Origin of the sequence: Rhodococcus sp. UNC23MFCrub1.1, assembly GCF_000686025.1 — a bacterium.
In the GTDB taxonomy this organism is placed as follows: Bacteria; Actinomycetota; Actinomycetes; order Mycobacteriales; family Mycobacteriaceae; genus Rhodococcoides.
In genome coordinates, this window is record NZ_JMLQ01000001.1 from 854,574 (window position 1) to 966,494 (window position 111,921).

Sequence of the window (111,921 nt, forward strand, 5' to 3'; positions counted from 1 at the left end):
AGGGCGGCGGCGGTGTCGTCGACGCGCCGATCATGGTCGAGGTACGCCGCGACGGTGTCCAGGATCTCGCGACCCGCCTCGCCGCGTTCGGCCACCGTGGTCAGATGCGCGGACGCGAGTCGATCCGCGGCCTCCTCCCCCAGCGCGAGGAGAGGAAGCGGTCCGAGTGCGGCCAGGTCGACCACCCCAGTCCTCGCGAAGCGGGTGGCGAGGTCGAGTGCGTGCCGCGCCTGCCCGTACGACGCGCGCGCGTCCGTGGCCGGTCGAGCATCGCCCAGACCGACCGCCACCGAGGCCGCGAGGCGGTCCGGAACCACGGGCAGAAGGGCGACGAGACAGCCGTCGATGACAGCGTCCACCACGCCGAGATCGTCGGTGCCGCAACGTAGTCGCAGCATCGACCGGATGTCCGACACGATCGACGAGTCGTTCCAGGTCACACAGGCGACGCTGTAGTGGTGATCGAGCGCGATACCGTGCTCACGGGCGTCCCGCTCGACGGACGCGGGCACGTACGACCCGTCGACGAGCTGCCGGATGAGATCCGCACGCCGGGTGGCACCCGTGACCGCTCGTTCCTGCATCACCGTGTTCACGGCGGCCGAGTACGACGTGGCCCACTCCCACATCATGTCCTGCATGTCGTCGATGACATCGGTCGCCAACTGCTGCTCGACGGCGTTGCGCCGGATCATCTTGAACAGCTCGCGGGCACCGAGCTGGATGCTGTGTGCGACGAGTTCGAGGGGGATCCGCTGATCGGCCCACCGCCGGACCAGATCGGCGACGTCCCGCTCGTTCACGGCAGGCGCATCGCTGCGCACTCGCCACAGCACGATGTCCAGGACGGCGCGCGTGTTGCGCTGCACCTCCTCGTGCGCCACCGAGTCGTACACCGGAATGCTTCTGCGGTACAACGACGTCAGGTCCGACGCGACGGCATCGAGTTCCTGCTCGGCGTCGGTGACGAGGGAGGCGATGCGCGCGGCGATCTCCCGCTCCCGCGGAGTACCCGTCCGGTCGCTCATCGCGCCTCCTCTTCCACCACCCTGCCTGTCCGGTTCACGAGCGTCGCACATCCCGAGCAGCGAGCGCACGAACCCGCGGGGCTGCTGCTCGACTCCGCGCAGTGAACGGTGCCGTCGGGAGCGCGGCACGGAGGACGAGGAGGACGCGGCCGGCTCTCGGGTACACCATGCGCGACGACCGCCGCTCCAGCGCGCGGACGATGTGCGGAACGATGTCGTCGACGGGGCTGACCGCACCGAACGGGCCGGGAAGGGCGGCGAGCAGGGCCGCGAACGCGGGCTGCGCCATCTTTCCCGTGACCATCGACGTGTCGATCCATCCCGGGTGCAGGGATCCGACGCGCACCCCGGTGCCGCTGAGTTCCAGTCGCAGGGCGTTCGCGAACGCTTCCAGCCCGGCCTTCGCCGCGGCGTAGCCCGAGTGGCCGGGCTGATGAGCGAAGGACGCCCAGGAACACGTGAAGGCGATGTGGCCGCGCGAGACCAGGACAGCCGGGAGCGCGGCCCGCACGATGTTGTGGGCACCGATCAGGTTGATGTCGATCATGCGCTTCCACGCTCCGTCGGGCAGAAGGTCGAGCGGACCGTACTCCGACACACCGGCATTGGCCCACACGATGTCGACCCGCCCCCGCTCGGCGACGACGGTGTCGATCACTCGGCGGCAGGCATCGGCGTCCCGGACGTCGAGCACGTGGGTGTCGCACGGGCCCGTCAGCGACCGCGCGGTGCGGGTCAGACCGCCCTCGTCCACGTCGAGCAGGACGACGATCGCACCGAGGTCCGAGCACCGCCGCGCCGTCGCGGAACCGATGCCTCCGGCCGCGCCCGTGACGACGAGGACCTGGCCGTCGAGGCGGCTCACCATTCGACTCTCCCCTGTGACGTGGGCGGGAGGTCGACGACCGCCAGCGCGGATTCGGTGATGCTTCCGAGAATCAGCTGCGTGCCGCGTCGGACCACGCTGGTCACCATCGAGTACTCGGGAGATGCCGACTGCAGGTCGTGCACGACCGTGCCGCCGGAGTCGAGAGCGATCACCCACGTCGTGGACTCGCCCTGTCGCACACTCTCGGGGAGGCGGTACGCGAACCTCCGGACGATGCCGGGGAGCTGCGCGACCCGATCGTGCAGTGTGCTGCGCGGCGTCGCCAGGGCCACCCACAGAAGGTCACCGTCGACCGAGACGTTGTCGGGGAAGGCAGGCAGATTGTCGACGACGACATGCGGCGGTCCGGCGTGACCGTCGACGAGGGGGTACCGCAGTACGGCGAAGTCGCCTGTCGAGATCACGGTGACGGAATCCTCGTCGTCCGAGACCGCCAGCCCGTTGGCGAACTGGACACCGTCGACGAGCGTGCGCGCGGCGCCGTCGGGCGACACCACCGCCAGCCGGCCCGTGCCGGAGTGCTCGAGGAGATCGGCGAGGAAGTCGTGGAACCCGAACCGCCGGGTGGACACCGTGAAGTAGATGTTGCCCGACCGCCCCTGGACGATGTTCGACGCGAAGGTGATCGGTTCGCCGTCGAGTCGGTCGAGAAGGACGTCGACCACCCCGGTGCCGAGATCCACGCGGAGAACACCTCGTTCGGCATCGCACACCAGCAACGTGGCGTCGTCGACGACGGTGATGCCGAGCGGTCGACCTCCCGTGTGCGCGAGAGTCTCGACGCCGTGACCGGTGTCGTCGATGGTGACCCGGACGATGCGCCCGTCCTCCAGGCCGGTGAGTACTCGCCCCCGCGAGTCCAGCCTGACGTCCTCCGGCCCGCGGCCCGGTAGTTCGAGACGCCGAATCGACGCCACCGGCTCCCTGCTCGTCACCTGCCGTGCTCGGGCCGGCGCGCTCGGTGGAGTCCACCGGACCGGGCGTAGTCGCGGAGCCACCGTGGAAGTGGGTCGAACGGCCTCGCTCGGGTGCGCGTCGCCGGCGATCACGGCGGCCACGGCACCGGCCGAACTCCACGGGGCACCGTGCCCCTCGCGCCGCAGCGGATACGCGGTGGTGCGCGGGCCGCCTGCACTGTCGGCCATCGCGGCCGGATCCACACGTCGGTCGTTCAGGCCGTACACCAGTGAGACCGGGACGGACAGTCTCGACAGTCGTTCTCTCAGCGGCGCTTCGGTCACGTAGTGGTCGATCGCCGTCGAGGACGCGCGGAACCGACGCAGTCCCGTCGCGACGAGGTCCCGCACCGCGAACTCCGGAACCGGACCACCGGGAGCGAACGCCGACGCGAGACCGGACCGGAGCCTGCGCTCGGGCAGCATCGTCCACACCGCGGCGCCGAGGACCGGCACACCGAGAACCATCTCGGAGACACCTCTGGCCGTCAGCCGACTCGCCGTGGTCGGCGGAGTCGCGACCAGCACCAGACGGGTCACGAGGCCCGGGAACTGCTCCGCCAGGGACGTGGCGACGAGTCCGCCACGCGAGTGCCCCACCACGACAGCGGGATCGCTGCCGGCGGCCCGGACCGCCCGGGCGATGTCGAGGGCGTCCTGCTCGATCGACGCGGTACCCGCGATCTCGGGCGCGAGCACCGTACCGGTGAGCAGCAGTCGAACGCGATCCCAGATCGCAGGCGACCCGCCGAGTCCGTGCAGGAGGACGACGGGCTCGCTCATCGCGGCACCGCGTCCGCGTGGACCGCGTGGTGCTTCTCGTCGAATCGCGTGGCACGGCGTCGATACCCGAGGATGCTGCCCGGCCAGAGATTGCTGTTGCGGCCGGCGGGGTCGAGGTACCAACTCGAGCACCCACCGCTCGTCCACACCGTCCCGTCGGTGAGGTCGTCGATGTCGGTCGAGTACTCGGCCTGCGCCCGGGCGGTCGGCTCGATGGAACCGCGTGCGGTCATCGCACGACGCATCGCCTTCTCGATGTATGCGATCTGAGACTCGAACATCAGGATCACCGACGTGTGGCCGAGTGCGATGTTCGGTCCGTGCATCAGATAGAGATTCGGGAATCCCGCGACGGTCGTTCCCAGGTAGGCCCGCGGACTGTCGCCCCACGTGTCCGCCATCGATCGACCCGACCCGTCGAAGACACTGTCCGTCAGCGGAAGTCGACTGGTGTCGAACCCGGTGCCGAAGATGACGGCGTCCACCTCGTGCGCGGTGCCGTTCGTGTCGATCACTCCGGTCGGAGTCACGGTCGCCACGCCCGCCGTCTCGACGGACACGTTGGGTTGCGCCAGGGCCGGGTAGTACTCGTCGGACAGCAGGATCCGCTTGCAGCCCATCCGATAGTCCGGTGTGAGTTTCTGCCGCAGAACAGGATCGCTCACGGCATGCGCGAGGTGCGCACGACCCTCGCGCTCCCCGATCGCCATCAATGCAGGATGGCGGAAGGCCAGGAGCTTCACCTCTCGCTCGAGGTAGATGGCCGCGCGCGCAGCACGCTGGTATCCGGGAACCGACTTCAGAAGGGTCCGCGTGCGTGCGGAGATGGGCTTGTCGTCGCGCGGCATCACCCACGGTGCCGTGCGCTGGAACAGGGTCAGGGACTCCACCAGCGGTTGGATTCTCGGGACGAACTGGATGGCCGAGGCACCGGTACCGACGACGGCGACGCGCATACCCGTCAGATCCGTGTCGTGGTCCCACTGCGACGAGTGGAACATCGGACCCGCGAAGGACTCGATGCCGTCGACGGCGGGGAGAGAGGGGTCGGCGAGGGATCCCGTGGCGAGAACGACGTGATCCGCGGTCGACGTCCCGCGCGGCGTCTCGAGAGTCCATCGCGCCGCTGCCGCGTCCCAGGTGAGGGACGTGACCGGGCACTGCGTCCGGAGTCGCGGGAGCAACCCGTGGTCCCGCGCCACCCGGTCGAGGTACTCGCGGATCTCGGGCTGCCGTGCGTAGGTGTGACGCCACCGGTGGCTGGGAGCGAACGAGAACGAATAGAGGAGGCTCTGGACGTCGCACGCAGCACCCGGATAGTCGTTGTCGCGCCACACCCCGCCGAGCGTCGCCGCGCGCTCGAAGATGACGACGCTCCCCTGGTGCAACGGTGCCAGCCCGATCGCTGCTCCGACTCCCGCGAAACCCGAGCCGATGACCGCCAGCGTGTGGTGGTCGGAACTCGTGGTGGTCCCGGACGATGTCATCACTGACCCTCTTTCCCTGCGTGGTGCTGACGGGCGAACTCCGACCATTCCGCGACTGCTGTCGGGATGCGGTCGGGCAGCACGAACGTGCCGTCGAGAGCGAGGATCCGCGCCGGCGGCACCGACCCGCCGCCCCGATCGGTCAGTCGGACGGACACCACCGCGGTGGCATGGTCGACGTCGCGAATGTGGAAGACCTGCTCGAAGTACAGGTTCTTGGCATCGGTACCGATCAGACGGGTCCGCACGCGATACGCACGCGGGAAGGTCAGCGAGCGCCGGTAGGTGATGCTCTGCGCCGTGACGACGGGACTCCACCCCCGCACGCGGAATTGGTGCCACAGACCGGTTCTCGCGTAGTACGCGATGCGGGCCGCGTCCAGAACGGACAGGTACCGGCCGTTGGTCATGTGCATCAGGATGTCGAGATCCGCCGGGAGTACGCGGAACCGTGTCTCGAGAGGATCACCCACTCGCGCCGTCCGTCCGAACGAGTGCATGCGGAGGACCCAGCGCAGCATCATGATCACGGGCCACTCCTCGCCGGACGACGGTATCGATCACTCGAGTGTGGCCTTCGGGAGCGTCGCGCACGATGGCTGTCGCGACACGGCGCCGCACGATGCGTTGTGCACGTGCCCACCGCCACGAGGGATGCGCGGCGTCAGTGCCCGGTGACCACGCCGAAGGCTCTCACCACGAGGTCCACGACGTCGTCGAGCGACAGGTCGTCGCGCTCGACGTACTCGTCGGCCGCCCGGTCGAGGAATCCCGTCCAGGCGACGACCGCCGTCTGCATCACCGGAGTCAGGGGCTGCCCCAGTCCGACGATGTCCGCCACCTGACGCGCGCCTGCCGCACGTGCCTCGCGGAGCGCCCGTTCGACGGCCGGATCGCCCAGCACGCCCTCGACGACGACGCGGACGTACAGCGTCCGATGGTTCTCCAGGAACTCGATGTGCCGTCGGACGAAACCGTCGAGGCGTTGCTCCGGAGTCTGCTCGTCCACCCTCGGGCTCTGGTGATGCACCAAGCGCGACAACACGTCTGCGAGCGCCGCGGCCACCAGGCCCTGCTTGTCGGTGAAGTAGTAGAACAGCAACCCGTGGGCCACATCGGCCCGCCGGGAGATGGCGGCCGCGCTGATGTCCGCGTCGCCGCCCTCGCTCATGAGGGCGATGGCCGCATCGATGAGTGCCTGTCGACGATCCCGTCGCGGACGACGCGCGCCGTCGGGGGGGTTCGCGGACATGGCACCGAGGGTAGTGCACCCCGCCCCGCACCTCGAGCACGAGTCAATTTCTTGACTGACAGTCAAAGTGCTCGTAGCGTCGCGGTCACTTCCCCACGACGAGAGGCGACGATGAACGCGACGGGTGACCACACCGGCTCGGCCGGTCTCGGCAGGCACGGACCGGATCGCATCGCCCACTGGGTGGTGAAATCGACTCGCACCGACGAGATGGTGCGGTGGTACGGCACCGTCTTCGGGGCGCAGGTCGCGTATCAGGACGACGAGATCACGTTCCTGACCTGGGACGACGAGTCGCACCGCCTGGCGATCATCGCCGTGCCCCCGGTTCTGCGGCTTCTCTTCCCGCTCGCGAGGCTCAAGCGCAAGGTCTACGGCATCGACCACATCGCGCTGACCTTCACGTCCCTCGAACGGCTGCTCGAGAACTACGTGCGGTTGAAGCGCCAGGGCATCCGCCCGGTCTGGTCCATCAACCACGGCCCGACCATCTCCCTCTACTACGAGGATCCCGACGGCATCCGACTCGAGTTCCAGGTGGAGAACTTCGACCCGGATCACACCGCGGCGTTCTTCTACAGCGACGAGTTCGCCCGCAATCCGATCGGCGTGAACGTCGATCCCGACTACCTGCTGAGCCGACTGCGCAACGGCGAGTCGCCGAAGGAGCTGCGGCGGCGGGAGGCCGGGACCAGGCCGGGCCGGCCGGTCGTGGCGAACAAGAAGACCATCTCGTTCCGTACCTTGTGATCCCTTCTCGAGAAAGCGAATCACCATGCCCGTGAACGTTGTTCGCACTGCCGAGGGATGGTGGCGCCTGCACGGTGAGACCGCGGCCCGCATCGACACCACGGCCGACACCACCGGTGATCTGCTCGCCGATCGTGCGGCCGTCGAGAGCGCACACGGCGAGGACGCCGTCGCGGCGGATCTCGACGTCCTCTCGCCGATCACCGCACCGTGCCGCGTCGTGGCTCAGTTGCTCAACTACCGGTCGCACGCGCTGGACATCGGAGCCGACCCGGCAACGCTGTACCCCACGTTCTTCCGGAAATCGTCGGCCTCCATCAGCGGCCCCAACGATCCGATCCGCCAACCCGCCGACGTCGCCCTGCTGGATCACGAGATCGAGCTGGGCATCGTCATCGGGGCGGACGTCCCTGTCGGGACCACGGTCACGCAGGACACCCTGCCGCACTACGCCGCGGGGGTGGTCGTGGCCGACGACGTGTCGGCGCGCGAGATCCAGCTGACCCGCGTCCAGGTCTACGAGAGCAAGTCCTATCCCACCTTCACGCCACTCGGCCCGCGACTCGTCCTGTTCGACGCAGCGGACTGGGCGCGGCTTCCCGAGTTGCACATGACCCTGTCCGTCAACGGCGACGTCCGTCAGGATCAGACCATCGGCGATGACCTGATCACGCCACCCGCCGAGGCACTCACCCGCCTGTCTCGTTTCCAGTACCTCTCCGCAGGAGACGTTCTCCTGACGGGCACGCCCGTCGGAACCGCCATCTCCGCCCCACCGAAGATCGTGCAGAAGATCGGCGAACTCCTTCCGCCGGCGGTCAAGTGGAAGATCTTCTTCGCTCGACAGGCGCGCAATCCCCACTATCTCTCCGTCGACGACGTCGTGACCGCCACCATCCGCACGGCCGACGGCACCATCGACCTCGGCACTCAGCGGACCGTCGTCCGATGACGACTCCGGTGGTGATCGTCGGCGCGGGTCCGGCAGGCGCCACAGCCGCACTGCTGTTGGCTCGCAGGGGTATCCGCACCACTGTCCTGGAGCGTCGAGCCACGCCGCTCTTCCATCCGGCCGCACACGTGATCAATGCCCGCACGCTCGAGATCTGGCACGAGTACAGCCCCGATCTCGCGTCGGCCATCGCGTCGATGTCGCCTCCGCACGACGAGGTGAACCTCATCAGTTGGTTCGGCGGCATCGGCGACGGCCCCATCGGGTCCATCGACCTGCTGTCCGATCCCGATCGGAAAGCAGTCGTCGAGAGCCAGAGCCCGTACATGGTCTCGCACATCGGACAGCACCTGCTCATGCCCGTGCTGTGGAACGCGCTGGACGAGGACCCGCTCATCGACTTCCGCCGCGGCGTCACGGTTCTGGATGTCGAGTCCACACCCGAGGTCGCCCGAGTGCGAACGCGCAGTGGAGATGACGACGGAGAGCTGACCGCTCGATACGTGTTGGGGTGCGACGGGGCCAACAGCCCTGTTCGCGACGCCACTGGAATCGACCTCGTTGGGCCGGTCCTGGCGAACATGGGCAGCGCGTTCTTCACCTCGCACACGCTGTTCCCGGACGACGCTCGTCCACTTCTGAGCTGGATCTATACGCCGGATCTGTGCGGCGTCCTGATCTCCCACGCCGATCACCGGTACATCCTCATGACGGCCTACCTGCACCCGGCCCAGGAGATCGCCGCGAACAGCCGCCAGTTCTGGGCCGACATGTTGCCGAAGGTGCTCGGTGACAAAGACTTCGAGCTGGAGTCGACCGGCACCTGGGTGATGACGTCGCAGACCGCGGACTCGTTCCGCCGCGGGCGGCTCCTGCTCCTCGGTGACGCTGCGCATCGGTTCCCGCACACCGGCGGCTTCGGCCTGAACTCCGGGGTGCAGGACGCGCACAATCTCGCGTGGAAGCTCGACGCGGTGCTGTCCGGCACTGCCTCTCCCACTCTGCTCGACACCTACGAGACGGAACGCCGACCGGTGGTGGAGAAGTTCGCGGAGCAGAGTGTGGCCAACCATTTCCGGCTCGACGACATCGGTGGACGCATCGGCATCACCAACAGGATGCTGGCGGTCGCGACCCGGGTCGCGGCGCGTGCACCGCTCGCGTCGCTCCCCGACCGGCTCGTCGCGCCGATGGCCACGGCGATGATGCGTCGGCAGATGCGTCGAGCGCGGCGACTGCATCCTCGGGCTCCGGGTTCGACGGCACTGCGCGGGCAGATCGCGGAGGCGTTGCCCGGTCAGATCGAACACTTCGTCTCCACCGGTCTGCAGTTCGGCTATCTGCACACGAGCGACCTCGTCGCCGACGACGACTCTGCAGTGCGGCCGCCCGAGGACGTGGTCGACTATCTCCCCACCACCTACCCCGGCGCCCGGCTTCCCCACGCGATGATCTCGACGCGCGGGCTCACCACGGGCATCCACGACGTACTCCACCGGACCTCGTTGACGCTCCTCGCGCTCGACGACGACGGGTGGGAGAACGAGCTCGGCACTCACCGCATCGCGGGCCCGGGCGTCGTGGTGGTCCCCGTCGACGCACCGGACCCCGCAGACCGGCGTCGACTGATCGACCTGCTGGAGGTCGGTGAGAAGGGAGCCGTGCTCGTCCGCCCGGACGGGCACGTGGCCTGGCGTACGACCTCGCCGGCGTCGTCGGGTGTGGCCGAGTTGACGAGATTCCTCGAACGCTGGCGCCAGCACTATCCGATGCGGTGACAGCGGCATGTCGAGGGTTCCGCGCTCCGATTCCTTCGGCAGCACCGGAACCGACGGGGTTGACTGTGCCCATGACTGACACGAGGGTCGCCATCGTGACCGGCGGTGGACGCGGGATCGGACGGGCCATCAGCCTGGCCCTGGCCCGCGCCGGGTGGGACGTGGTGATCGGCTACCACTCCGACGCGGACTCGGCCGACGCCGTCGCAGCTGACGTCACAGCCCTCGGTCGCCGCGCGTTGTGCTGCGCGGTCGACATCGTCGACGAGGATTCCGTCGCCGCGTTCTTCGCGGCAGCGGAGACGTTCGGGCCGGTGACCGGGGTGGTGAACAACGCCGGCGCGGCCACCGCAGTGGGGCGGCTCGAGGACAACGACCTCGCGGCGATCCACCGGGACCTCGACGTCGACCTCTTCGGAGTGATCGTCTGCTGCAAGTTCGCGCAGGCAGCACTCATGAGACAGGGCGGTGGATCGATCGTCTCGATCTCGTCCGCGGCCGCGACGCTCGGAAGTCCGTCGAGGTACGTCCACTACGCGGCAGCGAAAGCCGGAGTCGACGCACTGACACTCGGACTGTCGAAAGAACTTGCCCCCGCGATTCGCGTGAACGCCGTGTCGCCCGGCACGATCTGGACCGACTTCCACCAGGAGCCGGACCGGCCCGCGCAGGTCGCCCCGACGGTGCCGCTCGGTCGAGCGGGCACCGTCGACGACATCGCGGGAGCCGTCGTCTGGCTCATGTCCGAGGACGCGAGTTACGTGACGGGTGCGGTGCTCCGGGTGGCCGGTGGACTGTGAACTACCTGCGGTGCGGACCCACCTTGTTCTCCGAGTTCTCGTAGTCCCCCCGGTAGAGGCGATTGCTGAACGGCTTCTCGTTCACGGGGATCTCGATGAGCCAGTCGTGCTCACGGATGTCACGCGGCCGATACGACCCCTTGAACGTCACGGTCACCGCGCCACCGCGTTCCGCAGCGGCCTCCTCGGTGGCCTCGCGACCGGTGTTGAACGTCTCGGCGAGGTCGCGGCCGTCGTTGCCGACGATGATGGTCCCGTCGTGCACGAACTGGACGAAGGTGCCGTTCGTGGCCGCTGCGGTTCCGGCGACGGCCGACCCCAACTCCGGGTTCAGTTCGGCGACGAAGTCGGGGGTGCCCGGCGCGGCCTCGCGGTCGTCCGCTCGTACGTCCGCGTGGCGGGCCGGTGCGGGCGCGAGGGTGACGTACTGGCCGAGGGCACTGTGGCGTCCGCGGTCGACGATGTCCCAGACGTGCGAACTCGAGGTGACCTTCACCCTCCCGTCGTGGAAGACGGTGACGCGGTCGGCGCCGTTGCTCAGAATCGTGCGCTTCGCGTTGGGGGGCATCCGGTAAGTATGCGCCCCGGGACCGTCCGCACTCACGCTCGGCTCCGAAGACGTGGGCCGTGGTGAGGCCAGGCGCGATCAGTCGGCCGACGTGATGGTCACCGTCACCGTGCCACCGAGCGCACCGACCACGCCGACTCCCGACGGGTCCATGGTCCCGAGTACGACGATGCCGGGGAAGTAGCTCTGATCGCCGTAGTACAGAACGACGTCGTTCGACGGCGCGTAGTACCCGATGTCGCCGGGATCGGGATCCGCCCCTGAGGGAGACCCGTCCGTGCTCAGCACCGCCGGCAGCGGACCCGTCTTCTCCACGCCGCCGTGATCCGACATCTCCACCGTCACGGGCAGAAGTGCCGCGAGATCGCGGGCCGCCACACTGTCGTTCAGCGTTCCGATCACCGTGGTGCCCTCGACGTCGATCGCGATGCGCATCGTCTCTCCGTTCGGTTCTGCGGCGGTCGGCTGCGTGGTCGCCGGTGACGACGCCGACGAACCGACGGTGTCGCTCTCAGCCGAGCAGCCGGCGAGCAGAGAGACTGCGGACGCGAGGGCAATCGCTCCGCGGCGCGTCATCCACGCTCGTAGGTGGCCCGAAAGCCGTCGGCAGGATCGCTCGGTGTCGGAACGAGAGTGTCACCGTCCACCTCGTGAGCACGATGAAGGGTCTGCCCGATGAGATCGCGCGCCGGAGCCGACTCCACCGAGATCGTGAAGGTCCCCGAGGTTCCGTCGGACTCGGTCACGAGATCACCGTGGAACGACTCGTACCCCTGCAGGATCGAACGCCGAGCCCGGTCATGCGCCACTCCCCCACCAGCGGGCTCGCCTCCTCCGACGCCGTCCACGCCGCGCCCAGTGCGGGCACAGCGACCGCCGGCGCGGCAGTCACGAACGGTCTCTTCACGGTTGGTACCTCGTCACGTCGGAGGGTTGGTCTGGCCCCACCAACGCTAGAGACGTGATCGCACGCGAGGGAGTCCCTACGAGGGCACCCTTTGCGGTCTCCCGACGACACTCAGAAGTCGAGGCTGTCCACTCCGTCGGAGCCACCACGTACTCGCCGAATGTGCACCCGTCGAACGAGGCGGATGACAGGCCGGACGAGCAACTCGACGCTCCCGACAAGGAAGAAGACTGTTCCGAGCTCGGTGGTCGACTCACTGAAGAACAGCACACTGCCCGCGATGAACCACACCGCGATCGCGATGTCGTTGACGATGCTGACCACTTCCCACCGCTGACGGACGATCAACTCGTCGTGTCCGATGGTGAGTGTCAGCGTCTTCCCGCTGGTGTCGATACCCACGGTCGCCGATCAGGAGTCGGTGTTCGCATCCCCGGGGTGCGGCACGTTCTCCTCGTCGACGTACGCGGTGTGCTCGGTGTCCTGCTCGTGCTCGCGCGGTCCGTCGTTGCTTCCGGCGGCGGGCACGGCGTCCGCAGCATCACTGGGCATCGTCATCGCGGGGTCCTGCTCTCTGATCGGTGGTCGGGTCACGCCCTGAATGCCCCGCGCCCCGATTCCGCAACCCTCAGGCGGGTGTGCCGTCGCCGACCAGATCACCCATGTCGAGCACGAACCGGTAGCGCACGTCTCCGGCCTCGAGGCGATCGAGAGCGGTGCCGACGACGGCCGACGGCAGCACCTCCACCTGCGCGGTGATGCCGTGGTCGCCGCAGAAGTCGAGCATCTCCTGCGTGTGCCGGCGACCACCGCTGCCGGACGAGCTCACCGATCTGCGACCGACCAGGAGATCCACCGTCTCGATCGAGACCGAGCCGAGGTGGCCCACCAGACAGAGGGTTCCGTCGAGCGCCAGGCTCGCGAGGTACGGCTGCGGATCGTGAGCGACCGGGATGCAGTCGACGACGAGATCCAGTCCGCCCTGCACCGCCGCCATCGCGGCGTCGTCAGTCGACAGTACGGTGTGGTGAGCACCCAGTTCCCGCGCCTCCTCCGCCTTGGCCGACGAGGTGGTGAACACGGTGACCTCGGCGCCCAGCGCCGCCGCGAATCGCACGGCGAGATGACCGAGGCCACCGATTCCGGCAACACCGACACGAGAGCCGGGACCGATGTTCCAGCGGCGCAACGGCTCCCACACCGTGATGCCCGCGCACATCAGGGGAGCGACCGCGGCCGCATCGAGGCCTTTCGGCCGGTGGTAGACGAAGCGATCCCGCACGACGTACTCCGCCGAGAAGGCTCCTGCCGTCGTCGATCCGTCGACGCGGTCCCGCCCGCCGTAGGTGAGGGTGGGGAACTCACGGCAGTAGTTCTCCTGCCCCGCAGCGCACATGTCGCAGCCATCAACAAGTCGCAGATCTATGCGTACTTCGGCAGCAAGCAGGCACTGTTCGACGCGGTCTTCGACAACCGGGTGGACGTCGACATGGCGGACGTCCCGCTCGACGCGGACGACCTGCCCGGATACGTCGCGGCCCTCTACGACATGTACCTCGGCGATCCCGAGCTGGTGCGCCTGGTGACCTGGGCGCGGTTGGAGCGGACTCCGATCGGCCCCCTCTTCGCGCACCGCGAGGATGCCGGTCGCGCCGAGTTGGACGCCATCCGCGACGCACAGAAGCGGGGCACTCTCGTCGACGACGTCGCGGCGGAGGATCTCTGGTCGATGCTGGTGTCGCTCGCCGCCACGTGGGCGCAGTCCGCGATCGTCCACACCGCGCACGCGGGTGAGAGCGCGTCCGACCACGATCGCCGACGAGCGGCACTGGCAGCGACAGCGCGGAGGGCGTTCCACGCGATCTGAGCCGACGAGGCACCTGTCAGCCGAAGACCGTCTGCCGTTCGGTGTGGGTGAAGGTGAAGATCGTGGCACCGAAGCTGAACAGCGCGGCGAGCAGGAGCACCTGGGGACCGGTGATGACGACGCCGATGAAAGCGCCGATCGCACCGCCGAGCGAGAACGACCCCAGCAGCATGAGGTAGCAGAGCCAGTCGTAGCGGGTTCCGCCACCGCAGAGGTGGCGTTCGATTCCCTGCCCCAGCTTGACCAGCGTTCCGGTGACATAACTCAGCGGAATGTAGGTCTCCTCCTTCTTGGTGAAGGCGGTGTTCAACGCGCCGAGCGCGAAAGCGATGAGAAGGATCGGATAGAAGTTCACGTCGGCGGACGACCACCCGGACAGTGCGATGTCGGTCGACCCCGCCACCGCGAGCGCGATCGTCGTCACCACGGTGGCACCGTGCGGATGGTTCGACCAGTACTTCCGTCGGCAGATCGACGCGATGACCACGCCGAGCAGGAACGATCCCATCAGTGCCAGTGCGGCCCAGGGAGATGCGCCCGGAGCCACCTCCTTGCCGGCGGGCTCACCGAAATGTCCCACGACCGCGCGTTCGGTATTTCCCGTCATGAAGGTGACGAAGTATCCGGCGGAATGCAGAAATGCGACGGCGCCGACCATCCCGGCGAGGCCCGACAGAATCCAGGACAACCGGGCTTCCGGGCCGACTGCTGTGTCACGGCTGATCGCCACAGATGAGGTCATACCTGTCATTCTCCGGACGGAATGTGCTCGGACGGCTCCGTGAGGCGTGTATCACAGAACAATAAAGATGGTTAACACCGGTGAAATGTGGTGGGTCACAACAGCGTTCTCCGAAAGCTGGAACAACACCGAAGGATTGAGGGTGGTCAGACTCGGGGCACCCGTGCTGCGTGGGCGGCAGTTCCGCCCCACGCCTGAGGAGGCCCCATGTATCTGCACGTACAGAAGCTGATCCACGACATCGTTCCCGACGAGCCCGATCCCGCCGCAGCGAACGCGCTGCAGGAGGGCCTCGGTGGCCAGTTCGGCGAGATGCGCACGATGATGCAGTACCTGTTCCAGTCGATGAACTTCCGCGGCGCCGCGGCCAAGCCCTACCGGGACCTGATCCAGGGCATCGGTACCGAGGAGATCAGTCACGTCGAACTCATCGGCACCACCATCTCTCGCCTGCTCGACGGGTCGCCGCGATACCAGGGCAAGCAGAACGATCCGCTCGACACACCGGGCGCGGGCGGCGCCGTGCCGCTGAACATCGCCCTGTCCGAGGGCAACATCCACCACTACCTCGTCGGTGCTCAGGGCGCGATGCCCGTCGACTCGGTGGGCAACCCGTGGAGCGGCAGTTACGTCTACAACTCGGGCAACCTCGTGCTCGATCTGCTGTACAACCTGATGCTCGAATCGACGGGCCGCCTGCAGAAGTGCCGCATGTACGAGATGACCGACAACAAGACCGCCCGGTCCACCATCTCCTACCTCATCGTTCGGGACCAGGCGCACGAGAACGGCTACGCGAAGGCACTCGAGACACTGGGTGTCGACTGGAAGAAGACGCTGCCCATTCCGAAGACGAACGCCGAGCAGTTCCCCGAGGTGAAGAAGCTCGTGGAGATGGGCCTGCAGAGCAAGCAGTACACCTTCGACCTCACCGGCGCGTCCGAGGCGGGCCGTATCTACCAGGGCATGTCGCCGTCGAAGGACGGAACGGATCTCGACGCGAGCGAACAGGCGCCGGCGGGTGCACCCCTCGACATCGCGCCCGAGCGACCGGAGGAGTTCGCACCCGGGCTCGATCCGGAGCTCATGGAGCTGATCCAGCAGACCGCAGAGATGGAGATGGCCGACATAGACGCCACGTTCGGCGAACTCGGGAAGTGATCTGACAGTTCACCGATGCGGCACTGCGCGACTCTCGTTCGCGCAGTGCCGCATCGGTGATCACGACACCATGCGTCGCAACAACCCGACAGCCTTCTTCATCCCGTAAGCCACGACGGTCCTGCGACCGTCGTCGTGCGTCCACTCGAGGAGAGCCGAACCGTCCTCCATCGATCCCTCCAACACGGTGGGTGCACCGACGAGAGGCAGCGGACCGACGACCTTGATGGACAATCCCAGTACCTCGGTCCAGAAGTAGTCGTCCGTCGGTGCGCACCGGGCCGGCACATCCAACACCGATGCCGCGGCGACCCTGCCCTGCGCGATCGCAGTGGACCAGAACGGGGTACGGCGAACCCGGCCGTTCTCGTCCGAGCCACGAGTGACGTCTCCCGCAGCGAACACTCCCGGCACCGCGGTCGCACAGCGGTCGTCGATGTCCACGCCGCCGCCGTCACCGATCCCGCTGCCGTCGAGCCAGTGCGTGCCGGGGACCTCACCGACACAGCTGACCACGAGATCGGCCGTCGACTCGATGCCGTCGATCCGGACCCCACCCACCGGATCGCCGATCAACTCGACAGGCCGGTCCACCCGGCGGACGTCGACCGAGCGTTCAGCCGCCCGTGCGGTGATCGCCTCGGACAGGAACGGGCCGAGTATCCGCTGCAACGGCGGATCCACGTCGATGACCGTGACCGGAACATCGCGTGCCGCACAGGCACTCACCACTTCCATCCCCAGGAACCCTGCGCCGACGACGATCGCGGACGTCGCACTCTCCAGCCGCTCCCGCAGCAGACGAGCATCGGCAAGGCTGCGCACCACCAGCTCACCGCTCTGGTCGGGTGCAGCCAGTCTGCGAGCGTCCGCCCCCGTCGCCACGATGAGAGCGTCGTACGGAACGTCGTCACCCTCCGCGAGAGTGATCACTCGTCGCCCGACATCGACTCCGGTCGCCAGCGCGGTGACGGCGGTCAGGTCGAGATCGGACAGGTCCCAGACATCGGACGCACCGATGCCCTCCGCGAGAACGCGTTTGGACAGCGGCGGCCGGGCATAGCAGCCGTCGGGATCGCATCCGATCATGGTGATCGGACCGTCGTGACCCAGCGCTCGGAGTTCACGTGCGGCGGTACATCCGGCGATGGAATCACCGACGATCACCACCCGGCGTGCGGCACCGCTCACGCGCGCTCACGCAGCGCCGCGACCGGACAGACACTCACGGCGGATCGAGCACCGGGCACCAACTCGTCCGGGACGTCCGCGCCGTCGTAGGCATGGTGCAGCTCGCCCTCGTCGTCGAGGCTGAACACCTCCGGCGCCTGCTCTGCGCAGATGCCGTGTCCCTCGCATCGATCCCAGTCGACATCGACGATCATGACGATCTCCTCTCTGCTGCGACCAACCTCAGTGGGAGGCGGTCGAATCGGTGGATGACGTTGTTCACCGCACGCGACGGTGTGCCCGTGAGTTCGATGCGCTCGACGCGCTCGGCCAGCACTCGCAGCATCGTGGACGCCTCGAGACGAGCGAGCCCTTGACCCGCGCATCCGTGCACGCCCGATCCGAAGCCGAGTTGACGGGACGCATCGCGGGTGATGTCGAAGGAGTCCGGGTCGTGCCACTCGCGGGGGTCACGGTTCGCCGACGCGTAGAGCACCAGCACTCGCGCGCCCCGAGGAATGATCGCGTCGCCGATGGTCTCCTGGCGCACCGCCCTGCGGGAGAACGCACGGATCGGCGACTCGTATCGCACGACCTCGTTGACCGCGTTGGGAATCAGGGACGGATCCGCGCGGACCGCCTGCCACTGGTCCGGATGGGTCGCGAACAGGTGCAGTGCACCGGAGATGGCGCCGATGGTCGTGTCCAGCGACGGTCCGAGGTAGTCGATCATCAACGCCGGGCACTGCGATCTCTCGATGCGCCCCTCGTCGGCCGCGGCGAGAACGTCCGCACCCATGCTGCCCGGCAGCACCGAGCGTTCACGGACCACCCGGCGGGAGTAGGCCATCATCTCCGACGCTGCTCGGGTCGCCGTCACCGCGTGCCGGTTCAGGGGACCGAGCGCATCGAATGTCGCTCCGGCCCAGCGCAGCAGGTCGTCACGGCCGTCCTCCGGCCACCCGACGAGATCGGGAACGATCGACGTCGGGAGCGCGGTGGCCAGGTCGTCGACTCCGTCGATGCACTGCTGCGTCAGCGCCGCGTCGACGATCTGCTCGGCCTTGTCCTGCACCGCCGACGCCATCTTCCGGACGGCCTTCGGAGTGAGACGATGTGCGAGCACGGATCGCTTCAACGCGTGCTCGTCGCCGTCACTGTTGAGCGTCGTTCCACGACCGAGTCTGTTGGCGACGGGATTCAGCGCGACACCGTCGCCGGAGACGAACGTGCCGTCGTCGAGCAGCGTCGACTTGCATTCCGCGTAGCGCGTGATCGCGTGAACCTTCTGGCGAGTCAGCCACACCACCGGACCCAGAGCCCGCATCTCCGCATAGTGCGGGTACGGATCGAGAATGGCCGCGGTGGAGTAGATGTCCTCGGTGTAGCGAGGAAGTGCCGTGTCAGCTCTCATCGGCGCGTCCGATCGTGTTCGGGGGCAACGGGCTCGGCGACGGCGGTACAAGGGTGTGGAGGGCGGACAGTGACCGCGCGGTCGCCATCACCGTCCGGTCGGGGCGGACCAGAGCGGCGGACACCCGTCCGCGGCGTAACCATCTGCCGTGGTCGGAGCCGGGGCTGACCAGAAGGACCTCCGCGCCGCGGCGGGCGATCTCCTGACGTTGCGCAGGTTCGGGTTTCACGGTGGTGACCACTGTGAACCGGTATGGTGCCACGGCATCGAAGCGAACACCGCGCTCGGTCGGCGCGTTGGGGCACAGCGTTCCCTCGAGCCTGCGCGGCGACATCGATCCACGTCGCACGAACATCGACGGGTGCAGACGCGGAGTCGCGCTGTCCGTGACGACGGAACTCAGTCCGGGAACACGTGTCACCACCGGGAACACCCGGCGACGCAGACCCGCGACCCTCTCACCGCCGCCGTTCATGGCCCATCCGACGGCAACTGCCTGGCGGATCATGGCGCGCGCGTGCGGTACTCGTTCCTGCTCGTAGCTGTCGAGAGCCGCCTCGGGCAGAGATCCGCCCAATACCCCGGCCACCTTCCAGGTCAGGTTGTAGGCGTCACGCAGACCGGCGCCCATCCCCTGGCCGATGAACGGCGGTGTCAGATGCGCCGCGTCGCCCAGCAGGAACACCCGTCGATCACGCCACCGGTCTGCGAGCTGGGCCCGGAACGTGTACTCGGTGACCCGGACGAGCTCGAGATCGGTGCGCGGTGCTCGGCGCAGCCACGGGTCGAGCAGCGATGCGAGTGCATCCAGATCCGGGAAGTCGTCGACGGTCTCGTGTTCGAGAAGTTCGAATTCCCACCGATAGCGAGTCTGGCCGATGCGCATGAACGTGCCCGCGCGGTGCGGATCGCACAGCTGATGCACCCCGTCCCACAGGCCGGGGTCGACGGGACTCGACGCGTCGACCACCAGCCACCGCTGTTCGGGCGCGAGAGTCCGCATCGTCGTTCCGAGCGCGGCCCGCACTGCGCTGTTCGCACCGTCGCACCCGAGCACCACGTCCGCCGTGACGGCGCTGCGTTCGCCCGTGGCGACCTCCCGGACGATCACCTGCACGTGGTCCCTCATCGTGGCCACGTCGGTGATCTCCACGCCGCCGCGAAACTGCACGTGAGGATTCCGCGTCATCGCCGATCGCAGGATGCGCTCGAGCTCCGGCTGGTCGAACATGTTGGCCGGAGGGAAGCCGTGGGGACGGGAATCGGGATCACGCTCGAACTCGGCGATGGTGTCCATGGCGGGGTCCACCAGGCGCAGGCCGCGTCCGGGGCGGGAGATCTCGGTGAACGCCTCCGCGACGCCGAGGTCACCGAGGATGCGGTGGACCTCGTCGTCGAGGTGGACGGCACGCGGCTGCGGGAAGATGTCCTCCCACCGGTCGAGTACGAGGCACTCGATGCCGTGCCGTCCGAGCAGTGAGGCTGCCACCATTCCGGTGGGTCCCGCGCCGACGACGACGGCCGGGTGGTGCGTCACGCGTACCGCACCGTCGTGCGCTGCATCCCCAGGTCGAGCATCGCGTCGTCGGTGGCGATGGTCACCTCCACGACGTCACCGTCCTGCAGGTAGGCCGGGTTGCTCGCCTGACGCTTGAAGAAGGTCTTCCACTTCACGGCCGGCGGCAGCAGAGCGCCGATGATCTCGATGGGCTTCGGTGGCGCCTTCAGGGCCGTGCCTCCCGGAGTGCCGGTCAGGATCAGGTCGCCCGGGTCGACGCGCTGGAACCCCGTCAGGGTCCGCAGCGCTTCCGTGGGTCGGTAGATCATGTCTCGCACCGTACTGTTCTGCCGGATCTCCCCGTTGACGCGCAGCATCAACCGCAGTTGCTCGAAACGATCGAGGTCGCCGTCTTCGAGAACAAGGAGGACGGGGCCGACGGGGGTGAAGGTCGGGTACGACTTCGCCTCGTAGAACTGGGTCTTGGGCAGCTGGACGTCGCGGGCCGACACGTCGTTGGTGATCACCAGTGCCGCGATGTGGCGGGCGACCGTCGTGTCGTCGATCGTCGATCCGACGGGAAGGGTCGTCCCCACCACGAGCCCGATCTCCACCTCGTAGTCGAGCAGGGTGACATGGGCCGGCCGGACGATGTCGGCGGTCGGTCCGCTGATCGACCCCGACGACTTCCGGAAGAAAGTCAGTGGCACCGTCTCCGGATTCATACCGGAATCCTTCACGTGCGACACGTAATTGGTCATCTGTGCCACCACTCGACACGGCGCGGTGACGGGCGAGACGAGCTCCAGCGATGCCACGGGGACGGTCTCGCCACCGGCCGCGGCAGCATCGACGGCCGACCGGTCTGCGAGCAGGTCCGCGGTGGTGGTCGCTGTGGTGTCCACCCGAACGGCACCCTCGCGGGTCTGCACCCACCATCCGTCGGCGGTGCGGAGAACGGCGATGCTCATGTCGAGGCTACTTTCATCAGGCCGAGAAGGCGTTCGGAGTCGAATTCGTTGTCGCTGCGCAGTCCGGTGAGGATGGATCGCAGTTCCGACAGGGACCGCTTGTTCGGTGCGATCCCCAGGAAGTCCTTGCTCGCGGGTGGTCCCCACTGCGCGAGACCGGACGCCGTCATCGGCGCCCAGCCCGGTTCGAGCGTGGCGTCGAAGCGGTCACCGTCGCTGAAGTGCTCGACGAGGAAGCCGTCCGGGTCGCGCCAGTAGTCGAAGATCTGACTGCCCTGGATGTGCCGACCGATCCCCCACGAGTGCCGGTAGCCGCGCTCGGTGAGATAGCGGCTCCCCGCACCGATGGCGTCGATATCGCACACCTGGTATGCCGAGTGGACGTAGCGGTCCGACGGCCCCAGCGTCATCGCGAGCGTGTGGTGGTCGGTCGGTTCGGACCCCCGGTCGCAGCGGATGAAACTCATGACCGGTCCGCGGTGACGCTGCCCGTCGTAGTAGAGGAAATCGCTGACGATCAGGCCCAGGTGTTCGAGGTACCAGGTCAGATTCTCGAGATAACGCGTGCGCTGCAGCACCACGTGACCGAGCCGCTCCACGAGGGCGGGCTCGTGCGGTGGCCGCTGCGTGGCATTGGTGCGCGTGATCCCCGCGTCGTCGAGCGCCCCGAAGTTGTAGTCGTGGGTGCGCTGACCCGGCAGTGGGCGACCGTCGTCGAGATCGGCGACCACCCGCACCGGCTGGCCGCTCGGATCCGTCACGGTCACCCCGATCCCCCCGATCGAGTCGGGCAGCCGCTCGACGCGATGACCCGTCGCGCGGGCGAGGCGCAGCACGTCGGCGGACTCGGCGGCACGGAAGGCGGCACCGACGTAGGACGTCCGGCGCCCCTTGCGGATGATGACGCACGGCGCTCCGTCAGCCAGCCCGCGCAGATACAACTCGTCATCGGTCCGCACGGTGACTCCGAAGCCGAATGCTTCCGCGAACGTCTGCGCGCGGTCCAGGTCGGGCTTGCGGAACTCGAGCCAGGCGATGTCCTGGACCTTGATCACCGGGTTCATCGCACGACCGGGATGCTCACCCGGCAACGCACCCTGATCGACGTGCATCCCCTGATGCCCGTCGACGTCGCGAGTTCGGTGCGCGTGATCGATAGTCATGGCCGCTCCTGAAGTAGATGATCACATCGTCACTCATGATCGGATCGCCCGTCAAGACTTTCTGATGAAATCATCACAAGGTGGTGTTCGAGTGGGAAGCACGGTGCTCGAGCGCTGACTCGTGTGCAGTGATCCGCGGTATCCGCGGATCACTGCACACAGGTGACTCGGGAGCGAGAGGTTCCCTGTCAGGGTCTCGTTGCGCCGCGAGGACGTCGATAGCGTCGACGACCGTGCCTTCCACCACCGAACGTCGACCGCTGCCCTTCCTCGTCTCCGTCCTGGCGATGGGCACGTTCCTCATGGGCACGTCCGAGTTCGTCGTGGCCGGGTTGCTGCCCGACATCGCCGGCGACCTGGCCATCGGGATCTCCGAGGCGGGTCTCCTGGTCACGGCATTCGCGATCGGCATGATCGCCACGCCGGCGGTGGCGGTGGCGGTGCTGCGAGTTCCCGAGCGCACGACGCTGCTGCTCTCGCTCGCCGTGTTCGCCGCCGGACATGTCGTCGTGGCACTCACCGACGAGCTCTCCGTCGTCCTCGTCGCCCGCTTCGTGACCGCGCTGGTCACGGGGGCGTTCTGGTCGATCGCAGCGTCCGTCGGTGCTCGAGTGTCCGGCCCGGACGACGCCGCGCGTGCCATCGGCATGGTCCTCAGCGGCGGCATCCTGGCGACCGTCATCGGCGTGCCCCTCGGGTCCGTCGCCGGTCAGCTCGTCGGGTGGCGTGGCCCGTTCTGGATCCTCGCCGGGCTGGCGCTGCTCGCGACCGTTCCCGTCGCTCGCATCGTTCCCGGCGGTCGCTCCGCCTCGACCACCGTCCCGCTGCGAGAGCAGACGGCGGCACTGATGTCGCGGCGCCTGTGGGTGGTCATGGCTGCCTGCGTCCTCGTCACCTCGGCCGTGATGTCCACCTACTCGTTCATCGCCCCGCTGCTGACGGAGCGCGCGGGCCTGTCCGCCGAACTCCTCCCGGTGGGTCTCGCGATCTTCGGCGTCGGGGCCGTCACCGGCACACTCGGCAGTGGCCGGCTCGCGGGCCGCGCGCCGTACGGGACTGCTCTGAGCGGGGGCATCGCCGTCGTGGCAGCACTCGCCCTGCTCGGCGCGGTGTCGGACCACGCCGCACCGGCGATCGCACTTCTCGCGATCGCCGGTCTCGCCGGTCTCGGCATGAACCCGGTCCTCATGTCGATGGCCGTCAGGTTCGCCGAGGGCGCACCCACCCTGGCCACGTCGCTGTGCACGTCCATGTTCAACCTCGGCACCGCGATGGGGAGTGCGGTCACCGCGCGGGCCATCGGCGTCTTCGGCCCGGCCTCGATCCCGGTCGTCGGCGCAGCGTTCGCCGCCGCGCTGCTCGTTCCGCTGGCTACCCTCGTGATCATGGCCAGGCCCGGACACGGCCACCGCGCCGGCACCACCCCGCAGCACGACGCACTGGTGTCCTGACTTCCACTCGATCAGAGGAGCAACGACCATGACCACGATCGCCATCATCGGTGCGGGTGAGGGACTCGGAGCCGCCGTCGCTCGCCGCTTCGGCCGCGAGGGGTTCTCGGTCGCCCTGATCTCACGAGAGCAGGGCAATGTCGACCGCATCGCCGACTCGCTGGGCGATGCCGGGATCACCGCCGCGGGCTTCGCGGCCGACGTCCGGAACCCCGAGTCCCTGACCACCGCGCTGGACTCGGCGGCCGAGCGACTCGGACCGATCGAGGTGCTGCAGTACAGCCCTGTCCCGGCAAGGGAATTCATGAAGCCGGTCCTCGAGACACGCGTGGCCGATCTCGTCGGTCCGGTCGAGTTCTCCATCTACGGACCCGTCACCGCGGTGAACTGGGCACTGCCGGGAATGCGGTCGCTGGGACGCGGCACCGTGCTGTTCGTGAACGGAGGCAGTGCAGTTCGTCCCGGCGCGACCGTCGCCGGGACCTCGGTCGCCTTCGCCGGCGAGAGTGCCTACGCCCAACTGCTGCACGACGCACTCGCACCGGAGGGGCTGCACGTCGGCCAGCTGATCATTCCGCGGGGCATCGGCGCGGGTGAGCCGTCGCACGAACCGGACGCGCTCGCGGAACTATTGTGGACCATGCACACCGAGCGCGGCGAATTCCGCACGTTCGCAGCACCTCTGGACTGACCGTCCCGACGAGAGGTGCCCTGCGTGTACACCCTTCGTCAGGGACTCCCTCGACCGCCGATGCGGGTGTCGACTGGAGACATGACCACTCCCGTGAAGGCGTACGCCGCCACCGCAGCAGACGAGCCACTGTCTCCCTACACCATCGACCGCCGCGATGTCGGACCTCACGACGTCCGGATCGACATCGCGTTCGCCGGAATCTGCCACTCCGACATCCACACCGCCCGCGGCGAATGGGGCCCGGTTCCGTACCCCCTCGTCGTCGGCCACGAGATCGCGGGAATCGTGGCCGAGATCGGCTCCGAGGTCACGAAGCACGCGGTCGGCGACCGCGTCGGCGTCGGCTGCATGGTCGGCTCGTGCGGCGAGTGCGCCCAGTGCGTCAAGGGATTGGAACAGTACTGCCTCGTCGGCAACATTCAGACCTACGGCAGCACCGACCGCGACGGCACGGTCACTCAGGGTGGCTACTCGCAGCAGGTCGTCGTCACCGAGCACTTCGTCGTCACGATCCCCGAGGGCATCGAGCTCGACGCTGCGGCGCCGCTGCTGTGCGCCGGCATCACCACGTACTCACCGCTCCGCCACTGGGGCGCAGGACCCGGCAAGAAGGTCGCCGTCGTGGGGATGGGTGGACTCGGGCACATGGCCGTGAAGCTCGCGCACGCCATGGGAGCCGAGGTCACCGTCCTGTCGCAGTCGCTGGCGAAGCAGGAGGACGGACTACGTCTCGGCGCGGACCACTACTTCGCCACCGGCGATCCGGACACGTTCACGGATCTCGCCTCCACGTTCGACCTGATCATCAACACCGTCAGCGCGTCGATCGATCTGAACGCACATCTGTCGCTGTTGGCCGTCGACGGTGCCATGGTCAACGTCGGCGCGCCGGCGGAACCACTCCCCCTGCAGGTCTTCTCGCTCATCCCGCACCGCCGTACCTTCGCAGGATCCGCCATCGGCTCGATCGCGGAGACTCAGGAGATGCTCGACTTCTGCGCCGAGCATCGTCTCGGAGCCGAGATCGAGGTCATCTCCGCAGACAAGATCGACGACGCGTGGGAACGCGTGCTCGCCTCCGATGTCCGCTACCGGTTCGTCATCGACACGGCGACGCTGGCCTGACCGCGCGAGGGGTGTCATGACAGGGCCTCCCCCATCGCCTCCGGTCGTCCTACGCTGAATTCATGGACACCAAGGCCGAGGTTCGCGAGTTCCTCATGACCCGCCGCGCGAGGTTGACACCGGAGGCAGCGGGCATCACGACCAGTGGTACCCGTCGGGTGGCCGGCCTGCGTCGCAGCGAAGTGGCGTCGTTGGCCGGCCTGTCGGTCGAGTACTACGCCCGCATCGAGCGGGGCGCCATCGGCGGCGCATCGTCGTCGGTGCTCGACGCGCTCTCGCGCGCCCTGCAGCTCACCGACACCGAACATGCGCATCTGCTCGATCTGGCTCGCGCGGCCGACGGTGTCCCCACGTCGGGACGCCCCCGTCGCAGGGCGGAGCGCATCACCCCACCGCGCATCAGCCTGCAGTGGGCACTCGACTCCATCACCGACGGCGTCGCCTTCGTACGCAATCGACGGCAGGATCTGCTGGCCACCAACGAACTGGGAAAAGCGTTCTACGCACCCGTCATCGGTGACGGCGGCCGGGTGCCCAACCTGGCTCGGTTCCAGTTCCTCGATCCGCTGTCGCGGGAGTTCTATCCCGACTGGGACCTGTTCGCGCAGATGTGCGTCTCCATCATGCGTGCGGAGGCCGGCCGGGACCCACACGACAAGGGCCTGCAGGACCTCGTCGGCGAACTGTCCACACGCGACGAGACCTTTCGCAGGCTGTGGGGAGCGCACGACGTTCGCACTCACGGCGCCGGGACCAAACGCTTCCACCATCCCCTCGTCGGCGAGGTCCACCTCGCCTACGAGGAACTGGTGATCACCGCGGACCCCGGTTCCGTCCTCATGGTCTACACAGCGGAGCCCGGATCCCCGAGCGCGGATCGACTGCGACTGCTGGGGTCCTGGTCGACTGAAGCAGCCCGCTGATCGTGGAATCGAGACCCCGGAATCCGGGGTCTCGTTTCCACTGTCGTCATCGCGTCGTTCAGGACGACGCCCACACACCCAGCACGGTGCCGCTCGGATCGGTGAAGTGGAAGCGTCGTCCACCCGGGAAGTCGTAGGGGCCGGACACCACCGATCCGCCCGCGGCCTCGACCGCCTCGGCCGATGCGTCCAGGTCGTCGGAGTAGAGCAGCACGAGTGGTCCTCCCGCCGGCGCGGGGGTCTCGACCACGGCCAGCCCACCGACCTCGGCGCCGTCGGCTCCCACGATGCCGGCGTACGTCGGGCCGTAGTCGACGAAGGTCCATCCGAAGGCCCCCGCGTAGAAGGCCCGAGCGACCGTCAGGTCGGTGACCGACAGCTCGATGTAGTCGATGCGGTGGTGCCTGGTCGTCGCCATTGCCCGATCATGCCGGTCGAGCACGCCCGGCGCGTGGCCTTCCGCGGGACCTCTGTCGCCGAGTGGCAACCCGCCGACCGCACGAGTAGTGTCCTCCCACGGTGTGCCGGGAAGTCTGGTCGGCGGTCGCTTCCGCGACCCCGAACGACGTCCAGCAGGAAGAGGCACCTCGACATGATGCTCGCCGTCGACACGGGCACGTACCGGACCACAGCAGGCCGAGACGCCGTGCAGGAATGGTGCCGACGCAGACTCGCCGACTGGTCCACGCCGCACACCGTTCGCCGGATCGACACCTCGCTCGGCTCGACCGTCGTCACGACCGTCGTTCGACCCGACGCGCAGCGCTCCGTCGTGGTGGTGCCCGGCGAACTGTCCTGCGCGGCACTTCTGACGCCGCTGATCGATGCGATGCCCGACGCCACGGTGCACGTCGCCGACATGCCCGGCCAGCCCGGGCTCAGTTCGGGGGTGCGCCCGCGCCGGGGCCGGGCCTCGGCCGACTACGGTCGCTGGCTGGAGGACACCCTGACGCAGATCGGCGCCTCGCGGCCGGTTCTGCTGGGCATCGGGAGCGGCGCCGCGGCGGCCCTCTCCGCCACCTGCCGATCGTCGGTCGGCGCGATGGTGCTGGTCCGTCCCGAAGGCATCGTCCCGGTCTCTCGCCCCGATGGGCGGTTCCTGCGACGCCGCACGTCAGCGCACAGCACCTCCAGGGCGGTGGCCGCACTCTGCGGACAACATTTCCGTCCGGACGACGACCTGGTGGAATGGCGACTTCTGGTGTCGACGCATTGCGCCGGAACGCGCGCGGATCGCCACATCTCGGAGCGGCGGCTCGCGGAGTGGAGCCGCGCGGTGCCGCTCGAAGTGGTGGCGGGATCGTGTGATCCGGTGCTCGACCACCGTCGACTGGACGACCAGGTGTGGGAGATCACCGGTCGGGACACGACGGTGCTCGACGACTGCGGCCACCTCCCGGAACACGAATGCCCGCGGGCGCTCACCGCCGCGATCGAGCGGGTCGACCGACTGGTCCGGACGTAGCGGATTCGCGTCCACCCCGGCCTCACCGCCATGATCGACTGACCGATCGTCTATTTCTCAGGATGTGAACAAGTGAATTCAGTACGATCCGCCTGGCGCGGAATACGCAAACCGGTATTCATTCCCGCGTCCGCGATCATCGTCGCCATGATCGTTTTTTCCGTCATTTTCGCGGGTACCGCGGCCGACGCATTCGAGGCCCTCAACGGGGCCATCACCGACGGTGTCGGATGGTGGTACATCCTGACGGCGACGGGATTCGTCGTCTTCGCTCTGTACTGCGGCGCCAGTCGTATCGGCAACATTCGCCTCGGCCGCGACGACGAGAGCCCCGAATTCGGCGTCCTCTCCTGGTTCGCGATGCTCTTCAGCGCCGGCATGGGCATCGGACTGGTGTTCTACGGCGTCGCAGAACCGTTGTCGCACTACATCACTCCCCCGGTTGCCGGGGGTGTCGACGGATCGACCGACGCGGCCGCCAACCAGGCCATGGAGCTCACCCTGTACCACTGGGGTCTGCACGCATGGGCGATCTACGTCGTCGTCGGTCTCGGACTCGCGTACATGACCTACCGCAAAGGCCGCCCCCTGTCGGTTCGCTGGCTCCTCGAGCCACTGCTCGGACGGCAACGGATCGAGGGCGGTATCGGTCACGCCATCGACGCGATCGCCATCATCGGAACGCTGTTCGGCGTCGCGACCTCACTCGGTTTCGGTGTTCAGCAGATTTCCGCCGGTCTGTCCTACCTCGGCTGGGTGGAGACGAACAATTGGCTGACCATCGCCCTCATTGCCTTCGTCACGTTGCTCGCCACGTATTCCGTCGTCTCGGGTGTGTCGAAGGGCCTGAAATGGCTCTCCAACATCAACATGGCACTCGCCGCCGGCTTGGCTGTGTTCGTCCTGATCGCCGGACCGACGCTGTTCCTCATGCAGTCGTGGGTGCAGAACCTCGGTGGGTACGTCCAGGCGCTGCCGGAATTGATGCTCCGTACATCGCCTTTCGCCGAGGACGGGTGGGCCGGCGCCTGGACCATCTTCTACTGGGGATGGTGGATGAGCTGGGCACCGTTCGTCGGCATGTTCATCGCACGGATCTCGCGCGGCCGCACGATCCGCGAATTCGTCTTCGGCGTGCTGCTCGCACCGACTCTCGTCGGCTCGCTGTGGTTCACCATCTTCGGTGACTCCGGAATCCTCCGTCAGCGCAACGAGGGCACCATGCTCGCCGACGACGGAACGGTCGGCACGGACACGAGCCTGTTCCAGCTTCTCGACGGTCTTCCGCTCGCGACCGTCACGAGCGTTCTCGCCATCGCGGTGATCGTGTTCTTCTTCGTCACCTCCTCGGACTCCGGCTCGCTGGTCATCGACATCCTCTCCACCGGTGGTGATCTCGACACACCCAAGATCACCCGCGTCTACTGGACCGTGCTCGAGGGCGTCGCTGCCGCTGTTCTGCTGCTGATCGGTGGATCCGGATCACTCACGGCCTTGCAGACGGCGTCGATCGCGACCGCGGTGCCGTTCTCGATCATCATGGTGCTGGCGTGCGTGTCACTCCTGAAGGCCTTCCGCTACGAGGTGGCCACCACGCCGTCCTACGTCCGGATCACCCCTGCCGGAGATGCACCGCCCGTGGACCGCGCGACACCGGCGCGACGGCCGGAGCGCGGCGGTATCTCCACCACGTTCGCCGGTCTGTCACCGTCTAAGGACGGCCTGTCCACTCCGTCGGGGCTGCTCGCGGTCCAGTCGGTACCGCAGAGCCGACTTCAGATCGACCCGGACACCGGCGCCGTTCAGTACTCGGAGCACGACGAGCCGGTCGATCCGCTCGGCGGCGAGGTCTTCGACACCCCCGAGTTCGCGGACTCCGCCGAAGGCGAAGCCCACCAACGCCGTACCGACGACACCGCGTACGACAACTCCTGATCGTCAGAGCACCGAAGGGCACCCCATGACGTCATCCTCGCCACCTCCCACGCGTCGCAGTCTGCTCTCGCGGGGGTCGTGGTCCGAAGCCTCGCGCATCACCGACGTGCTGCGCAAGGAGACCGTCGGGGGTGCCCTGTTGCTGGTCGCCACGGTGATCGCTCTCGTCTGGGCCAACTCCCCGTGGTCGGCCGCCTACGACACGCTCATGGCGACACGAGTGGGCCCGTCCGCGCTCCACCTCGATCTCACTCTCTCCACGTGGGCCGCGGACGGCCTGCTCGCGATCTTCTTCTTCGTCGTGGGCCTCGAACTCAAGCGCGAGTTCGTCGCCGGCGACCTCCGCGACCCGGCGCGTGCGGCCCTGCCCATCGCGGCCGCGATCGGCGGCATGGCCGTGCCCGCACTGATCTTCGTCGTCGTCAATCTGCGCACCGGTGACGGCGCACTGCTGGGGTGGGCCATTCCCACCGCGACCGACATCGCCTTCGCGGTCGCCGTTCTCGCCGTCGTCAGCACGCACCTACCGCTCGCATTGCGCACCTTTCTGCTCACGCTGGCCGTCGTCGACGATCTCCTCGCGGTGACGGTGATCGCGATCTTCTACACCGCCGACCTGAACTTCGTGGCGCTCGGCGCCGCGATGATCCCGCTCGCCCTCTTCGCCGTCGCCGTGCAGCGACGGATCCGGTCGTGGTGGATTCTCATTCCCCTCGCGGTCGTCACCTGGGTTCTCATGCACGAGTCCGGCGTTCACGCCACGGTCGCCGGCGTGCTGCTCGGATTCGCGGTGCCGGTGATCCGCAGCCGCGCCGCCGGCGGTCCGGAGGCCGGTCCCGGTATGGCCGAACACTTCGAACATCGCATCCGACCTCTCTCTGCCGGTGTCGCAGTGCCGCTCTTCGCATTCTGCGCAGCCGGCGTGACCGTCGGCGGCGTGTCGGGCTTCTTCGAGGCGCTCGGCGACCCGATCGCCATCGGCATCGTCGCGGGACTGGTGGTCGGCAAGACCATCGGCGTGCTGGGCACCACGTATCTCGTGTCCCGCTTCACCCGTGCCACTCTCGATGCCGGACTCGCGTGGCGTGACGTGTTCGGCGTCGCCGTTCTCGCCGGCATCGGTTTCACCGTCTCGCTGTTGATCGGCGACCTCGCCTTCGGTGAGAGCACCGAGCGAGACGATCACGTCAAGGTCGGAGTGCTGACCGGATCGGTGATCTCGGCGTGCATCGCCGCCGCGATTCTGCGCAGCCGCAACCGCGCGTACAAGCTGATCCACGAGGAGGAGACTCGCGACGACGATCACGACGGCATCCCCGACGTGTATCAGCGCCGCGAGGAGAGCTGACTCAGAGTTCGGTGACCGGCGTGCGGGCCGCGAGCAGAGCTGCGAACTCCTCGCCGTAGGCAAGATGGCGTCGCAACGTCTCGCACCGATCCAGCGCCTTGTCGTGGCACTGGTCGACGAACTGTGTTGCGGCAGCGCGGTCCTCGTCGTCAGCATCGCCGTTCCCGAGGACGTCGAGAGCTGCGAGCAGCTCGCCCATCTCGGCCAGCGTGAACTCCAGCGGCTTCATCCGCCGGATCACCAACAACCGCTCGACGTCGGCCTCGGTGTAGAGCCGGAATCCGCCGGCCGATCGCGCCGACGGGACGACGAGACCCACCGAGTCGTAGTGGCGCAGTGTGCGAATGGACAGTGCCGTGCGCTCGGCGACCTCACCGATCTGCATGCTCTCGCCCACTGTCCCGCTCCTTCGTCGTACGTCGAGTGTGCGTCGACTCTAGTTCCGACCCGGAGACCGGGCCCGATCAGTGTCCTGCGCCGAGGTGTCCGCTGAGCCGGTCCCGTCGTTCCACGGACGACGCGTTCAGACCCACGATCTCGACCTTCTTGCCCCTCGCCGCGTACTTCGTGGTGACGGCATCGAGCGTCGCGACCGTGGAGGCGTCCCAGATGTGGGACTCCGACATGTCGATGACGATGTTCTCGGGGTCACCGACGTAGTCGAACTGGTGGATCAGATCGTTGCTGGAGGCGAAGAACAGCTCTCCCAGCACCTTGTAGACGCGCGTGTTCTCGTCCGGGTGCGCCACGTCGACCACCTCGGTGAGGTGCGCGACCCGCCGCGCGAAGAGCACCATCGCGGTGACGACACCGACGACGACGCCGTAGGCCAGGTTGTGGGTCGCGACGGTCACGGCCACCGTGGCGATCATGACCAGCGTCTCGCTCTTGGGCATGCGCCGCAGGGTCGACGGACGGATGCTGTGCCAGTCGAACGTGCCCACCGAGACCATGATCATGACCGCGACCAACGCGGCCATCGGGATGAGTGCCACGATGTCGCCCAGTCCCACCACGAGGATCAGCAGGAACGTCCCGGCGAGGAAGGTCGAGATCCGGGTACGAGCGCCGGAGACCTTCACGTTGATCATGGTCTGGCCGATCATCGCGCAGCCGCCCATGCCGCCGGTGAAGCCCGTGACGAGGTTGGCGACACCCTGGCCCCAACCCTCGCGGGTCTTGTTCGAGCGCGAATCGGTGATGTCGTCCACCAGCTTCGCGGTCATGAGTGATTCGAGCAGACCCACCAGGGCGATGGCGAGCGAGAACGGCGCGATGATCGACAGGGTGTCGAGGGTGAACGGCACGTTCGGGAGCAGCAGCGTCGGAAGCGAGGACGGCAGCTCACCCTCGTCGCCGACATCGGGAACCTGCAGCGCGAACACGAGGGTGGCGGCGGTGAGCATCACGATGGCGATCAACGGTGCGGGCACGACGGTCGTCAGCTTGGGAAGGAACACCATGACCACGAGACCCACTGCCACGAGGGGATACACCAGGGCGGGCACGCCGATGAGGTAGGGCAACTGCGACGTGAAGATGAGGATGGCGAGCGCGTTGACGAACCCGACCATCACGCTGCGCGGAATGAAGCGCATCAGCTTCGCCACTCCGACGACGCTGAGCACGATCTGCAGGACGCCACCGAGGATCACGGCGGCGATGAGGTAGTCGAGGCCGTACTCGCGTGACAGTGGCGCGACGACGAGGGCGATCGCTCCGGTGGCGGCGGAGATCATGGCCGGACGACCGCCGACGATCGAGATGGTGACCGCCATCGTGAAGGACGCGAACAGTCCGACGCGGGGATCGACACCGGCGATGATGGAGAACGAGATCGCCTCCGGGATCAGCGCCAGCGCGACGACCAGGCCCGCCAGCACCTCGGTCTTCAGTCGACGAGGTGAGCGCAGCGCGGCCAGCACCGAGGTGTCCTCGGGTGGGGCGACGGTCGAGCCGGCGTGGGACATGACGAGCCTCTTTCACGGTGCGGGACTGCCGGAGGCCGAGCACGGCCCTCCGCTGGGGCGGAACTCTACTCTCACCGGAGAGTAGAGTGCGAATTGACCGAGACCATCGACAACCGTCAATATAGAAGAATGTCGAATCAGTCAGAGCCCGACACGGGCGTCCGATGCTCGCCCCTGGTTCGTGAACCTCTGACCGAGCAGCAGTCGCACATCCTCGCGTCGATGTTCAAGGCGCTGGGCGACCCGGTCCGGTTGCGCCTGCTCAGTCTCATCGCGAGTCACGACGGTGGTGAGGCGTGCGTGTGCGACATCTCCGGATCCTTCGACCTGTCGCAGCCGACCATCTCCCACCACCTCAAGGTGCTTCGCCAGGCCGGCCTGCTCGGCTCCGATCGGCGCGGAACCTGGGTCTACTACCGCGTGGTTCCCGATGCGCTGCAGCAGTTGTCGGCCGTCATGGCCATCATCGACCCGACGGTGGTGACCGCATGAGCACCGCGGCGAACACCAGCGACCACCCCGCCGTCGTCGGCAAGCTCTCCACCCTCGACCGCTTCCTCCCGGTGTGGATCGGCGTCGCGATGGTCGTCGGGCTGCTGCTCGGTCGCGTGATCCCCGGGATGAACGACGCCTTGTCGTCGATCTCCGTCGACGGTGTGTCCCTGCCGATCGCGATCGGCCTGCTGATCATGATGTACCCGGTGTTGGCCAAGGTCCGCTACGACCGGCTCGACACCGTCACCGGCGACAAGAAGCTCCTCCTCGGTTCTCTCGCTCTGAACTGGATTCTCGGCCCCGCCTTGATGTTCGCGCTGGCCTGGCTGTTCCTCCCCGACCTGCCCGAGTACCGCACCGGACTGATCATCGTCGGACTCGCCCGCTGCATCGCGATGGTCATCATCTGGAACGACCTCGCCTGCGGCGACCGCGAAGCCGCCGCCGTACTCGTGGCCATCAACTCGGTGTTCCAGGTGATCATGTTCGCCGTCCTCGGCTGGTTCTACCTGTCCGTGCTCCCCGGCTGGCTCGGCCTCGACCAGACCACCATCGAGGCATCACCGTGGCAGATCGCGAAGTCCGTCCTGATCTTCCTGGGCATCCCGTTGATCGCCGGATTCGCCTCCCGGTACTTCGGCGAACGCGCCAAGGGCCGCGACTGGTACGAGACCTCGTTCATCCCCAAGATCGGGCCGTGGGCGCTCTACGGACTGCTGTTCACCATCGTCGTCCTCTTCGCCCTACAGGGCGACCGCATCACCTCCCAACCCCTGGACGTCGTCCGCATCGCGCTCCCGCTGCTGGCGTACTTCGCCGTGATGTGGGGCGGCGGATACGCCCTCGGCGCCGCCATGGGCCTGGGCTACGAACGCACGACGACCCTGGCGTTCACCGCGGCGGGCAACAACTTCGAACTCGCCATCGCCGTCGCGATCGCCACCTACGGAGCCACCTCCGGCCAAGCCCTCGCCGGCGTCGTCGGACCCCTCATCGAAGTCCCCGTCCTCGTGGGACTCGTCTACGTCTCGCTGGCACTGCGCAGACGATTTTCACCCGCCCGACAGACGAAGGAATCCTGATGTACCGCAAGCCGAGTGTGTTGTTCGTCTGCGTGAAGAACGGCGGCAAGTCGCAGATGGCCGCAGGGCTGATGCGCACGGTCGCCGGTGACGATGTCGAGGTGCATTCCGCCGGGACTGCCCCCGGCAGTGCAGTCAATGCTCTGTCGGCCGAGTCGCTGCGTGAGGTCGGAGTCGATCTCACCGGTGAGCACCCCAAGCCGATCGATCCGGATCTGATGTCCCGGATGGACTTCGTCGTCACCCTCGGCACCGAGGCGACCGTCGACCCGGTCGAGGGACCGACCTACCTGAACTGGGACACCGACGAGCCGTCGACGCGAGGTATCGAGGGCATCGAGCGGATGCGCCTGGTGCGCGACGACATCGCCACGCGCGTCGACGAACTCGCGGCGCGACTGCGGATCTGACACGGGCCGCACCCGACGGCCGGCACTCCCGGTCGGAGTGGCGGCCGTCGGCCGGAGGTCAACCGAGAAGTTGTTCCATCCTGGCGATCTCGGCGTTCTGCGTGTCGACGATCGTGCGAGCCATCGCGACCGCGTCGTCGTTCGAGCCCTCCTCGATCTCCGTCTCCGCCATGGCGACCGCACCTCGATGATGGTCGATCATCATCGTCAGCCACCGCTGGTCGAACTCGTCGCCGGACAAGGCCGTCAGGGAGGCCATGTCCTGCGAACTCATCATTCCGCTCCCCGACCCGTGATCCATGCCCTGCATGTCGTCGGGCGTTGCCGACGGAGACGGCTGACCCCACTCCGCCAGCCATGAGGCCAACTGGTCCATCTCGGGTCCCTGCGCGTCCGCGATCTCGTCGGCGAGCGTGACCACGTCCGGGTTCGTGGACCGCCCGTCGACCATGGAGGCCATCTCGACAGCCTGAGCATGGTGCGGGTACATCATCGATGCGAACGCGACGTCGGCGTCGGCGAAGTCCGCAGCGGGATCCTGAGACGGCGCGGACTCCATGGACGAGGAACCCATCGAGTGGCCCTCCATCGACGCGGACGACCCGTCGTCGCCACAACCGGCGACGAGGGCGACTCCGATCGCGGCAGCGGCGAGTGTGGTGACTGTCGTGTTCTTGACATGCATGGGCGTACTCCTGAGGTGTGTCGAACGGAAAAGGGGTCTGAATCGACGTGCGATCCGCCGGGGCATCACTGCCCCGGGCTCCCCGTCACACCCGCAGAAGTACCGAGTCGTCCAGCGAGGACAGCGCCCATGGTGGAGCTCGACCTGCGCGGGCGACGATCATGACGACACGGTCGGATGCGTCATCGAGCGCCGGCAGGCACTCGACGGCCCCGATCGGGACCGACATCGGCGGGAACGAGGTGACCGTCCCGATGCACGGATGCATCATGTCGTGACCGCCGGGGCACGGCAGTCGCTCCGCCGCCGGACCGGGCTCCGCGGTGTGCGTGGCGGCGCCAGCGTGGACCTCCGCGTCCATCGACGCGTGGTGGTTCGGCATCGCTTCATGGGCCGCGGCGGTCTGGACGGGCACCACCATGTGCATCAGCACCACGCCCAGTGCGATCGAGACGGCCCACCAGGCCATCTGCACAGCGAGGGTCAGCGAACGTCGCTGCCGAAGACTGTGCAACACGGGCCCCAGTGTACCGACGAGTACCCCCTGGGGGTACGTCGGCGGTCGTCGCACCGACACCCGGCAACCTCGATCAGATACCCCAGGGGGTACTTGCATACCCCCCCTCGTATGTGACACGGTGTGCGCAGTCCAGCGGATCGAACGCGGAAGGAGTGTCCAGTGGGCCCCCCTGCCGAATGCTCACAGTTCCACCGCTGAGCACACCCTCACACCACTTCTCGACGATGGCCGATCCAGGCCCTTCACATACCCCCAGCCGTATAGGAGTCCACCGTGTCCCAGTCCGACACTGTCGCCGAACCCCGGCCCGGCGACCACCACGACAGCGCCCCCGGCCGCCTCGGCCGGTGGGGCGCAGCCATGGTCACCCGCCGCCGCTGGGTCTTCGGCACCTGGCTGGTTCTGCTGATCGCCCTCGGCTCCGCTGCATCGTCGGTGTTCTCGTCCCTCGCCGGCGCCGGGTGGCAGGCGAACGGATCAGAATCGGTCCAGGTCCGCGAGCTCGCCGAGGAACACTTCGGCGGCAACTCCTCCGCCGCGGTGCAGGTCGTCGTCCACAGCGACTCCGGTGCGCTGAGCGACCCGGCAGCGACCGCCGCGCTCGCCGAGGCCACCGCCATCCTGAACGCGGACCCGCGTTTCGGTGAGATCGTGCCCCCGCAGCCGGGGATGACGATCAGCCCCGACGGGCGCACCGGCATCCTCATCGCCGGAGCCGACGGCACCACCGACGAGATGGTCACCGCCGTCGACGACGTCAAGGACCAGCTCACCGCACTCTCCGGCGACGGCATCGAGGTCTACCCCACCGGCGCATCGGCGCTGTGGTCGGACTTCAACAAGGCCAACCACGACGCGATGATTCAGGCCGAACTCATCTCCTGGCCCGTCACCCTCGCCATCATGGTCCTCGCGTTCGGCTCGCTCGTCGCCGCCGGACTCCCGCTGCTCTTGACCATCGCCGGTCTCGTCGCCTCCGCCGGCGGGCTGGTCCTGCTCAACGAGATCACCCCGATCTCGGTGTGGGCGATGAACTTCGCCATGATGTTCGCCCTCGCACTCGGTATCGACTACGCGCTGTTCCTCGTTGCCCGCTTCCGCGACGCCCTGCGCTCCCGCGATCCCCGCGCGGCCGTCGCCGAGACCATGGACACCGCCGGCAAAGCCGTGGTCCTGTCCGGACTCACCGTCCTCGTCAGCTTGTCCGCCGTGCTGATCGTCCCCGCCCCCGCGGTGCGGACCATGGCCGTCGGGATCATGCTCGCCGTCACCTTCGTCCTGCTCGCCACCCTCACCCTGCTCCCCGCCGCCCTCGGCGCGCTCGGACCGAAGGTCGACGCTGCGTCCCTCCCCTACGCCAAGCGTCAGCAGCACCGCTCACCCATGTTCGCCGCGTGGGGCGCACTCCTGCACAAGCACCCGTGGCCGTTCGCGCTCGCCTCGATCGGCGTCCTCGTCGCACTGGCGCTGCCTGTTCTCGGCCTGAAGGTCGCGATGCCGTCGATCTCCGTCGTCCCCGAGGACGCGCCCGTGCGGCAGGGCTACGCGCTCGTCCAGCAGCAGTTCGGTGACGGCGCCCCCGGCGCACTGCAGATCGTCATCTCTGACACCGACTCCGCAGACACGGCCGCCGCCGCGGCGCAGGTGTCCGGCATCGCCATGGTCACCCCACCGCAACCCGCCGCCGACGGCTCCGGCTACGCACTCCTGCAAGCGATTCCGGCGGTCGACCCCTCCGACGAGTCGATGGGCACCATCCTCGCCGACCTGCGCGGCGAGCTCCCGGAGTCGGCGCTGGTCGGCGGCGCCCCCGCGGAGAACCTCGACCTGCAGCAGGCCCTGAACGACTACCTGCCGCTCGTCGTCACGATCATCCTGATCCTCGGATTCGTGCTGCTCCTCGTCGCACTGCAGGCACCCTTGATCGCGTTCCTGGGCACCGCGGTCAGCCTGCTCTCCACCGCCGTCGCGTTCGGCGTCGCGAAACTGATCTTCCAGGACGGGCACGGCGCCTCGCTGCTCGGCTTCACTCCACAGGGCTTCCTGAACGGCTGGGGACCGGTGTTCTTCTTCGCGATGATCTTCGCCATCGCCATGGACTACACCGTGTTTCTCCTTGCCACCGCCAAGGAACACGTCGAGCGCACCGGCGACGCGACGACGGCGATGATCGACGGTCTCGCCCACTCCGGGCGGGTCATCTTCGCCGCGGCCGCGGTGATGGTGGCGGTGTTCTTCACCTTCGCCCTCGCCGACCCGCTCCCGCCGAAGGAGATGGGCATCATCCTCGGCGTCGCCGTGCTTCTCGACGCCATCCTGATTCGGTTGATCCTGCTGCCCGTCCTGCTCCGACTGACCGGCTCCGCCGCCTGGTGGTCACCGGCCTGGCTCCGCAAGGCCCTCCCGTCCATCAGCTTCTCCCACTGACACCCCCGACCGAAGGACGACACTCGTGACCATCGCTCTGACCACCACCCTGACCGACACCGACTTCGACACCGCCGTCCAGCGCACGCGAGACGCCCTGGCAGAGCAGGGTTTCGGCGTGCTCACCGAGATCGACATGCAGGCCACCCTGAAAGCCAAGCTCGGTGAGGACATGGAGCGCTACCTGATTCTCGGCGCGTGCAACCCGCCCCTGGCCCACCGCGCCGTCGGCGTCATGCGACAGATCGGCCTGCTGCTCCCCTGCAACGTCGTCGTCCGCGAGGACCCGGACAACGCCGACGTGATCATCGTCGACGCCATGAACCCCGACATCATGGTCCAGTCGACGGGAGTGCCGGCGCTCGGCGACGTCGCCCACGACGCAGCGACCAAGCTCCGCGCTGCCATCGCCACGCTCGCCGACGAACCGGCACCCGGACACTGAGACCCTGATGCCCCCGGGGGTACCATCGACAGCTCACGGCAGTTCTGACAGGAGTTCATCATGGTCGGCGACGACGACAGCATCGCACTGGTACTCAACCGACTCCGGCGCGCCAACGGCCAACTCACCGGGGTCATCTCGATGATCGAGAACGGCCGCGACTGCAAGGAGGTCGTCACCCAGCTCGCCGCCGTCTCGCGCGCGCTCGACAGGGCAGGGTTCAAGATCGTCGCCACCGGCCTGCGCGAATGTATGACCGGTGCCACCGCCGACAACAAGGAACCCATGACCGAGGCGGAACTCGAGAAGCTGTTCCTCGCACTCGCGTGACGAGACGAGCACTCCTGCACACGGCGGCTCGACCGCGCGTCGCGCTCGCTGTTGTCGCCCTGGCCCTCACCGCGTGCGCTCCGTCGGGCGGTGTGCCCGTCTCGCCGGCTCCCACGTCGAGTCGAGCAGAGCGCGACGACGTCTCGACCGGACTGCAGGCTGTCGAGGAGCGCTACGACGTGACGGTGGGTGTCAGCCTCCTGAACACCGGGACCGGCGAGACGATCAGCTATCGCGGAGCCGAACGTTTCGGTTTCGCTTCGACAGTGAAGGTGTTCCTGGCAGCCGAGTTCCTGCGACGAACCCCTGAGGACGCTCGGGACGACCTCGTGAGGTGGACCGCGGCCGACATCGAGCGCGCGGGATATTCACCGGTGACCACGGCACGTCTGGACACCGGGCTCACGGCGGCCGAGTTGGCGGAAGCGGCCGTGCGGGAGAGCGACAACACGGCGACCAACCTCGTGTTCGACCGGATCGGCGGTCCCGCAGAACTCGATGCGGCTCTGTCCCGACTCGGTGACGACGTCACGGACATCGCCGACGTGGAGCCGGGCCTCAACACGGTCGGACCCGACAGCACCGGAAACACCACCACCGCCGACGCGTTCACGACGAGTCTGGCCGCACTGCGGGGTGCCGGCTCGTCGACCGATGCCGACGCAGCGACCCTGGCCGAGTGGATGAGCGGGAACGCCACGGGCGACGCACTCGTCCGCGCGGGGGCGCCGAGCGGATGGACGGTGGCCGACAAGTCGGGTGGCGCCGGGGCCGTGCGGAACGACATCGCCGTCGTCACACCACCCGGCTGTCCCCCGCTGGTACTGACGGTGCTGACACGGAAGAACGACGCCTCGGCACCGTACGAGGACGCCGCGGTGAGCGAGAGCGCCGCGGTCGTCCTGAACACCGTTCGGTAGCCCCTGAACACCGTTAGGTAGTCTCGAAAAGTATGATCACTGCACCACTCAACGACGACATCGTCCTCGGTGCAGCCGAGCTCGAACGCGTGGATCGGGGCGTGCGCCCACACCGGCTCCCCCGTGCCGTCCGGCAACGCGATGCGGACCCGCAGCTCGCGATGATGGAGGCGCAACCGTCCGGAGTACGTATCGCCGCACGCACGACCGCCGTCCAGATGGTCCTTGAGGTCCACACCACGCGCATGACCTACCGGGGTGTGATGCGCGACCGGGGCGCCGTCGACGTGGTGGTGAACGACTCGATTCTTCAGTCCCACGTGCTCTCGGGCGGTGACACCGTCGAGATCGATCCGACCACCGGGACGAGCACGGTCCACCCGGGAACGACGGAACGCATCACCCTCACCGATCTGCCGGCCGGGGAGAAGACGGTCGAGATCTGGCTCCCCCACAACGAACAGGTGGATCTGGTCTCGCTGTCCGCTGATGCCGTTCTGCACCCGGCGCCGACGAGCGGACCGAGGTGGCTGCACCACGGCAGCTCGATCAGCCAGGGATCCAACGCCGCGAGCCCCACGCGCATCTGGCCTGTCGTCGCGGCCCGTCGTGCCGGCGTTCGGCTGCGCAACCTGGGTTTCGGGGGCAGCGCCTTCGTCGATCCGTTCATGGCTCGCGTCGTGCGGGACTCCCCCGCGGACGTCATCAGCGTCAAGCTGGGCATCAACGTCGTCAACCTCGATGCAATGCGCCTTCGTTCGTTCGTTCCCGCAGTTCACGGGTTCCTCGACACCGTCCGCGACGGGCACCCGACCACACCGCTGCTGCTGATCTCGCCGATCCACTGCGCGATCCACGAGAACACTCCGGGACCCGGGGCGATCGATCCCGACTCGTTCGCCGCCGGCTCCGCGAGATTTCGCGCGACGGGCACGGAGGGCGACATCGCGCTCGGACGCCTGACACTTCGCGTGATCCGTGACGCGCTCGCTCAGATCGTCGACAGTCGATCGGACGACCCGAACCTCCACCACCTCGACGGACTGCTGCTCTTCGGCGAGGACGACGAACGGCGCCACCCACTTCCGGACAACCTGCATCCCGACACCGACGCCCACGCCGTCATGGGACAGCGTTTCGCGGACATCGCCTTCGGCCCGTCAGGGCCGTTCGCGCCGGGGTGATCACGGGGCGTGGGCCCGACCGGGGAACGTGAGTGTGACCAGTCGGTGCATTCTCACGGAATGCGCGTGGGGTGGCGAAAATGGGGGTAGTCCCGAGTGAAGCGCGGCACCCGCGCACCGAGAGAGGACGACCCTCGATGGTGAGCGCGGGGAACCACGACGGCGGGCTTCGCACGTCGATCATCACCGACATCGTGGATGTCTGTGTCGATCTGACGGGCGCCGACGGCGCCGCCCTGGTTCTGGTCCCGCCCGGCGACTGGTCGGTGCAGAATGTCGCGCACGTGACAGACACGACGGCGGCCCGCGTCGCACGGGAACTCCAGGCAATCGGGCTCGGTCCGGTCGTCGACGCTCTCGCCGACGGTGCGGTCCACGATGCCGCGGTGGAGGATTCACTCGATCGCCTGCGGTGGCCGCAGGTGACCGGCGCCCTGAGCGTCCTGGGCGTCGGGTGGCTACGGGTGTTCCCTGTGGGCCCCCGCGCCCGACCGTCGGGAACCTTGCAACTTCACCGACGCACCTGGAGAGGTCGAGGGTGGTCGACGGAGCTCGACGGCCCTCTCGGCCGACTGGCGCACTCTCTCGGCACTCTGTGCGCCACCGACTTCGCCGCCGAGAACGGTGCACAGCCCGGCCCCGACACCGACGTGGTGCACACGGCGATCGGAATGATGGCCGCCAGGCACGAGCTTTCCGTATCCGCCGCATCCGCACTTCTGCGCGCGGTCGCTGATTCTCACGGGCGCTCGTCGGTGGCGCAGGCACGGGTCATCGTCGATTCAGTCGGGCGACGGGGAACCGGCACCTGACCTCGTTGATTGCGTCATAAGGGCAGCCTACCCTTAGCATCAAGGCATGATGCGTATTCCCGGCAGCGTTCCCCGATGGACGAGACGCTCGATCACAGTTCTCATCGCCGCCGTGGCGGTGACCGCGCACCTCGTCGGCTGCAGCTCGTCGGACCCCGCTGACCCCGGTTCGGCGACGACCGCCGATGCATCGTTCCCGAAGACGTTGCGGCACATGTACGGCGAGACCGTCCTCGACTCGACACCCGCCCGCGTGGCCACCTGGGGTGCCGGCGCCACGGATGCCGTGCTGGCTCTCGGGGTGATGCCGGTGGCCATGCCGTCGACCACGTACGGCGGCGGTGACGACCTGACGTACCCGTGGGTCGCCGAGTCGATCGCCCGGAACGGCGGTGAGGCACCGGCTCTCCTGGACGACGTCCTGGGTCCCCTGTCGGTCGAGAAGCTCGTCGCAGCCGACCCCGACGTTCTGCTGGCACCACATTCCGGCCTCACGCAGAGCGAGTACGACGCGGTCACTTCGGCCGGCATTCCCGTGGTCGCACCGCCGTCCGAGCTCTGGTCGACTCCGTGGCGAGACACGATCGGTGTCACCGGTGAGGTTCTCGGAAAGAGCGTCGAGGCAACGGAACTCGTGTCAGAACTGGACCAGCAGGTCGTCGATGCCGGCGCACGACACCCCGAGTTCCGAGACCGAACCATCGCCTACGTGTCCGAGGCGCAGGACGTCTACTACCTCCTGCTTCCCTCGGACCCGCGCGTCGAGCTGCTCGAGAACCTGGGATTCACGTCCGATCCGTCCGTCACCGAACTGGCGACCGGTGATTCCACGTTCTCGACCGCGGTGTCGTCCGAGGAGATCTCCCGAATCGATGCCTCTGTCGTCTTTACACAGGTGGACACGGACGCGGCACTCCGGGAGTTCCTGTCATCCGACGTGTCGCGGCAGATCCCCGCTGTGGCGGCAGGTGCCGTCGCCGGATTCGTCGGCCAGGAAGCAGGGGCCGCCATCGGCCCGACGGCACTGACGATTCCCTACTTCCTCCCGACTCTCGTCGACGGCTTGGCGACGGCGGTCGACGCAACGGAGCAGTGACGAACCACGGGACTCACCGGAGCGAATCGACGTCGCGCACCGCACCCTTGTCTGCGGACAGTGCGAGCGCGGCGTACGCACGGAGCGCGACGCTCACCTCGCGCTGCCTGTGGCGGGGCCGGAAGCCGTCGAGGGCAGAACGCCGTTGCGCGAGCACGCTGTCGGCGACGTCCAGTGTGATCGAGCGGTGCGGGATGTCGATGGTGATGCTGTCCCCGTCCTCGACCAGAGCGATCACGCCACCCGCGGCCGCCTCCGGAGACACGTGCCCGATCGACAGACCCGATGTCCCGCCGGAGAAGCGGCCGTCGGTGATCAGCGCACACGAAGCCCCGAGGCCGCGACCCTTGAGAAATGCTGTCGGATAGAGCATCTCCTGCATTCCGGGCCCACCGCGCGGACCCTCGTACCGCACGACCAGCACGTCACCGGCCACGATCCGTCCGGACAGGATGGCGTCACATGCGTCCTCCTGCGACTCCACGACCACGGCCGGGCCGGTGAAGGTGAGGATGGAGTCGTCGACGCCCGCCGTCTTCACCACACACCCGTCGGCGGACAGGTTGCCGCGCAGAACCGCCAGGCCGCCGTCGGCCGAGTACGCGTGCTCCACATCGCGGATGCATCCGCCGGCGGAGTCGAGATCCAACGTCTCCCAACGCTCGGACTGCGAGAACGCAGTGGCGGAACGCACGCATCCCGGTGCGGCGTGGAACAACTCGATCGCGGCCTCGTCGGCACACCCGGACCGGACGTCCCACCGGTCGAGCCAGTCGGCGAGAGACTCCGAATGCACCGTGTGCACGTGATCGTGCAGATGCCCGCCCCTGCGGAGCTCACCGAGAATGGCGGGCACTCCACCGGCGCGGTGCACGTCCTCGACGAGGTAGTGCCCGTTGGGTGCCACCTTGCACAGACATGGGACCATCCGCGAACGCTTCTCGATGTCGTCGAGGCTGTAGTCGAGTTCAGCCTCGCGTGCCGCGGCCAGGAGATGCAGGATCGTGTTCGTCGATCCACCCATCGCGATGTCGAGGGCCATGGCGTTGTCGAACGCAGCGCGTGAGGCGATCTGCCGAGGAAGGACCGACTCGTCGTCGTGGTCGTACCACCGACGGCACAGATCGACCACGGTGCGCCCGGCATTCTCGTAGAGGTCCCGACGCGCCGTGTGCGTGGCGAGCGTGGTTCCGTTGCCCGGCAGAGCGAGCCCCAGCGCTTCGGTCAGGCAGTTCATCGAGTTTGCCGTGAACATGCCCGAGCAGCTCCCGCACGTGGGGCACGCTGACTCCTCCACGCGTGCCAGGTCCTCGTCCGAGATGTCACCGGCGGCGGCATCGGACATGGCGGACACCAGGGTGAGTCGGGTTCGCACGGTGCCGTCGACGAGCACTGCGGTGCCACCCTCCATCGGACCGCCCGAGACGAACACGACCGGGATGTTCAGTCGCAGTGCGGCCATGAGCATCCCGGGGGTGATCTTGTCACAGTTCGAGATGCACACGAGAGCGTCCGCGCAGTGTGCGTTCACCATGTACTCGACGGAGTCGGCGATGAGATCGCGGGAGGGCAGCGAGTAGAGCATCCCGCCGTGTCCCATCGCGATGCCGTCGTCGACCGCGATCGTGTTGAACTCGCGCGGAATGCCGCCGGCTGCGGTGATCGCGTCCGAGACGATGCGGCCGACCGGCTGGAGATGGGTGTGGCCGGGAACGAACTCGGTGAAGCTGTTCGCGACGGCGATGATCGGCTTACCGAAATCGTCGCCGTTCACCCCCGCGGCGCGTAGTAGCGCGCGGGCCCCCGCCATGTTGCGTCCGTGCGTGACGGTTCTCGATCGAAGTGCAGGCATGGGGACGACGATGCCGGTCGAGTGCCGCCGCAGGAAGACAGCTCCGGTACTGGTATCACCACCACCACCTTCACGCGTGGACGATCGTAGAGTTGCCGTGTGACCACCGACCGGGACTTCGCCGCGCGCCGTGAGCTGGGAGCTTTCCTGCGCGCCCGCCGCTCGGCACTGCCACGGTCGCGGCTCGGGTTGCCGCCCGTTCCGCGGGGCCGGTCGACAGGCTTACGTAGAGAGGACGTCTCGTCGCTGTCCCATGTCAGCGTCACCTGGTACACCTGGCTCGAACAAGGGCGGGACATCCACCCGTCACGCCAAGTCCTCGATGCCGTCGCCGCGACGCTCCACCTCACGCCTGCCGAGCACGATTACGTTCTCGACCTCGCGGGACACCCGCCGACGCCGACCCCGTCGAGCGCGGAGACGACGCCTCCGGCCGTGCAACGTCTGCTCGATGCCCTCACCGATTTCCCCGCGTTCGCTCTCCGTCCGGAGTGGACGATCGCCGGATGGAATCGTGCGTACCGTGCGTTGTTCCCCCGCATCGAGACCGTGGAGGCGGCGGACCGAAACCTTCTGTGGCTGGTCTTCACCGACCCGTACGTGCGCGAGTTGCTCCCGCACTGGGAGTCCGACAGCAGACGCTTCCTCGCAGAGTTCCGGGCGGACGGAGGCGCCGCCCTCGGCACTCCCTCCTTCACGGACCTGGTCGATCGGCTCCGCTCGACGAGTGACACGTTCGCCGACGGGTGGGACAACCGCGACATCGAGGGATTCGCCTCGCGTGAGCGCGTCTTCCGGCACCCTGTCGTCGGAGAGTTGCGCTTCGAGCACCACCAGTTGGCGCCGACCGATCACAAGGACGTGAACATCGTCGTCTACCTTCCTGTCGCGGGCACCGACACTCGCGAGAAGGTGCAGCGCCTGATCGGCGAGTGACGCCGATCCGGATCGGCACGGACATGAAAGAGGGACAGATGGCTACCGTCCTCATCACCACCGACTACCTCCACCCCGGCGACGACGTCGACACCCTGCTCCGTGCGCACGGTCACGAGACCGTCCACTCCCCCGCCGTCGGGCCCCGCCCCGACGGTGAGATGGCCGCGCTCCTCGCCGCGAGTGACGCTGCCATCATCGCCAGCGAACCCGTCACCGCCGCCATGCTGCGCGCGGCCCCGTCCCTCAGCGTGATCGCGCGCAGCGGAGTCGGATACGACTCGGTCGACATCGAGGCCGCCACCGCTCACGGCGTCCTCGTCTGCAACACCCCCGGAGCCAACCGCCATGCGGTGGCCGAGATGACCCTCGCTCTGCTCCTGATGTGCGCGAGGCGGATCGGCGAGACCACCGACGGCGTGCGGCACGGAGAGTGGCCACGCCACGACACTCGACAGCTACGGGGCGCGACTCTCGGCATCATCGGCCTCGGGCCGAGCGGACGGGCCGTCGTGGACCTCGCTCACGCGTTCGGCATGACCGTCCTGATCTCCACCGGCCATCCCGACCCCGCACTCGAGGTCACCTACGTCGACAGAACCACTCTGCTCCGCGAGTCCGATTTCGTCAGCCTCCACGCCCGTGCCGGCGGCGCACCCGTCATCGACGCCGCGGCACTGGCCCAGATGAAACCCTCTGCCTACCTGGTCAACACGGCCCGCGGATCGATGGTCGACGAGGATGCCCTCGTCGACGCGCTCCGCGACCACACCATCGCGGGAGCGGCGCTCGACGTCTTCGCCACCGAACCACCGAACCCGGACAACCCGCTCCTGGCCATGCCCACGGTCGTGGCCACCTCACACCTGGCCGGTCAGACCCGCGAGGCGCGCACCGATGCGGGTACCGCGGCCGCCGAGTCCGTCGTCGCAGCACTGGCCGGTCGGCCGGCCGCGGGTGCGATCAACGAGTCGGCGGTGGCGACGAGACGACCCTGAGCCGCCGCCGGACGGGGCCCCTGGACCATACAGGAGTACCCCCCGGTCGGCGTCAGGTCGACGAGCTCGTGCGGTCGACGGCGTCCGCAAGGCGGTCGAGCCAGTCCGCGTACTCGGTATAGGTGGTGGGACGCTTGTCGTCCCAGTCCAGAACATGGCCCGAGGTGACCGCAGGAATGGAACCGTAGACGGGTGAGGCGTCCAGCATCTCGCGGCTCGCGGGGTACTCGAGAACGATGTCGGCAGGGTACTGAGCCACGTTCTCCCAGCTCACCGTCGCCCACGGTCCGTCGAATCCCGGACCCGCGAGACCCACGCCGAGGTCCGAGAGCAGTCCCAGCACCGACAACTGTTCCGTTCCGATGTACACGGCGTCGGCGGCCGCGTTGACGGGCAGCACCGTCACGCCGGGACTCGCGGCGACAGCATCGCGCACCCGCTGTTTCGCCGCGTCGTAGTCCGCACGGTCGGATGCGATCTCCGGGGAGTCCACGTCGGCGCCCAGTGATGCTGCGAGCGAACGGTATTGATCCAGCGTTCCGTCGAGCGACGAGGACGGGTCGATGCCAAGGAAGGGAGCGACGACGTTGATCTGCTCGGCCTGCGCTGCCTCCCACCAGATCCAGGACGTGGGATCGGTCTCGGCGGAATAGCCGACGACGAGGTCGGCGCCCATAGTCGCCGCCACCTCCGTCTCGAACACCGCATCCGTACCCACGACGGTCATGGAATCGAGGTCCGCGTCACCGAGACCCAGCCCGTTGGTGATGCCGTAGCCGTAGACCCCGGCAGGGCGAACACCGTAGTCCCACAGTGCGGCAGCCGAGTACGCGTCGACAACCACCGTGTCCGGCGGTGCGTCCAGCGACACGGTGTTGCCGAAGGCAGTGGTGTGAGACCACCCTTCCCCACCGGAACTGCTCCCGGACTCGGTGGAACACCCGGCGACAGCCAGCGCGAGGGCAGCGAGGAGAGCGCCGGCGCGCCCGGCGGAGATGGTCGACATGTCCGAATGTTAGCGCAGGCTTACCTCACTTCAGTGAGTCACCGTCTGCGTGAACGGCGGGCGCCTCCGAGATTGACGACCAGCGCAACGAGCGCCAGCACTACCGCCACGACCCACCCATCCGGGTCCACCGCGTGGACGAGGATAACGGCACCGAGAACGACGAGCGCAGCAAGCGCGACCACCCCGAGCCCGGGGCCGCCGAGCGCTGTGCGGGTGCGACGGTCCAGAGCGCCGAGTCGTGTCCTCACACGTCGACCCTACGACGTCGAGTCCACCGCTCCGGATCGCGTCGATCCCGTTCGCGGAGGTTCCAGAGTGCGGATCTCAGGCCAGCGCGAACCGGGTGCGCAAATTCTGCGTCTGCCGGTGCAGCTCTCGCAGAGTCCGCTTGTGTGTCGCGGCCTGCTGCTCGTGCCACGTACCGGTGGGCGCGTTCCCCCTGGCCCGAGCTTCTGCGGCGAGCCGACGCGCGTCCTCGAGTTGAACCGATACGGTCGCGATCTCGTCGTCCAGCGCCGCGAGAAACACCCGCGCCTGCGCCACGTCCGAATCGTCCGCCACCCCGGTTCGCCTCCATCGTCATCGACCGTGCCGGTCCAGTCATTCACGATAGCGAGCCGACCCTGCTGCCACACCCCTCACAACTCCCGTGTGGCGGACGATCCGGTGCAGTGAACCGTGTACAGCACGGTCAGCTGCACCGGATCACGCACAGCGGGCGCGTGGTCGATGAGTTCCCGACCTCGCGCCGGTCCACATCAGTGACATCCGACGAGAGGACGAGCCCATGATCGACCACGTACTGACCGTCGTACCCGTGCGCGACATCGATGTCGCACGCGAGTGGTACACGCGCCTGCTGGGACGCGAACCCGACAACAACCCCATGCCGGGTCTGATCGAGTGGCAGATCGTGCCGGGGGCGTGGATGCAGGTGTTCCTCGATGCCGACCGGGCCGGCGGGACGCGGTCGAACCTCGCCGTCGACGACCTCGACGCTCACACCACCGAGCTCGCGGGCCGCGGACTCGCCGTCGGCGACACCACGGACGCCACCCACGGAGTTCGGCTCGCGCCGATCACCGATCCCGACGGCAACGTCATCACCCTGATAGGCGGTTTCCGAACGGTGTACTGACCGACCCGACGATCGCGACGAACGTGTGCAGCCGAGTCACACGATGCGATCGAGAGTCAGAGTCATCCACGGTGCCCCACGCCCCGTCGTCCACACGTTCCCACTCGGCACGCATTCGTTCGGTACCGGCGCGGGGGTCCAGCCGGGTCCGCACGTTGTCGCCCTCGAGCAGAAGTGTGGTGTCGTCCTGCAAGGTCAACCGCATGAGCGTCGGTTGCGCGGCGCTGTCGAACGCGTACATGGCCCACCCACCCGAAGAGTGCTCTCCACCGATCAGCTCGTGTGCGACGACGTGGTCGGTGCCCATGACGACGTCGACGTCGTGGGCGATCCAGGATTCGCCAGGCAGTCTTCGATAGGTGCCGGTGCCGACGACGGTGACACCGTCTCCGACAACTTGCCCGGTCGTGTTCCAGGTCGCCAGAATGGGGAGCAACGGTCCGAGTGCATTCACGATCGATCCTCTCGTTCCGACGAGCTGTTCTCACGTACGTACTGCCCCGGCGTCACCCCGGCAACGCCGCGAAAGTCCCGGATGAGGTGCGCCTGGTCTGCGTAGCCGAGGCATACCGCGATGTCGGAGACATCGACACCAGGAATGGACAGTTGTCGCACGACCTCCTGCAGCCGGATACGGCGAGCCACCGCTTTCGGTCCCATACCCAGCGTGGACTGCAGGGCCCGTTGCACGGCTCTCTCACTCGCACCCACTTCGGCTGCCAGCCGCGAGCCGGTTCGGGAACGCACCGTCCGCGACAGCGTGTCCACCACAGCGTTGGCCAGAAGATGCTCGTGCGAGGGCGGTGTGGCGGCCCGGGCCTCCGCGATCACCTCATCGGCGCGCGCCGCGGGATCCTCAGCTTGTGCGATCTCGGTCATCATGTCGAAGAGAGTCGCGTCCATACCGCGCTCGAGTGGCGTCTGTGCAGACAAGTTCGACGGCGTGAGGCTCGATATCGCGGCCAGACCCGCGGGCCGCAAACGAATCGCGAACACCGTTCCGGCGCCTCGGATCGCGCGCACCCACGCGGATCGCTGCACGCCGGTGACCATGAACGGAGCCGGGACATCACCCGACTCGATGCTCACCGTGATGGCCGGGAATTCCAGTATCCGTTGCGTGACTTGCTCGTTCGAAGCCATGTTCCACTCGACAGCCCAGTATGTGTCCACCACGTCCGCGATCGACCCGGCCGGTGGCGACCACCGTGCTGCGAACCGTTCGAGATTCGACGGCACCAGAACGCCCGACCTTTCCGTCACGTCGATCGGCCGTTCGCCCATGTCGTAATTGTGCAATACGACCGCCTCGAACGACGGACATCATGTACTCATGACCACCAACTACCGCAACGTCTTCATCGGAGTGGCGCCCGACTGCCCTGCCACCTCGGGCGAGAAACCACCGACGAAGAACGACAAGCCGACCATTGCCGAACTGCAGTACAGAATGATCGCCGACGCCCCCTACACACTCACATCGGACGACGTGTTGTACGCCGTACACGTGGAGCGGTCCGGGCTCGAACAGACCCGCCCCACCACTGATCGTGTGAGCTTCTTCGCCGCCGATCGGGCATGCCTGCGCGCGTCTCCGTTGGGGAAACGGTACGGCTGGGGCATTCACCACGACGAGAACGAACGTGTCGCCCTCCTCGCCGTCGGCACCGCGGAATACGACGCGCTCAGCTCGGACCCCCACATCACGCAGAAGAGCGCGATGCGGTCTCGGCGGTGACGCGATGAGTTCCGGCCACACCCCGGGTCGATACGACTGACAGCCCACCTATTCGAGGATTGGCAGCGATGGCGACGATCACCGCGTTTCAGAGCATCAGCACCGATGGAGTCATGCAGGGCCTCGGACGGCCCGACGAGGACGACCGAGGAGGGTTCGTCCACGGCGGTTGGGGCCAGGGATACCAGGACGAGATCTCCATGTCGTTCGCGGCGGATGGCATGAGCGACGAGGGTGCGCTTCTGTTCGGCCGGAGGACGTACGAGGATCTACTCGGCTTCTGGACAACGACGTCCGAGCCGAATCCCTTCACCGATGTGCTGGTCCGAACGACGAAATACGTCGTGTCGAGGTCCACCGACACCACTCTCGAGTTTCCCGACTCCCACCTCGTCGCCGGTGACGCGGTGGACGAGGTACGCAGACTCAAAGAACGCACTGACGTGCCGCTGACCATCATGGGAAGCGGCGAGCTGGTGCGTAGCCTGCACGCGGCGAACCTGATCGACGAGTACGTGCTGCAGATTCATCCGATCGTGTTGGGATCGGGCACGCGACTGTTCGGGACGGCCGACCGGGTCGATCTCGAGCTGGTCAGGTCCGTTCCCACGACCACGGGTGTGATCATCGCTCACTACGTGGCCCGTCGATGACGCGGCAGGGAGCGTGGGTCTGATGCCGCATGTCCGTTCCGCCGACGGCACACCGATCTCCTGTGACCGCCTGAGCACTCACGGGCCGGCGGTGGTGCTCGTCGGGGGCGGTCTCGACGACGGCGCCGAGAATCACCCGCTGGGCGCGCACCTGGCTGATCACTTCGCGGTGGTGAACTACCAGCGCCGCGGCAGAGGTGACAGCGGTGACGCTCCGTCGTATTCCGTGGGGCGGGAGGTCGAGGATCTCGCGGCCGTGATCGACACTGCCGGAGGGCACGCGCATCTGTTCGGTGCGTCGTCCGGAGGTGCGTTGGCGCTGGAAGCCGCCGCAGCAGGGCTTCCCGTCGACCGCGTCGCCGTTCACGAGGTGCCGTACCAGGTGGAGGCCCCGATGATCTCCGCCTGGCATACGTACAGGCGTGAGCTCGAGTCAGCACTCGACGCCGACGACCGCGACCTCGTACTGCGCCTGTTCATGCGACTCGCCGGATCCTCGGAGGACGACATCGCGGGCGCCGAGGCCTCCCCTGTGTGGTCTGCATTGCGTGAGCTCGCGCCGACACTGCGATACGACGCGGAATGCCTCGGCGACGGACCTCCGCCAGTCCACCGTCTCGGCCTCGTTCGGCAACCGGTACTGCTGACGACGACTGTCGGCATCGACCCACAGATGGCCGGACTGCCCGTCGACTTCTTCGGAGGGGCGGCCGACGCCGCAGCCGACGCTCTGCCCGATGCCCGACGGGTCACCCTCGAGGTCGGTGGACATGTGGCAGATGCCGAAGCGCTTGCCCGAGTCCTCCGTCGGTTCTTCACGGAGTGAACCAACTCGCCACGCGGGCGAGACGTTCGGATCAGCTCGAGCACAACGGGTGACCGCGGGACAGCTCGTACGCCAGTATCGGAGTACATGACTGTCCTCACCGACTCGGCCTCGTACGAACCCGATGCCGACCGGCGCAAGCGCCTTCGCACGGTCGTGGCGTCGAGTCTGCTCGGCACCACCGTCGAGTGGTACGACTTCTTCCTCTACGCCACGGCAGCGAGTGTGGTCTTCAATCGCCTGTTCTTCCCCGATCAGTCGTCCTTCGTCGGCACCATGCTGTCGTTCGCCACCTTCGCTGTCGGATTCGTGGTGCGCCCCATCGGTGGAGTCGTCTTCGGATACTTCGGAGACCGTATCGGCCGCAAGAAGACACTGGCGTTGTCGATGCTGATCATGGGTGTGGCGACCACCCTGATGGGCGTCCTGCCGACGACCGAGGACGTCGGTCTGCTGGCTCCGATTCTGTTGTTGCTGTTGCGCATCGCACAGGGTTTCGCTCTCGGCGGCGAGTGGGCCGGTGCCGTGCTTCTGGCCGTCGAGCACAGCCCGGCGCGTCGGCGTGGATTGTTCGGAAGCATCCCGCAGGTGGGTCTCGCGCTCGGCCTCGCGTTGGGCACCGGAATGTTCGCCCTGCTGCAGGTGATCTTCGACGAAGAGCAATTCCTCTCCTACGGCTGGCGCATCGCGTTCCTCGTCAGTCTCGTTCTGGTGATCGTCGGTCTGGTCGTGCGCCTGAAGGTGGAGGAGACGCCGGCGTTCCGCGAGGTGTCGGAACTCCAGCAGCGATCGAGCGCACCGATCAAGGAGGTGTTCGCACGGCGCCATGCGCGAAGCACCGTCCTCGGACTGCTGTCGCGATGGGGCGAGGGTGCCGCCTTCAACACGTGGGGTGTCTTCGCCATCACCTACGCGACGACACAACTGAAGTTCGACAAGGTCTCGGTCCTGCTCGTGGTCACCGTGGCGGCAGTGGTGATGGCGGTGCTCATCCCGGTGTCCGGGGTGCTCGTGGACAGGGTGGGCGCCAAGCGTGTGTACATCACCGGCATCGCGGCCTACGGGCTGGCCGTGTTTCCCGTGTTCGCCCTCTTCGACACGGGCAGCCTGTGGCTCTTCGGACTCGGACTGGTCCTGGTGTTCGGCATCGTCCACGCCACCTTCTACGGAGCACAGGGCACGCTGTACGCGAGCCTGTATCCGACCGAGATCCGCTACACCGGCCTGTCCGTGGTCTACCAGTTCTCCGGGATCTACGCCTCGGGCGTGACGCCTCTCGTTCTCACCGCACTGATCGCCGCGGCGAGCGGGTCACCCTGGCTCGCGTGCGGCTTCCTCGTCGGCACGTCGGTGATCAGCGTCATCGCCACGGCGCTCGTTCGCGAGGACGATCTGCATCTGTCGCGCCCTCGGTCCGACGCGGAGACAGAGCACGACTGAGGTGAACGGTTCACACCTCGTGAACCGTCTCCGCCCGTGGCGCACGGAGCTCCAGCACGGCGGTGGTGCGCTCGGCGTCGACGGGTCTGCCGAGCAGGAACCCCTGCGCCAGATCGCATCCCGTCTCGGCGAGTGCATCGAGTTGCACGCGGGTCTCGACGCCTTCCCCCACGACGGTCATCTCGTACGCCTTGGCCAACGCGACGATGGCGGTGACGACCGCACGGCCCCGCCGGGTGTCGAGTGCGTCGATGTATCCCTTGTCGATCTTGAAGCACTCGAACACCGGAAACCGTTCGAGGTAGGCCAGGCTGCTGTGACCGGCGCCGACGTCGTCGAGGAGCAGCGCGACGCCCATCTCGGTCACCGCGCTGAGGTTCCGGGCGACGCGTCCGGTGTCGGCGAGCCACACCGTCTCGGTCACCTCGAGCCCCAGTGCCTGTGGCGGTAGGCCGGTCTCCCGGAGCACCGACGCGACCTGGCCGGGGAACGCGGGATCTCGCAACTGAAGCGCGCTGACGTTCACCCGCACGGTGATCGAGAAGTCCCTGCGCCATCTCGCCGCCTGGCGGCACGCAGTGCGTAGCGCCCAATCCCCCAGTACCGCAGCCAGACCGGTGCGCTCGGCCACCGCTACGAACTCGGACGGCTCGATCTGCCCGAGCGTCGGGTGATTCCAGCGTGCGAGTGCTTCGACGGACACCACCTCCCCTGTCGCGATGTGCACCAAGGGTTGGTACGCGAGGGTCAACTCATCCTCGGCCAGGGCAGCCCGCAGGTCGACCGACAGGGAGCGGACGCGGTCGGCGTCGTAGTGATCGTCCTCGGCGTCGAAGACGGCATGCGCTCCGCCGCCGCCGTCCTTGGCGCGGTGCAGCGCCAGATCGACGCGCCGCAGCAACTCCCGCACCGTGACGCCGGGCTCGGACACCGCGATACCTATCGAGGCACTCATCGGAATGGGGGCATCGGCCGCGGACGGCGGCGCGGCCAGCGCAGCGGTGACACGGAACGCGAGATCCTCGGCGTTCCGGGCGTCCTCGAAGCCCCCGCAGACGACGAGAAACTCGTCACCTCCGAAGCGATACACCGCGTCCCGCGTTCGGACCGCAGCGACGAGACGCTCGGCGAACCGGACCAACGCGCGGTCCCCGGTGTCGTGTCCGAGGCTGTCGTTGATGATCGCGAAATCGTCGACGTCGAGGAGGAGCAACGCCACCTCGTCGCCCTGCGCACGCGCACGAGTCAACGCATCGCCCACCGCCGAGTAGGCCCGCGTGCGGTCCGGAAGTCCCGTGAGTGGATCGTGATCGGTCTGTTCCCGGAGAAGCCGCGAGAGGTCGACGCGTTCGAGCGCTGCGGAGAACACTCCGGCCACCGCCGACAGGAACGCGATGTCCGTGTCGTCGAACAGATTCGGTTCCGCCCCGAACACGATCAGCGCGCCCCACACCCCGGCGCTCGTCGTGATCGGCACAGCGGCGCCGCTGCGAAAGCCGACCGACGACATGGTGGACGTGTCGAACCGTGTCTCTGTCTCGCCGTCCGAGCAGACGGTCAATCGACCGTGCGCCAGAGCGAATCCGGCCAGGGAGCCGGCGCCGGACCGCACCTCGACATCGGTGCGCAGCACATGGGTGACCGCGTCGATGCGCAGAAACGGATCCTCCGGACTCTCGTGCCGAGCGAGCGCCGCGGACGCCACCCCCACCAGGGTCGCCGCGGTGGAAGTCGCTGCGGCGGACACCTCGTCCAGGTCGGCGGAGACGGCGAGCCCACTGAGCCTGGCGAGCGCGGTCTGCGCCAGCGCGAAGCGTCGGGATGCACGAACGTCCGCGAGGACACGGGCGGGGATCGTCACCATCACTCCGTTCGGCGTCTGTGAGTCGATGGTCGGTTCGACCACGGGCACACGTCACGAGCGACAAACCCCGACATTCACGGCTTATGACCCGTCCAGCATCGCACGTCGATCGTTCCGTGGCCGTGCGAACGCCGACGGAGCCGAATGCACTCGTGTCAGGGGGCGGTCGGATAGTGACCGTCGGGTGCGTTGCTGACCACCAGGCTGCGACCCCGAAGGTCGTCGGGGAGCATGTCACGCCATCGCAGCGCCTCGTCGAGGTCGGTACTGGTCCACAGAGCCGACACCAGTTCGTCACGTCCCGTCGCGCGCGGCGATCGCAGTTCCACCGTGTACACGTACGGCAACGGATGGGGGCCGGTCATCGATGGTTCCCAGTCCGCGCGGTCGACTATCCGGCCGTCCGGACCCTCGATGTACTGCACCCGTGCTCCCCAGGCCGCGCAGTACGCGCGAGCCGTCCGCACCGCCGACGACACGTCGGCCGCTGCCCGCACCACCACGGTGTCGCGGTCGTCGATCAACCACACCAGGAACCGACTCGAGGGTTCGATGTCGGACGTGCCCATCACCTCGAGGAAGTCACACGAGCGCGGCGTCGGTTGAGTGCGATGAACCATGAAACACATTCGCACACGATCGCCGATCGGGATGCGTGCTCTTCCTCACCACGCGTGGTGAGGGTCCGGCGCCCGGTAGTCAGTCCGGGAACCCGACTCCGGCGAGCTCGGTCGACAGTTCCCAGACCCGTCGCGCCTCCGCACGATCGCGCAGCCGCGAGTACAGCTTCTGCGGTCCGGGACGCCCACCGAGGTGCCCGAGTCCCGCCGGCCCGTGGAAACTTCCGGACGTCACGTCGACGGCGGTCGCCGCGTACAGAGCCGGCAGCGCAGCGGTCTCGGTGGTGCCGACCAGTAATCCGCGACGGGACAGGGCCTCGATCACGCGACGGCTCGTCGTCTGCGAGGTCCGGTCGAGCTCGGGTCGCGCGGCGAGCAGACCTGTCGGCGCGATTCCGGGGTGCGACAGATGACTCGAGATACCCCAGCCACGCTGCGCGCTGAGCCGTCCCAGTTCGAGGCCGAACAGTCCGAAGGCGATCTTCGACTGGCTGTAGGCGCGCATTCCGTCGTACGACCGTTCCCAGTTCAGGTCGTCCCAGTTGATCGATCCGCTGTTCGCGGCAATGCTGATCTGTGAGACGACGCGGGCGCGCCCTGCTCGCAGCAGGGGAAGCAGACGGCTCACGAGCGCGACGTGGCCGAGGTGGTTCGTACCGAACTGCAGCTCGAATCCGTCCGACGTCGTCCGTCGCGACGGTGGAGTCATCACGCCGGCATTGTTCACGAGGATGCCGATCGGTCTGCCCTCCGACGACAGCGTGTCCGCGAGTGCGGACACGGAGTCGAGCGACGAGAGATCGAGGCGCCGGAGTGAGACGTCGGCGCTGGGATGAGCCTGCCTGATCGCGTCGATCGCCGCCTTCCCCTTGCTCTGCGAGCGAACGGGCAGGACCACCTCCGCCCCTGCTGCCGCGAGGCGACGGGAGAGGACGTGGCCGATGCCGTCACTGCCGCCGGTGACGACAGCTCGGATACCGGAGAGATCGGGGACGGAGATGTCGATGGTGTGTCTCATGGGTCGCTCCTGATGGGTGTGAGGTGCCGTGTCGACGACGTGTGACCTCACCGTGCCGGGGTCCTCCCCCGACAACCAGGACTCGTCGATCCCCCGATGGCGGGTCACCCCTTGCGCGTGAGAGGGGGATCGACAGACCCTGGTCGGCGCACGCGCCACGCGATAGGAAGAAGCAATGGAGATCGACAGAGCAGGGCTGGCCCAGTTTCTCCGGGGTCGCCGCAGCGCACTGCAACCCGAGGACGTGGGTCTTCCACGAGGGCTGCGACGTCGGACCGACGGGTTGAGGCGCGAAGAGGTCGCGGCACTGAGCCACATGTCGACCGACTACTACGCCCGTATCGAGCGGGAGCGAGGACCCCAACCGTCCGAACAGATGGTCGCCTCGATCGCACAGGGACTGCATCTCTCGCTACCCGAACGCGACCACTTGTTCCGGCTCGCCGGCCACACCCCACCGACACGCGGGGCCGTCGGCGATCACATCGGTCCGGGCCTGCTGCGCATATTCGACCGACTGCACGACACTCCCGCCGAGATCGTCACAGAGTTGGGAGAGACGCTGCGGCAGACGGCACTCGGTGTCGCGCTCACCGGTGATCAGTCCGGCCGCACCGGGCCCTCACGCAGCATCGGGTATCGGTGGTTCGCCGACCCGGCGAGCAGGAACCTGTACGCCCCCGAGGATCACGCGCACCTCACCCGAACATGGGTGTCCGGCCTACGCGAGGTCGCCACTCTTCGCGGACCCGACTCGCGCGCTGCGCGTCTCGCGGCGACGCTGCTTCAGGAGAGCGACGAGTTCCGCACCGTCTGGGAGCGGCACGAAGTGGGAGTGCGGCCGGCCGAGACGAAGCGATTCGTCCACCCGGATCTCGGCCGCCTCGAACTGTCCTGCCAGACGCTCGTCGATCCGCTGCAGTCCCATTTCCTTCTGGTCTACACCGCAGTTCCCGGCAGCCCGAGTCACGAGAAGCTTCAGCTGCTCCCCGCACTGGGAACACGAACGTCCACGACACCGGGCCCGTGACGAACACACAGTCACGTCGAGGAATCGATGCCATCAGCCGAACGACCGCCTGCTCACAACTCGATCCGCCCGGTGCGGTCGTGGAACTCCCCCGTGGGTCCGTCTGTGCCGAGCAGGGCCAGGCGAACGGTGGCGTCGGTTCCCTCCGCGACGGTCTGATGCCCGGTGTTCCCGTTGAGGTCGGTGGCCGTGTAGCCGGGGTCGGAGGCGTTGATTCGCATCTCGGGGAGGTTCTTGGCGTACTGCACGGTGAGAGTGATGACGGCCGCCTTCGAGGCGGCGTACGGGATGGCGGCGACGGGGAACTCGTCCCGACCGGGATCCTGGAGGAAGCGGCCCATTCCCACACCCGAGGCCACGTTGACGATCACCGGGTTCGACGACTGCCGCAGCAGCGGCAGCGCTGCTTGCGTCACCCGGACGATGCCGACGACGTTGGTGTCGAGGGTGTCCGCCATGGAGTCGGCGTCCAGGTCGTCGACACCGCCGCCGTGTCCGATGACGCCGGCGTTGTTGATCAGGACGTCCAGTCGGGAAAGTGACGACACCGCCGCGGTGACCGAGTCGGTGTCCGTCACGTCCAGCCGTACCACGTGTGCGCCGAGTGCGCGGACGTCGTCTGCCCTGTCGGGGTCGCGGACGCCGGCGTACACGTCGACACCGGAGTCGACGAGTCGTCGCGCCGTCTCGAGTCCGAGGCCCTTGTTCGCTCCCGTGATGAGTGCTGTTGTCATGTCTCGATCCTGTGGCCCGGTGACGTGCAGGTCTAGGTACTGCCGGTACCACCCGCGCTCCGGCGACGCGGTGCACGATGGTGTGCATGAGTGAACTGTCGACGGTGCTCCGGGCTTGGCGGGACCGGACTCGACCGGAGGAGGTCGGCCTGTCCGCCGTCCCCGGCCGACGAGCACCCGGACTGCGTCGTGAGGAACTCGCCACGTTGGCGTCCATCAGCGTCGACTACATCGTCCGCCTCGAGCAGGGGCGGGCGCGGCACCCGTCGGCGCAGACCGTCGCCGCCTTGGCGCGAGCGCTGCGACTGAACGACGAGGAAGTGGATCACCTGTATCGGGTGGCCGGACTGGCATCACCGAACGGGCGCCTCGTACCGCACCACATCGGGCCCGGAGTGCGGCGCATGGTCGACCGCCTGGACGACGTGCCACTGGCGGTCTTCACGGCCGCGTGGGACATCGTCCATCACAACGGCCTCTGGGCAGCCATCAGCGGGGACCCCGCACTGCGACACGGTGTCGACCGCAATGTGGTGTGGCGCCATTTCACCGACGACTTCACCGGCGTCGGCTACGACGACCGGCATCACGAGGAATTCGGCGAGGACCTCGTCGCCGATCTCCGAGCGGCACACGCCCGCTATCCCGACGACCCGTATCTGACCACCCTCGTCACCCGACTCCGGGCGAGGAGTGCGGACTTCGACGCTCGCTGGGGTCGCGCCACCATGTCGGTGCACAAGGCAAGCCGCAAGGTGATGACGACGCCGGTGGGACCGATCGCCGTCGACTGCGATGTGCTCACGGCACCGGGCAGCGATCTGCGCATCGTGGTCTACACCACCGTTCCCGGCTCCGAGGACGAGCAACGTCTGGAGTTGCTGCGCGTCGTCGGCACGCAGACTCTGGTGTGAGCCGGACGCGCGGAGCGGGTCAGGAGCGGCGAGTACCGATGCCCCGCGACACGAGATCGGCCACGAACCTCTGTGTCAGCGCGTCCGATTCCGCCCCGACCATCACGACGACCGACCTCGTCAGCGGAGGTGTCATCGACTTGACGATCCCGGCGAAGCGAGCGGGAAGGGCGGTGGCCGGCACGAGCGCGACCCCCAACCCTGCGTGAGCGAGTTGTGCTGCCGTCGTGGCATGTCGAGTGTGCGTGACAGCGTCGAGCTGGACTCCGTGCGTCGCAGCCACGGTGTCGAACCATCCACGAAGGCCGTTCGACGGGTGATAGTGCACGATCGGCCTGCCGGCGAGGTTCGGCCAGGAGACGGCGTCCTCGTCGGCGAGATCGAGACCTTCCGGAATCACGACCAGGATCTCCTCGGTCCCGATCTCGGTCATCGCTGCGGACCCGCGCGACGGCGCCGGCCCCACTGCGATGTCGAGGTCGCCGTCCGTGATCGCCGTCGCCATCGCGTCGGCGCTGGTGTACTCGGTCAGATCCAGACCGATGTCCGGATGCTTCCGGGTCCAGGTGCGCAACGTCGGCGCCAGGATCGGGACGGTCATGCTCTCCGCGCACCCCAGGCGTAGCCGGCCCGCATCACCCTGTGCCGCAGCGTGTCCGGTTCGCAGAACTCGCTCGGCCGCTGCCAACGCGATCCGCGCATCGACGAGAACGGCACGGCCGATGGGCGTGGGACGCACGCCTCGCGGAAGCCGCTCCAGCAGAGGACTCCCGATCTCCGACTCCAACGACGCGAGGTGATGGGAGAGCGCGGGTTGCGACAGATGCAGCTGGGCTGCTCCCGCGGTGACAGAGCCGGCGTCGACGACGGCCACGAAGCATTCCAGGGCTCGCAGAGTCGGCACCGATGGAGCGTATGTCAGCGGCGCACGCTCACGTCGGGGCGATCGTGCGACTCGTCGTCGTCGGTATGCGACGGGAGGGGATGCGAGGGGAGAAAGACCAGCGTCAGCACACCCGCCACGGCGGTGACCATCCCGGCGACGAGACTGCCGGTGGTGAAGCCGTCGACGAAGCGTTCGCGTGCGAGATCGGACAGTTGCGACCCGAGCAGTGCCCCGGTGGCACCCAGCGAGTCCGCCGCCTGGCGTGCGGCTTCGAGCGCGGCGCCCACCGACTCCTGCGCGGGGTCCATCAGGACGGTCGGCAACTGCGTCGTGTTCAGACCGTCCCGGTACACCGACAGTGCGACCGACCCGATCACGGCGACACCGAGTGTTCCGCCGAGTTCGCGGGTGGCATCGTTGACCGCTGATCCCATCCCGGCCTTGTCGGTCGGAACGACTCCCATGATCGCCTCCGTCGCAGGGGCACTCGTCAGACCCAGGCCTGCGCCCAGCAGCACCATCTGACCCGCGATCTGCAGGTAGGACGTGCCCGTGTCGATCTGCGAGATCCACAGGAACGCAGCCGTCAACGATGCCAGGCCGGCGGCCACCACGATCTTGGAACCGACCAGTACTGGCAGGCGGGGACCCACCAGCGAGAACACTGCCAGCGATCCCGCGACGGGCAGCATGCGCACGCCGGTATCGAGGGCACCGAAGCCGCGCACGGACTGGAAGTACTGGGTGACGAGGAAGATGAACCCGAACAGCGCGAAGAACGCACTGGTGACCGCCCCACTGGCAGCCGTGAAGCGCATGTTCGTGAACAGCCGCACGTCCAGCATCGGGTGGCGAGCGCGCGACTCCCGGAGAACGAAGGTGACCAGCACTGCGGCGGCCACACCGAATCCGAGCGCCGTCGACGCCGAGGACCACCCGCGGTCCGGGCCTTCGATGATGGCGTGCACCAGTGACCCCAGTGCCAGCACGGACAGAAGCAAACCCGACTTGTCCAGCGGCGGCGTCGACGGATCACGGGAGTTCGGCACGAAACGCGCTGCGAGAGCGATGGTTGCGACAGCAGCGAGGCCGTTGAAGACGAAGATCGATCCCCACCAGAAGTGTTCGATCAACGCCCCACCCACCACGGGTCCGACCGCGACCGAGACGCCGGTCGCCGCGCCCCACAGTCCGATGGCCATGACGCGTTCGGACCGCTCCTGGAACACGTTGGTCAGAATCGACAGCGTCACCGGGTACACCACGGCAGCCGCGACACGACCCGGAACAGATCGCCGCCCAGTTGTGGAGCCTGGTACACGGGTTCGTCTCGCTCGAAGCGGCCGGCCACTTCGCCGATCACAGCGACCCAGTCGCGAGCGTCCTCGCGCCCATGGCTGTCGCCCAGCTCGTCGGTATCGGCGACGACCGCGCTCGGGCCACCCGCGGAGCGCTCGACGCCTACGCGACCTGGACCGCGACGGCAGTCGAGTAAGAGAACGCCCTGCCCGCTCGAGAGCTCGCCGATCGCGACTGCGACAACCTCGCAACCCGGATCGCGGCGCGCGGAGATGGGCGCGGGCCCGGCGACCCCGTCGTGCCCGTCGTCGCACTGCCCTCACCTGCGTGATTGACATCACAAGGACGTCATACTACTTTCAAACTGACATCAGTTCAGGAAGTCCACTCGCACCGACAGCCGAGCGGCCCTGTGAGTCCGAGAGAGGTCTGACCATGCGGAGGATTCCCCGAGCCATCGCCACCGTTGCCATGGCAGCGTCGGCGTTCGCGCTCACAGCGTGCGGCGGCAGCACCACCCCGTCCGGGCCCGTCGAGGGCAGTTGGGACGACGTCGTCGCCGCGGCGAAGACGGAGGGCAGCGTGATGCTCTACTCCAGCCAGAAGCCTGCGAACCTCGACGCGCTGAAGGCCGCGTTCACGCAGAAGTACCCGGAGATCTCCATGGACTTCGTGCGCGGAACAGATTCCGAGATCAATCCCCGTGTCGAGACCGAGAACCGCACGGGTACAGGCATTGCCGACGTCCACATGGTGACCGACGCGTCGTGGATCGCCAGCGCGTCCGAGTCCGGCACCTTCTCCACCGAGATCGTGGGTCCGGACTTCGACGCACCCGACTACGACCGCGCGGCCAGCGTGAAGAACGACCGCTTCTTCCTCTCGTCCGCCGCTGTCTTCGGCCTCGGGTGGAACACCGCCGCGGTGCCCGACGGTCTCGAGACCCCGCAGGACATTCTCGACCCGGCCTACCGCGGCCGCATCGGCATCGTCAATCCGACGGGCATCGCGTCGTACGTCGACCTGTATCGGCACTACGCCGAGAACTACGGCGAGGACTACTGGAACAAGCTGGCCGAACTGCAGCCGCGTGTCTACCCGAGCGCACTGGCGGTCGCGCAGGCCCTGACGTCGGGTGAAGTGGTGGTCTCGCCCAGCGTCCAGCCGCTCGTCACCGAGGTCGACGCGGGCGCTCCCGTCGACTGGGTGCTGCCGGAGAACCCCTGGGGCACACCGTGGTACACCGAGGTTCTGAGTGCGGCGCCGCATCCGAACGCGGCTCAGGTCCTGGCGGACTTCATGGTGACCGCCGAGGGACAGGCCGCGCTGAACGGTGGCTACGCCGCCGCGCTGCCGGATGTTCCGGGCGCCGTCGAGCGGGCACAGAACATCGCCTCACCCGATCCCGCCGATCTGACCCCCGAGAACGTCGACCGGTACTCGCAGGAATGGTCGCAGCTCTTCCAGTGACGGGGACGCGACCGCTCTCGACCATCCGAACTCGTCATCCAGGGAGGTGATCATGGACGCTCGGACAGCGCCTTCACACGGCTCCCGTGTGCTCGTCACCGGCGCCGCGCGCGGCATCGGTGCGGCATGTGCCGCGCGCTTCGCCTCTCTCGGAGCGACCGTGTACGTCACGGACGTGGACGACGAGGGTGGTCGCGCGGTCGCCGACACCCTCGGACCGTCGGTTCGCTACCTGCATCTGGACGTGGCGTCGGAAGCCGAGTGGGACGCGTGCGTGCAGAGAATCGAAGCGGACGGTGGAGGCCTCGACGTGCTGGTGGCCAACGCCGGGGCGGCGCACCGCGGCGACATCGCCGACACCTCACTGGCCGACTTCCGCCGCATGCTCGACATCAACCTGGTCGGCACCTTCCTCGCCCTCAGGACGGCGAGCACCGCCGTCAAGTCCGGCGGTTCCGTGATCACGGTGTCGTCCCTGCGCGGAATCCTCGCGACAGCGAAGCTCGGCGCCTACGGCGCCTCGAAGTTCGGGGTGCGGGCCCTCACCCGAGTGGCTGCGCTCGAGCTCGCCGAGCGGGGGATCCGAGTCAACTCGGTGTGCCCCGGAAGCATCGACACCGACATCACCGGTAGCGAGGACTTCGCCGACCACGATGTCGCCGGCTATGTGCGCACCATTCCGATGCAGCGGCGGGGCACCACCGGCGACGTCGCAGACGCCGTCGTGTTCCTCGCCGGATCCGAGAGCAGCTACATCACAGGAACCGACCTCGTCGTCGACGGTGGTCTGGCGGCCGGCGCGCGAACACCCACACACACCTCTGGACAGAAGGCATGAGATGACCGATCGCTTCACCATTTCCGGACTGACCAAGACGTACGGCAGCACGAAGGTCGTGGACGGTCTCGACATCGATATCGAGCAGGGCGAGTTCCTTGTTCTTCTGGGCCCGAGTGGTTGCGGGAAGACCACCACGCTGCGGTGCCTCGCCGGGCTCGAGACACCCCAGGGCGGGCGTATCTCGTTCAAGGACAGGACGGTCTTCGACGCGGACCAGCGAGTCGACGTCCCCGCGCACAAACGCAACATCGGCATGGTCTTCCAGTCCTACGCCCTGTGGCCGCACATGACGGTGCGCCGCAACATCAAGTACCCCCTCGACGTCCGCGGACTCACCAAGTCATTCGGGCCGGGAGCCGTGGAGGCAGCGGCCGACATGGTGGACTGCGGCGCGCTGCTCGACCGGTATCCGTCTCAACTCAGTGGTGGCCAACAGCAGCGCGTGGCGGTCGCTCGCGGGCTGGTCGCGCGTCCGGACCTCATCCTCTTCGACGAGCCGCTCAGCAACCTCGATGCCCGGCTGCGCGATCAGGTCCGTTCTCAGATCCACCGTCTGCACCGCGAACTCGGGTTCACCGCCGTGTTCGTGACCCACGACCAGTCCGAGGCTTTCGCACTCGGAGACCGCCTCGCGATCATGAAGTCCGGCCGCATCGAGCAGCTCGACACGCCGTCGAGCGTGTTCGAGAACCCCGGCTCGGACTACGTCGCGGCATTCATCGGCATGGCCAACAAGCTCGAACTGCGCAGGGCGCACGACGGCTGGCAGACCTCCGCGGGTGACGCGATCGATCTCCGCGACTCGGTGGTCCGCGATCGTGCCGACGAGGGCGATTCCGCGGTCGCACGGCTGCGTCCGGACGACCTGCTCCTGCACCGCAGCATGGCCGAGGTTCCGCCCGGCCACGTCGGACTGCACGCCGCCCTCGTCGATCACGAGTACGGAGGTCGGCACTTCGATGTGACCGTGCGGTCCGGCGCCGAGACACTCGCCCTGCGTGCGTCGGCCGCCGAGCACGGCCTCGCGCTGCGTTCGGCCGAGCCGGGTGACGCCGTGGTCGTCTCCTTCTCCCCCGCAGCGCTGCGGGTGTTCCCCTCGGCGCCCTCCACCGCGACAGCCGCGGACACCGCACCCGTCGCCGCAGCAGTGGGGAGCGCATCGTGACCGCCACCCTCACACCCCCCGACACCGACACGACGCCGCCGCCGGCGGGACGACGGTCACGGCTGACCGGCCCCTGGCGTGCCCGGCTCGGTTACGGCATTCTTCTCGCCGTTCTCGCCTATCTGGTCGTCCTCCCCATGGTGCGTCTGCAGATGCTCGCGTTCGAGGACGGAGCGCGGGGCTACCGCAGCCAGTACGGACGGTTCGACATCGCCCAGACACTGTGGACGACAGTGATTCTGGCGCTGGGATCGCTCGTCATCGCGCTCGTTCTCGGCACCCTGCTCGCCTACGCCGCGAGCCGCCTTCCGGCGCGACTCGGGTTCCTCAAGATGATTCCCATCCTGCCCATCGTGCTTCCCGCGGTCGCCAACATCGTCGGCTGGGCCTTCCTGCTGTCACCGGGACCCGGCTACCTCAATGTCGTACTGCGCGCGCTGCCCTGGTGGAGCGATCTCGAGAGCGGCCCCGTGGACGTCTACACGGTGCCGTGGATCGTCATCCTGACCGGATTCGGTCTGACGTCGTTCGTCTATCTCTTCGTGTCCTCGGGGATGGACAACATCAGTTCGGAGCACCTCGAGGCCGCTCGGATCAGCGGATCGTCCTCGATGGGTGTGTTCTTCCGTATCGTTCTCCCCCTGCTCCGTCCGTCGCTCATCTACGGCGGTGGTATCGCGTTCCTCCTCGGGCTCGGCCAGTTCACCGGACCACTCCTGTTGGGTCAGAACAGCGGAGTGAAGGTCCTCACCACCGAGATGTACCGGCGGGTGTCGGAATCACCGTCCGACTTCGCGGCCGCCGCAGCTGCCGGTTCACCCCTCGTCCTGTTCGGACTGGCGCTGGTTCTGGTGCAGAAGATGTTGCTGGGCAATCAGAGCCGGTTCGTCACTCACGGCGGCAAGGCGTTCTCCGCACCCTCTGGCCGCGGAACGTGGGCGGCCGTCACCATCAGTGTGTACGCCCTGTTCGCGCTGCTGATCCCCATCGTCGGACTCGTCATCGTGTCGCTGACCCCGTACTGGTCGGACACCCTGACCCTGGATCTGTTGACGCTGGACAACTTCCGGGCCCTCATCTCCGACGACGCGATCGTCTCGTCCGTACTCACCAGCATCCTCACGTCCCTCGCCGCGGTAGCCGTGTGCATCCCCATCGGGTACGTCATGGCCAACCTGTTGGTCCGCGGTCGTCGCTTCCGCGTCCTGGGCATGATCGGCGACTTCATCACCGCCCTGCCACTGGGTATCCCCGCGGTCATCTTCGGTGTGGGGTTCCTGCTCACGTACACCGAACCTCCGTTGATCCTCTACGGCACTCGCACGGTGATCGTGCTCGTCTACATCGTGCTGATGTTGCCGTTCTCGGTCCGACTGCAGATGACGGCGATGCTCGCGCTGGGCAACACCTACACCGAGGCCTCGGCCACCAGCGGCGCCTCGCCCGTGGTGACCAATCTTCGAATTCTGTTGCCACTCATGCGAGGAGCCATCTTCGGCGCCGTCGCCCTGATGTTCATCCTTCTGACTCACGAGTTCGCCGCCTCGCTGCTCGTCCGCGCCTCGACGACCCAGGTCATGGGCACCCTGCTCTACGACATGTGGCAGAACGGCTCGTACCCGCTCGTCGCGGCGATGGCGCTGCTCATGACCGCGGTGACCACCACGGGAGTCGCGATCGCCATGCTCGTCGGCGGTCGCAACGTCCTCAGCAAGCTCTGAAAGGCACACCATGCCCGAAGGCAGTACCCGTCTGACCGACAAGGTGATCCTCGTGACCGGCGCGACCGGCGGGATCGGTGTCGACATCGTGACGAGGCTGGCGTCCGAGGGAGCCAGCGTGATCGTCACCGATGTCGACCAGAGCGCCTGCGAAGCAGCGGTGCACGCGCTGGAACGCCCCGACTCGCATCTGGCGTGCGCGCTGGACATCACCGACGAGGAGCAGTGGGCGGCGACCCTCGCCCTCGTGGAGGACCGTCACGGCACGCTCGACGCCGTCGTCAACAACGGTGCGATCGGATCGCTCGCCACCGTCGTCGACGAGACGGTGGAGCAGTATCGCCGCGTCGTCGAGGTGAGTCAGACCGGTACGTGGCTGGGGATGAAGCACGCCGGCGCCCTGATCGAGCGGACCGGCGGCGGATCGGTGGTCAACATCTGCTCCATCCTCGGCAGCGTCGGCGGACTGGGCAACAGCATCGCCTACGCCGCGGCGAAGGGTGCCGTGCGGACCATGACGAAGAACGCGGCGCTGCACTGGGCCCGCCTCGGGGTGCGGGTCAACTCGATCCACCCCGGTTTCATCGCGACCCCGCCACTGCTCGCGCGCTACGAGGGCACACCGCGCCACGAGGCCATGCTGGCCGGCACGCCGATGGGACGACTGGGTTCCGGCGCGGAAGTCGCTGCCGCGGTGGCGTTCCTGGCCGGTGACGATGCACGCTTCGTGACCGGTACCGAGCTGTACGTCGACGGCGGGTGGACCGCCGCCTGAGTCTCAGGCGACGCTGAACACGTCGACGCCGTCCTGGTTCTCCACACGCAGCACGCCCCGGTGGACGTCCAGATCGAGGTGGGCCAGGGTCTCGCAGACCGCGACCATGCGATCGAACGTTCCGAGCTCCGCGAACGGGCGATCACGACGGGTCCACGGAAGGCGTTCGGCGACATCGAGGCCGGTCGCCCGGGTCAGGTCGGCGACGACCGCCCGGGTCGCCGCCAAGCGGCGGGCGTGGTGATCGAGGAGTTCGCGCACGCGCGCGTGCAGACCGACACCGGTGTCCCCGTGGGCGGGCAGCACGGTGCGATCCCGATCGTCGAGCATCGTCTCCAACGACTGCAGGTAGTGCCCCAGGGGCAGGTCCCACTCACCGAGTTCGAATCCGATCGACGGGGTGATGGTCGGCAGAACGTGGTCGCCCGTGTAGCTGATGTCGCGGTCGAGATCGTGGAACACCATGTGGCCCTTGGTGTGGCCGGGCGTGTGCACCGCGGTCAACCGGTGTCCGGGGATGTCGAGGGCGCCCTCGGTGAGCCACGCGTCCGGCGGCTCCCAGTCGTCCGAGTCGAAGTCCCCGTCGCTGGTGTCCAGGCGAACCGCTCGCGCGATGTCGTCGGCGCCGGCCCGTTCCAGCTCACGCAGTGACGATGTCGGCATGTTGGAGGCAAGCTCCCCGATGGCGACGATCCCCGGCGCCTCGGCCGACCCGAGGTGGATGCGGCAGCCGTGTCGACGGCGGAGGTCGACGGCGAAGGTGTAGTGGTCACGGTGGACGTGAGTGACGAACACGTCGTGTACGTCGTCCGGTCGGCAACCGAATTCGGCCAGCGCGGTGGAGAACTCGTCGTACGTACCCGGCCGTCGCCATCCGCCGTCGATCAGCGCCAGGCCCCTGTCGGTCTCCAGGGCATAGACGTTGATGGCACGGAGTCCGTCGGACGGCATCTGCAGTGGCACCCGGTGGATGCCGTCCGCGATCCGAACGGATCCCGGATCGGACCACCGGGCGGTCACGAGGTGGTCGACGTGTCGGCGACCATGGTCCGCTCGTCGCCGTACCAGATCATCCGTCGCCCACGCATGGTTCCGACGTGCTCGACGGCGACCTTCCACTCCGGACTGGCGAGCGCGGTCTCGAGATCGTCGCGCGAGGCGAAGCTCAGAATGGACAGTCCGTCCCACCCGGCGCTGCGCTCGTCTATCGAGTGGACGATGTCGATGTGCTGCCACCGCAGCAGGCCCGGGAGCGGGTAGGTCACCTCAGCGTGCTCACCGCGCCACCACGTCATGAACTGCTCGTGCGTCCAGTCGTTCGGACGGGCGGCGAGAACCATCAGATCGAACATGATCTCCTCCAGGGTGTGGTCAACATGAATTCGGTTCGGTATGGGTGGACGTGATCGACACGAATGGCCGAGCCGGGCTCAGCGCCCAGCGGTCAGGGGCGCACCATCTTGAGCACCGCGGTGGTGACGGTCTCGGCGATCTCGTCGAGGGTGGCGGGGCCGTTCGGCCGGTACCACCGCCACACGCTGATGACGAGGGCGAGGACCAGGCGTCCCACCGTCTTCGGATCTCCCTCGGCGAAGACCCCGTCGTCCATGCCACTGGCGATCAATCTCGTCCACCGACGCTCGATCTCCTGGACCAGCTCTCGGGACTGGAGACGCTCGGCCTCCTCCTTCCCCGACTGCCGCTCCGTCGCCAGAAGGTCCATGTGGTTCTGCAGGATCCGGCGCTGCAGAGCGTCCAGCGGCGAGGCCTGGAGAGCTCCCGCGACGGCGGCTCGCAGTGCCGCCTCCGGGTCGCTCCGGTCGGCCGTGGCCGCGTCGAAGCGCTCGACGGAATCCGCCAGTTCCAGACGCATGATGGTGAGCAGACAGTGCGCTTTGGATTCGAAGTAGTGGTAGAGCGCGGTCTGGCCTATTCCGACCTCGTCCGCCACCGACGCCCACTTGGTGTGGTCGTAGCCCACCCTGCCGAACTGCTCGATGGCGACGGTGAGAATACGAGACCGCTTGGAGCGCGGGCTCTCGCGGCGTGCCGTCGTTCCGACGCTCATCGCGGCACCCTCGAAGACTGGCCCGGCCGGCCTCCGGCCTCCCCGCAACGTGTCAGCATCGTGCTCATGTTACTCGTCCCGAGGTGAATTCGGATCGGGAACACCGGCGAGACGCGCTGCCATCCGCACGGCATCGGGTCGGGAGAGCTTCCCGACACGGTTCTGCGGCAGATCGTCCACAGCGAAGACGTACTCCGGCCAGTTGTGTCGTGGCACGCCGCGACGGGACAATCCGTCCGTCACCTCGGCCAGACCGAGAGCGCGTCCGTCGGTCACCACGAGGGCTCCGGCGCGCTCGGACAGCAGCTCGTCCGGGATCGGCACCACGCAGACCTGCACGATGCCGGGGACGCCGGCCACCGCCGCCTCGACCTCGTTGATGTCGATGTTGCGACCACCACGGATGATGATCTGCTTCTGCCTGCCCATCACGGTGATGGTGCCGTCGGTCGCCACCTCGACGAGGTCACCGGTCGGCAGGTATCCGTCGTCGGTCAGTGTCGGTGCCGCGACCTGTCCTCCCCGTGCGTACCCGACGAACATCGAGGGTCCGCGGACCTGCGCGTCACCGATCTCCCCGGTGCCCACGTCCTCCCCCGCACCGTTCACGGCCCGCACGATCGTGCCGGGGAACGGCCGTCCGTCCGTACCGAGGCGAAGTCGAGGATCGTCGTCCGGGGTCGCGGTCGTGTGACCGAGGCACTCCGACATGCCGAACACCCGGAGGAACGTCGTTCCCAGGAACTGCTCGGCCCGTTCGAGAGCCGACGCGTTCATGGGCCCGCCGCCGACCGTCATCGCCCGCATCCCCGCGAGTCGACCGGCCCCGTTCTCGACGAGGGACAGCTGCAGCGCCATCGTCGGCACCAGCATCGTCCAGCGGACGTCGTGGGCGGCCATCGCGTCGAGTGCGGCCGCCGGTGACCACTTGCCGATCGACACCATCGGTCCGCCCACGAACAGCGGCAGATACATCCCGAAACATGCTGCGGCGACGGAGGACAGGGGGACGAAGGCGCCCACCGCGTCGCCCGGCCGCAGACCCACGGCGTCCCTCGTGCACGAACAGGCATAGCGCAGTGCGTCCTCGGACTGGACGACGCACTTCGGGCGACCGGTGGATCCGGAGGTCATCGCGATGACACTGCCTCCGTTCCAGCGCGACACACCTCGCGGATCACCACGGCGAGCACGCAGATGACGGTCACCGACCGCCGCGTCGCCCGACGGGAAGTCCTGGTCGGACACCCCCCACTGTTCGAGTGTGCGAAGGTCGGCCACCACCATGTCGGGGTCGACGTCCTCGACGGCGAGCACGAACTCCGATGCTGTGGCATGCGGGCTGAGCACGGCGACCACGCCTCCGCGCAGACCGACCGACAGTGCGGTGGCCACCGTCTGCCAGGTGTTGTCCGCCTGGATCAGCACCGTGGGAGGTGTGGGGTCGTGCTGTGCCATGTGCTCGGCTCCGCGTTCGGCGGCAGCCATCACGTCGGCCAGTCGATGGGTGCCGTGCAGGTCGATCACGGCGATCGCGTCGGGGTGTTCCCGGACGCGGTCTCGCAGTTCGAGCGCGAGAGTCTTCACTGACGGTGGTCCTTTCCGGCATCACGTTCTGGGGTGGGCTCGTCGGACGTGGTGGGCAGGAGCACGGTTCGGCCGGCGTCCTCCCCGGCACGCAGACGCGCATAGGCGTCGATCGCCTCGTCGAGAGGTCGCGTGGTCACCTCGGGCAGCAGCGCCCCGGACTCCGCGAGCGCCACCACCTCCACCAGATCCGCCCGACTGCCCCAGAAGGGGGCCGAGACCTGCCACCCGGCGGCGATCCCCCGGTTCTTGGCCACCGACACGGACCCTCCGGCGCCCCCCACCACGACGAGGCGTCCTCCGGGTACGAGCGTGGCCAGCCCCTCGGCCATCGTGTCGTCGCTGCCGACGAAGTCGAACACCACGTCGACGCCCCCGAGATCTCTCGTGGCAGAGGCCGCGTCGGCCAGTGACGAGTACACCGCGGTGGCGCCCATGGTCGTCGCGGATCTCCGAGCCGCGTCGCGCGGATCGACGGCCACCACGTGGCCGGCTCCCAGCAGCGACGCCATTCGGACCGCGAGGTGACCGAGACCGCCGACACCGACGATCACGACCACGGCGTTCGAGTCGAGGAGGTCGGCCTGACCGCTGACGGCGTGATGCACGGTGGCGCCCGCATCGGCGAGGGGCGCTGCGAGTTCCGGTGCCAGGGAACCGGTGTCGACCAGCACCCCGCCGTGCGGAACCACCATGTACTCGGCCAGTCCGCCCGGCGCGCCGAGGCCGTTGCCGATCACGGCGAGCCTGCCGTCGACCAGCCGCAGTGCCAGACAGTAGTTCTCCCGACCCCGGCGGCAGTTACGGCAGGTCCTGCAGGACCACACGCCGTGGACGACCACGGACGATCCCACCGTGCTCCCGTCGGCATCGGGGCCGGCACCGACGACGCGTCCGGCCACCTCGTGTCCCAGCGTGAGCGGCAACGGGTAGTCGAACCGTCCGGCCGGCGCATCGCAGACGGACAGATCGCTACGACACAGACCTGCCGCCGTGACTTCGAGCAGCAACTGCTCGCCCGTCGGTTCGGGAACGGGAATGTCCCGCAGCTCGGGAGCGGAGCCCCACTCGAGCAGTTGCACGGCCAGCATCAGCGCGCCGTCCAGCCGCCGTCGACCACCAGGGTGTGCCCGGTGACGTACGACGAGGCATCGGAGGCGAGGAACAGCACCGCGCCGTCCACCTCGCCCGCAGTACCCCCGCGACCGAGCATCGTGTTGCGCCGCACCCACCCGGCCGACTTCTCGTTCTCGAAGAGCCCGTCGGTCATCTCGGTGTCGAACCACCCTGGGACCACCGCGTTCACGCGGATCCGTCGTCGTCCCCACTGCCCGGCGAGTTCACGGGTCAGGCCGAGCACACCGGCCTTGGACGCCGCGTAACTCGCACCGCCGATGGGGGCGGTCGAGACGAGACCGACGACCGACGAGATGTTGACGATCGACACCGGGGCGGAGTCCGGCGTCGTCGAGGCGACGTGCACCGCCAGGTGGAAGCCTGCGAGGAGGTTCACCTCGAGGATCGCGGAGAAACCCTCCGCGGTCTCCTGCTCCGCGTCCGGTGGGCCGGGCATCCCGGCGTTGTTGATCAGGATGTCCAGGCGCCCGGTCTCCGCACGGCACCGATCCACCAGCGCTCGACGGTCCTCGTCCGAGGTCACATCGCATCGCACGGGAACGAGGCCCGGGACGGTCTCCGCCACCGCGGCCAGACGATCCGCGCGACGTGCCGCCGCGTACACCGTGGCTCCGGCGGCGGCGAGCGTCCGGGCGAACCCGAGACCGAGACCGGACGACGCTCCGGTCACCACCGCTGTTCGGCCGGTCAGATCGAACAAGGCGGCAGGGCTCGGGGTGTCGTTCACTTCTGTCACGTCCACGCCCTCCTCAGTAGACCGCGGTGCGGCCGCCGTCGACGGGAATGATGGCACCCGTCGTGTACGACGAGGCGTCACTCGCGAGATGTACGACGAGACCGGCAATCTCCTCGGGGCGACCCAGACGTCCCGACGGCAGCCGGTCGACGATCTTGCCGACGAACTCGTCGTCCCAGTGCTCGGCCATGTCCGTTGCAAATCCCCCGGGCATCACGCAGTTCACTCGCACGTGCGGCGCGTACTCCTGCGCGAACGCCATGGTCAGCGCATTGAGTCCGTTCTTGGCCGCGGCGTACATGGCTTCGGGCGGGCTCGGTCGAACAGCTCCGATGCTCGAGATGTTGACGATCGACCCGCGCCCGGCGGCCGCCATCCGCGCTCCGGCCACCGCCATCAGCCTGAACGGACCCTTGAGATTGACCTCGATGGTCTTGTCCCACAGCCCTTCCGTCACTCCGACGAGGTTCTCGGACAGCGGCGCGATGCCGGCGTTGTTGACCACGATGTCGAGTGAGCCGAACTCGTCGACGATGGCGTCGACCGCGGGCTCGATCTCGTCCCAGCGACCGACGTGCAGAGCGCGGGCGTGAGCGCTGCCCACCGTCGACGGTCCAAGTGAGGCGACTGCCTCCTCGCACGCCTCGAGTTTGCGGCTGGACACCACGACGGTGGCGCCCGCGTCGCGCAGTCCACGAGCGATGGCAAGGCCGAGTCCGCGGCTCGCGCCGGTCACGAGCGCCACTCTGCCGGTGAGGGAATGTATGTCGGTCATCGGTACTTCTTCGTCTCGAGGCGGGCGATGGTGCGGAGATGGACCTCGCTCGGTCCGTCTGCGATCTGGAGGGCGCGGGTGATGGCGTGCAGGCGGGCCAGGACGAAATCGTCGCTGACACCGGCCGCTCCGAACGTCTGAACAGCACGGTCGACCACCTTGTGCGCCACCTCCATCGCCGCGACCTTGATCGCGGCGACCTCGGAGCGCGCCGAGGCGTTACCGCGGGTGTCCATCATCCAGGACGACTTCAGGACCAACAGTCGGATCTGGTCGATCTCGATACGACTGCGTGCGATCCACTCACGCACGACACCGCGATCGGCGAGCGGGGCACCGAAGGCCACTCGGTCGAGCGAACGGCGGCACATCATCTCCAGAGCGCGCTCGGCCATGCCGACGGCGCGCATGGCGTAGTGCATCCGGCCGGGGCCGAGACGACCCTGCGCGATGGCGAAACCGTCGCCCTCGGCTCCCAGCATGTTCGAGGCCGGCACCCGGACATCGGTGAACTGGACGTCGCCGTGCCCGAGACGGTCGTGGAAACCGAACATCGGGAGATCGCGCAGGACCTCGATGCCGGGACTGTCGGCGGGAACCAGGATCATGCTCTGCTGACGGTAGGTCGGACCGTCCGGATCCGACTTGCCCATGAAGATGATGAGCTTGCAGTCCGGGTCGAGAACACCCGAGGTGTACCACTTTCGGCCGTTGAGCACGTACTCGTCACCGTCGCGCCGGATCGTCGAGGTGATGTTGGTGGCGTCGGAGCTGGCCACGGCCGGTTCGGTCATGGCGAACGCGGACCGGATACGACATTCGAGCAGGGGCTCGAGCCAGTCCTTCTTCTGCTCCTCGGTACCGAACATGGCGAGGATCTCCATGTTGCCGGTGTCCGGGGCGGAGCAGTTGATGGCCTCGTTGCCGATGATCGAGCGCCCGACCACCTCGGCGAGAGGGGCGTACTCGAGGTTGGTGAGTCCGGCCCCGAGCCCGTCGTGCGTCATGAAAAGGTTCCAAAGTCCCTGCGAGCGCGCGGTCTCCTGCAGTTCGCGCATCACCGCCGGCTGCTCGTGCTTGTTCGTGTTCGCCGCGATCTGCGCGTCGTACACCTTCTCGGCGGGCAGAACATGATCGGTCATGAATGTCTCGAGGGTCTCGAGCAGCGCGTCGGTACGAGCACTGTAGGAGAAGTCCACGGTTGGCCTCCTGGAGGGCGGATCGAGCGGGTGAATACGAGGACGAGGGAGCTCAGGCGAGCAGGGCGGTTCCGGTGTCGATCAGCCGAGAGATGGTGGCGGGCAGCTTCTCCTGGTCCGGATCGTGATGACGGCCCTCCCGGTGACGACGCAGGTTGTGCCCCATGATGGCGGCCATCTTGAGTCGTCCCAGGGCGTCGAACCACGGCAGATCGGGCAGGTCGCGTCCCGCACCGGCGTAGATCTCCACCAACTCGTCGGCGCTCGGCAGACCGGGGACGGACCGCCCGACACCGGGGAAGTTGTCGCCATCGGCGAAGACGAGGAACCACCCCAGCTCGACACGGGGGTCGCCCACACTCCAGATCTCCCAGTCGATGAGCGCGACCGGCTCGGTACCGTCCGCGATCAGATTGCCCAGGCGATAGTCACCGTGCACCAGCGTCGACGAGACCGCATCCGGGACGCGGGCACCGAGAAGGCTCAGCAGTCTGTCTCCGCCCTCCACCAGTTCCGGTGGAACGGCGCCGAGCGTGCGAGCCCACCGGGCGAGTTCGTCACCCGGTGAGAGCGTGGGACCGGCGTCGGGCACAGCTCGGTGATCGACCGCGTGCAGCTCGGGCAGGACCGCCGCCGCACGCCGCATGCGCGCGGCCGCCAGCTCCGGGTCGACGGCCGGATCGTCCAGAACAGGCTCGAGCGACTCACCGCGGACGAATGTCATGGCGTACCAGGAGGGCTCGGTGTCGTCGACCATCACGATCGTGGGCACCGGCACCGACGTACCCGCGAGTTCCCGCATGATGGTCGCCTGCCGCAGCATGTCGTGGCGCCCGACGGGGCGCTGCCCTGCGGGCACGGCCTTGACCACCAACTCGGCGTCGTCGGTCCGCACGCGGTAGGTCAGACCGGAGTGCCCGCCGAGGAGTGGATCGAAGCTGCGCAGCGATCCGAGGCCGCCGGCCTCCAGCTTCTCGGCGACGCGCTGCTGCAGTGCGGAGTGTGTCGTGTCGTCGGTGGTCACGGCCTCGGCTCTCGGGGAAGGCCGAGAACGCGCTCGGCGATGATGTTGTGTTGGATCTCGTCGGTGCCGCCGGCGATGCGGTATCCGGGCGCGCCCAGGACGTGTTCCGTCCAGGCGAACGTGCCCCATTCACCGGTGTCGGACACCAGATCGGAGCCCAGCATCCGGCGGACCGCCGCTGATGTTCGGGACATCGTGGTGGTCGCCAGCAGTTTGCCGACGGACGCCTCGGGGCCGGGATCGCGTCCGGAGACCACGACGCCGGCGACGCGCATGGCGGTGACGCGCTGAACATGGCTGTGCACAACGAGATCAGCAACCTGATCCAGCTCGATCTCGGTGAGGGGCCGACCCAGATTGCGCGCCAGTTCCACGGCCCGGTCGGCGTTCGCCAATCCGAGGTTGCCGCCATCGAGCCGTTCGGCCGCCAGCACGGTGAGAGCCACCTGCCATCCCTGTCCCTCCGGCCCGAGACGGTGCGCATCGGTCAGCCGCACGTTCTCGAGGTACACCTCGTTGAACGAGCTGCCGCCCGTCATCTGCCGAATGGGGCGGATGGTGACGCCCTCCGCGTCCATCGGGACCAGGAAGACGGTGAGACCTTTGTGCTTCGGGACCGAGGAATCGGTGCGGCACACCGCCACTCCGATGTCCGAGACGGTGGCTCCCGACGTCCAGACCTTGTGGCCGTTCAGCACCCACCCGTCGTCGTCACGGACTGCGCGCGTACGGACCGCAGCGAGGTCGGAACCGGCCTCGGTCTCCGAGAAGAGTTGGCAGGCCATGAGGTCGGTGCGCAGCATCGCGCGCACGTACGTTGCGCGCTGATCCGGCGTGCCCCATTTCTCGATCGTGGGTGCCACCAGTTGCTGTGTCACGGAGAACATCTCGGTGCGGCGCGGGACATCGAACCGGTCCTCCGCGCGGCGGAAGGCGAGTACGTGGGACAGCGGGAGATCTCGTCCACCGTATTCCGCGGGCCAGTCGAGCGGACCCCAGCCGGCGTCGAACTTCCGTCGTTCGTAGTCGCGGATGACGTCCGTGTGCCGGCGTTCCTCCTCGGGCGTCCAGTTCTCGAAGACGGCCACCGAGTCGGAGCCCTCGCCCCACGTCGTGCTGGTCCGCGGTGCGGCCACGCTGCTGAGCCACGCCGTCGCCTCGGCGGTGAATGCTCGGACGTCGGACGACACGGTGCTGGTACTCATGGACTGACCTCGCTGGTCGGATCGGACTGGTTCAGACGGACAGAACGGTGCAGGCGCTGATGCCCGGTGCCCCGTAGACATGGGTGAAGCCGATGGACGGCCCGCCCGGCACCTGACGATCGCCGGCCTCGCCGCGCAACTGGGTGACCACCTCGTGCACCTGGCGCAGACCGGAGGCGCCGATCGGTTCTCCGTTCGCGATGCACCCACCGTCGGTGTTGACGGGTAGACGCCCGCCGATCTCGGTGGCTCCCTCGGCGATCCACTGCTCCTGCTCGCCGTGCTCGCAGAAGCCGCACTCGGCCATGTGCATGAGTTCGGCGCCACTCTCGGTGTCCTGCAGTTGGGCCACGTCGACATCCGACGGGGAGATCCCGGCCTGCTCGAACGCGGCTGCCGCGGCATCCGCGCTGACGCTGGTCGGCTCGCCGACGCCCTGGACGGACGGACTGAAGACCTCGAACGAGCCGAATCGCCGCGTCCGATGGGTGATGGCGCGCAACCGGATCGGCCGGCCCGTCAGCCGCTCGGCCACCTCGGGTGAGGCCACGATCACGGCCGCACCGCCTTCGCCGGGAGAACAGAACATGTACCGCGTGAGGGGATCGTTCACCATGTCGGCGGAGGCGATCGCCTCGGCCGACATGGGTTCGCGGCGCCACGCATTGGGATTGAGCGCGCCGTTGCGGTAGGACTTCTCGGCGACGCGCGCGAGCGTGTCCGGGGTGATGCCGTGCTGCCGCATGTAGCGGGAGATCTTCGCGCCGAAGAACTGCGTGGTCACCATCAGACCCGCCTCGCCGTACCCCTCGGACAGACCCCACTCCGCCGGCGTGGGGTCGAACGCACCGCGCGGGTGCTTGTCGAAGCCCACTGCGAGACCGATCGACGCCGATCCCGCCCGTACGGCGTTGACCGCCGAGAACAGGGCGCTGCCGCCCGTGGCGCAGCCGTTCCGCACGTTGGTGAACGGCAGTCCGGTGAAACCGAGTTCACTGACGAGCGTGTCGGCGAGGCCCGCGGAGTCGCTGCCCCCGAACGCCACATCGACGTCCGGCCAGGCGATGCCCGCGTCGGCGAGCGCGGCGGTAATGGCCGAGACGGCCATCGCTCGGCCGCTGACACCGGGCTGGCGACCGAACTTCGACAATCCCACTCCGACGATGACCACGGACTCGCTCATACGGTGTCTCCCAGTGTGCTCGGTGCGGACGACGGGCCGGCCGCGACGACCTCGAACCGGGGAACCGGCACGACGGCCGTGAGGTGGACGAGCGCTCCGTGCAGATCGTCGACGTTCTCGGTGTCGAGAATCGCCTCGATGCGGATGCCCTCGCTCAACTCGACCCAGCCGACCGCGAACGGGGTGAACCCGCCCGCGGGTGGCACGTACGGCGGCGACTTGGGCGGGAAGCGCTGCACCGTGTGGGCCCACACGGTGCCCGACGTACTCAGGTCGACGGGTTCTGCCGTGGGCGTGACGCACCGGGAGCAGAGACTCGACGCCGGGTACGCGACCGTGCCGCACACAGTGCATCTACTGCCCTGCAACACCACCCGCTGTGTCCCGAGACCATTCGTCATCGTGATCCTCCCGCTCCCCGCCGACCGTCGTTCCTCGTTCGTGTCTCGCTGAGGATCAGCGACCGACCCACTTCGGCTCACGCTTCTCGAGGAACGCGGTGACGCCTTCTCGCCCGTCCTCGGACTGCAGGGCGTTGCCCACGGCGAGATGCTCCATGACCATGAGGGACTGGATGTCCGCGTCGAGGCCGCGATCGATCGTCATCTTGGTCAGCTTCATCATGAACGGGCTCTTGTCGGTGAGCTGCGCGATGAACTCCTCGACGGTCTTGTCCAGCTCGGCGGCCGGCGCGGACGCGTTGATGAGATCGAAGTCCGCAGCCTCGACACCGGAGAGCAGCTTGCCGGTCAGCATCAGTTCCTTGGTCTTGCGGATGCCGATCATGCGCGGGAGGCGATAGATGGGGCCGGCGCCGCCGAACAGTGCACGGCGGATGTGGAAGTCGCCGATCTTGGCGTCGTCGTCGGCGATGGCGAAATCACAGGAGATCATGAGCTCGAACCCACCGGCGGTGACGTAGCCCTCGAGGACCGCGACGGACGGCGTGTTCATGGAGTACAGGCGATCGCAGACCTTGGCCGAGAGCACGGCCACGTCCATGGCGTTGGTACTGCCGACGTAGTCGGACAGCAGGATGTCGAGGTCGAACCCCGAGCAGAAGGTGTTGTTCACACCGCGCAGGACCAGGACCTTGAGGTTCGGGTCGGCGTCGACCTCGGCGATGATCTCGTCGAGTCGGTACAGCAGCTCCGGAGTCACCGCGTTCTTCTTGTGCGGGCGGTTGAGCCAGACGCGAGCGACGTCGCCGTCCTTCTCGAGCAGGATGTGGTCGGTGTCGATCATGGGATCTCCTTGGGCTGCGTCACGATTTGAACTGGATTCACTTCAGTTTTACGGCATGGGGTCGAGCGCGTCAACCCTCGAATCGAACCGGGTTCAGTCCGATGAGGTCGGCGATGCGGCGGCGGTGGTACACCGCATCGCCGAGCAGCGCCTCGTCACCGGTAGCTCGGCGAAAGTATCTGTGCGCCTGGTGCTCCCACGTGAAGCCGACGCCACCGTGCAGCTGCACCGCCTCGGCGACCGACTCGGACGCGACCTCCGTGCACACGGCGCCGGCGATCGCGACCGCGAGCGCGGCACGGTCCGGGGAGCTGTCGTGGAGCGCAGCAGCGAAGCGGGATGCCGATCGCGCTCGTTCGAGAGAGAGGAGCAGGTCGGCGAGTCGGTGCTTCACGGCCTGGAAGGAGCCGACGGGCCGACCGAACTGCTGCCTGGTGGTGACGTACTCGACGGTCATCTCCAGCATGCGATCGGCGATTCCCGTGTGCTCGCTCGCCAGCCCGATCGTCGCTCGCGCTGTCAGGTCGTCGAGAGCGGAGGCCGTGTCCGCCACCTCGGTGAGCACGGACGCCGCTGCCGAGTCGAGGTGCACGTCGGCGCGCGGCCGCGTCGGGTCGATGACCGTCCGCGGGACGGCGCGCACCGCGTCGGAGAGGGGTACGGCGAACACTCGGGCGCCGTCCGCCGTGTGCGCCCCGACCACGACGACATCGGCCGACGCACCGTGAACGATGTCGGTCGCGACACCGCTCAGACGCCATCCGTCTGCCGCGTGGTCGGCCGTGATCACCTGCGTGACCGCTCGTCGCGTATGCGACACGGGCAGGTGCACCGCGACGCGGAGTTCACCGGCGAGGGCACCGGACAGCAACTCGTCCACAGTTCCGGCCGGAGCTCGGAGCAGCGCGTGCACGCCGACACCGGCCGCGAACAGCACCGGTTCCGACACGAGCGCTCGGCCGCACTCCTCCAGGACCACGGCCATGTCCGTCATCCCGTACCCGAGGCCGCCACGATCCTCGGGAACGGACAGCATGGTCACGGCCATGTCGTCCACGAGTGTCCGCCACAGTGCCGTCGGGTCCCCCTCGTCTCGCCCACGGTGCCGCGCCAGTACTGCGCGCATCGCGGACCGGAGATCGGTCTGCTCCGGCCCGGGAATCAGGCCCGCGGGCTCCGCCTCCGGCCAGGGTGAGTAGGTGACGTCGTCGATCGCTGCAGACATAACACTCCTGAGTCGAGTTCAGTTCTGTTTCGAGAGTATCGGCGAAATGGAAGACATGCGGACTTTTCTTGAACTAAGTTCGGTTCATGCTTCGAATCGAGTCCTACTACGCCACCCTCGACAGCGGTGAGCTCGAGCAGGCGACCGACATGCTGGCGGAGAGCGTCTCCTTCGTGATGATCGTCCCGACGGGAGCCCGAGCCGGCACCGGTCGCGCCGCGATGCTCGACTACCTCACCGGACGTCCCCCTGTCGGCCGGCAGCATCGACTGCTGCGACGCGCACAGGACGGCGACGTCCAGTTCGCCCAGGGAGCCGTCACCGAGCACGGCGATGTCGTGACGGGATATTTCGTCGCGGCGATGCACCTCGACGAGAACGGGCTGATCGACCGCTACCAGGTGTCGTTCGATCCCGACCACGCACTGGTGCCGTGGGCCGGTTCCGACGCGCCCTCGACCGACCCGACAGGAGCACGACGATGACGACCGACGCGACAGCAGTCCTGCGAACATGGTTCTCGTACATGGACTCCGAAGATCCCGACCGGGTGCTGACCATGATCACGGACGACTTCCGGATGTCCGTGCAGTTCTCCCGTGGCGAGGGAGCATCCGCCGAATTCGTCGGCGACAGAGAGGGACTCGTCCTCTACCTCGCCCAGCGTGAGAAGAGCACCCTCGTCCATCACATCGACGTCGGATCCCGGGTGGGCGACGTGGAACTCGTACTGGGGCGGACCACGCGAGACGGCGACTTCGAGGCGTCCTTCAACGCGACCGCGTCGGTCGACGCGGCCGGCTCGATACGCCGGTTGCTCATCTGCCGGACACCGGAACTCGCGTTCGACTGACGCCGTCGACCACAACTGACAGGAGACCCTCATGACCACGTGGTGTCGTACGCTCGCGGCGCTGACATCGGCAGCCGCAGTCGGGTTGTCGGCGGCCTGCAGCGGTGGGGCGACAGCGTCCGGACCGGTGTCGGGCACGTGGGACGACGTGGTCGCCGCGGCGAAGGACGAGGGATCCGTCTACCTGTACTCGTCGCAGCACCCCGAGAACCTCGCCTCGGTGAAAGCCGGATTCGAAGCGACGTATCCGGGCATCACGGTGGAGTTCACGCGAGGTTCCGACGTCGAGCTGAACCCCCGCGTGGACGCGGAGCACAAGTCCGGGCGCGGGATCGGCGACGTCCACATGACCACCGACCCCGCGTGGATCCGCGCGGCCGCCGACTCGGGCGAGTACTCGGTGAACGTCGTCGGCCCCTCGTTCGACAATCCCGACTACGGTCGAGACACCAGCGTGGTGAACGACAAGCTCTTCCTCACCAGCGCGGCCGTTCTGGGGCTCGGCTGGAACACCACGGCACTGCCGGACGGTCTCGACAGTCCGGAGGATCTCCTGGCTCCCGAACTGCGGGGACGTGTCGGCGTCGTCAATCCTGCGGGCTTCGCCGCCGTGACCGATCAGTTCCGGTTCTTCGACCGCAACTGGTCACCCGACTACACCGACGAACTCGCGCAGAACGAGCCACGTGTCTATCCCGGTGTTCTGGCCGTCGCACAGGGCCTCGGGTCCGGAGAGATCATCGCCACGCCGATGGTCCAACCCCTCGTGCGCGAGCAGGAGGCAGGCGCACCCGTCGGGTGGTTCAGGCCGGACCCGGCGTGGGGCGCCCCCTACTACTCCCATGTTCTCGCATCCGCACCGCACCCGAATGCAGCGCAACTTCTCGCCGACTTCCTCGTCTCCCCCGAGGGCCAGCAGGCGTTGTCGAAGGGGTACGCGAGTGTGCTGCCGAACATCCCGGAGTCGGTCGGACGCGCACAGGACATCGCACTGACCGACCCCGCGGACCTCGACCCCGCAGCGGTCACCGAGTACCAGGCGGAGTGGGAACAGCGTTTCATCCGGTGACGTCGGGCTTCATCCGGTGATGCCGGCGGGCGGCGAAGGGGCACAGGCCATGACACGACCACCGACCGTCACACTCCTGACGCCGTTGCGTGTGCGCCGATTACGCATGATGTTGGGTTTCGAACTCGGCGCCGCCATCGGCATCTGGATCCTCGTTCTGGCGGTCCAGTGGACCCTGACCCGAGCAGGAGAATCCGCGTTCGCAGTGTCGGGCGTCCAGTTCGCCGCCAGCCTGCCCTTCTTTCTGCTCTCCCTCCCCCTCGGCGCGATAGCGGAGCACGCCGGCCATCGAACTCTGCTGACCGGCACGGCGATCGGTCTGTTGATCACGTCGGCAGTGCTCACGGTGCTCCAGGCCCTCGACCTCGCGACGACGCCGGTTCTGATGGCGGCCGTGTTCCTGTCGGGGTGCGGTCTGGCGTCGGTGGCGATCGTCTGGCAATCGCTGCTGCCGACGCTGGCAACCCGCGAGATGATGACCGTCGTGCCCGCGATCGACGGTGCCATCTTCAACGGTGCGCGCGCCATCGGTCCAGTACTCGGCGGAGCGCTCCTGGCCGCATGGGGCGCTACCTCGACCTTCGGCCTCGTCACGGTCGTGTTCGCGATCTGCGTTGTCCTGGCCGCCAGTCAGATCCCGCCCCGGTCCGGGCGAGTCCCCAGGACCGAGTCGGTTCTCGAATCGGTGGCGACGAGTCTGCGGTTCATCCGTCACTCGCGTTGGACGCGGAGGTTGTTGTTCCGTGTCGTAATGTTCGGCCTGCCGGCGAGTTGCCTGTGGGCTCTGCTGCCGGTCGTGGCGTACGAGATGCTTCACGTGACGACGTTCGAGTTCGGAGTGTTGTCCGGAGCGATCGGTGTCGGCGCGGTGGCGGGCACCATCGCCTCGATGCCTCTGCGAAGCCGCCTGAGCTGGAACGTGTTCGCGGCCCTGGGCTCTGCCGCGTACGCACTGGTTCTGCTGGGTATCGCCGTCGTGGCGTGGATGCCCGCCGTGGTCGCTCTGTTGGTGATCGTCGGCGCGGCCTGGGTGGGCGTGCAGAGTACGTGGATGATCGCGACGCACGCGGTCATGCCACCCTGGATCAAAGCCCGAGTGATCGCCGTCGTGATGCTGACGTTCCAGGGCAGCCAAGCAGTCGGTGCCCTTCTGTGGGGATTCCTCGCCGACACGATGGGGCTCGTCTCCGCGGTCGTAGTCTCCGCCGTCGCGATGTCGGTGTCGTCTATCGGACTGCTGCGCCGAGGCATTCTGCCCAGCGACTCCATCGCGCCCGATCCGTCCGGTGCCGCCGGCCCTCCCGAACTCGAACCGCATCATCGTGGAGCGACGATCGTCGTCGAGACGACGTACGCGGTCCGTCCGCAGCGGGCGGACCACTTCGTCCACGCCATGACTCGTCTGAGGTCGTCGCGCCTGCGCCTCGGCGCATCGCGGTGGGCGCTGACCAGGGTGAGCGACTCCGCCTCCACGTACGTCGAATTCTGCACCTTTCGGAACTGGGCCGAGTATTCCGCCCAGGAGACCGTCCGTCTCACCGTGCCGGAACGGCTCGTCCGAACGGACCTCGCGCTCGACCTGGCGGAGGAACCGCGTGTTCGAGTTCTCGTCCGCCCCAGAACACCCGCCGACAGAACACCCGCCGACAGAACCGAGTCCACATGAACGATCACTTCCCCCACCTGTTCTCACCGATCCGGATCGGCGGACTCACGCTGAAGAACAGGCTGGTCGCACTCCCGGCGGGCACGTCGATGGCGGTCGACGGTGTGCCCACCCACGGGGACACCGAGCACGTCGAGCGTCTGGCCGCGGGTGGAGTGGGCTTGATCATCGGGGGTGCCACGGTCGTGCACCCGACGACGACGCTGCTATCGCGCAAGCTGATCGAGGCCTACCGGGTCGAGGTCATTCCGAGCACAGCGGCCAAAGTGTCTGCGGCGCATCGCCACGACGCACGATTCATCGGCCAACTCTGCCATCTCGGACGTGAGTTCATCGGCGGCGAATCGGATGCGCCGCCCTCCGCGCCCTCGGCGATCAAGACCGCGCGCGACGCCTACCCACCCCACGAACTGTCGGTCACGGAGATCGAGGACATCGTCGAGGGTTGGCGCACGTCGACGCGAAACCTGGTGCGAGCAGGTGTCGACGGGGTGGAGCTCCATGCTGCGCACGGGTACCTCCCCGCTCAGTTCATGTCCCCGCTCACGAACCGACGAACGGACGATTTCGGCGGCTCGTTCGACGGCCGAATGCGCTTCACCCGGATGGTGATCGAGGCGATGCGGTCGGAGATGCCCGCGGGGCTCGCACTCGGAGTGAGGTTGAGCGGGGAGGAGGAGATCCCCGGCGGAATGTCGATCGACGACTGCGTTCGCATCGCCGAGAACGTGGCCGCGGTCGGCGTCGACTACTTCAGTATCACCCACGGCACCCGCGGGAAGTACGTCAAGGATTCCACCGGCGCGGACGCGGTCGCGATCCCGTCGGCCGCGAGGGTCCGAGCGGCGACCGGGACGCCGACCCTCGTCGGACAGCGAATACGCGATGCGGGCGTTGCGGACCACGCCATCAAGACCGGACAGGTGGACATGGTCGGCATGGCACGGGCGCTGATAGCGGACCCCGAACTGCCGAACAAGTCCCGAACCGGTCGCCTCGACGAGATACGCGGCTGCCTCGGCGTCAACCAGGACTGCAGGGCCTTCGACCCGCATCTGCACTGCGCGGTCAATGCCGAGATCGGGCGTGGTCGCCACGTCGACGTCGGTCGACGAGCCCACGCGACGAAGGACGTCGTCGTGATCGGCGGCGGCCCCGCCGGCCTGGAAGCCGCTCGCGTGGCCGCAGGGAGGGGCCACCGCGTCACCGTGTTCGAGAAGAGCAGTGCCCTCGGAGGATCCGTACGAGTCGCTGCCTCGGCGCCCCATCGCGCGACGCTCATCGACATCGTCGACTATCTGGAACGTGAGATGCGTCGGCTGAAGGTCGAGGTTCACCTGTCGGCCGGAATCGGCGAGGACGACCTGGACGAGATTCGCTCCGCGTCGGACCACATCGTGGTGGCGACAGGATCGCGTCCTGCGGACGTGACCCCGTCCCTCCGGACGCGGACCGCCTACAGCGTCGACGACGTTCTGCTCGGCCGCGTATCGAGCGATGCGGGCAGGGTGGTGGTGTTCGACGACGGTGACGGCTTCTGGCCGGCGTACAGCGCAGCCGAAGCACTCGTGCAGCGGGGCTGGGAGGTCACCGTGGCCACGACGCTCACGGCTCTCGCGTCCCGAATCCCCACCGAGAGTGCAGGACCGCTGCTCGATCGACTGGGTGACGCAGGGGTCGACGTCAAGATCGCGCACGCCCTTCACGTCCCCGACGACCCGGCACATCCGGTGACCCTGCGCCCGGTCTTCGGGACGGGCGACCTGCCCTACGAGGACGCCGCCATCGTGTGGCACCAGCCGCGAGTGGCACTGTCGTCGTTCGGACTCGACTCGAGCTCCACCGTCAGCGTCATCGGAGACTGCGTCACACCACGGCGCATCGGTCACGCGATCGCAGAGGGATATCGAACAGGCGCAGAACTCTAGAACTCCGATGCCGCTGAACCACACCAGCGGCACATCACGAAAGAATGGGAGACACATCATGTCGTTCGTACTCGTGCACGGTGCCGGAATGGGCGCGTCGTGTTGGGACCGCCTCGTACCGCGGTTGACCGATCGCGTCGTCGCGGTCGACCTTCCCGGCCGCGGCGAACGCGCAGACGTCGACCTGCGCACCGTCACCCTGGAGGACTGCGCCGACGCGATCGTCGCGGACGTGGAGCGTGAGGATGTCACCGACATCGTGCTGGTGGCCCACTCGTTCGCCGGAGTGTCGGTCCCGCGCGTTCTCGACAGGCTGCAGGACCGTGTCCGGCACGTGGTCTTCCTGGCCGCGGTAGTCCCGCCGGACGGAACGGCGGTGATCGACGGGATCGATCCTGCGGTTCGCGACATCGTGAAGGCGTCCATCGTGGACGGCAGATACGTCCAGGGCCCCGAGGGGGCACAGGCCATGTTGTGCAACGACATGGACGACGAGCAGACCGCGTGGACTCTCGAGCAGCTCGTCGACGACTCCGGCGCGCTGCTCACCGAGGCCGTCGATCTCTCCGGCCTCCGGGTCGACGTCCCCCGCACCTTCATCCGTACGGCGAGGGACGTGTGCTATCCACCAGCACTGCAGGAAGCCTCGTCCGCACTGGTGCGCGCCGGAGCCGAGTCGGGACACGTCATGGACATCGACTCCGGACACATGCCGATGATCAGCGCCCCCGACCACCTCGCATCGCTGCTCGACTCCCTCTCCGCCGACTGAGTTCCGACGGGGATGCCCGCGAGGTCATCCCAGTCGGACGAGCGTCTTACCGATGTTCTCCCCTGCCAGCATCGAGACCAGTGCGGCCGGGGCCGAATCGAGCCCGTCGAACACCCATTCGTCGTACCCGAGACGACCCGCGTCGATGAGGGAGGTGATCTCCGCGCGCATGTCGGCTTCGAGATGCAGGAACGATCCGGCCCGGTACCCCCGCATCGACAGATTCTTCGACACGAACTGGAACAGGTTGCCGGGAAGACTCGGCGCGTCGGCCGCGTCGTACTGGGACATCTGGCCGCACATCGCGATACGTCCGTTCGGTCGGAGTGCGTCGATCGCTGCAGTCAGGTGATCACCGCCGACACAGTCGAAGTACGCGTCGATGCCGTCGGGAGCCGCGGCGGCCAACGCCGCGGGCAGAGATTCGTGATGATCGAAGGCGTCCGCCAGGCCGGACGCTCGCAGATGGGCCACCTTGGCCGCTGACCCTGCCGAGCCGATGACGGTGGCCCCTCGTGCCACCGCGAGTCCCGCCGCGAGCCCACCGACCGCACCGGCAGCGGACGACACCCACACCGTGTCCGCGGGCCCCACGTCGAGGATGCCGATCATCCCCGCGTACGCGGTGAGACCGGAACTGCCCAGGGGCCCGAGGAACCACTGTTCGGGCAGACCGCCCGGACGGACGACGGTGGGCGACCCGTAGCCACCGATCGTCGCGGTGTTGGCCGAGATGAGGGCGTGCTCACGGAAACCCAGTGTGTGAGTGACGATGTCACCGACAGCGAAAGCGGAGCTCTCCGACTGTTCGACGACGCCGAGAGCGAGACCTCCCAGTGCCTGCCCCGGCGCGAAGGGCGGGAGATAGCCTCCCGGCGTCTGCCTCGACAGCCGGATGCGGATCGACGGATCGATCGAGAGCCACGTGTTGCGGACGAGCACGTCGCCGGAACGGAGCTCGGGCACCGGCGCATCCACCACCTCGAGGTCACCACTCGTCAGTGCGCCGTTCGGCCACGAGCGCAACACGACATGACGGGTCGAGATCACCCCGGTCATGCCGCACCTACCGCGCTCGGCGTCATCCCGGTCCACCGGCGGAAGGCGCGCCGGAACGCCCGTGGTTCCGAGTAGCCCAATCGGGCCGACACGATGTCCAGGGCCTCGCCGCGCCGAAGCGCCTCCACCGCGCGGGCGGCGTCGTGTCGAGCACGCAGAGCACCCAGAGTGGTCGACTCACCGGCGAGCAGGCGCCGTAGGTGCGGCTCGCTGATGTGGAGAGCGCGGGCCACCGCGGTGGTACTCGGCAGGGGTCCGCGCGCACAGGATGCGAACTCGCACAACACCCGTCGAGATACCGGTCCGAGTTCGATCCCTCCGGATCGCGTGTCGGTCATCGGTCCCCCACGGTCCGAGACGACCTGGCGGGCGTCCGCCGCACGACTGGCGGGCTCCACGCCCGGTCCGAGGGTCCGTACAGCCGCAGCAGCAACCGGAAGTCTCCGGACGGAGTCGGGAGCCAGTTGCTCGTCCCTTCCGCGGGCGGGGTCGACGCGAGTCGAACGGTCAGGGATCCGTCGTGCGCCACCGTCACGCCGGGCGTCCGGTCGGTGATTGCATATCGGCCGATCGAGTTCTCGCACAGCAGTCCTCGCTTGTGGTAGACGGTGAGGGACCAGAAGAAGCGCACCGGCGGCGCCTCGCCGGCAGCGAAAGTGATGTCGTAGGAATGCGCACCCGACAAGGGGCGCCCACCGTCGTCCACCTCACACACCGGGTACAGCGCCTCGTCCGCCGGGTTGACGTAGATCTGAGACAACGCGACGGCCGCGCGCAGAAGATGGTCGTCGCCGAAATCCGTGCCGAGTTCGTTGACCGACCAGCCGTTCGTCGTCCGGCCCAGCGACCTCACCCGGTCGGCGATCGCGTCCAGGCCGTCGGACAACCCTGCTGCGAACTGCGAACGTGCTCGCGTGAACTGTTCCCCTGCGTGCAGCGCTCTACGCAGTCGCGCCATGCTCTCGCGGACCGCGGGTGGCACGTCCGCCGCCGCGACACCGGCGACGGCGTGGTCCAGCGAGTCGAGAAAGGCTTCCGGATCGCGTAGTTCGTCATCGCGTTCACGGAGGACGAGCGTGCGGGTGGCAGCGTCGCACGCAGCTCCGGGCGCACGCGGCCCATCCAGCACGATGGCGTCCTGCACGGCGATCACTCGCCGGAGATCCTCGGCATCGTCCGGTCGCACCAGGATGCGCACTGCAACCATGACATGACGTGTTCGGCAGGCCACCAGTAGTTCGTCGTCCGCCGTGACCACCTCGCTGCCCGAGCGGACGATATGCAGTGTCGGCAAACGGCTCCCGTGTGTCCGCTGACCCTGTACCGCGATGGTCGTCGAGTCGGCCTCACCTATCTGAATGCAGTAGTAGCGGTCCCCGAGATCGGGCATTCGAAGCGTGAACGACCCGACATCGAGGTCGACGAAGGCCAGTGAGTAGAGCGTGTCCACGTTGGGAGCCACTCCTGCGGTGAGGGTGGGATCGGACAACCTGCGCTGATGGCCCATCGTGTTCAGCGCTGCACCCGCCGATGTGAGCGGCCGGTCCACGTCAGGCTCCAGCGGGGATGTGAACCGGAGACGCAGTCGCTGAGCGAAGACGAGCGGAAATCCCCAGATCTGCAGCGCGCGCGCGTCGCGGAACAGCTCGTCGCCACCATCCGAGCAGTCGGGTGCAGTCACACCACGACCATAACTGAAATGAGTTCGATTAGGCTAGGGACTCTCAGTGACATTGCGAGCCCTCGACCGTCAGGAGAAGTCATGTCCCAGGAGGAGGCGCACGATCGTCGGCGCCCGCGCCGGGTCTACGCCGTCGGTGCCGAACCGGACGCACGGTTCAGCCTGGCGAACGAGCGGACGTACCTCGCGTGGATTCGAACATCGTTGGCGTTCATGGCAGCCGGAGTCGCGCTCGACGTGTTCGAGGTCGGAGGGGACACGACGCCCGCACGGATCGCATCGGTGCTGCTGATCGGATGCTCCGTCGTTCTGCCGCTGCACGCGTGGTGGGCCTGGGGCGCAGTCGAATCGAGCCTGCGCCGTAATCGGCCGCTTCCGTCCCCTCGTGTCGGAGCACCCCTGGCCGCCCTGCTGGCGGTGGCCGCAGCGCTGGTCGTCTGGTCGGTCTTCTCGTGACGGGACCACCCGAGGACAGGCCAGCGGGCGCACTCGGGGACGGTGGTCTCCAGGTCGAACGGACGGCGCTCGCCTGGCGGCGCACCGAGTGCTCGGTGGCGGTGTGCGCCCTGGTGGGTCTGCGCCTGGCCACCCACCAGGGTGACGTACCGACGGCTGTAGCCGCCGGCGTCGTACTGACCGGCGCCGTCGCTGCGCTCGTCGTCGACATCGTTCGGCGACGGAAGCGCAGGCGCGCGGACGCCGGCCCGGACGCGCCGCGAGGAATCCCGGCGCGCGCTCACGTACTGGCAGTCCTCACTGCGAGTCTCGGCGTCCTGGCACTGATCGTGGCCCGCACCGTGACGTTCGGCCCCGAGCACTGAGCCCGGGGCCGTTCCGTGGCTCGGTCAGCCCTGGAACTTCTGCTCCCACTCACGGGATTCCCGCTCGATGAACTCGGGAGTGAGTTGTGTCGGATCGGGCCCGGCGATGTCATGGGCGTCGGCGGTCGCGCCGTCGATACCGGGCAGCGCAGTCGCGACCCCGATCGCCTGCGCCCGTTGACCTTCGGGGCTGACCAGGAAGTCGGCCAGAACCTGCGCAGCGTTGGGATGGGGCGCGACCGACGTGACGTGACCGTAGAACGGTGTTCCCCACGACGGCGTCGGGAGCACCCAGTTCACCGGAGCGCCGGACGCGACCTCCTGCACGAGAGGCTGGACCATGGGGGAGACGACGACCTCACCGGAGGTGAGTGCCTGCGCGACCCCCAGCGCGCTCGGGTAGATGCGAGGCTGCTGCTCGGCGAGCTGGTCCACGAAATCGTCGCCGAAGTTCTCGCGGTAGAAGCGGTAGAGATCCACGTAGGACGCGATGCCGACGGGGTTGACCACGCCCACCTTGCCTCGGTACTCGGGGCGCAACACATCGCGCGGATCGGTGAGTCCGGCCGGCACGGTTCCCGTGTTCCACCCCATGCCGAAGGTGGCGGCGACGTCGAGGAAGAACCTGTCGTTCTTGACGCTGCGGTCCCGTCCGTAGTCCGGATCGTCGAACGCGTCGCCCTTCAGAGACTGGGAGTACGCGCCGGACTCCGCCGCCGACGCGATCCATGCCGTGTCCGTGACCACGTGTACGTCCGCCGTGCCCTTACCGGTCTTGTTCTCGGTCTCGACACGAGGATTCAGATCCGCGTCCGTTCCGCGAACGAAATCGAGAGTGATCTCGGGGTACGTCTGACTCCAGGCCTTCTTCACGCTGTCGAGGATCGTGGTGTTCTGGCTCGAGTACAACATCACCGACCCCTCGGACTTCGCCGCGGCGACGACGTCGTCCCAGCTCCCCTCCACCGGAGAGGTACCCCCTCCACCGCTGCTGCCGCACGCCGTCATCGTCAGCGCCACCACCCCGACCACAGCGATCGTGGTCGTCCGGATCGATCTACCGAGAGCACTCATGTCCATCTCCTTTGTTGAACTGACCTCAGTTCACCAAGTAGGGTGGGCAGAGTCAAGAGCGATGGCGGGTGCGCGTACAGGTCGGTGCGCCGGGTGAAGGAGTGTCGGATGACTCGAGGACGAGAAGCGGCCACCGTGAGTGGCCCGACGCCGTACGACCCTGCTCGAACCGACCAGTACCAGGAATCGACGTCCGACGACGTCCGACCCGTGGCCGCCGACGAGGCGCTCACATTCGCGTCCGTGCTCGCGCAGCAGGCAGTGCTGTACGGCGTGCCCGCCGTCTACCAGTACGCGAGCATGTGTGCACAGTGCGCTCCGGATGCCGACGGTGCACCGTGGTCCGTCAACACCTTGGTCCACGAGAGAAGCACGGCCGGTTCGGATTTCCGCCAGTTCCGGGTTCCGAACGTCGACACGGTCTACTCCAATGCCTGGCTGGATCTGACCGACGGACCGGTGACCATCGAGCTACCCGACTTCGGTGGCAGGTACTACACCCTCGAATTCCTGGACGCCCACAGCAACGTGAGCAACGTCAGCGCGCGGACGCATCCGGACGGTCCACGCAGGATCGTGGTGATCGCGCCGGGCCAGGACGACCCCGACACCGCGCGGTCGTCCGACGTCGTGTCCTTCCCCGTGTCCACCCCGCTGATGTGGCTGCTCATGCGCATCCAGGTTCACGGCGCTCCCGACGACATCGACACGGTCAGGACACTGCAGGACTCGGTCGCCCTCACCGGTCCACCTCCCCGCTCCCGTTCGTGGCCCGTGCTGCTCCGGGAGGAGGTGGAGTCGTCCGCCGCCGCGTTCCTGACGGCCCTCGATGCCGTGGTGGCCGTCAACGGTGTTCCGGTGCAGGATGTGTCGCACGTTCACCAGTTCCGTCAGCTGAACGTCGGTCCCGGTACGCCGGAGGTCGGCGATCTCGACGAGGTGGTGTCACGAGGCGCCGACCTCGGCTTCACACGCGCCATGTCCCTGCTCGACACGTCCCGATCCCGCCTCGGGCGGCGCACGGCGTCCGGGTGGACGCGGGTACTCGACAAGGGCGCACACGGACACAACTTCGTGGCACGCGCCGTCATGAACTTCGTGGGGCTCGGAGCCAACGTCGTCGAGGAGAACTGCTCGTACAACACGTACGTCGACTCCGACGGGAACGCACTGACGGGCCTCGAAGGCTGCACCTACGAGATCTCTTTCTCCGAACCCCCACCCGCAGAGGCGTTCTGGAGCGTCACCCTGTACGAGGCCGATACCGGCTGGCTGTACGACGCACCCGGCGACGTGTTCTCCGTCGGATCGACCACCTCGTCGGACGGTGTGGTGTCCACTCCCTCTCGCATCGTGGTCGGGTACGCGAGACCCGATGACCTCGATAGTCGGGAATCCTGGCTTCCCGCCCCACCACGTCCGTTCTTCCTGGTACTACGCATGTATCGACCTCACGAAGACGCGGTGACCGAACATTGGTCACCGCCGCCTGTCGATCCGTCGAGGGTTCCGTCACCTACGTGCCCGTGAGCCTCGAACCACGTCTCAGCACGACCCCACCGAGCGAACGCTCCTGGACCATGTGAAAGGGAACCACCATGGCGATCGATCTGACCTACGACCCCGTCGTCCGCGAGTGGATCGAGCGCACCCGCACGTTCACCCGCGAGCACGTCCTGCCCATCGAGGACAAGTTCCTCGGTGACGTGACCGCCGCGGGCGGCGACGACCTACGCCGGGAACTGCAGGCCGCGGCGAAGGACGCAGCAGTCTTCGCTCCCCACGCGCCCCGCGAGTACGGCGGCGGCGGACTGTCCATGAGCGACCGCGCCCCCGTGTTCGAGGAAGCCGGCTACTCCCTCTTCGGACCGATCGCGACGAACATCGGCGCACCCGACGAAGGCAACGTCCACCTGCTCGCCCACGTCGCCTCCCCCGCCCAGAAGGAACAGTTCCTCGCCCCCCTCGCCCGCGGCGACGTGCGGTCCGCGTTCGCGATGACCGAACCCGCACCCGGCGCCGGCTCGGACCCCTCCGCCCTCACCACCACCGCCACCCGCACCGACGGCGGCTGGCGCATCGACGGCCACAAATGGTTCATCACCGGCGCCGACGGCGCCGGATTCTTCATCGTCATGGCCCGCACCTCCGGCACCCCCGGCGACCGCGGCGGCGCCACGATGTTCCTCGTCCCCGCCGACACCGCCGGCATCACCGTCGGCCGCCACATCAGCACCCTCGACCGCGCCATGATCGGCGGGCACTGCGACGTCACCTTCGACCGCGTCGTCGTGCCCGAGGACAACGTCCTCGGCGCCGTCGACGAAGGATTCACCTACGCCCAGGTCCGCCTCGGACCCGCCCGCATGACCCACGTCATGCGCTGGCTCGGCGCCGCCCGACGCGGACACGACGTCGCCGTCGCCCACGTCGCCCACCGCGAAGGGTTCGGCAGCCGCCTCGGCGACCTCGGCATGGTGCAGAAGATGATCGCCGACAACGAGATCGACATCGCCGCCACCCGAGCCCTGCTCGTCACCGCCTGCCACGCACTCGATCGCGGCGACCCCGCGAGCAACGAGACCTCCATCGCCAAGACCTTCGCCGCCGAAGCCATCTTCCGCATCGTCGACCGCGGCGTGCAGATGTGCGGCGGACTCGGCGTCTCCGACGACCTGCCCCTCGCCCGACTCTCCCGCGAGGTCCGCCCCTTCCGCGTCTACGACGGCCCCTCCGAAGTGCACCGGTGGGCCATCGCCAAACGCGCCGTCGGCGCCGCCCGCCGCGCCGCGAAGGAACAGCTGTGACCACCACCCTCCCCGGCATGAACATCGCCGCACTCGAGACGTTCCTACGCGACAACGGCATCGACATCACCGGGCACCTGCGCGTCGACCGCATCGCCGGAGGACGGTCCAACCTCACCTACCGCGCCCACGACGACACCACCTCGTGGATCGTGCGGCGCCCCCCGGTCAGCGGACTGACCCCCTCCGCCCACGACATGGCCCGCGAGTGGACCGTCACCCGCGCCCTCGCCGGCACCGACGTCCCCGTCGCCACCGCCGTCGCCTTCGACGCCGACGGCGCCACCCTCGGAGCTCCGATGACCGTCGTCGAGTTCGTCCACGGACAGGTCGTGCGCACCCGCACCGACCTCGACGCCCTCACCGACGACGACATCGCCGCCAACACCAGCGAACTCGTCCGTGTCCTCGCCGCGCTGCACGCCGTCGACCACCACGAGGTCGGACTCGCCGACTTCGGCAGACCCGACGGATTCACCGCCCGACAGGTCGCCACCTGGGGACGGCAATGGCACCGCGTCAAGACCCGCGACCTGAACGACATCGACCGACTCCACCGGGCCCTCACCGACGCCGTCCCCACCCACTGCGCCGCCGCCATCGTGCACGGCGACTACCGCGTCGACAACACCATCCTCACCCACGGCGAACCCGGAACCGTTGCCGCACTCGTCGACTGGGAGATGTCCACCCTCGGCGACCCCCTCACCGACATCGCCCTCATGTGCGCCTACCGGCAACCCATGTTCGACACCGTCCTCGGCGTCGACGCCGCCTGGACCTCCCCCCGCTACCCCGACGCCGACGACCTCGCCCAGCACTACGCCGCCGTATCCGGACGCGACCTCGCCCACTGGAACTTCTACCGCGCCCTCGCCGACTTCAAGATCGCCGTCATCGCCGAAGGCATCGCACACCGCGCCCTCACCTCCGACGATGCAGACGTCACCGCCGCGGCAGCCGCCCACGCCACAGCCGAATTCGCCGCAGCAGGCCTGCGCGCGTTCTCACGGTGACCCGCAGACACCACTTCTGATCGAGAGGCCGACAGCAATGAACGACATCGAGTGCGACGTACTGGTGATCGGCGGAGGGATGGCCGGTCTGACCGCCGGGGCCCGCGCCGCGTCCGCAGGCAGATCCGTCGTCGTGGTGGAGATCGGTGCAGATGTCGGCGGATCCGCGCGCTATGCCGGATACGTCTGGACGGCACCGGATCACACCGTCATGGATGCACAGAACCCGCACGGTGACCCCGCCCTGAGACGACTACTGGTGGACCGGTTCCAGGACGGCGTGCAGTGGATACGTGACACCGGTGTGGAGGTGGGTGACGCTCAGCGAATCCTGTCCTTCGGGCGCGGACACAAGTTCGACACCAACCAGTACGTCGATCTGTGTCGGCGCATCGTCCTCGAGTCCGGCGGATCGGTCCTGCTGAATACGAGCACCGAGAACCTCGAATTCGAGAACGGCGTGGTCACCGGTGCGGTGATCCGAACCGGCACAGCGGAACCACAAGTGGTGCGGGCGGCGCACACCGTACTCGCCACGGGAGGGTTCCAAGGGTCCGCAGCGCTGCTGGCGAAGCACGTTCATCCGAACGCAGGGCGCATGCAGCTGCGGTCGAACCCCCACAGCGCGGGCGTCGGGCTGACACTCGCCGACGGTGTGGGCGCCGCCGCCGGTACGACGAACGCCGGCTTCTACGGGCACCTGATTCCCGGCGGGGTGACCCTGACGGACCCGTCCGATTTCGTCGACATGTCGCTGTACTACAGCGAACACGCGCTCCTGTTCGATCTCGACGGGACGCGCTTCGTCGACGAGACACTCGGTGACCACCTGACGACGATGGCCCTCCTCGACAGACCCGAGGCCCGCGGCCTCCTCGTGGCGGACGCTCGCGTCCACCGGGACTGGGTTCTGGCGTCGTACGTCGAGGGCGCGGTGGCCGTCGACAAGTTCGCACTGGCGGGCAAGCGCGGCGGTCGGGTCGGACGAGCGGACACGCTCAAGGAGCTCGAATACCTACCGGAGGACTGGGGATACGACGGAGCCGCCATCGCGGCCGCGATCGCCGAGTTCAACGAGTCCACCACGTCGGCGGAGGGCCCGACACCGGGACGAGCGCTGGATGCGAGCCCACTGAGCGAACCCCCGTACTACGTCATCGAGGCCGTCCCGGCCGTCACCTTCCCGTTTCACGGCATCAGCGTCGACGCCGGCGCCCGCGTTCTGACACCCGACGGCGAGCCGATTCCCGGCCTGCTGGCAGTCGGTTCCGACACCGGTGGCCTGTGGAACCGCGCGTATGCAGGCGGTCTGGCGGCCGCCCTGGTACTCGGACTCGTCGCAGCGGAGACCGCCGGGTGACCTCTCGGACACGATGACGCCGCGGGCACGCCGCGCGTGTCACGGCTCCCCGCGGCCGTGGAGGGTGGCGATGATGCGCCGCGCCTCCTCCACCGACGAATGCGCCCGAGCAACCGCTCCGGCCCGCAACATCGCCGACGCGACATCGACCGCCACGGCATGCCGCGCGACCAGGATGCCGATGGCCACGCTCGTGAGATCGGTTGCCTCGTCCCCGTCCACGATCGCCAGCGCGGCGTCGCCTGCGACCACGGGCCCGATGACTCGTGCCAGGTGCCCCATCAACACGTCCGTTCCTGCCGGCATCGACGGTTCCCTCACAGAGCGGCGATGGAGTTGAACACTCCCGAGAGGAGCGTCCACGGCGCCGAGCGGCAGCACGCGCACCCACCCCACGTCCAGTGCCACCAGGTCGTCGATCAGCAGCGGCCACCGCGCCCCGTCGTGGCGGTCGTCCACGATGATCGTCCGGCCCACCGCACGGTCACTCGACACGAGATCGACATCCGCGCCGTGCAGGTACAGCAGGTCGGCGATCCTCTCCGCCGACGAGTCGGTGGTGTGCAGCACGCGTCGCGTATCGGGGTGACGCGGGGACGACACGACCACTGCGCCACCGTCCGCGCCGGCGACCCCGACACACACGTCGACGAAATCCGACAACCGCTCCCCCGGGCCGAGTCGAGGCCCGTCGGACGCGGTCGCGTCACCGGGGTCGTTCATGGTCCATCCCTCCACCAGGCGTTCGCAGATCGACTCGCGTACGCCTCGTTCAGCTTTCCCGTCCGCGACGACGGGGGCAGGTCGCATCCTCACGAGACGGCGGACGTGCTCGCGTCCGATACGCCGCCACGACAGAATCGGCGATGCGCCCGCGGTCGGCGATGGCGAAACCATGTCCACGCGCCCACGTGCGGATCGCCGCGGTCTCCGCGCGGTCCGCTGCCGTCCGACGCCGCACCGTCGAGATGTCCTCCGACCGACGTCCTCGGGTGCTCCACTCCGTGAGCAGGCCGTGGATCTGCGCTGCGTTCTCGGACGACAGGTCGATCTCGAACCATGTTCCCCGGTAACCGAACACGACGGTGTCGTCCGCGGACATCCCGTCCAGGTCGTCGATCAGCGTCACGTCAACCTTGCGAACCACGCGGAGCTCCTCGGACACACGTACGAACGACCACGCAGGGTGACCCCGCACGGGCCGATCTGCCGTTGTATCGGTAGGTAGTAGGAAGCCGCCACACTCTGGACGCCGCTGTCTGTGCGTGTCCATACCCTGTCCGGTGCCACTCAACCTTCCGTGAGGGGAAATTTTCTCTCTCGACTCCATCTGATCTTCGAGCGGTGTTTCAGGGTGGTCCCCCACTGGGCACCTTTCTCCGCAGGTGCCCCGCTGCACCCGGAGTTCGGTGCTCGACTGTCGAAACCGACGGCGGTCGGCACCGACTTCCCGAGTTCGCGAGGCCCGTCACCGGTCGGCGCGACCTGAGACAGTGATGGAAAGAGCGCCGTGACCACGTCGGACCCCACACCGCCCGAGCTGCGGCTCGCTCTGGCCGTCCGGGCGGTTGCCGCACTCGCCGACGACGACCACGTCGCCGAGCTGCTCGATCGACTGACCGACGTCGCCTGCACCCTCGTCGATGCCGCCGACCACTGCGGCATCACGCTGTCGATCGGCGATGTCACCTTCACCGCCGCAGCCTCGAGCACGGAGATCGCGCCGATCAACGACCAGCAGTACTCCGCCGACGACGGTCCCTGTCTGCACGCGGCTCGCACGGCCGCCACCATCGTCGTCGATTGCACGGTCGACGACGATCGATGGCCGCATCTCGGACCTGCTGCTCGCCGCGTCGGCATCAACACCATGCTGTGTGCGCCGATCGTCTGCGACGATCGGCCGGTCGGATCGCTGACCCTGTTCGCCCGTGCACCACAGGGTTTCGACGATCTCGATCACCGCCTCGTCGAGCTGCTCACGGGAGTGACAGCGGATGCTCTCGAGAGGGCTCGACGTCGCCGCGAACTACACGGAACCATCGCCGGACTACGGGACGCGCTGGTGCACAGGGCTCCCATCGAACAGGCCAAGGGCATTCTGATGGCACTGCGTGGCATCGACGAGGATGCGGCCTTCACTGTGCTGTCGACCCGCTCCCAACATCTCAATCGCAAGGTGCGCGACATCGCCACCGAGTTCGTCGAGTCCGTCAGCGCCGCCGCGCCGACCGGCGATCTCTGACCATCAGCGACGCACCCGCTCCCCTGTCAGTGGAGCCCACCGTCCACCGGAGCAACGAGGTCCCCCACGTCTCGCGGCTACCCGCGTCGAGCAGGCCGGGTGCGTTTGGCGCTGTACAGGGCCGTGTCGGCGAGGGCGAGGAGGTCGGCGAGCCGGACGGTTCCGGAGTTGTACGCGATCCCGATGGTGACGGACACCTCGACATCGCTCTCGTCGAGCGCGATGGGTTCGCGAACCCTGTCACCTAGTCGGGCGGCCAGCCGGTCCGCACCCTGCTCGCCGCCGGCGCCCGTCGGGGCGAACGACGCAATGATGAACTCGTCGCCACCGATTCTGCCGATCACATCCTCCGAACCGCACTCGGACCGCAGACGCTGAGCGAGCGTACGCAGGACGAGATCACCCGCCGCGTGTCCGTGAGTGTCGTTGATCTCCTTGAAGTAATCGACGTCCACGAACAGCAGCGCCGTCGGAGCAGCGAGGTCGCAGTCCGGGCGGGTGAGCCTCTCCAGCAGTGCCGACCGATTCAGGACACCGGTCAGGTCGTCGTGACGAGACCGGTCCAGAATCGACTGGTAGGCATCGACCAGGCGAGCGGTCCTTTCGACGGTCTCGGTGACGTCGCGGAAATTGATCGCCACGTGCCCGTCCACGAAGCTGCCCGTCAGTTCGATGGTGCGACCGGGCACGTACAGGGATGCCGTCTGCAGCGTCACCTCACCACGCGTGGCGAGGACCTCGCGGTGGAAGTCACCGAAGAACGAGTCCCGCGTCCGCGGCAGTGCGTCGTGAATGTGTCGGCCCAGGATCTCGGCGCGAGGCACCCCGAGATGCCGTTCGCTCTCCGTGTTGATGTAGCGGACCACCATGTCTTCGCCCAACACCATGAAGCCGAGCGAAACCCGATCCAGCACCCGCGTGAGTACGGCGTCTGCGCCGAGTTCGGGGTCCACGGCGAGCACGATGCCGGTGAGAACTCCGGCGCCGGACTCGTTCGTCTTCTCGATGGTCATACTCCGGGTCAGGACGTACCGCAGGGACCGGTCCGGAAGCACGATCCGGTAGAGGCACTCGGCCCCGAGCGAGGTGTGGGCATCCTCGAACATCCGCTGCACGACACTCTCGTCGTCGGGATGCACTCGTTCGTGCCACACCTGCATCGCGGGACGGTCCGCGGGCGCCGCGAAGATCTCCCTCGCGCGGTCGTCGAGATTCAGGCGCCGGGCAGCGATGTCGTAGCGGATCACACCGATGGTGGCCGCTCGCGCCTCGACGTCGGACACCGACGGCTGCCCCGGCGACCACTGCAGACGATGTACCGACACCCTGACACCCACTCGTTCGTGCTCACGGTCGGGGACATCCTTCGCCACCCGCCCCGGATATCGTTCTACACCGGCGCACCCGGCGATCTGACCGTTTCGCCCCATCGCCGGGCGGCACTGGTCGCCGAATAGCCCTGACGGTTCCCCGATGACCGGGGAACCGGAAGCGAGCCGACAGTATGGACACTGCTGTCCGAGTTCGAGAAGAACCAGGGTCGTCGCGCGGAATTGGCCGAGGCTGTCGGTTCAGTGCAGGCGGCGTTGCGCGACACTATTTCACTCGGCTCGAGAGACGGCCCCGAGATCGTGGACGGTCTCGAGATGCACCGGCCCGTCGAGCACCCGCTCCACCCTGACGAGCGGCGTCACACACGTGTCACGCTCACCCCGGCGGGAAGGCCGTCGTCGCCACCAGCGAGACCGTCCTGTCGCCCCGTGGGGTTCACCCGACTCTCCCCCGCCGCCTCACGAGCTGAGATCGACGCTGATTCCCAGTCCTCGCTCACGAGCTGCTGTGATGACGAGGTGGGCGACGGCGAGGTCCTCCGCTCCGATGCCGGTGGAGTCGAACAGTGTGATCTGCTCGTCCGATGATCGACCGATCCTCCGGCCGGTGATGACGTCGCCGATTTCGGTGCTCAGTTCGTCCTCGGTCACCGCACCCTCGGCGAGTGCGAGCACGGCGTCTCCCGATTTGGACAGCGCGGTGGTTCGACTGTCCACGACGATCCGCGACCGTGCCATGGCCTCACCGTCCACTTCACGCTCGTCGGGGCGTGGCGCTGCGCCGACGACGTTCAGATGTGTTCCAGCGGTGAGCCATCCACCTCTCAGGATCGGCTGTACCGACGGGGTGAGAGTGCAGACGATGTCGGCGCAGCGGGCGATCTCTTCCACCGACGCTGCCGACCGGATCGGGAAATCCTCACCCTCGAAGGCCGTGCGGAATGTCGCCACCGTGCTCTCCGATCTGGACCACACGAGAACGCTGGTCACGTCCCGCACGGTGCGGATCGCGCGGACATGCTCGACCGCGAGCGCGCCGGCGCCGACGACGCCGAGCACAGCCGGCCCCGGCCGCGCCAGGTACCGGGTGGCGACTGCACTGGCGGCTGCGGTTCTGATGGCGGTGATCGCGCGTCCGTCCAGCACCGCGACACATTCCCCGGTGCGAGTCGAGGTGACCAGCATCGTCGACCGCTGACGAGGGAGTCCGCGTGCACGGTTCGCGGGGGCGTCGCAGAGCACCTTGGCCACCGCCAGTTCCGCGACACCGGACTGGGCCACCATGGGGATGATGCGGGCGTCCTCGGTGCCGTTCATCGAGGGCGGCACCGGGTTCTGGGCGCTGCCCTCACTCAGCTCCACGAACATCCGCTCGACTGCTTCCAGGACAGTGGTGCGGTCCAGCAGCGCCGAGATCTCCGAGTGGCGCAGTACCAGTGTCATCGTTCAGCCGACCGTCGTCAGTTCCGCAGCGTCGACGATGCGCGAGGTGACCAGATCCTCGAACGCGGGGGCCCGACCGACCATCTTCTCTTCGTGGAGGATGCGCATCCAGCGGTCGCTCGCAGCACCATCGATGCGCACCGTGTCCCAGGTGCGGGATTGCTGGATTCTGGTGCACGCGGCGGTGAGAGTGGGCAGCGGCATGATGGGCCAGTGCTCGGCCAGCAGCGGTTCGAGTTCACTCACGGGCGTCGCCTTGACCGTTGCCATCGCAGCGTCCAGGGCGGAGGTGAACGCGACGAGCCGATCCTCCAGTTCCTCGACACGGTCGGTGCGGCAGTAGTACACACTGTTCGGGCCGAGCCCGCCGACGTCTGCGTACTCGACGACGATGTGTCCGGTGTGGCGATCCGACATCGACTGAGCGGTGGTGATGTCGAGGATGATCGCATCACCGAGTCCGTCCTCGAACAGTTCGACGAACATCGGCGTGGACAGATCGCGGAGAAATGTCGTTGCGGCGGAATCGATTCCCGCTTCCCGCATCATTCCCGCGGTGATCGCATACGGCGCGCTGCCACCGATTCCCGGCGCCAACACGGTTTTCCCGGTCAGCATCGACCAGTCGAATCCGTCCGGTGTCGGTGCTCGCATGACGAGCGCCTTGGGGAACTGGTGGTTCAATTGTGCGAAGACGGTGAGCTGACGAGATGTCCCCCAGTACATTCCGGGAACCCACAGTCCGCCGAGAGCGATGTCCGCAGCGCCGCTGTCGAGATCGTCGAGCACGCCGGTCCACGGGTCACATGCCTTCGCGTGCACCGACAGACCGCGCTCGGCGAACATGCCGGCGTGATCGGCGTAGTACTCCGGAAGGTAGTTCAGCCCGTGCGCGGTGGCGGAGACGAACAGTGATTCGGTCATGATGGATGTTGCCTTTCTGTTGTGATGCACTGCATTCGAGTGTCAGGCTGCGACGAGTTCCTTCTCGTTCACTTCCTCCAGAGACTGTCCGAACGTCTCGGGTCCGAAGCGAGCGACGACGACCAGGAGGACGTACATGGCCGCGATCATGAAGAACACTCCGGCCACTCCCGCGCGGTCGAAGAAGAAGAGGGCTGCGAACGGCATGACGGCGCCGGCGACATTCCCGATTCCGTTGACGATGGACGTGCCCATTCCGCGGATCGAGGTGGGGAACAGTTCCGGCGTCCACACCGACAGCATGGTGTTGAGCATCATCGTGAAGAACTGGAAGACGGCGCCGAGAACGAGGATGGTGACAACGCTGTTCGCGAGAGTCGCGAACGCCACCGCGGACACGCACCCGAGAACCGCCGCGGTCATCACAGTGGGCCGCCGCCGGACTCGGCCGGCGAGATAGCACGCGGCACAGGCGCCGAAGAGACTGCCGACGTTCATGATCATGGTGAACAGCAGTGAGTCCGTGAGGGAGTAGCCCCTCGAGACCAACAGGATGGGCATGAGGAACAGGAGGGTGACCTGGGCACCGAACGACATCCACGAGGCGGCTCCGACCGCCGCGGTGCGGCGCAGATTCTGCCCGCGGAACACCTCTGCGTACGACGTCGACGAGGTGGTGGGAAGGATGTCGGCATCGGTCACGAACTGCTTCGTCGGCCCCGGGTCGCGAAGCCCCGAGATCGAGCCACTGGCCAGCCGCGTCAGACTTCGATTGGCCTCGTCGACACGCCCTTTGGACAACAGGAAACGCGGCGATTCCGGAAGGTAGCGCCGGAAGAACACGACCAGCAGTGCCGGAACCGCGAGGATGACGTAAGTCCAGCGCCACGACGTGTCGTCGCCGCCCAGGACGCCTCCGAGCGGACCGAGCACGAGCATGAAGAAGCCGAACGATGCGATGTTGCCGATGCCTCCGGACGAGATGTTGAGAGTGGCGAGGAGAGAACCGCGGTGGCGGGTCGCGACCAGTTCGGCGAGGATCGCCAAACCGACCGTGAACTCGCCGCCCAGACCGATGCCCACGATGAATCGGCTCGCCAGCAGCATCTCGTAACTGACGGACGCGGCACTGATCAGTCCGCCGAGGGTGTAGACCAGCAGGTTCAGGCTGAGCGCCACCCGCCTGCCCCACCGGTCGGCGATGTAGCCACCGATGAGGCGGCCCACGAGTCCACCGATCACGGTGGCGGTGTTGATGAATGTCAACTGCGCGTTGCCGATTCCGAGAGAGTCCTTGATGAGCGGGCCCATGGCGCCGGTGGAGTTCTGCTCGAGACTGTCGAAGAACAACCCCGCCATGAGGAGGAGGACGACAGCTCCCTGGACGCGGGTGAATCCGATGCGGTCGAGGGTGCTGGACAGTGCCGATGCCGGCACGGGATCGACGCCCGGTGGGATCGACGCCGGAGTGGATGTGGACATGGTGTGCTCCAGGGACTGGACGGCACCGGGAACGGATGTCAGCCGGCGAGTCGCCTCTCCACGTGCTCCGAAACGACTGCCTAATTTGTATACAAACCATGTGTCATTCCCGTTGCTCGGCGCTACGGATGTGTTAATCCCCTGATATACACCTCAGATAGTATACGAAGTGACGGACCGACTACTCAGGTGTCGGCTTCGTCCCGCCGGAGATGCTCGTCCATGAGGAACCCCGCCTGGACGGGCGCGCCACCGAGGATGGCCGAGGCGAGTGCCGCATGGTCGTGAACGGTGGCATCGGGATCGTCACCGAGACCCCACTCCACGCGTCGATTGACACCCGCCAGCATCTCCCTGAGCTGGTCGTTGCCCGAGGCGATGGCGATGAGGTCGTGGAACGACCGGGCGCCGCTCCGGCCCGCGGGTGATCCCCCGCCGCAGTCGCGCGCCCGTTCGACGACACGCGCCAGCTCGTCCGCCACCGAACCACCCCGGTTACGAGCAGCGAGCTGGGCGGCGAGAACCTCGAGCCCGTGCCGAACTTCGAGCAGCTCTCGATTGTCCTTGTGGAGAGTGGTCGACACCGTCGCACCGCGATACCGCACAGTGGTGACGAAACCTTCGGCTTCCAACTGCGCCAGAGCCTCTCGAACCGGCACGCGAGACACACCGAAACCCTTGGCGATGGTCTCCTCGACGAGCCTCTCCCCGCCGACACGACGACCCGAGAGGATCTCCTCCCGCAAGTGTGCCGCGATGGTGTCGCCGGGTGACCTGTCGTTCTCTCGACCCGCGTCCACGGGAAGAAGTCTAGTCGGCCGGTCCTCTCGATGCCGGGATCGTGACGACCCGTCCGCCGATCACGCCTTGTCAGCCTTGCGTTATTTGCATTCGTAATGCAATATTCGCATGAGCATCGGGGCGGGCCGGGTGCGGAGACCGGAGGGGATTCCATGATCACGGTGACCAGTGCCGCAGGCGGTGTCGGACGGCTGCTCGTCCGACAGCTGGCATCACGAGGTGTTCCGATACGAGCGGTGGTGAAGAACGACGACCAGGCCCGTACGACTCGGCGGGACGGGGCCACCGAGGTCGTCGTGGGCGATCTGAGAGCCCCGCAGACACTCGACACGGCCCTCGCCGGCACGACCGTCCTGTACCACGCGGCTCCGACGCAGATCATCGACGAGCGACCCGTCATCGATCACCTCATCGCTTCAGGACCATCACATGGTCTGCAGCACATCGTGTTCCACTCGGTGATCCACCCCGAACTGCACCAGCTGACCCATCATCGGCAGAAGGACATCGCGGAGGGGATGCTGCTCGACAGCGCGATCCCCACCACCGTCCTGAGACCGTCGCACTACATGCAGAACTACCTCGAGGTGTGGGACCTTCTGCACGCGGGCGTCATGCCGTACCCGGTCTCACCGGACAGCGTCATGGGAGTGGTCGACCTCGCCGATGTCGCCGAGGTGGCCGCCACCATCGCACTCGATCCGGACCCACACACCGGGCGTACCTACGACCTGTCCACCGTCGAACTGACTCGCCACCAGATGGCGGCGATCTGGTCGACGGTGTTGGGCCATCGCGTGACTGCTCTCCGCATCCCGCCGTCATCGCTCAGACACAGGACGGCCGCCCTGCCCGCGCTGGGACCGATCCTCGTCGAGGCCGTCCGGGCGACCGGAATGCACTCCGCGAGCCACCTCGTGCGGGGAATCGGCGCGGCCGCCAATCCCCGCGGCATGAACGACTGGCCGCACGATGCGCGCGAGGCGTACCGCACGATGATGTCGCATTACGACCGGCACGGACTTCCCGCCGGTGATCTGACCGTGCTTCCCGCACTGCTCGGACGCGAACCCACCTCCTACGAGGAGTTCGCCCGCCGGTCCGCCTCCGAGCGTGGGCATCGGTCGAAGGACTCCCGAGGATGAGTCGCTCGCAGGATCCATTCCGACCGGCGCGGTCCATGGTGACCGGGGCGAGTTCCGGCATCGGGGCCGAGTTCGCCCGAGCCCTGGCCGCGCGCGGCTCCGACCTGGTGTTGGTGGCACGACGGGAGGACCGGTTGACCGCTCTCGCAGCCGAACTCGAACGTGCACACGGCATCCACTGCCGTACGGTCTCCCATGATCTGTCGGAACCCGCAGCCGGACGTCGACTCCGGACCCTGGTTCCCGAGAAACTGGACCTCGTCGTCAACAATGCCGGCTTCGCTGTACAGGGCCCGTTCGTCGACAACGATGCCGACGACCTCGCGCGGCTCCTGGCGGTCGATGTCGCTGCAGTGGTGGACATCTGCTCTGCCTTCCTCCCCGACATGATCTCCCGCGGCACCGGATCCGTCGTCAACGTCGCCAGCACGACGGCGTTCCAACCCGTTCCCACCCTCGCCGTCTACGCCGCAGCCAAGGCGTTCGTCCTGAGCTTCACGCAGTCGCTGTGGTACGAGTCCAGGCGCCACGGTGTCCGAGTGTTCGCACTCGCCCCGGGTCCGACGCGCACCGAGTTCTTCGATGTCATCGGCGAGTCCGCCGCGACGACCGGCTCGTACCAGTCACCCGCCGAGGTCGTCGCCACCGCGATGCGCGCCCTCGACGCCAGAACCTCACGTCCACACGTCATCTCAGGACGGAGGAACACCATCGCGGCCGCCACGGCAGCGCTGACGCCACCTCGGGTACTGCTTCCGGCGGTGGCGCGGCTACTGCGCTGATCTCCCGAGTTGCCGTCCCCGCTCGGCCGACACGGACTGTAGTGTCACGATCATGGCCAGGGCCTCGAAGTTCACTGCGGCCGACCGTCGCGCCGCTGTGGAGCGTGCCTTCGAGGGAACAGAGAGTCCCACCGCCGTCGCATCTGATCTGGGTGTCCACCCGACCACTCTCTATCGGTGGGCCGCGTCCGACACGGCGGACGACCCGGGGCCGGCGCCAACTCGGCTCGTCCACGCCACCCAGACGCTGCTCGAACACTCCGACTACGGCGACATCACCGTGGAGGCCGTGGCGCAGCACTGCGGACTCGCGGCCCGGACCGCATTCCACCACTTCCCCACCAAACGCGACCTGTTCCACGCAGCCGTCAACGATGCCGCCACCACGCTGATCGACCGCATGGCAACGCGTTCCGAGCAGGCGACGTGGCCGGACGATCCTCTGGGACAGCTGCGATCGTTCCTGCACATCGCCGCGGCCACCATCTACGACACTCCAGCGACCCACGTGCTGTTCCGCAACATCGGTGTTCCCCGCAGCGAAGGAACCGCCGAGGGGTGGCACACCGACTTCGTCGTCGCGATCGAACAACTGCTACACAGAGCGGCCGATGCCGGTCAGATCGAACGCCACACCGACGTGGCCGCGGCAGCGCAACTCGTGACCGGCGCCATGCGCGGGATCCACACCGCCGTGTTCGACGGCGCCTCTCCCGATGTCGCACTCGACCTGGTGGACCGCGTTCCCCTGCTGATACCCGGCCCCCGTCGAACGTGAGATTCGCAGCGTCGAGGCACCCCGCACCTCACCCGATCACGCGGTACCGCAGCATCATCTCGTGATCCTCGTGGTCGAGGATGTGGCAGTGCCACATGTAGCCCTGCAGATCCCCGGCCGGTGCGCTGTGAACTGCATGGTCGTAGGACGCCAGGGCACCCGGTTCGGGCGGCCGGGAAAACACGGCGTCGGGATCGAAGTCGAGTTCCTCGGCGGTGGGGAATCGCACGACGATGCGAGTCACGGTGCCCGGATCGAGTCGCACCGTGTCCTTCCACCCGCTCTCCCACGGCGCCGGAGGGAGTCCCGGACCGGCGAGGAAGGGTTCCGGTGACGGCGTCCACTTCGTGCCGACGGCGGGTTGCGGATGAGCGAGTTGAAGCTCGACGGTGCGTAGCGGGACGCGCTCGAGAATGCGGAAGTGCACCAGGTGCAGATGGATCGGATGCGGATCCGCCGTGACGTTCACGATGTCCCACCGCTCGGTGGTCCCGGCGCGGGGAGATTCGATGTCCCCGTCGGTGTAGCGGAGGTTGTTGAGAGCCATGTACGCCGGCGGAAGCCGTAGCGCGTACGGCTGACTGACGGTGACGACACGGTGGCGGTCGGGAGTTGCGATCGGCGGTAGTGGTTCCGGTCGTGATCCACCGTCGCGCAGACGGTTCGGGATCGCGCCCGTGTGGCCGCGAGCCGCGGTGACGTCGAAGCGGCAGAAGTGCGTCATGGCGACGGCGCCTAGTTGCGCAGCCTGGAACGGTGGTGCCTCGTCGTTGAGCAGCCGCACCGCCGTGCCGGGTTCGACTGCCCCGAAGTCCACGAGCACGTCGTAGCGCTCCCCCGGGGCGATCCGGAGGTGTCGAGTCTCGACCGGGGCATCGAGCAGTCCGCCGTCGTTACCGATGACCAGAAACGGGATCTCGTGATCGAGGTAGAGATTCCAGACGCTGTACGAGCCGGCGTTGATCATACGAAAGCGATACACCCCGCGAGCGACCGGGACACGCGGCCACACAGCACCGTTCACCACTCCGAGATCGCCGACGGCCCCGCCTTCCCAGGATCCTTCGGGCACCACGGGGGTGGATCGCAGACTCGCTCTGCCATCAGGATTCAGGATCTTCTCCTGCAGTACGAGCGGCATCTCGAACTCACATGCGGGCAGACCCAGCGGATTGCCCGCTTCGCCGGTGTCGAAGCGGTCGCGAAGCAGAACGTTCCCGGCGAGCCCGCCGTACACGTTCGCGCGGGTGATTCCCATGGCGTGGTCGTGGTACCAGAAGTGCGCCGCCTCCTGGCGGAACGGGAACTCGTAGCGCAGGGTGCGACCGTAATGCACGAGTTGCTCGGCGTGCCCGTCGCTGTCCGGCGGGGTCAGCCCGCCGTGCAGATGCAGCACCGTCGGCGGACTGGTCCGGAAGAGAGGCGAGACTCCGTGGAGACTCGTGTCGAGATCGCGCGCGAACGGATGCGGGCCGAGGTCGTTGGTGAGGGTGAGCGACATCCGTTGACCGGACACCGCTTCGAGGGTGGGGCCGAGCACCGTGGTCGCCACCCCGTCCACCTCGTACGCCATCGCGGGCGCCGCAGACACTCCCGAGTGATATCGATGCATCGTGGACACGGTTCGGACGACGTGGTCGGCCCCGCGCACGGTGGGCAGCGGAGCGACCTCGTCGATGTACGGCGTCAGTGCCGGCGAGTGGAACAGCAGCGGACTCGAGAGGGTCGGCTGAGCCTGAGCGCGGGTGGCAACACCCCCCGTCGCACCCACTGCCACCGCCAAGCCCAGATTGCGCAGGAACCGCCGGCGCGCCATCGCACCGTCACGACCGACCGAGAACTCCTCTGCCACTTCGCACCCCCATGCCCGCGGCGCGAGTGCGCCGGGGCTGACCGTACCGCACCGTATGGTGTGTCAGGCCCGTTTCGGCGGAGTGACGGGCAACTACCGCGCGGTCAGCAGGGCGAACATCGCCCGCACCTCGTCCGGGGTGGGCGTGGGAAGGTTGTCGCGGGCATGCACGAAACCGATTCCCGCGTACACGAGGAAGCCTGCTCGCAACCGTGCCTCGGCCTCGTCGAACCCCAGTTCGCGCATCGAGTTCTGGACGACGTCGAAGATGCGCTGATCGAGCTCGCGGACGACCACGGCGATCTTGTCGTAGGTCCGAGCCCAGTCCCGCACCGCCGCCTCGACAGCCCAGGTACGTTCCTGCAGAAGCAGTTCCGCCATCACCTGCAGTCTCGCGTCCACGGGTACGGTGTCCACCTGAGCCAGTCCGCGAAGCGTGTCGTTCTGCTCGTCGCACCACTTGTCGGCGATGGCGGTCATCAGCTCGTCGATGTCGGCGAAGTGCCAGTAGAAGCTGCCCTTGGTCACCTTCAGCCGCTCGCACAGCGTCGTGATCTTCACTTCCGACACGCCCTCGCTCACCAGCAGTGCGAAGGCGGCGTCGATCCAGTCGTCGACGGTGAGCCGCGGAGCCCGTGGCGCGGGCGCCGACTTCTTCTCACTGCCACGCCGTCGACGCGCGGGGGCGCCACTCCGGGTGCGGGCATCGCCGGACGCGGCTTCGGGTGCCATCGCTCTCCTTCGTGTCGTGATGCTCGGCTGATCCGTCGATCGTACGATCACCTCGCCGGGTCAGACCCGACCGAGGGCGTCCAGCGCGAGTCGCCGGACCTGCTCGTCGCCCGAGAGCCCGGCGTGGTCGACCGTGCTCGTCGGATCGACGGACTGCACGACGACCGCCTCGCCGCCCGGCATCGCACTCGTGAACGGATCGGTCACGAGTCCGTCGGTCGCCGTGACGAGGTCGACGTACCGCACCCCAGCGACCGGTACGTCGACGGGCGGAGTCGTGAGAAACGACGACCCCGCGACGATCTGGCCGCACGCCCCGCACCACGGACCCACCAGGGGCTTCTCCAGACGGGCCAATTCGTCGTAAATTCCGATACCGCGGTTGAACGCGGCGATCGTGCCGGCCCCGGCGAGGTTCGTTCCGCGCCAGAGAGGCCCGATCGTGAGCAATGTGGACACCGGGGTAGGTCCGTCGTTCACGGGGTGGGCCAGTGCGTACTGCACGGCCAGCGCTCCCGCGCCGCGTGCCACGACGC

118 protein-coding genes and 1 pseudogene (2 of these 119 running past the window's edge) are annotated in these 111,921 nt (G+C 67.7%); 54 read left to right on the forward strand and 65 right to left on the reverse strand.

Annotated features, from left to right (window positions below):
• The 6 genes from BR07_RS0104240 to BR07_RS0104265 all read right to left on the reverse strand — a co-directional run.
• A protein-coding gene (locus tag BR07_RS0104240) for a PucR family transcriptional regulator (protein WP_027504364.1) crosses the window boundary here: on the reverse strand, positions 1-1,028 show its 5' portion. The gene continues 157 nt to the left of window position 1, outside the view; the window shows 1,028 of its 1,185 coding nt (coding positions 1-1,028); the start codon lies at positions 1,026-1,028; its stop codon lies beyond the left edge, outside the window.
• Positions 1,029-1,062: 34 nt separating this feature from the next.
• The gene (locus tag BR07_RS23250; RefSeq protein ID WP_051613000.1) at positions 1,063-1,896 is read right to left on the reverse strand and encodes an SDR family NAD(P)-dependent oxidoreductase; all 834 of its coding nucleotides are present in this window, start codon (positions 1,894-1,896) and stop codon (positions 1,063-1,065) included.
• On the reverse strand, positions 1,890-3,656 hold the full coding sequence (locus BR07_RS26130) for an alpha/beta fold hydrolase (protein ID WP_051613001.1): 1,767 nt from the start codon (positions 3,654-3,656) through the stop codon (positions 1,890-1,892). Before BR07_RS26130 ends, BR07_RS23250 begins: the two co-directional genes overlap by 7 nt.
• A complete protein-coding gene (locus tag BR07_RS23255; RefSeq protein ID WP_051613002.1) occupies positions 3,653-5,143 on the reverse strand; it encodes a flavin-containing monooxygenase in 1,491 nt (496 codons plus the stop codon). The genes BR07_RS26130 and BR07_RS23255 overlap by 4 nt, the downstream gene beginning before the upstream one ends.
• Entirely contained in the window at positions 5,143-5,667 is a 525-nt protein-coding gene (locus BR07_RS23260; RefSeq protein WP_231476202.1) for a thioesterase family protein, read from the reverse strand. The genes BR07_RS23255 and BR07_RS23260 overlap by 1 nt, the downstream gene beginning before the upstream one ends.
• Positions 5,668-5,807: 140 nt before the next feature.
• A complete protein-coding gene (locus tag BR07_RS0104265) occupies positions 5,808-6,395 on the reverse strand; it encodes a TetR/AcrR family transcriptional regulator (RefSeq protein ID WP_027504366.1) in 588 nt (195 codons plus the stop codon).
• A 111-nt stretch (positions 6,396-6,506) separates the two neighbouring features.
• Here BR07_RS0104265 and BR07_RS23265 point away from each other — a divergent pair, with 111 nt between their 5' ends.
• The 4 genes from BR07_RS23265 to BR07_RS0104285 all read left to right on the forward strand — a co-directional run bounded on the left by BR07_RS23265 (position 6,507) and on the right by BR07_RS0104285 (position 10,675).
• Positions 6,507-7,145, forward strand: a complete 639-nt coding sequence (locus tag BR07_RS23265) for a VOC family protein (RefSeq protein ID WP_051613004.1) — start codon at positions 6,507-6,509, stop codon at positions 7,143-7,145.
• 25 nt (positions 7,146-7,170) lie between these two features.
• Positions 7,171-8,097 (forward strand): fumarylacetoacetate hydrolase family protein, encoded by a 927-nt coding sequence (locus BR07_RS0104275; protein ID WP_027504367.1) that lies wholly within the window; start codon positions 7,171-7,173, stop codon positions 8,095-8,097.
• Positions 8,094-9,875: an FAD-dependent oxidoreductase gene (locus tag BR07_RS23270; protein ID WP_037184040.1), complete on the forward strand. Its 1,782-nt coding sequence runs from the start codon at positions 8,094-8,096 to the stop codon at positions 9,873-9,875. The genes BR07_RS0104275 and BR07_RS23270 overlap by 4 nt, the downstream gene beginning before the upstream one ends.
• A gap of 71 nt (positions 9,876-9,946) precedes the next feature.
• Positions 9,947-10,675: an SDR family NAD(P)-dependent oxidoreductase gene (locus tag BR07_RS0104285; protein WP_027504368.1), complete on the forward strand. Its 729-nt coding sequence runs from the start codon at positions 9,947-9,949 to the stop codon at positions 10,673-10,675.
• A 1-nt stretch (position 10,676) separates the two neighbouring features.
• On the opposite strand, the gene BR07_RS0104290 is transcribed toward BR07_RS0104285, so the two are convergent.
• From BR07_RS0104290 to BR07_RS27280, 7 genes are all read right to left on the reverse strand, one after another.
• Positions 10,677-11,243, reverse strand: coding sequence for a hypothetical protein (locus BR07_RS0104290; RefSeq protein ID WP_027504369.1), 567 nt, complete (start codon positions 11,241-11,243; stop codon positions 10,677-10,679).
• Between the two features lie 78 nt (positions 11,244-11,321).
• The gene (locus BR07_RS0104295; protein ID WP_231476168.1) at positions 11,322-11,678 is read right to left on the reverse strand and encodes a cyclophilin-like fold protein; all 357 of its coding nucleotides are present in this window, start codon (positions 11,676-11,678) and stop codon (positions 11,322-11,324) included.
• Positions 11,679-11,815: 137 nt separating this feature from the next.
• Positions 11,816-11,989 carry a hypothetical protein gene (locus BR07_RS27545; RefSeq protein ID WP_231476169.1) on the reverse strand — a complete coding sequence of 58 codons (174 nt, stop codon included), beginning with the start codon at positions 11,987-11,989 and terminating at the stop codon, positions 11,816-11,818.
• Positions 11,986-12,135 (reverse strand): hypothetical protein, encoded by a 150-nt coding sequence (locus BR07_RS27550; protein ID WP_231476172.1) that lies wholly within the window; start codon positions 12,133-12,135, stop codon positions 11,986-11,988. The genes BR07_RS27545 and BR07_RS27550 overlap by 4 nt, the downstream gene beginning before the upstream one ends.
• A 126-nt stretch (positions 12,136-12,261) precedes the next feature.
• Positions 12,262-12,552: a YrhK family protein gene (locus BR07_RS0104305; protein WP_027504372.1), complete on the reverse strand. Its 291-nt coding sequence runs from the start codon at positions 12,550-12,552 to the stop codon at positions 12,262-12,264.
• Between the two features lie 9 nt (positions 12,553-12,561).
• Positions 12,562-12,708, reverse strand: coding sequence for a hypothetical protein (locus BR07_RS27275; RefSeq protein ID WP_197027715.1), 147 nt, complete (start codon positions 12,706-12,708; stop codon positions 12,562-12,564).
• A 70-nt stretch (positions 12,709-12,778) separates the two neighbouring features.
• The gene (locus BR07_RS27280) at positions 12,779-13,546 is read right to left on the reverse strand and encodes an NAD(P)-dependent alcohol dehydrogenase (RefSeq protein ID WP_197027716.1); all 768 of its coding nucleotides are present in this window, start codon (positions 13,544-13,546) and stop codon (positions 12,779-12,781) included.
• 93 nt (positions 13,547-13,639) lie between these two features.
• Here BR07_RS27280 and BR07_RS27285 point away from each other — a divergent pair, with 93 nt between their 5' ends.
• A complete protein-coding gene (locus BR07_RS27285; protein WP_197027717.1) occupies positions 13,640-14,017 on the forward strand; it encodes a hypothetical protein in 378 nt (125 codons plus the stop codon).
• A 16-nt stretch (positions 14,018-14,033) separates the two neighbouring features.
• On the opposite strand, the gene BR07_RS0104325 is transcribed toward BR07_RS27285, so the two are convergent.
• Positions 14,034-14,759, reverse strand: a complete 726-nt coding sequence (locus BR07_RS0104325) for a YoaK family protein (RefSeq protein ID WP_051613006.1) — start codon at positions 14,757-14,759, stop codon at positions 14,034-14,036.
• A 207-nt stretch (positions 14,760-14,966) separates the two neighbouring features.
• Here BR07_RS0104325 and BR07_RS0104330 point away from each other — a divergent pair, with 207 nt between their 5' ends.
• A complete protein-coding gene (locus tag BR07_RS0104330) occupies positions 14,967-15,920 on the forward strand; it encodes a manganese catalase family protein (protein ID WP_027504374.1) in 954 nt (317 codons plus the stop codon).
• 60 nt (positions 15,921-15,980) lie between these two features.
• On the opposite strand, the gene BR07_RS0104335 is transcribed toward BR07_RS0104330, so the two are convergent.
• The 6 genes from BR07_RS0104335 to BR07_RS0104360 are packed head-to-tail and all read right to left on the reverse strand — an operon-like array spanning position 15,981 to position 22,136.
• Positions 15,981-17,111: an NAD(P)/FAD-dependent oxidoreductase gene (locus BR07_RS0104335; protein WP_027504375.1), complete on the reverse strand. Its 1,131-nt coding sequence runs from the start codon at positions 17,109-17,111 to the stop codon at positions 15,981-15,983.
• Positions 17,108-17,305 (reverse strand): ferredoxin, encoded by a 198-nt coding sequence (locus BR07_RS0104340; RefSeq protein WP_027504376.1) that lies wholly within the window; start codon positions 17,303-17,305, stop codon positions 17,108-17,110. Before BR07_RS0104340 ends, BR07_RS0104335 begins: the two co-directional genes overlap by 4 nt.
• Entirely contained in the window at positions 17,302-18,504 is a 1,203-nt protein-coding gene (locus tag BR07_RS0104345; RefSeq protein WP_027504377.1) for a cytochrome P450, read from the reverse strand. Before BR07_RS0104345 ends, BR07_RS0104340 begins: the two co-directional genes overlap by 4 nt.
• Positions 18,494-20,041 carry a bifunctional 3-(3-hydroxy-phenyl)propionate/3-hydroxycinnamic acid hydroxylase MhpA gene (mhpA, locus tag BR07_RS0104350; protein WP_027504378.1) on the reverse strand — a complete coding sequence of 516 codons (1,548 nt, stop codon included), beginning with the start codon at positions 20,039-20,041 and terminating at the stop codon, positions 18,494-18,496. The genes BR07_RS0104345 and mhpA overlap by 11 nt, the downstream gene beginning before the upstream one ends.
• A complete protein-coding gene (locus BR07_RS0104355) occupies positions 20,038-20,973 on the reverse strand; it encodes a fumarylacetoacetate hydrolase family protein (RefSeq protein ID WP_027504379.1) in 936 nt (311 codons plus the stop codon). Before BR07_RS0104355 ends, mhpA begins: the two co-directional genes overlap by 4 nt.
• The gene (locus BR07_RS0104360) at positions 20,970-22,136 is read right to left on the reverse strand and encodes a VOC family protein (RefSeq protein ID WP_051613007.1); all 1,167 of its coding nucleotides are present in this window, start codon (positions 22,134-22,136) and stop codon (positions 20,970-20,972) included. Before BR07_RS0104360 ends, BR07_RS0104355 begins: the two co-directional genes overlap by 4 nt.
• A gap of 233 nt (positions 22,137-22,369) precedes the next feature.
• On the opposite strand from BR07_RS0104360, the gene BR07_RS0104365 reads away from it, so the two are divergent.
• From BR07_RS0104365 to BR07_RS0104380, 4 genes are all read left to right on the forward strand, one after another.
• Complete coding sequence (locus BR07_RS0104365) at positions 22,370-23,587, forward strand: MFS transporter (RefSeq protein WP_027504381.1); 1,218 nt, start codon at positions 22,370-22,372, stop codon at positions 23,585-23,587.
• Between the two features lie 28 nt (positions 23,588-23,615).
• Positions 23,616-24,278, forward strand: a complete 663-nt coding sequence (locus BR07_RS0104370) for an SDR family NAD(P)-dependent oxidoreductase (protein WP_027504382.1) — start codon at positions 23,616-23,618, stop codon at positions 24,276-24,278.
• Positions 24,279-24,359: 81 nt separating this feature from the next.
• Positions 24,360-25,406: an NAD(P)-dependent alcohol dehydrogenase gene (locus BR07_RS0104375; protein WP_027504383.1), complete on the forward strand. Its 1,047-nt coding sequence runs from the start codon at positions 24,360-24,362 to the stop codon at positions 25,404-25,406.
• A 62-nt stretch (positions 25,407-25,468) separates the two neighbouring features.
• On the forward strand, positions 25,469-26,329 hold the full coding sequence (locus tag BR07_RS0104380; RefSeq protein ID WP_027504384.1) for a helix-turn-helix transcriptional regulator: 861 nt from the start codon (positions 25,469-25,471) through the stop codon (positions 26,327-26,329).
• Between the two features lie 58 nt (positions 26,330-26,387).
• Here BR07_RS0104380 and BR07_RS0104385 read toward each other — a convergent pair whose 3' ends face one another.
• A complete protein-coding gene (locus BR07_RS0104385) occupies positions 26,388-26,747 on the reverse strand; it encodes a VOC family protein (RefSeq protein WP_027504385.1) in 360 nt (119 codons plus the stop codon).
• Between the two features lie 174 nt (positions 26,748-26,921).
• Here BR07_RS0104385 and BR07_RS26140 point away from each other — a divergent pair, with 174 nt between their 5' ends.
• The 3 genes from BR07_RS26140 (at position 26,922) to nhaA (ending at position 31,077) form a co-directional block, all read left to right on the forward strand.
• Complete coding sequence (locus BR07_RS26140) at positions 26,922-27,794, forward strand: alpha/beta fold hydrolase (protein WP_051613008.1); 873 nt, start codon at positions 26,922-26,924, stop codon at positions 27,792-27,794.
• A gap of 147 nt (positions 27,795-27,941) precedes the next feature.
• On the forward strand, positions 27,942-29,729 hold the full coding sequence (locus BR07_RS0104395) for a BCCT family transporter (RefSeq protein ID WP_373428317.1): 1,788 nt from the start codon (positions 27,942-27,944) through the stop codon (positions 29,727-29,729).
• A gap of 25 nt (positions 29,730-29,754) precedes the next feature.
• On the forward strand, positions 29,755-31,077 hold the full coding sequence (gene nhaA, locus BR07_RS0104400) for a Na+/H+ antiporter NhaA (protein ID WP_027504387.1): 1,323 nt from the start codon (positions 29,755-29,757) through the stop codon (positions 31,075-31,077).
• 1 nt (position 31,078) lies between these two features.
• On the opposite strand, the gene BR07_RS0104405 is transcribed toward nhaA, so the two are convergent.
• Positions 31,079-31,462 carry a MerR family transcriptional regulator gene (locus tag BR07_RS0104405; protein WP_051613077.1) on the reverse strand — a complete coding sequence of 128 codons (384 nt, stop codon included), beginning with the start codon at positions 31,460-31,462 and terminating at the stop codon, positions 31,079-31,081.
• Positions 31,463-31,541: 79 nt separating this feature from the next.
• On the reverse strand, positions 31,542-33,047 hold the full coding sequence (locus tag BR07_RS0104410) for a SulP family inorganic anion transporter (protein ID WP_027504389.1): 1,506 nt from the start codon (positions 33,045-33,047) through the stop codon (positions 31,542-31,544).
• A gap of 129 nt (positions 33,048-33,176) precedes the next feature.
• Between BR07_RS0104410 and BR07_RS0104415 the strand changes: the two genes are divergently transcribed.
• Genes BR07_RS0104415 through BR07_RS0104425 form a run of 3 tightly spaced genes read left to right on the forward strand, consistent with a single transcriptional unit; the run spans position 33,177 to position 35,034 of the window.
• Complete coding sequence (locus tag BR07_RS0104415; RefSeq protein ID WP_027504390.1) at positions 33,177-33,539, forward strand: ArsR/SmtB family transcription factor; 363 nt, start codon at positions 33,177-33,179, stop codon at positions 33,537-33,539.
• Positions 33,536-34,624 (forward strand): ACR3 family arsenite efflux transporter, encoded by a 1,089-nt coding sequence (arsB, locus tag BR07_RS0104420; RefSeq protein WP_027504391.1) that lies wholly within the window; start codon positions 33,536-33,538, stop codon positions 34,622-34,624. The genes BR07_RS0104415 and arsB overlap by 4 nt, the downstream gene beginning before the upstream one ends.
• The gene (locus tag BR07_RS0104425; protein WP_027504392.1) at positions 34,624-35,034 is read left to right on the forward strand and encodes an arsenate-mycothiol transferase ArsC; all 411 of its coding nucleotides are present in this window, start codon (positions 34,624-34,626) and stop codon (positions 35,032-35,034) included. Before arsB ends, BR07_RS0104425 begins: the two co-directional genes overlap by 1 nt.
• 58 nt (positions 35,035-35,092) lie before the next feature.
• On the opposite strand, the gene BR07_RS0104430 is transcribed toward BR07_RS0104425, so the two are convergent.
• On the reverse strand, positions 35,093-35,719 hold the full coding sequence (locus tag BR07_RS0104430; RefSeq protein WP_027504393.1) for a DUF305 domain-containing protein: 627 nt from the start codon (positions 35,717-35,719) through the stop codon (positions 35,093-35,095).
• A gap of 85 nt (positions 35,720-35,804) precedes the next feature.
• Complete coding sequence (locus BR07_RS0104435; protein ID WP_155956913.1) at positions 35,805-36,236, reverse strand: DUF6153 family protein; 432 nt, start codon at positions 36,234-36,236, stop codon at positions 35,805-35,807.
• Between the two features lie 363 nt (positions 36,237-36,599).
• On the opposite strand from BR07_RS0104435, the gene BR07_RS0104440 reads away from it, so the two are divergent.
• From BR07_RS0104440 to BR07_RS0104470, 7 genes are all read left to right on the forward strand, one after another.
• On the forward strand, positions 36,600-38,666 hold the full coding sequence (locus BR07_RS0104440) for an MMPL family transporter (protein ID WP_027504395.1): 2,067 nt from the start codon (positions 36,600-36,602) through the stop codon (positions 38,664-38,666).
• Between the two features lie 25 nt (positions 38,667-38,691).
• Positions 38,692-39,111: a DUF302 domain-containing protein gene (locus BR07_RS0104445; protein WP_027504396.1), complete on the forward strand. Its 420-nt coding sequence runs from the start codon at positions 38,692-38,694 to the stop codon at positions 39,109-39,111.
• Positions 39,112-39,171: 60 nt separating this feature from the next.
• On the forward strand, positions 39,172-39,441 hold the full coding sequence (locus tag BR07_RS0104450; RefSeq protein ID WP_027504397.1) for a metal-sensitive transcriptional regulator: 270 nt from the start codon (positions 39,172-39,174) through the stop codon (positions 39,439-39,441).
• Positions 39,438-40,361: a class A beta-lactamase gene (gene bla, locus BR07_RS0104455; protein WP_197027718.1), complete on the forward strand. Its 924-nt coding sequence runs from the start codon at positions 39,438-39,440 to the stop codon at positions 40,359-40,361. The genes BR07_RS0104450 and bla overlap by 4 nt, the downstream gene beginning before the upstream one ends.
• 32 nt (positions 40,362-40,393) lie before the next feature.
• Complete coding sequence (locus BR07_RS0104460; RefSeq protein WP_027504399.1) at positions 40,394-41,545, forward strand: SGNH/GDSL hydrolase family protein; 1,152 nt, start codon at positions 40,394-40,396, stop codon at positions 41,543-41,545.
• 137 nt (positions 41,546-41,682) lie between these two features.
• The gene (locus BR07_RS26900) at positions 41,683-42,357 is read left to right on the forward strand and encodes a hypothetical protein (protein ID WP_027504400.1); all 675 of its coding nucleotides are present in this window, start codon (positions 41,683-41,685) and stop codon (positions 42,355-42,357) included.
• 46 nt (positions 42,358-42,403) lie between these two features.
• Positions 42,404-43,453: an ABC transporter substrate-binding protein gene (locus tag BR07_RS0104470; RefSeq protein WP_231476174.1), complete on the forward strand. Its 1,050-nt coding sequence runs from the start codon at positions 42,404-42,406 to the stop codon at positions 43,451-43,453.
• 13 nt (positions 43,454-43,466) lie between these two features.
• On the opposite strand, the gene ilvD is transcribed toward BR07_RS0104470, so the two are convergent.
• Entirely contained in the window at positions 43,467-45,305 is a 1,839-nt protein-coding gene (ilvD, locus tag BR07_RS0104475; protein ID WP_027504402.1) for a dihydroxy-acid dehydratase, read from the reverse strand.
• A 99-nt stretch (positions 45,306-45,404) separates the two neighbouring features.
• On the opposite strand from ilvD, the gene BR07_RS0104480 reads away from it, so the two are divergent.
• Together BR07_RS0104480 and BR07_RS0104485 are read left to right on the forward strand one after the other, a co-directional pair.
• Complete coding sequence (locus BR07_RS0104480; protein ID WP_051613009.1) at positions 45,405-46,241, forward strand: helix-turn-helix transcriptional regulator; 837 nt, start codon at positions 45,405-45,407, stop codon at positions 46,239-46,241.
• Positions 46,242-46,279: 38 nt separating this feature from the next.
• A complete protein-coding gene (locus tag BR07_RS0104485; protein ID WP_027504404.1) occupies positions 46,280-47,239 on the forward strand; it encodes a phosphoglycerate dehydrogenase in 960 nt (319 codons plus the stop codon).
• Between the two features lie 52 nt (positions 47,240-47,291).
• On the opposite strand, the gene BR07_RS0104490 is transcribed toward BR07_RS0104485, so the two are convergent.
• The 3 genes from BR07_RS0104490 to BR07_RS23300 form a co-directional block, all read right to left on the reverse strand.
• Entirely contained in the window at positions 47,292-48,245 is a 954-nt protein-coding gene (locus BR07_RS0104490) for an ABC transporter substrate-binding protein (RefSeq protein WP_051613010.1), read from the reverse strand.
• A gap of 38 nt (positions 48,246-48,283) precedes the next feature.
• On the reverse strand, positions 48,284-48,496 hold the full coding sequence (locus tag BR07_RS0104495; protein ID WP_027504406.1) for a hypothetical protein: 213 nt from the start codon (positions 48,494-48,496) through the stop codon (positions 48,284-48,286).
• 76 nt (positions 48,497-48,572) lie between these two features.
• On the reverse strand, positions 48,573-48,809 hold the full coding sequence (locus BR07_RS23300) for a hypothetical protein (RefSeq protein ID WP_037184052.1): 237 nt from the start codon (positions 48,807-48,809) through the stop codon (positions 48,573-48,575).
• A gap of 226 nt (positions 48,810-49,035) precedes the next feature.
• On the opposite strand from BR07_RS23300, the gene BR07_RS0104505 reads away from it, so the two are divergent.
• Positions 49,036-49,386 (forward strand): VOC family protein, encoded by a 351-nt coding sequence (locus tag BR07_RS0104505; RefSeq protein ID WP_037184054.1) that lies wholly within the window; start codon positions 49,036-49,038, stop codon positions 49,384-49,386.
• Here the strand turns inward: BR07_RS0104505 and BR07_RS0104510 are convergent.
• Together BR07_RS0104510 and BR07_RS0104515 are read right to left on the reverse strand one after the other, a co-directional pair.
• Entirely contained in the window at positions 49,352-49,840 is a 489-nt protein-coding gene (locus BR07_RS0104510; RefSeq protein ID WP_027504408.1) for a hypothetical protein, read from the reverse strand. The two genes, BR07_RS0104505 and BR07_RS0104510, sit on opposite strands and share 35 nt — an antisense overlap.
• Positions 49,837-50,670, reverse strand: coding sequence for a helix-turn-helix domain-containing protein (locus BR07_RS0104515; protein ID WP_051613011.1), 834 nt, complete (start codon positions 50,668-50,670; stop codon positions 49,837-49,839). Before BR07_RS0104515 ends, BR07_RS0104510 begins: the two co-directional genes overlap by 4 nt.
• Before the next feature lie 49 nt (positions 50,671-50,719).
• On the opposite strand from BR07_RS0104515, the gene BR07_RS0104520 reads away from it, so the two are divergent.
• The 4 genes from BR07_RS0104520 (at position 50,720) to BR07_RS23305 (ending at position 54,043) form a co-directional block, all read left to right on the forward strand.
• On the forward strand, positions 50,720-51,124 hold the full coding sequence (locus tag BR07_RS0104520; protein WP_027504410.1) for a DUF6157 family protein: 405 nt from the start codon (positions 50,720-50,722) through the stop codon (positions 51,122-51,124).
• A gap of 68 nt (positions 51,125-51,192) precedes the next feature.
• The gene (locus tag BR07_RS0104525) at positions 51,193-51,777 is read left to right on the forward strand and encodes a dihydrofolate reductase family protein (protein WP_027504411.1); all 585 of its coding nucleotides are present in this window, start codon (positions 51,193-51,195) and stop codon (positions 51,775-51,777) included.
• Between the two features lie 22 nt (positions 51,778-51,799).
• On the forward strand, positions 51,800-52,603 hold the full coding sequence (locus BR07_RS0104530; protein WP_027504412.1) for an alpha/beta fold hydrolase: 804 nt from the start codon (positions 51,800-51,802) through the stop codon (positions 52,601-52,603).
• A gap of 87 nt (positions 52,604-52,690) precedes the next feature.
• On the forward strand, positions 52,691-54,043 hold the full coding sequence (locus BR07_RS23305; RefSeq protein WP_037184058.1) for an MFS transporter: 1,353 nt from the start codon (positions 52,691-52,693) through the stop codon (positions 54,041-54,043).
• Between the two features lie 10 nt (positions 54,044-54,053).
• Here the strand turns inward: BR07_RS23305 and BR07_RS23310 are convergent, their stop codons facing one another.
• The 3 genes from BR07_RS23310 to BR07_RS0104550 form a co-directional block, all read right to left on the reverse strand.
• Entirely contained in the window at positions 54,054-55,949 is a 1,896-nt protein-coding gene (locus BR07_RS23310) for a putative bifunctional diguanylate cyclase/phosphodiesterase (RefSeq protein WP_155956914.1), read from the reverse strand.
• 113 nt (positions 55,950-56,062) lie between these two features.
• Positions 56,063-56,527: a hypothetical protein gene (locus tag BR07_RS0104545; RefSeq protein ID WP_027504413.1), complete on the reverse strand. Its 465-nt coding sequence runs from the start codon at positions 56,525-56,527 to the stop codon at positions 56,063-56,065.
• Between the two features lie 79 nt (positions 56,528-56,606).
• Positions 56,607-57,545, reverse strand: coding sequence for an SDR family oxidoreductase (locus BR07_RS0104550; protein ID WP_027504414.1), 939 nt, complete (start codon positions 57,543-57,545; stop codon positions 56,607-56,609).
• 175 nt (positions 57,546-57,720) lie between these two features.
• Here BR07_RS0104550 and BR07_RS0104555 point away from each other — a divergent pair, with 175 nt between their 5' ends.
• Positions 57,721-58,575, forward strand: coding sequence for a helix-turn-helix transcriptional regulator (locus tag BR07_RS0104555; RefSeq protein ID WP_027504415.1), 855 nt, complete (start codon positions 57,721-57,723; stop codon positions 58,573-58,575).
• Between the two features lie 53 nt (positions 58,576-58,628).
• On the opposite strand, the gene BR07_RS0104560 is transcribed toward BR07_RS0104555, so the two are convergent.
• A complete protein-coding gene (locus tag BR07_RS0104560; RefSeq protein WP_027504416.1) occupies positions 58,629-59,309 on the reverse strand; it encodes an SDR family NAD(P)-dependent oxidoreductase in 681 nt (226 codons plus the stop codon).
• Positions 59,310-59,395: 86 nt separating this feature from the next.
• On the opposite strand from BR07_RS0104560, the gene BR07_RS0104565 reads away from it, so the two are divergent.
• A complete protein-coding gene (locus tag BR07_RS0104565; protein WP_037184061.1) occupies positions 59,396-60,223 on the forward strand; it encodes a helix-turn-helix transcriptional regulator in 828 nt (275 codons plus the stop codon).
• A 19-nt stretch (positions 60,224-60,242) separates the two neighbouring features.
• Here BR07_RS0104565 and BR07_RS0104570 read toward each other — a convergent pair whose 3' ends face one another.
• A complete protein-coding gene (locus BR07_RS0104570; RefSeq protein WP_027504418.1) occupies positions 60,243-61,127 on the reverse strand; it encodes a LysR family transcriptional regulator in 885 nt (294 codons plus the stop codon).
• A gap of 14 nt (positions 61,128-61,141) precedes the next feature.
• Positions 61,142-62,362: an MFS transporter gene (locus tag BR07_RS23315; RefSeq protein ID WP_197027719.1), complete on the reverse strand. Its 1,221-nt coding sequence runs from the start codon at positions 62,360-62,362 to the stop codon at positions 61,142-61,144.
• Positions 62,363-62,388: 26 nt separating this feature from the next.
• Between BR07_RS23315 and BR07_RS27760 the strand changes: the two are divergent.
• The 6 genes and pseudogenes from BR07_RS27760 to BR07_RS0104600 all read left to right on the forward strand — a co-directional run.
• Positions 62,389-62,478 (forward strand): annotated as a pseudogene (locus BR07_RS27760) (TetR-like C-terminal domain-containing protein); the annotation flags it as partial.
• 365 nt (positions 62,479-62,843) lie between these two features.
• A complete protein-coding gene (locus BR07_RS0104580; RefSeq protein WP_027504419.1) occupies positions 62,844-63,878 on the forward strand; it encodes an ABC transporter substrate-binding protein in 1,035 nt (344 codons plus the stop codon).
• Between the two features lie 52 nt (positions 63,879-63,930).
• Positions 63,931-64,716 carry an SDR family NAD(P)-dependent oxidoreductase gene (locus BR07_RS0104585; protein WP_027504420.1) on the forward strand — a complete coding sequence of 262 codons (786 nt, stop codon included), beginning with the start codon at positions 63,931-63,933 and terminating at the stop codon, positions 64,714-64,716.
• A 1-nt stretch (position 64,717) separates the two neighbouring features.
• The gene (locus BR07_RS0104590; RefSeq protein WP_027504421.1) at positions 64,718-65,884 is read left to right on the forward strand and encodes an ABC transporter ATP-binding protein; all 1,167 of its coding nucleotides are present in this window, start codon (positions 64,718-64,720) and stop codon (positions 65,882-65,884) included.
• 62 nt (positions 65,885-65,946) lie between these two features.
• Positions 65,947-67,605, forward strand: a complete 1,659-nt coding sequence (locus BR07_RS0104595) for an ABC transporter permease (protein WP_027504422.1) — start codon at positions 65,947-65,949, stop codon at positions 67,603-67,605.
• Positions 67,606-67,615: 10 nt separating this feature from the next.
• Positions 67,616-68,380 carry an SDR family NAD(P)-dependent oxidoreductase gene (locus tag BR07_RS0104600; RefSeq protein WP_027504423.1) on the forward strand — a complete coding sequence of 255 codons (765 nt, stop codon included), beginning with the start codon at positions 67,616-67,618 and terminating at the stop codon, positions 68,378-68,380.
• 3 nt (positions 68,381-68,383) lie between these two features.
• On the opposite strand, the gene BR07_RS0104605 is transcribed toward BR07_RS0104600, so the two are convergent.
• The 14 genes from BR07_RS0104605 to BR07_RS0104670 form a co-directional block, all read right to left on the reverse strand.
• Positions 68,384-69,400, reverse strand: a complete 1,017-nt coding sequence (locus tag BR07_RS0104605; protein ID WP_027504424.1) for an MBL fold metallo-hydrolase — start codon at positions 69,398-69,400, stop codon at positions 68,384-68,386.
• Positions 69,397-69,732, reverse strand: coding sequence for an EthD family reductase (locus tag BR07_RS0104610; RefSeq protein WP_027504425.1), 336 nt, complete (start codon positions 69,730-69,732; stop codon positions 69,397-69,399). The genes BR07_RS0104605 and BR07_RS0104610 overlap by 4 nt, the downstream gene beginning before the upstream one ends.
• 92 nt (positions 69,733-69,824) lie before the next feature.
• Positions 69,825-70,448, reverse strand: a complete 624-nt coding sequence (locus tag BR07_RS0104615) for a TetR/AcrR family transcriptional regulator (protein ID WP_027504426.1) — start codon at positions 70,446-70,448, stop codon at positions 69,825-69,827.
• A 69-nt stretch (positions 70,449-70,517) separates the two neighbouring features.
• Positions 70,518-72,035, reverse strand: a complete 1,518-nt coding sequence (locus tag BR07_RS0104620; RefSeq protein WP_027504427.1) for a class I adenylate-forming enzyme family protein — start codon at positions 72,033-72,035, stop codon at positions 70,518-70,520.
• Complete coding sequence (locus tag BR07_RS23320; RefSeq protein WP_051613016.1) at positions 72,032-73,126, reverse strand: alcohol dehydrogenase catalytic domain-containing protein; 1,095 nt, start codon at positions 73,124-73,126, stop codon at positions 72,032-72,034. Before BR07_RS23320 ends, BR07_RS0104620 begins: the two co-directional genes overlap by 4 nt.
• Positions 73,126-73,908 (reverse strand): SDR family NAD(P)-dependent oxidoreductase, encoded by a 783-nt coding sequence (locus BR07_RS0104630; protein ID WP_155956915.1) that lies wholly within the window; start codon positions 73,906-73,908, stop codon positions 73,126-73,128. Before BR07_RS0104630 ends, BR07_RS23320 begins: the two co-directional genes overlap by 1 nt.
• Positions 73,909-73,921: 13 nt before the next feature.
• Positions 73,922-74,683, reverse strand: a complete 762-nt coding sequence (locus BR07_RS0104635; protein WP_027504429.1) for an SDR family NAD(P)-dependent oxidoreductase — start codon at positions 74,681-74,683, stop codon at positions 73,922-73,924.
• A complete protein-coding gene (locus BR07_RS0104640) occupies positions 74,680-75,882 on the reverse strand; it encodes an acyl-CoA dehydrogenase family protein (protein ID WP_027504430.1) in 1,203 nt (400 codons plus the stop codon). Before BR07_RS0104640 ends, BR07_RS0104635 begins: the two co-directional genes overlap by 4 nt.
• Positions 75,883-75,934: 52 nt before the next feature.
• Entirely contained in the window at positions 75,935-76,906 is a 972-nt protein-coding gene (locus tag BR07_RS0104645) for a phosphotransferase family protein (protein WP_037184065.1), read from the reverse strand.
• The gene (locus tag BR07_RS0104650; protein ID WP_027504432.1) at positions 76,903-78,111 is read right to left on the reverse strand and encodes an acyl-CoA dehydrogenase family protein; all 1,209 of its coding nucleotides are present in this window, start codon (positions 78,109-78,111) and stop codon (positions 76,903-76,905) included. The genes BR07_RS0104645 and BR07_RS0104650 overlap by 4 nt, the downstream gene beginning before the upstream one ends.
• Before the next feature lie 31 nt (positions 78,112-78,142).
• On the reverse strand, positions 78,143-79,294 hold the full coding sequence (locus tag BR07_RS0104655) for a thiolase family protein (protein WP_027504433.1): 1,152 nt from the start codon (positions 79,292-79,294) through the stop codon (positions 78,143-78,145).
• Entirely contained in the window at positions 79,291-79,695 is a 405-nt protein-coding gene (locus tag BR07_RS23325; protein ID WP_027504434.1) for a Zn-ribbon domain-containing OB-fold protein, read from the reverse strand. The genes BR07_RS0104655 and BR07_RS23325 overlap by 4 nt, the downstream gene beginning before the upstream one ends.
• A gap of 55 nt (positions 79,696-79,750) precedes the next feature.
• Positions 79,751-80,539 (reverse strand): enoyl-CoA hydratase/isomerase family protein, encoded by a 789-nt coding sequence (locus BR07_RS0104665; protein ID WP_027504435.1) that lies wholly within the window; start codon positions 80,537-80,539, stop codon positions 79,751-79,753.
• 70 nt (positions 80,540-80,609) lie between these two features.
• Positions 80,610-81,764: an acyl-CoA dehydrogenase family protein gene (locus tag BR07_RS0104670; protein ID WP_027504436.1), complete on the reverse strand. Its 1,155-nt coding sequence runs from the start codon at positions 81,762-81,764 to the stop codon at positions 80,610-80,612.
• A gap of 86 nt (positions 81,765-81,850) precedes the next feature.
• Here BR07_RS0104670 and BR07_RS23330 point away from each other — a divergent pair, with 86 nt between their 5' ends.
• From BR07_RS23330 to BR07_RS0104700, 6 genes are read left to right on the forward strand one after another with little or no spacing between them, the layout of a single operon-like run.
• The gene (locus BR07_RS23330; protein ID WP_037184069.1) at positions 81,851-82,249 is read left to right on the forward strand and encodes a nuclear transport factor 2 family protein; all 399 of its coding nucleotides are present in this window, start codon (positions 81,851-81,853) and stop codon (positions 82,247-82,249) included.
• Positions 82,246-82,617 carry a hypothetical protein gene (locus tag BR07_RS0104680; protein WP_027504437.1) on the forward strand — a complete coding sequence of 124 codons (372 nt, stop codon included), beginning with the start codon at positions 82,246-82,248 and terminating at the stop codon, positions 82,615-82,617. The genes BR07_RS23330 and BR07_RS0104680 overlap by 4 nt, the downstream gene beginning before the upstream one ends.
• Before the next feature lie 31 nt (positions 82,618-82,648).
• Positions 82,649-83,686 (forward strand): ABC transporter substrate-binding protein, encoded by a 1,038-nt coding sequence (locus BR07_RS0104685; protein ID WP_027504438.1) that lies wholly within the window; start codon positions 82,649-82,651, stop codon positions 83,684-83,686.
• A 49-nt stretch (positions 83,687-83,735) separates the two neighbouring features.
• Complete coding sequence (locus tag BR07_RS0104690; RefSeq protein ID WP_197027720.1) at positions 83,736-85,352, forward strand: MFS transporter; 1,617 nt, start codon at positions 83,736-83,738, stop codon at positions 85,350-85,352.
• Positions 85,349-87,280 carry an oxidoreductase gene (locus BR07_RS0104695; RefSeq protein ID WP_027504440.1) on the forward strand — a complete coding sequence of 644 codons (1,932 nt, stop codon included), beginning with the start codon at positions 85,349-85,351 and terminating at the stop codon, positions 87,278-87,280. Before BR07_RS0104690 ends, BR07_RS0104695 begins: the two co-directional genes overlap by 4 nt.
• Before the next feature lie 58 nt (positions 87,281-87,338).
• Positions 87,339-88,052 (forward strand): alpha/beta fold hydrolase, encoded by a 714-nt coding sequence (locus BR07_RS0104700; protein WP_027504441.1) that lies wholly within the window; start codon positions 87,339-87,341, stop codon positions 88,050-88,052.
• A gap of 24 nt (positions 88,053-88,076) precedes the next feature.
• On the opposite strand, the gene BR07_RS0104705 is transcribed toward BR07_RS0104700, so the two are convergent.
• Genes BR07_RS0104705 through BR07_RS23340 form a run of 3 tightly spaced genes read right to left on the reverse strand, consistent with a single transcriptional unit; the run spans position 88,077 to position 90,792 of the window.
• Positions 88,077-89,111 carry an MDR family NADP-dependent oxidoreductase gene (locus BR07_RS0104705; protein WP_027504442.1) on the reverse strand — a complete coding sequence of 345 codons (1,035 nt, stop codon included), beginning with the start codon at positions 89,109-89,111 and terminating at the stop codon, positions 88,077-88,079.
• Positions 89,108-89,449, reverse strand: a complete 342-nt coding sequence (locus tag BR07_RS26150; RefSeq protein ID WP_051613017.1) for a helix-turn-helix domain-containing protein — start codon at positions 89,447-89,449, stop codon at positions 89,108-89,110. Before BR07_RS26150 ends, BR07_RS0104705 begins: the two co-directional genes overlap by 4 nt.
• Positions 89,446-90,792, reverse strand: a complete 1,347-nt coding sequence (locus tag BR07_RS23340; RefSeq protein WP_051613018.1) for a DUF1254 domain-containing protein — start codon at positions 90,790-90,792, stop codon at positions 89,446-89,448. The genes BR07_RS26150 and BR07_RS23340 overlap by 4 nt, the downstream gene beginning before the upstream one ends.
• Before the next feature lie 81 nt (positions 90,793-90,873).
• On the opposite strand from BR07_RS23340, the gene BR07_RS0104720 reads away from it, so the two are divergent.
• Together BR07_RS0104720 and BR07_RS0104725 are read left to right on the forward strand one after the other, a co-directional pair.
• Positions 90,874-91,248 carry a YidH family protein gene (locus BR07_RS0104720; RefSeq protein WP_027504443.1) on the forward strand — a complete coding sequence of 125 codons (375 nt, stop codon included), beginning with the start codon at positions 90,874-90,876 and terminating at the stop codon, positions 91,246-91,248.
• On the forward strand, positions 91,245-91,613 hold the full coding sequence (locus tag BR07_RS0104725; RefSeq protein WP_037184073.1) for a DUF202 domain-containing protein: 369 nt from the start codon (positions 91,245-91,247) through the stop codon (positions 91,611-91,613). The genes BR07_RS0104720 and BR07_RS0104725 overlap by 4 nt, the downstream gene beginning before the upstream one ends.
• A gap of 24 nt (positions 91,614-91,637) precedes the next feature.
• Here the strand turns inward: BR07_RS0104725 and BR07_RS0104730 are convergent, their stop codons facing one another.
• Positions 91,638-92,687 (reverse strand): ABC transporter substrate-binding protein, encoded by a 1,050-nt coding sequence (locus BR07_RS0104730; protein ID WP_037184572.1) that lies wholly within the window; start codon positions 92,685-92,687, stop codon positions 91,638-91,640.
• 108 nt (positions 92,688-92,795) lie between these two features.
• On the opposite strand from BR07_RS0104730, the gene BR07_RS0104735 reads away from it, so the two are divergent.
• From BR07_RS0104735 to BR07_RS0104750, 4 genes are all read left to right on the forward strand, one after another.
• Positions 92,796-94,217, forward strand: a complete 1,422-nt coding sequence (locus tag BR07_RS0104735) for a DUF1254 domain-containing protein (protein WP_081821078.1) — start codon at positions 92,796-92,798, stop codon at positions 94,215-94,217.
• Between the two features lie 68 nt (positions 94,218-94,285).
• Entirely contained in the window at positions 94,286-95,494 is a 1,209-nt protein-coding gene (locus tag BR07_RS0104740; protein ID WP_027504447.1) for an acyl-CoA dehydrogenase family protein, read from the forward strand.
• A 17-nt stretch (positions 95,495-95,511) separates the two neighbouring features.
• A complete protein-coding gene (locus BR07_RS0104745) occupies positions 95,512-96,510 on the forward strand; it encodes a phosphotransferase family protein (protein WP_027504448.1) in 999 nt (332 codons plus the stop codon).
• Between the two features lie 37 nt (positions 96,511-96,547).
• Positions 96,548-97,870: an FAD-binding protein gene (locus BR07_RS0104750; protein WP_027504449.1), complete on the forward strand. Its 1,323-nt coding sequence runs from the start codon at positions 96,548-96,550 to the stop codon at positions 97,868-97,870.
• Between the two features lie 39 nt (positions 97,871-97,909).
• On the opposite strand, the gene BR07_RS0104755 is transcribed toward BR07_RS0104750, so the two are convergent.
• Both BR07_RS0104755 and BR07_RS23345 read right to left on the reverse strand, forming a co-directional pair.
• The gene (locus BR07_RS0104755) at positions 97,910-98,593 is read right to left on the reverse strand and encodes a hypothetical protein (protein ID WP_155956916.1); all 684 of its coding nucleotides are present in this window, start codon (positions 98,591-98,593) and stop codon (positions 97,910-97,912) included.
• A 49-nt stretch (positions 98,594-98,642) separates the two neighbouring features.
• Positions 98,643-99,017, reverse strand: coding sequence for a histone-like nucleoid-structuring protein Lsr2 (locus tag BR07_RS23345; protein ID WP_081821111.1), 375 nt, complete (start codon positions 99,015-99,017; stop codon positions 98,643-98,645).
• A 363-nt stretch (positions 99,018-99,380) separates the two neighbouring features.
• On the opposite strand from BR07_RS23345, the gene BR07_RS23350 reads away from it, so the two are divergent.
• Positions 99,381-100,115, forward strand: a complete 735-nt coding sequence (locus tag BR07_RS23350) for a GAF and ANTAR domain-containing protein (RefSeq protein ID WP_051613020.1) — start codon at positions 99,381-99,383, stop codon at positions 100,113-100,115.
• 77 nt (positions 100,116-100,192) lie between these two features.
• On the opposite strand, the gene BR07_RS0104775 is transcribed toward BR07_RS23350, so the two are convergent.
• From BR07_RS0104775 to BR07_RS23360, 5 genes are all read right to left on the reverse strand, one after another.
• Positions 100,193-101,440, reverse strand: coding sequence for a GGDEF domain-containing protein (locus tag BR07_RS0104775; protein ID WP_027504451.1), 1,248 nt, complete (start codon positions 101,438-101,440; stop codon positions 100,193-100,195).
• A 465-nt stretch (positions 101,441-101,905) separates the two neighbouring features.
• The gene (locus BR07_RS0104785) at positions 101,906-102,889 is read right to left on the reverse strand and encodes an ornithine cyclodeaminase family protein (RefSeq protein WP_027504452.1); all 984 of its coding nucleotides are present in this window, start codon (positions 102,887-102,889) and stop codon (positions 101,906-101,908) included.
• A gap of 3 nt (positions 102,890-102,892) precedes the next feature.
• Positions 102,893-103,813 (reverse strand): ABC transporter substrate-binding protein, encoded by a 921-nt coding sequence (locus tag BR07_RS26155; RefSeq protein WP_051613022.1) that lies wholly within the window; start codon positions 103,811-103,813, stop codon positions 102,893-102,895.
• 42 nt (positions 103,814-103,855) lie between these two features.
• Entirely contained in the window at positions 103,856-105,295 is a 1,440-nt protein-coding gene (locus BR07_RS0104795; protein ID WP_231476180.1) for an MFS transporter, read from the reverse strand.
• A 185-nt stretch (positions 105,296-105,480) separates the two neighbouring features.
• On the reverse strand, positions 105,481-106,095 hold the full coding sequence (locus BR07_RS23360; RefSeq protein WP_051613023.1) for a GntR family transcriptional regulator: 615 nt from the start codon (positions 106,093-106,095) through the stop codon (positions 105,481-105,483).
• A gap of 153 nt (positions 106,096-106,248) precedes the next feature.
• On the opposite strand from BR07_RS23360, the gene BR07_RS0104805 reads away from it, so the two are divergent.
• Genes BR07_RS0104805 through BR07_RS0104815 form a run of 3 tightly spaced genes read left to right on the forward strand, consistent with a single transcriptional unit; the run spans position 106,249 to position 108,801 of the window.
• A complete protein-coding gene (locus BR07_RS0104805) occupies positions 106,249-107,241 on the forward strand; it encodes an SDR family oxidoreductase (RefSeq protein ID WP_027504454.1) in 993 nt (330 codons plus the stop codon).
• Positions 107,238-108,023 carry an SDR family NAD(P)-dependent oxidoreductase gene (locus BR07_RS23365; protein ID WP_037184077.1) on the forward strand — a complete coding sequence of 262 codons (786 nt, stop codon included), beginning with the start codon at positions 107,238-107,240 and terminating at the stop codon, positions 108,021-108,023. The genes BR07_RS0104805 and BR07_RS23365 overlap by 4 nt, the downstream gene beginning before the upstream one ends.
• Positions 108,024-108,075: 52 nt before the next feature.
• On the forward strand, positions 108,076-108,801 hold the full coding sequence (locus BR07_RS0104815; protein WP_027504455.1) for a TetR family transcriptional regulator: 726 nt from the start codon (positions 108,076-108,078) through the stop codon (positions 108,799-108,801).
• A 28-nt stretch (positions 108,802-108,829) separates the two neighbouring features.
• On the opposite strand, the gene BR07_RS0104820 is transcribed toward BR07_RS0104815, so the two are convergent.
• The 3 genes from BR07_RS0104820 to BR07_RS0104830 all read right to left on the reverse strand — a co-directional run.
• A complete protein-coding gene (locus tag BR07_RS0104820; protein ID WP_027504456.1) occupies positions 108,830-110,617 on the reverse strand; it encodes a multicopper oxidase family protein in 1,788 nt (595 codons plus the stop codon).
• A gap of 129 nt (positions 110,618-110,746) precedes the next feature.
• A complete protein-coding gene (locus BR07_RS0104825; RefSeq protein WP_027504457.1) occupies positions 110,747-111,385 on the reverse strand; it encodes a TetR/AcrR family transcriptional regulator in 639 nt (212 codons plus the stop codon).
• Between the two features lie 60 nt (positions 111,386-111,445).
• Positions 111,446-111,921, reverse strand: partial view of an esterase/lipase family protein gene (locus BR07_RS0104830; protein ID WP_027504458.1) — the 3' portion only. The gene runs 340 nt beyond the window's last position; only the last 476 of its 816 coding nucleotides appear in the window; its start codon lies beyond the right edge, outside the window; the stop codon is at positions 111,446-111,448.

Bases quoted from the DNA above. Each gene is read 5' to 3' on its own strand.
- BR07_RS23250 (WP_051613000.1), bottom strand. From the start codon at position 1,896: ATGGTGAGCCGCCTCGACGGCCAGGTCCTCGTCGTCACGGGCGCGGCC.
- BR07_RS26130 (WP_051613001.1), bottom strand. From the start codon at position 3,656: ATGAGCGAGCCCGTCGTCCTCCTGCACGGACTCGGCGGGTCGCCTGCG.
- BR07_RS23255 (WP_051613002.1), bottom strand. From the start codon at position 5,143: ATGACATCGTCCGGGACCACCACGAGTTCCGACCACCACACGCTGGCG.
- BR07_RS23260 (WP_231476202.1), bottom strand. From the start codon at position 5,667: ATGATGCTGCGCTGGGTCCTCCGCATGCACTCGTTCGGACGGACGGCG.
- BR07_RS0104265 (WP_027504366.1), bottom strand. From the start codon at position 6,395: ATGTCCGCGAACCCCCCCGACGGCGCGCGTCGTCCGCGACGGGATCGT.
- BR07_RS23265 (WP_051613004.1), top strand. From the start codon at position 6,507: ATGAACGCGACGGGTGACCACACCGGCTCGGCCGGTCTCGGCAGGCAC.
- BR07_RS0104275 (WP_027504367.1), top strand. From the start codon at position 7,171: ATGCCCGTGAACGTTGTTCGCACTGCCGAGGGATGGTGGCGCCTGCAC.
- BR07_RS23270 (WP_037184040.1), top strand. From the start codon at position 8,094: ATGACGACTCCGGTGGTGATCGTCGGCGCGGGTCCGGCAGGCGCCACA.
- BR07_RS0104285 (WP_027504368.1), top strand. From the start codon at position 9,947: ATGACTGACACGAGGGTCGCCATCGTGACCGGCGGTGGACGCGGGATC.
- BR07_RS0104290 (WP_027504369.1), bottom strand. From the start codon at position 11,243: ATGCCCCCCAACGCGAAGCGCACGATTCTGAGCAACGGCGCCGACCGC.
- BR07_RS0104295 (WP_231476168.1), bottom strand. From the start codon at position 11,678: ATGCGCATCGCGATCGACGTCGAGGGCACCACGGTGATCGGAACGCTG.
- BR07_RS27275 (WP_197027715.1), bottom strand. From the start codon at position 12,708: ATGACGATGCCCAGTGATGCTGCGGACGCCGTGCCCGCCGCCGGAAGC.
- BR07_RS27280 (WP_197027716.1), bottom strand. From the start codon at position 13,546: ATGTGCGCTGCGGGGCAGGAGAACTACTGCCGTGAGTTCCCCACCCTC.
- BR07_RS27285 (WP_197027717.1), top strand. From the start codon at position 13,640: ATGGCGGACGTCCCGCTCGACGCGGACGACCTGCCCGGATACGTCGCG.
- BR07_RS0104325 (WP_051613006.1), bottom strand. From the start codon at position 14,759: ATGACCTCATCTGTGGCGATCAGCCGTGACACAGCAGTCGGCCCGGAA.
- BR07_RS0104330 (WP_027504374.1), top strand. From the start codon at position 14,967: ATGTATCTGCACGTACAGAAGCTGATCCACGACATCGTTCCCGACGAG.
- BR07_RS0104340 (WP_027504376.1), bottom strand. From the start codon at position 17,305: ATGATCGTCGATGTCGACTGGGATCGATGCGAGGGACACGGCATCTGC.
- BR07_RS0104345 (WP_027504377.1), bottom strand. From the start codon at position 18,504: ATGAGAGCTGACACGGCACTTCCTCGCTACACCGAGGACATCTACTCC.
- BR07_RS0104355 (WP_027504379.1), bottom strand. From the start codon at position 20,973: ATGAGCATCGCCGTTCTCCGCACCGCCGACGGATGGTGGGTGCAGACC.
- BR07_RS0104360 (WP_051613007.1), bottom strand. From the start codon at position 22,136: ATGACTATCGATCACGCGCACCGAACTCGCGACGTCGACGGGCATCAG.
- BR07_RS0104370 (WP_027504382.1), top strand. From the start codon at position 23,616: ATGACCACGATCGCCATCATCGGTGCGGGTGAGGGACTCGGAGCCGCC.
- BR07_RS0104375 (WP_027504383.1), top strand. From the start codon at position 24,360: ATGACCACTCCCGTGAAGGCGTACGCCGCCACCGCAGCAGACGAGCCA.
- BR07_RS0104380 (WP_027504384.1), top strand. From the start codon at position 25,469: ATGGACACCAAGGCCGAGGTTCGCGAGTTCCTCATGACCCGCCGCGCG.
- BR07_RS0104385 (WP_027504385.1), bottom strand. From the start codon at position 26,747: ATGGCGACGACCAGGCACCACCGCATCGACTACATCGAGCTGTCGGTC.
- BR07_RS26140 (WP_051613008.1), top strand. From the start codon at position 26,922: ATGATGCTCGCCGTCGACACGGGCACGTACCGGACCACAGCAGGCCGA.
- BR07_RS0104395 (WP_373428317.1), top strand. From the start codon at position 27,942: ATGATCGTTTTTTCCGTCATTTTCGCGGGTACCGCGGCCGACGCATTC.
- nhaA (WP_027504387.1), top strand. From the start codon at position 29,755: ATGACGTCATCCTCGCCACCTCCCACGCGTCGCAGTCTGCTCTCGCGG.
- BR07_RS0104405 (WP_051613077.1), bottom strand. From the start codon at position 31,462: ATGCAGATCGGTGAGGTCGCCGAGCGCACGGCACTGTCCATTCGCACA.
- BR07_RS0104410 (WP_027504389.1), bottom strand. From the start codon at position 33,047: ATGTCCCACGCCGGCTCGACCGTCGCCCCACCCGAGGACACCTCGGTG.
- BR07_RS0104415 (WP_027504390.1), top strand. From the start codon at position 33,177: ATGTCGAATCAGTCAGAGCCCGACACGGGCGTCCGATGCTCGCCCCTG.
- arsB (WP_027504391.1), top strand. From the start codon at position 33,536: ATGAGCACCGCGGCGAACACCAGCGACCACCCCGCCGTCGTCGGCAAG.
- BR07_RS0104425 (WP_027504392.1), top strand. From the start codon at position 34,624: ATGTACCGCAAGCCGAGTGTGTTGTTCGTCTGCGTGAAGAACGGCGGC.
- BR07_RS0104430 (WP_027504393.1), bottom strand. From the start codon at position 35,719: ATGCATGTCAAGAACACGACAGTCACCACACTCGCCGCTGCCGCGATC.
- BR07_RS0104440 (WP_027504395.1), top strand. From the start codon at position 36,600: ATGGTCACCCGCCGCCGCTGGGTCTTCGGCACCTGGCTGGTTCTGCTG.
- BR07_RS0104450 (WP_027504397.1), top strand. From the start codon at position 39,172: ATGGTCGGCGACGACGACAGCATCGCACTGGTACTCAACCGACTCCGG.
- BR07_RS0104460 (WP_027504399.1), top strand. From the start codon at position 40,394: ATGATCACTGCACCACTCAACGACGACATCGTCCTCGGTGCAGCCGAG.
- BR07_RS26900 (WP_027504400.1), top strand. From the start codon at position 41,683: ATGGTGAGCGCGGGGAACCACGACGGCGGGCTTCGCACGTCGATCATC.
- BR07_RS0104470 (WP_231476174.1), top strand. From the start codon at position 42,404: ATGATGCGTATTCCCGGCAGCGTTCCCCGATGGACGAGACGCTCGATC.
- ilvD (WP_027504402.1), bottom strand. From the start codon at position 45,305: ATGCCTGCACTTCGATCGAGAACCGTCACGCACGGACGCAACATGGCG.
- BR07_RS0104485 (WP_027504404.1), top strand. From the start codon at position 46,280: ATGGCTACCGTCCTCATCACCACCGACTACCTCCACCCCGGCGACGAC.
- BR07_RS0104490 (WP_051613010.1), bottom strand. From the start codon at position 48,245: ATGTCGACCATCTCCGCCGGGCGCGCCGGCGCTCTCCTCGCTGCCCTC.
- BR07_RS0104505 (WP_037184054.1), top strand. From the start codon at position 49,036: ATGATCGACCACGTACTGACCGTCGTACCCGTGCGCGACATCGATGTC.
- BR07_RS0104515 (WP_051613011.1), bottom strand. From the start codon at position 50,670: ATGGGCGAACGGCCGATCGACGTGACGGAAAGGTCGGGCGTTCTGGTG.
- BR07_RS0104520 (WP_027504410.1), top strand. From the start codon at position 50,720: ATGACCACCAACTACCGCAACGTCTTCATCGGAGTGGCGCCCGACTGC.
- BR07_RS0104525 (WP_027504411.1), top strand. From the start codon at position 51,193: ATGGCGACGATCACCGCGTTTCAGAGCATCAGCACCGATGGAGTCATG.
- BR07_RS0104530 (WP_027504412.1), top strand. From the start codon at position 51,800: ATGCCGCATGTCCGTTCCGCCGACGGCACACCGATCTCCTGTGACCGC.
- BR07_RS23305 (WP_037184058.1), top strand. From the start codon at position 52,691: ATGACTGTCCTCACCGACTCGGCCTCGTACGAACCCGATGCCGACCGG.
- BR07_RS0104545 (WP_027504413.1), bottom strand. From the start codon at position 56,527: ATGGTTCATCGCACTCAACCGACGCCGCGCTCGTGTGACTTCCTCGAG.
- BR07_RS0104550 (WP_027504414.1), bottom strand. From the start codon at position 57,545: ATGAGACACACCATCGACATCTCCGTCCCCGATCTCTCCGGTATCCGA.
- BR07_RS0104555 (WP_027504415.1), top strand. From the start codon at position 57,721: ATGGAGATCGACAGAGCAGGGCTGGCCCAGTTTCTCCGGGGTCGCCGC.
- BR07_RS0104560 (WP_027504416.1), bottom strand. From the start codon at position 59,309: ATGACAACAGCACTCATCACGGGAGCGAACAAGGGCCTCGGACTCGAG.
- BR07_RS0104565 (WP_037184061.1), top strand. From the start codon at position 59,396: ATGAGTGAACTGTCGACGGTGCTCCGGGCTTGGCGGGACCGGACTCGA.
- BR07_RS0104580 (WP_027504419.1), top strand. From the start codon at position 62,844: ATGCGGAGGATTCCCCGAGCCATCGCCACCGTTGCCATGGCAGCGTCG.
- BR07_RS0104585 (WP_027504420.1), top strand. From the start codon at position 63,931: ATGGACGCTCGGACAGCGCCTTCACACGGCTCCCGTGTGCTCGTCACC.
- BR07_RS0104590 (WP_027504421.1), top strand. From the start codon at position 64,718: ATGACCGATCGCTTCACCATTTCCGGACTGACCAAGACGTACGGCAGC.
- BR07_RS0104600 (WP_027504423.1), top strand. From the start codon at position 67,616: ATGCCCGAAGGCAGTACCCGTCTGACCGACAAGGTGATCCTCGTGACC.
- BR07_RS0104610 (WP_027504425.1), bottom strand. From the start codon at position 69,732: ATGTTCGATCTGATGGTTCTCGCCGCCCGTCCGAACGACTGGACGCAC.
- BR07_RS0104615 (WP_027504426.1), bottom strand. From the start codon at position 70,448: ATGAGCGTCGGAACGACGGCACGCCGCGAGAGCCCGCGCTCCAAGCGG.
- BR07_RS23320 (WP_051613016.1), bottom strand. From the start codon at position 73,126: ATGCTGGCCGTGCAACTGCTCGAGTGGGGCTCCGCTCCCGAGCTGCGG.
- BR07_RS0104635 (WP_027504429.1), bottom strand. From the start codon at position 74,683: ATGACCGACATACATTCCCTCACCGGCAGAGTGGCGCTCGTGACCGGC.
- BR07_RS0104650 (WP_027504432.1), bottom strand. From the start codon at position 78,111: ATGAGTACCAGCACCGTGTCGTCCGACGTCCGAGCATTCACCGCCGAG.
- BR07_RS0104655 (WP_027504433.1), bottom strand. From the start codon at position 79,294: ATGAGCGAGTCCGTGGTCATCGTCGGAGTGGGATTGTCGAAGTTCGGT.
- BR07_RS23325 (WP_027504434.1), bottom strand. From the start codon at position 79,695: ATGACGAATGGTCTCGGGACACAGCGGGTGGTGTTGCAGGGCAGTAGA.
- BR07_RS0104665 (WP_027504435.1), bottom strand. From the start codon at position 80,539: ATGATCGACACCGACCACATCCTGCTCGAGAAGGACGGCGACGTCGCT.
- BR07_RS0104670 (WP_027504436.1), bottom strand. From the start codon at position 81,764: ATGTCTGCAGCGATCGACGACGTCACCTACTCACCCTGGCCGGAGGCG.
- BR07_RS23330 (WP_037184069.1), top strand. From the start codon at position 81,851: ATGCTTCGAATCGAGTCCTACTACGCCACCCTCGACAGCGGTGAGCTC.
- BR07_RS0104680 (WP_027504437.1), top strand. From the start codon at position 82,246: ATGACGACCGACGCGACAGCAGTCCTGCGAACATGGTTCTCGTACATG.
- BR07_RS0104685 (WP_027504438.1), top strand. From the start codon at position 82,649: ATGACCACGTGGTGTCGTACGCTCGCGGCGCTGACATCGGCAGCCGCA.
- BR07_RS0104690 (WP_197027720.1), top strand. From the start codon at position 83,736: ATGACACGACCACCGACCGTCACACTCCTGACGCCGTTGCGTGTGCGC.
- BR07_RS0104695 (WP_027504440.1), top strand. From the start codon at position 85,349: ATGAACGATCACTTCCCCCACCTGTTCTCACCGATCCGGATCGGCGGA.
- BR07_RS0104700 (WP_027504441.1), top strand. From the start codon at position 87,339: ATGTCGTTCGTACTCGTGCACGGTGCCGGAATGGGCGCGTCGTGTTGG.
- BR07_RS0104705 (WP_027504442.1), bottom strand. From the start codon at position 89,111: ATGACCGGGGTGATCTCGACCCGTCATGTCGTGTTGCGCTCGTGGCCG.
- BR07_RS26150 (WP_051613017.1), bottom strand. From the start codon at position 89,449: ATGACCGACACGCGATCCGGAGGGATCGAACTCGGACCGGTATCTCGA.
- BR07_RS0104720 (WP_027504443.1), top strand. From the start codon at position 90,874: ATGTCCCAGGAGGAGGCGCACGATCGTCGGCGCCCGCGCCGGGTCTAC.
- BR07_RS0104730 (WP_037184572.1), bottom strand. From the start codon at position 92,687: ATGAGTGCTCTCGGTAGATCGATCCGGACGACCACGATCGCTGTGGTC.
- BR07_RS0104735 (WP_081821078.1), top strand. From the start codon at position 92,796: ATGACTCGAGGACGAGAAGCGGCCACCGTGAGTGGCCCGACGCCGTAC.
- BR07_RS0104740 (WP_027504447.1), top strand. From the start codon at position 94,286: ATGGCGATCGATCTGACCTACGACCCCGTCGTCCGCGAGTGGATCGAG.
- BR07_RS0104745 (WP_027504448.1), top strand. From the start codon at position 95,512: ATGAACATCGCCGCACTCGAGACGTTCCTACGCGACAACGGCATCGAC.
- BR07_RS0104750 (WP_027504449.1), top strand. From the start codon at position 96,548: ATGAACGACATCGAGTGCGACGTACTGGTGATCGGCGGAGGGATGGCC.
- BR07_RS0104755 (WP_155956916.1), bottom strand. From the start codon at position 98,593: ATGAACGACCCCGGTGACGCGACCGCGTCCGACGGGCCTCGACTCGGC.
- BR07_RS0104785 (WP_027504452.1), bottom strand. From the start codon at position 102,889: ATGACACTGGTACTGCGCCACTCGGAGATCTCGGCGCTGCTGGACCGC.
- BR07_RS26155 (WP_051613022.1), bottom strand. From the start codon at position 103,813: ATGACCGAATCACTGTTCGTCTCCGCCACCGCGCACGGGCTGAACTAC.
- BR07_RS0104795 (WP_231476180.1), bottom strand. From the start codon at position 105,295: ATGTCCACATCCACTCCGGCGTCGATCCCACCGGGCGTCGATCCCGTG.
- BR07_RS0104805 (WP_027504454.1), top strand. From the start codon at position 106,249: ATGATCACGGTGACCAGTGCCGCAGGCGGTGTCGGACGGCTGCTCGTC.
- BR07_RS23365 (WP_037184077.1), top strand. From the start codon at position 107,238: ATGAGTCGCTCGCAGGATCCATTCCGACCGGCGCGGTCCATGGTGACC.
- BR07_RS0104815 (WP_027504455.1), top strand. From the start codon at position 108,076: ATGGCCAGGGCCTCGAAGTTCACTGCGGCCGACCGTCGCGCCGCTGTG.
- BR07_RS0104820 (WP_027504456.1), bottom strand. From the start codon at position 110,617: ATGGCGCGCCGGCGGTTCCTGCGCAATCTGGGCTTGGCGGTGGCAGTG.
- BR07_RS0104825 (WP_027504457.1), bottom strand. From the start codon at position 111,385: ATGGCACCCGAAGCCGCGTCCGGCGATGCCCGCACCCGGAGTGGCGCC.